The 96,202-nt window shown below is 66.0% G+C and carries 93 protein-coding genes and 1 tRNA gene; 28 read left to right on the top strand and 66 right to left on the bottom strand.

All coding sequences use genetic code 11. The annotated features are described in order from the left end of the window. The first annotated feature begins 21 nt into the window (after positions 1-21). The gene (gene dapD / locus CQ050_RS25615) at positions 22-1,038 is read left to right on the top strand and encodes a 2,3,4,5-tetrahydropyridine-2,6-dicarboxylate N-succinyltransferase (protein WP_105559617.1); all 1,017 of its coding nucleotides are present in this window, start codon (positions 22-24) and stop codon (positions 1,036-1,038) included. An 80-nt stretch (positions 1,039-1,118) separates the two neighbouring features. Here dapD and CQ050_RS25610 read toward each other — a convergent pair whose 3' ends face one another. Next, positions 1,119-1,739, bottom strand: a complete 621-nt coding sequence (locus CQ050_RS25610; protein ID WP_105559616.1) for a hypothetical protein — start codon at positions 1,737-1,739, stop codon at positions 1,119-1,121. Between the two features lie 201 nt (positions 1,740-1,940). Beyond that, a complete protein-coding gene (locus CQ050_RS25605; RefSeq protein WP_105559615.1) occupies positions 1,941-2,798 on the bottom strand; it encodes a class II glutamine amidotransferase in 858 nt (285 codons plus the stop codon). Between the two features lie 118 nt (positions 2,799-2,916). On the opposite strand from CQ050_RS25605, the gene CQ050_RS25600 reads away from it, so the two are divergent. After that, positions 2,917-3,978: a low specificity L-threonine aldolase gene (locus tag CQ050_RS25600; protein ID WP_105559614.1), complete on the top strand. Its 1,062-nt coding sequence runs from the start codon at positions 2,917-2,919 to the stop codon at positions 3,976-3,978. A 28-nt stretch (positions 3,979-4,006) separates the two neighbouring features. Here the strand turns inward: CQ050_RS25600 and CQ050_RS25595 are convergent, their stop codons facing one another. From CQ050_RS25595 to CQ050_RS25520, 16 genes are all read right to left on the bottom strand, one after another. Continuing rightward, positions 4,007-4,834 carry an AraC family transcriptional regulator gene (locus tag CQ050_RS25595; RefSeq protein ID WP_105559613.1) on the bottom strand — a complete coding sequence of 276 codons (828 nt, stop codon included), beginning with the start codon at positions 4,832-4,834 and terminating at the stop codon, positions 4,007-4,009. 18 nt (positions 4,835-4,852) lie between these two features. After that, positions 4,853-6,916 carry a UvrD-helicase domain-containing protein gene (locus CQ050_RS25590; protein WP_105559626.1) on the bottom strand — a complete coding sequence of 688 codons (2,064 nt, stop codon included), beginning with the start codon at positions 6,914-6,916 and terminating at the stop codon, positions 4,853-4,855. 206 nt (positions 6,917-7,122) lie between these two features. Further along, on the bottom strand, positions 7,123-9,213 hold the full coding sequence (locus tag CQ050_RS25585; protein ID WP_105559612.1) for a primosomal protein N': 2,091 nt from the start codon (positions 9,211-9,213) through the stop codon (positions 7,123-7,125). Positions 9,214-9,484: 271 nt separating this feature from the next. Continuing rightward, on the bottom strand, positions 9,485-10,558 hold the full coding sequence (gene hemE, locus CQ050_RS25580; RefSeq protein ID WP_105559611.1) for a uroporphyrinogen decarboxylase: 1,074 nt from the start codon (positions 10,556-10,558) through the stop codon (positions 9,485-9,487). A 101-nt stretch (positions 10,559-10,659) separates the two neighbouring features. Continuing rightward, entirely contained in the window at positions 10,660-11,559 is a 900-nt protein-coding gene (locus CQ050_RS25575; RefSeq protein ID WP_233214288.1) for a helix-turn-helix domain-containing protein, read from the bottom strand. A gap of 194 nt (positions 11,560-11,753) precedes the next feature. Further along, the gene (locus CQ050_RS25570; protein WP_105559610.1) at positions 11,754-12,179 is read right to left on the bottom strand and encodes a F0F1 ATP synthase subunit epsilon; all 426 of its coding nucleotides are present in this window, start codon (positions 12,177-12,179) and stop codon (positions 11,754-11,756) included. 9 nt (positions 12,180-12,188) lie between these two features. Further along, a complete protein-coding gene (gene atpD, locus CQ050_RS25565; protein WP_105559609.1) occupies positions 12,189-13,592 on the bottom strand; it encodes a F0F1 ATP synthase subunit beta in 1,404 nt (467 codons plus the stop codon). 42 nt (positions 13,593-13,634) lie between these two features. Then, positions 13,635-14,540: a F0F1 ATP synthase subunit gamma gene (gene atpG, locus CQ050_RS25560; RefSeq protein ID WP_105559608.1), complete on the bottom strand. Its 906-nt coding sequence runs from the start codon at positions 14,538-14,540 to the stop codon at positions 13,635-13,637. Between the two features lie 98 nt (positions 14,541-14,638). Further along, positions 14,639-16,180, bottom strand: a complete 1,542-nt coding sequence (gene atpA / locus CQ050_RS25555) for a F0F1 ATP synthase subunit alpha (RefSeq protein ID WP_054421222.1) — start codon at positions 16,178-16,180, stop codon at positions 14,639-14,641. A gap of 28 nt (positions 16,181-16,208) precedes the next feature. Then, positions 16,209-16,748, bottom strand: a complete 540-nt coding sequence (locus tag CQ050_RS25550) for a F0F1 ATP synthase subunit delta (RefSeq protein WP_105559607.1) — start codon at positions 16,746-16,748, stop codon at positions 16,209-16,211. Between the two features lie 12 nt (positions 16,749-16,760). Next, entirely contained in the window at positions 16,761-17,231 is a 471-nt protein-coding gene (locus tag CQ050_RS25545) for a F0F1 ATP synthase subunit B (protein WP_006227275.1), read from the bottom strand. A gap of 144 nt (positions 17,232-17,375) precedes the next feature. Continuing rightward, positions 17,376-17,618 carry a F0F1 ATP synthase subunit C gene (gene atpE / locus CQ050_RS25540; protein WP_003815363.1) on the bottom strand — a complete coding sequence of 81 codons (243 nt, stop codon included), beginning with the start codon at positions 17,616-17,618 and terminating at the stop codon, positions 17,376-17,378. A gap of 118 nt (positions 17,619-17,736) precedes the next feature. Beyond that, the gene (atpB, locus tag CQ050_RS25535) at positions 17,737-18,618 is read right to left on the bottom strand and encodes a F0F1 ATP synthase subunit A (RefSeq protein WP_105559606.1); all 882 of its coding nucleotides are present in this window, start codon (positions 18,616-18,618) and stop codon (positions 17,737-17,739) included. 87 nt (positions 18,619-18,705) lie between these two features. Beyond that, positions 18,706-19,119: an ATP synthase subunit I gene (locus CQ050_RS25530; protein ID WP_105559624.1), complete on the bottom strand. Its 414-nt coding sequence runs from the start codon at positions 19,117-19,119 to the stop codon at positions 18,706-18,708. Positions 19,120-19,671: 552 nt separating this feature from the next. Beyond that, on the bottom strand, positions 19,672-21,222 hold the full coding sequence (locus tag CQ050_RS25525) for a DUF1254 domain-containing protein (protein WP_105559605.1): 1,551 nt from the start codon (positions 21,220-21,222) through the stop codon (positions 19,672-19,674). Positions 21,223-21,475: 253 nt separating this feature from the next. After that, a complete protein-coding gene (locus CQ050_RS25520; RefSeq protein ID WP_105559604.1) occupies positions 21,476-22,252 on the bottom strand; it encodes an enoyl-CoA hydratase in 777 nt (258 codons plus the stop codon). A 28-nt stretch (positions 22,253-22,280) separates the two neighbouring features. On the opposite strand from CQ050_RS25520, the gene CQ050_RS25515 reads away from it, so the two are divergent. Continuing rightward, positions 22,281-24,056: a M61 family metallopeptidase gene (locus CQ050_RS25515; protein ID WP_105559603.1), complete on the top strand. Its 1,776-nt coding sequence runs from the start codon at positions 22,281-22,283 to the stop codon at positions 24,054-24,056. 44 nt (positions 24,057-24,100) lie between these two features. Here CQ050_RS25515 and CQ050_RS25510 read toward each other — a convergent pair whose 3' ends face one another. The 5 genes from CQ050_RS25510 to CQ050_RS25490 all read right to left on the bottom strand — a co-directional run bounded on the left by CQ050_RS25510 (position 24,101) and on the right by CQ050_RS25490 (position 28,457). Next, positions 24,101-25,063 carry a tripartite tricarboxylate transporter substrate binding protein gene (locus CQ050_RS25510; RefSeq protein ID WP_105559602.1) on the bottom strand — a complete coding sequence of 321 codons (963 nt, stop codon included), beginning with the start codon at positions 25,061-25,063 and terminating at the stop codon, positions 24,101-24,103. A 36-nt stretch (positions 25,064-25,099) separates the two neighbouring features. Continuing rightward, positions 25,100-25,798, bottom strand: coding sequence for a 3-oxoacid CoA-transferase subunit B (locus tag CQ050_RS25505; RefSeq protein WP_105559601.1), 699 nt, complete (start codon positions 25,796-25,798; stop codon positions 25,100-25,102). Between the two features lies 1 nt (position 25,799). Further along, positions 25,800-26,465 carry a 3-oxoacid CoA-transferase subunit A gene (locus CQ050_RS25500; RefSeq protein ID WP_105559600.1) on the bottom strand — a complete coding sequence of 222 codons (666 nt, stop codon included), beginning with the start codon at positions 26,463-26,465 and terminating at the stop codon, positions 25,800-25,802. Continuing rightward, on the bottom strand, positions 26,466-27,434 hold the full coding sequence (locus CQ050_RS25495; protein WP_105559599.1) for a tripartite tricarboxylate transporter substrate binding protein: 969 nt from the start codon (positions 27,432-27,434) through the stop codon (positions 26,466-26,468). A gap of 72 nt (positions 27,435-27,506) precedes the next feature. Next, positions 27,507-28,457, bottom strand: a complete 951-nt coding sequence (locus tag CQ050_RS25490; RefSeq protein ID WP_105559598.1) for a LysR family transcriptional regulator — start codon at positions 28,455-28,457, stop codon at positions 27,507-27,509. Between the two features lie 115 nt (positions 28,458-28,572). Here CQ050_RS25490 and CQ050_RS25485 point away from each other — a divergent pair, with 115 nt between their 5' ends. Continuing rightward, positions 28,573-29,370 (top strand): alpha/beta fold hydrolase, encoded by a 798-nt coding sequence (locus tag CQ050_RS25485; RefSeq protein WP_105559597.1) that lies wholly within the window; start codon positions 28,573-28,575, stop codon positions 29,368-29,370. 22 nt (positions 29,371-29,392) lie between these two features. Here the strand turns inward: CQ050_RS25485 and CQ050_RS25480 are convergent, their stop codons facing one another. Next, positions 29,393-30,295, bottom strand: a complete 903-nt coding sequence (locus CQ050_RS25480; RefSeq protein WP_105559596.1) for an NAD(P)/FAD-dependent oxidoreductase — start codon at positions 30,293-30,295, stop codon at positions 29,393-29,395. A gap of 123 nt (positions 30,296-30,418) precedes the next feature. On the opposite strand from CQ050_RS25480, the gene folB reads away from it, so the two are divergent. Together folB and ttcA are read left to right on the top strand one after the other, a co-directional pair. Next, a complete protein-coding gene (folB, locus tag CQ050_RS25475; RefSeq protein ID WP_006217044.1) occupies positions 30,419-30,778 on the top strand; it encodes a dihydroneopterin aldolase in 360 nt (119 codons plus the stop codon). Positions 30,779-30,780: 2 nt separating this feature from the next. Further along, positions 30,781-31,875, top strand: coding sequence for a tRNA 2-thiocytidine(32) synthetase TtcA (gene ttcA, locus CQ050_RS25470; RefSeq protein WP_233214286.1), 1,095 nt, complete (start codon positions 30,781-30,783; stop codon positions 31,873-31,875). Between the two features lie 66 nt (positions 31,876-31,941). Here the strand turns inward: ttcA and CQ050_RS25465 are convergent, their stop codons facing one another. The 5 genes from CQ050_RS25465 to apaG form a co-directional block, all read right to left on the bottom strand. Continuing rightward, positions 31,942-32,898, bottom strand: coding sequence for a D-2-hydroxyacid dehydrogenase family protein (locus CQ050_RS25465; protein WP_105559595.1), 957 nt, complete (start codon positions 32,896-32,898; stop codon positions 31,942-31,944). A 63-nt stretch (positions 32,899-32,961) separates the two neighbouring features. Further along, the gene (locus tag CQ050_RS25460; protein ID WP_105559594.1) at positions 32,962-33,762 is read right to left on the bottom strand and encodes a DsbC family protein; all 801 of its coding nucleotides are present in this window, start codon (positions 33,760-33,762) and stop codon (positions 32,962-32,964) included. A 142-nt stretch (positions 33,763-33,904) separates the two neighbouring features. Then, positions 33,905-35,074 (bottom strand): UbiH/UbiF family hydroxylase, encoded by a 1,170-nt coding sequence (locus tag CQ050_RS25455; RefSeq protein WP_105559593.1) that lies wholly within the window; start codon positions 35,072-35,074, stop codon positions 33,905-33,907. Continuing rightward, positions 35,071-36,372: a murein transglycosylase A gene (locus CQ050_RS25450; RefSeq protein ID WP_105559592.1), complete on the bottom strand. Its 1,302-nt coding sequence runs from the start codon at positions 36,370-36,372 to the stop codon at positions 35,071-35,073. The genes CQ050_RS25455 and CQ050_RS25450 overlap by 4 nt, the downstream gene beginning before the upstream one ends. Positions 36,373-36,408: 36 nt before the next feature. Beyond that, positions 36,409-36,783 carry a Co2+/Mg2+ efflux protein ApaG gene (apaG, locus tag CQ050_RS25445; RefSeq protein WP_046805616.1) on the bottom strand — a complete coding sequence of 125 codons (375 nt, stop codon included), beginning with the start codon at positions 36,781-36,783 and terminating at the stop codon, positions 36,409-36,411. A gap of 128 nt (positions 36,784-36,911) precedes the next feature. On the opposite strand from apaG, the gene rpe reads away from it, so the two are divergent. From rpe to trpC, 6 genes are all read left to right on the top strand, one after another. Next, on the top strand, positions 36,912-37,640 hold the full coding sequence (gene rpe / locus CQ050_RS25440; protein WP_105559591.1) for a ribulose-phosphate 3-epimerase: 729 nt from the start codon (positions 36,912-36,914) through the stop codon (positions 37,638-37,640). A gap of 15 nt (positions 37,641-37,655) precedes the next feature. After that, a complete protein-coding gene (locus CQ050_RS25435) occupies positions 37,656-38,363 on the top strand; it encodes a phosphoglycolate phosphatase (RefSeq protein WP_105559590.1) in 708 nt (235 codons plus the stop codon). A gap of 289 nt (positions 38,364-38,652) precedes the next feature. Further along, on the top strand, positions 38,653-40,173 hold the full coding sequence (gene trpE, locus CQ050_RS25430) for an anthranilate synthase component I (protein ID WP_105559589.1): 1,521 nt from the start codon (positions 38,653-38,655) through the stop codon (positions 40,171-40,173). Between the two features lie 45 nt (positions 40,174-40,218). Beyond that, a complete protein-coding gene (locus CQ050_RS25425) occupies positions 40,219-40,785 on the top strand; it encodes an aminodeoxychorismate/anthranilate synthase component II (RefSeq protein ID WP_105559588.1) in 567 nt (188 codons plus the stop codon). Positions 40,786-40,797: 12 nt separating this feature from the next. Next, positions 40,798-41,829 carry an anthranilate phosphoribosyltransferase gene (gene trpD / locus CQ050_RS25420; protein WP_105559587.1) on the top strand — a complete coding sequence of 344 codons (1,032 nt, stop codon included), beginning with the start codon at positions 40,798-40,800 and terminating at the stop codon, positions 41,827-41,829. Continuing rightward, positions 41,826-42,614: an indole-3-glycerol phosphate synthase TrpC gene (gene trpC, locus CQ050_RS25415; RefSeq protein WP_105559586.1), complete on the top strand. Its 789-nt coding sequence runs from the start codon at positions 41,826-41,828 to the stop codon at positions 42,612-42,614. The genes trpD and trpC overlap by 4 nt, the downstream gene beginning before the upstream one ends. Before the next feature lie 51 nt (positions 42,615-42,665). On the opposite strand, the gene CQ050_RS25410 is transcribed toward trpC, so the two are convergent. After that, positions 42,666-44,552 carry a sigma-54-dependent Fis family transcriptional regulator gene (locus CQ050_RS25410; RefSeq protein ID WP_105559585.1) on the bottom strand — a complete coding sequence of 629 codons (1,887 nt, stop codon included), beginning with the start codon at positions 44,550-44,552 and terminating at the stop codon, positions 42,666-42,668. A gap of 229 nt (positions 44,553-44,781) precedes the next feature. On the opposite strand from CQ050_RS25410, the gene adh reads away from it, so the two are divergent. Next, complete coding sequence (gene adh, locus CQ050_RS25405) at positions 44,782-46,311, top strand: aldehyde dehydrogenase (protein ID WP_105559584.1); 1,530 nt, start codon at positions 44,782-44,784, stop codon at positions 46,309-46,311. Between the two features lie 71 nt (positions 46,312-46,382). Then, entirely contained in the window at positions 46,383-46,760 is a 378-nt protein-coding gene (locus CQ050_RS25400) for a DUF779 domain-containing protein (protein WP_105559583.1), read from the top strand. On the opposite strand, the gene CQ050_RS31035 is transcribed toward CQ050_RS25400, so the two are convergent. After that, entirely contained in the window at positions 46,747-46,920 is a 174-nt protein-coding gene (locus CQ050_RS31035; RefSeq protein ID WP_199196931.1) for a hypothetical protein, read from the bottom strand. The two genes, CQ050_RS25400 and CQ050_RS31035, sit on opposite strands and share 14 nt — an antisense overlap. After that, on the bottom strand, positions 46,917-47,528 hold the full coding sequence (locus tag CQ050_RS25395) for a 2-hydroxychromene-2-carboxylate isomerase (protein ID WP_105559582.1): 612 nt from the start codon (positions 47,526-47,528) through the stop codon (positions 46,917-46,919). The genes CQ050_RS31035 and CQ050_RS25395 overlap by 4 nt, the downstream gene beginning before the upstream one ends. 188 nt (positions 47,529-47,716) lie before the next feature. Between CQ050_RS25395 and CQ050_RS25390 the strand changes: the two genes are divergently transcribed. After that, the gene (locus tag CQ050_RS25390) at positions 47,717-48,649 is read left to right on the top strand and encodes a LysR substrate-binding domain-containing protein (protein ID WP_105559581.1); all 933 of its coding nucleotides are present in this window, start codon (positions 47,717-47,719) and stop codon (positions 48,647-48,649) included. A gap of 45 nt (positions 48,650-48,694) precedes the next feature. Here the strand turns inward: CQ050_RS25390 and selD are convergent, their stop codons facing one another. Next, complete coding sequence (gene selD / locus CQ050_RS25385) at positions 48,695-49,756, bottom strand: selenide, water dikinase SelD (RefSeq protein ID WP_105559580.1); 1,062 nt, start codon at positions 49,754-49,756, stop codon at positions 48,695-48,697. A gap of 152 nt (positions 49,757-49,908) precedes the next feature. Between selD and CQ050_RS25380 the strand changes: the two genes are divergently transcribed. Both CQ050_RS25380 and CQ050_RS25375 read left to right on the top strand, forming a co-directional pair. Then, a complete protein-coding gene (locus CQ050_RS25380) occupies positions 49,909-51,009 on the top strand; it encodes a transglutaminase-like domain-containing protein (RefSeq protein WP_105559579.1) in 1,101 nt (366 codons plus the stop codon). A 23-nt stretch (positions 51,010-51,032) separates the two neighbouring features. Next, entirely contained in the window at positions 51,033-51,572 is a 540-nt protein-coding gene (locus CQ050_RS25375; protein ID WP_105559578.1) for a TlpA disulfide reductase family protein, read from the top strand. A 26-nt stretch (positions 51,573-51,598) separates the two neighbouring features. Here CQ050_RS25375 and CQ050_RS25370 read toward each other — a convergent pair. From CQ050_RS25370 to fdnG, 7 genes are all read right to left on the bottom strand, one after another. Further along, a tRNA-Sec gene (locus CQ050_RS25370) sits at positions 51,599-51,694 on the bottom strand. 12 nt (positions 51,695-51,706) lie between these two features. Continuing rightward, complete coding sequence (selB, locus tag CQ050_RS25365) at positions 51,707-53,653, bottom strand: selenocysteine-specific translation elongation factor (RefSeq protein ID WP_105559577.1); 1,947 nt, start codon at positions 53,651-53,653, stop codon at positions 51,707-51,709. Further along, entirely contained in the window at positions 53,650-55,080 is a 1,431-nt protein-coding gene (gene selA, locus CQ050_RS25360) for an L-seryl-tRNA(Sec) selenium transferase (protein ID WP_105559576.1), read from the bottom strand. Before selA ends, selB begins: the two co-directional genes overlap by 4 nt. Position 55,081: 1 nt before the next feature. Beyond that, positions 55,082-56,014 carry a formate dehydrogenase accessory protein FdhE gene (gene fdhE, locus CQ050_RS25355; protein ID WP_105559575.1) on the bottom strand — a complete coding sequence of 311 codons (933 nt, stop codon included), beginning with the start codon at positions 56,012-56,014 and terminating at the stop codon, positions 55,082-55,084. Positions 56,015-56,116: 102 nt separating this feature from the next. Continuing rightward, entirely contained in the window at positions 56,117-56,749 is a 633-nt protein-coding gene (locus CQ050_RS25350; RefSeq protein ID WP_105559574.1) for a formate dehydrogenase subunit gamma, read from the bottom strand. Next, positions 56,742-57,641 (bottom strand): formate dehydrogenase subunit beta, encoded by a 900-nt coding sequence (gene fdxH / locus CQ050_RS25345; RefSeq protein ID WP_105559573.1) that lies wholly within the window; start codon positions 57,639-57,641, stop codon positions 56,742-56,744. The genes CQ050_RS25350 and fdxH overlap by 8 nt, the downstream gene beginning before the upstream one ends. Before the next feature lie 10 nt (positions 57,642-57,651). Beyond that, positions 57,652-60,720, bottom strand: a complete 3,069-nt coding sequence (gene fdnG, locus CQ050_RS25340; RefSeq protein ID WP_146121063.1) for a formate dehydrogenase-N subunit alpha — start codon at positions 60,718-60,720, stop codon at positions 57,652-57,654. Positions 60,721-60,993: 273 nt separating this feature from the next. Here fdnG and CQ050_RS25330 point away from each other — a divergent pair, with 273 nt between their 5' ends. Both CQ050_RS25330 and CQ050_RS25325 read left to right on the top strand, forming a co-directional pair. Next, positions 60,994-62,529 (top strand): DUF1254 domain-containing protein, encoded by a 1,536-nt coding sequence (locus CQ050_RS25330; RefSeq protein ID WP_105559570.1) that lies wholly within the window; start codon positions 60,994-60,996, stop codon positions 62,527-62,529. Between the two features lie 79 nt (positions 62,530-62,608). Further along, positions 62,609-63,115: an acyl-CoA thioesterase gene (locus CQ050_RS25325; RefSeq protein WP_105559569.1), complete on the top strand. Its 507-nt coding sequence runs from the start codon at positions 62,609-62,611 to the stop codon at positions 63,113-63,115. Between the two features lie 75 nt (positions 63,116-63,190). Here the strand turns inward: CQ050_RS25325 and CQ050_RS25320 are convergent, their stop codons facing one another. From CQ050_RS25320 to CQ050_RS25240, 17 genes are all read right to left on the bottom strand, one after another. Beyond that, positions 63,191-64,198, bottom strand: coding sequence for a sterol desaturase family protein (locus tag CQ050_RS25320; RefSeq protein WP_105559568.1), 1,008 nt, complete (start codon positions 64,196-64,198; stop codon positions 63,191-63,193). A gap of 2 nt (positions 64,199-64,200) precedes the next feature. After that, positions 64,201-65,019: a polysaccharide deacetylase family protein gene (locus CQ050_RS25315; protein ID WP_369868827.1), complete on the bottom strand. Its 819-nt coding sequence runs from the start codon at positions 65,017-65,019 to the stop codon at positions 64,201-64,203. Beyond that, positions 65,003-65,947, bottom strand: coding sequence for a YncE family protein (locus CQ050_RS25310; RefSeq protein ID WP_199196932.1), 945 nt, complete (start codon positions 65,945-65,947; stop codon positions 65,003-65,005). Before CQ050_RS25310 ends, CQ050_RS25315 begins: the two co-directional genes overlap by 17 nt. Before the next feature lie 211 nt (positions 65,948-66,158). Beyond that, positions 66,159-67,031, bottom strand: coding sequence for a DUF2950 family protein (locus tag CQ050_RS25305; RefSeq protein ID WP_105559567.1), 873 nt, complete (start codon positions 67,029-67,031; stop codon positions 66,159-66,161). Positions 67,032-67,036: 5 nt separating this feature from the next. Then, a complete protein-coding gene (locus CQ050_RS25300; RefSeq protein WP_105559566.1) occupies positions 67,037-68,482 on the bottom strand; it encodes a DUF3300 domain-containing protein in 1,446 nt (481 codons plus the stop codon). Positions 68,483-68,603: 121 nt separating this feature from the next. Continuing rightward, on the bottom strand, positions 68,604-68,819 hold the full coding sequence (locus CQ050_RS25295; protein WP_046805592.1) for a molybdopterin-binding protein: 216 nt from the start codon (positions 68,817-68,819) through the stop codon (positions 68,604-68,606). 69 nt (positions 68,820-68,888) lie between these two features. Next, entirely contained in the window at positions 68,889-69,794 is a 906-nt protein-coding gene (locus CQ050_RS25290) for an ATP-binding cassette domain-containing protein (protein WP_105559565.1), read from the bottom strand. 25 nt (positions 69,795-69,819) lie between these two features. Further along, on the bottom strand, positions 69,820-70,647 hold the full coding sequence (locus tag CQ050_RS25285; protein ID WP_105559564.1) for a MetQ/NlpA family ABC transporter substrate-binding protein: 828 nt from the start codon (positions 70,645-70,647) through the stop codon (positions 69,820-69,822). Between the two features lie 17 nt (positions 70,648-70,664). Next, complete coding sequence (locus CQ050_RS25280) at positions 70,665-71,327, bottom strand: methionine ABC transporter permease (RefSeq protein WP_105559620.1); 663 nt, start codon at positions 71,325-71,327, stop codon at positions 70,665-70,667. After that, a complete protein-coding gene (locus tag CQ050_RS25275) occupies positions 71,327-72,127 on the bottom strand; it encodes a methionine ABC transporter ATP-binding protein (RefSeq protein ID WP_105559563.1) in 801 nt (266 codons plus the stop codon). The genes CQ050_RS25280 and CQ050_RS25275 overlap by 1 nt, the downstream gene beginning before the upstream one ends. Before the next feature lie 28 nt (positions 72,128-72,155). Continuing rightward, positions 72,156-72,641, bottom strand: a complete 486-nt coding sequence (locus tag CQ050_RS25270) for a hypothetical protein (RefSeq protein ID WP_105559562.1) — start codon at positions 72,639-72,641, stop codon at positions 72,156-72,158. Beyond that, a complete protein-coding gene (gene ssuD, locus CQ050_RS25265; protein ID WP_105559561.1) occupies positions 72,641-73,813 on the bottom strand; it encodes an FMNH2-dependent alkanesulfonate monooxygenase in 1,173 nt (390 codons plus the stop codon). The genes CQ050_RS25270 and ssuD overlap by 1 nt, the downstream gene beginning before the upstream one ends. 15 nt (positions 73,814-73,828) lie before the next feature. Beyond that, positions 73,829-74,422, bottom strand: a complete 594-nt coding sequence (gene ssuE / locus CQ050_RS25260; RefSeq protein ID WP_105559560.1) for an NADPH-dependent FMN reductase — start codon at positions 74,420-74,422, stop codon at positions 73,829-73,831. Between the two features lie 23 nt (positions 74,423-74,445). Further along, a complete protein-coding gene (locus tag CQ050_RS25255; RefSeq protein ID WP_105559559.1) occupies positions 74,446-75,246 on the bottom strand; it encodes a MetQ/NlpA family ABC transporter substrate-binding protein in 801 nt (266 codons plus the stop codon). A 218-nt stretch (positions 75,247-75,464) separates the two neighbouring features. Next, a complete protein-coding gene (locus CQ050_RS25250) occupies positions 75,465-76,835 on the bottom strand; it encodes an LLM class flavin-dependent oxidoreductase (RefSeq protein ID WP_105559558.1) in 1,371 nt (456 codons plus the stop codon). Positions 76,836-76,855: 20 nt separating this feature from the next. Next, positions 76,856-78,073, bottom strand: coding sequence for an SfnB family sulfur acquisition oxidoreductase (locus CQ050_RS25245; RefSeq protein ID WP_105559557.1), 1,218 nt, complete (start codon positions 78,071-78,073; stop codon positions 76,856-76,858). Positions 78,074-78,077: 4 nt separating this feature from the next. Continuing rightward, positions 78,078-79,319, bottom strand: coding sequence for an SfnB family sulfur acquisition oxidoreductase (locus tag CQ050_RS25240; protein ID WP_105559556.1), 1,242 nt, complete (start codon positions 79,317-79,319; stop codon positions 78,078-78,080). 224 nt (positions 79,320-79,543) lie between these two features. Between CQ050_RS25240 and CQ050_RS25235 the strand changes: the two genes are divergently transcribed. The 6 genes from CQ050_RS25235 to CQ050_RS25210 all read left to right on the top strand — a co-directional run bounded on the left by CQ050_RS25235 (position 79,544) and on the right by CQ050_RS25210 (position 86,268). Beyond that, positions 79,544-80,380, top strand: a complete 837-nt coding sequence (locus CQ050_RS25235; protein ID WP_105559555.1) for a hypothetical protein — start codon at positions 79,544-79,546, stop codon at positions 80,378-80,380. A 40-nt stretch (positions 80,381-80,420) separates the two neighbouring features. Next, a complete protein-coding gene (locus tag CQ050_RS25230; protein ID WP_105559554.1) occupies positions 80,421-82,109 on the top strand; it encodes an ABC transporter substrate-binding protein in 1,689 nt (562 codons plus the stop codon). Positions 82,110-82,128: 19 nt separating this feature from the next. Beyond that, positions 82,129-83,106 carry an ABC transporter permease gene (locus CQ050_RS25225; protein WP_105559553.1) on the top strand — a complete coding sequence of 326 codons (978 nt, stop codon included), beginning with the start codon at positions 82,129-82,131 and terminating at the stop codon, positions 83,104-83,106. Further along, a complete protein-coding gene (locus CQ050_RS25220) occupies positions 83,103-84,008 on the top strand; it encodes an ABC transporter permease (RefSeq protein ID WP_105559552.1) in 906 nt (301 codons plus the stop codon). Before CQ050_RS25225 ends, CQ050_RS25220 begins: the two co-directional genes overlap by 4 nt. After that, positions 84,005-85,723, top strand: coding sequence for an ABC transporter ATP-binding protein (locus CQ050_RS25215; protein ID WP_105559551.1), 1,719 nt, complete (start codon positions 84,005-84,007; stop codon positions 85,721-85,723). Before CQ050_RS25220 ends, CQ050_RS25215 begins: the two co-directional genes overlap by 4 nt. A gap of 107 nt (positions 85,724-85,830) precedes the next feature. Continuing rightward, the gene (locus CQ050_RS25210) at positions 85,831-86,268 is read left to right on the top strand and encodes a universal stress protein (protein WP_105559550.1); all 438 of its coding nucleotides are present in this window, start codon (positions 85,831-85,833) and stop codon (positions 86,266-86,268) included. A 12-nt stretch (positions 86,269-86,280) separates the two neighbouring features. Here the strand turns inward: CQ050_RS25210 and CQ050_RS25205 are convergent, their stop codons facing one another. The 4 genes from CQ050_RS25205 to CQ050_RS25190 form a co-directional block, all read right to left on the bottom strand. Continuing rightward, positions 86,281-87,291: a 2Fe-2S iron-sulfur cluster-binding protein gene (locus tag CQ050_RS25205; RefSeq protein WP_105559549.1), complete on the bottom strand. Its 1,011-nt coding sequence runs from the start codon at positions 87,289-87,291 to the stop codon at positions 86,281-86,283. 12 nt (positions 87,292-87,303) lie between these two features. Beyond that, positions 87,304-87,783 carry a heme-binding protein gene (locus CQ050_RS25200; RefSeq protein WP_105559548.1) on the bottom strand — a complete coding sequence of 160 codons (480 nt, stop codon included), beginning with the start codon at positions 87,781-87,783 and terminating at the stop codon, positions 87,304-87,306. 28 nt (positions 87,784-87,811) lie between these two features. Next, a complete protein-coding gene (locus CQ050_RS25195) occupies positions 87,812-89,245 on the bottom strand; it encodes an aldehyde dehydrogenase family protein (RefSeq protein ID WP_369868837.1) in 1,434 nt (477 codons plus the stop codon). A 194-nt stretch (positions 89,246-89,439) separates the two neighbouring features. Then, the gene (locus tag CQ050_RS25190; protein WP_105559546.1) at positions 89,440-90,972 is read right to left on the bottom strand and encodes a hypothetical protein; all 1,533 of its coding nucleotides are present in this window, start codon (positions 90,970-90,972) and stop codon (positions 89,440-89,442) included. A 224-nt stretch (positions 90,973-91,196) separates the two neighbouring features. Here CQ050_RS25190 and CQ050_RS25185 point away from each other — a divergent pair, with 224 nt between their 5' ends. After that, positions 91,197-91,940 carry a sulfite exporter TauE/SafE family protein gene (locus CQ050_RS25185; RefSeq protein ID WP_105559545.1) on the top strand — a complete coding sequence of 248 codons (744 nt, stop codon included), beginning with the start codon at positions 91,197-91,199 and terminating at the stop codon, positions 91,938-91,940. 79 nt (positions 91,941-92,019) lie between these two features. Further along, complete coding sequence (locus CQ050_RS25180; RefSeq protein ID WP_105559619.1) at positions 92,020-92,733, top strand: GntR family transcriptional regulator; 714 nt, start codon at positions 92,020-92,022, stop codon at positions 92,731-92,733. Between the two features lie 34 nt (positions 92,734-92,767). On the opposite strand, the gene CQ050_RS25175 is transcribed toward CQ050_RS25180, so the two are convergent. The 4 genes from CQ050_RS25175 to CQ050_RS25160 all read right to left on the bottom strand — a co-directional run bounded on the left by CQ050_RS25175 (position 92,768) and on the right by CQ050_RS25160 (position 94,549). Next, on the bottom strand, positions 92,768-93,118 hold the full coding sequence (locus tag CQ050_RS25175) for a 2Fe-2S iron-sulfur cluster-binding protein (protein ID WP_105559544.1): 351 nt from the start codon (positions 93,116-93,118) through the stop codon (positions 92,768-92,770). Beyond that, the gene (locus CQ050_RS25170) at positions 93,115-93,441 is read right to left on the bottom strand and encodes a ferredoxin (RefSeq protein WP_105559543.1); all 327 of its coding nucleotides are present in this window, start codon (positions 93,439-93,441) and stop codon (positions 93,115-93,117) included. Before CQ050_RS25170 ends, CQ050_RS25175 begins: the two co-directional genes overlap by 4 nt. A 5-nt stretch (positions 93,442-93,446) precedes the next feature. Then, the gene (locus tag CQ050_RS25165) at positions 93,447-93,746 is read right to left on the bottom strand and encodes a 2Fe-2S iron-sulfur cluster-binding protein (protein WP_105559542.1); all 300 of its coding nucleotides are present in this window, start codon (positions 93,744-93,746) and stop codon (positions 93,447-93,449) included. A 71-nt stretch (positions 93,747-93,817) separates the two neighbouring features. Continuing rightward, a complete protein-coding gene (locus CQ050_RS25160; RefSeq protein ID WP_105559541.1) occupies positions 93,818-94,549 on the bottom strand; it encodes a TenA family transcriptional regulator in 732 nt (243 codons plus the stop codon). 248 nt (positions 94,550-94,797) lie between these two features. Here CQ050_RS25160 and CQ050_RS25155 point away from each other — a divergent pair, with 248 nt between their 5' ends. Then, on the top strand, positions 94,798-95,010 hold the full coding sequence (locus CQ050_RS25155) for a hypothetical protein (RefSeq protein ID WP_105559540.1): 213 nt from the start codon (positions 94,798-94,800) through the stop codon (positions 95,008-95,010). A gap of 49 nt (positions 95,011-95,059) precedes the next feature. On the opposite strand, the gene CQ050_RS25150 is transcribed toward CQ050_RS25155, so the two are convergent. After that, positions 95,060-95,491, bottom strand: coding sequence for a DUF2809 domain-containing protein (locus CQ050_RS25150; RefSeq protein WP_105559618.1), 432 nt, complete (start codon positions 95,489-95,491; stop codon positions 95,060-95,062). Positions 95,492-96,202: the final 711 nt, after the last annotated feature.

Below are 96,202 nucleotides of genomic sequence, written 5' to 3'. Positions count from 1 at the left end.
GGGGAAGAGTTCGCGTGCCTGTTGTCGGGCGACCCCGCCCCCCCCGCCCCTGCCGCCGCCGCCGCCCCCGCCCCTCAAAGCGCCATCGCTTATGGCCTTGCCACGCTTGCCGCTGACGGCACCGTTCTGGATACCTGGTATCCGCGCCCCTCGCTGGCCGATCACGCTCCCGCTGGCGGGACCCGTCATCTGACGCCCGAAGAAGCGCGTGCCGCGCTTGGCGAACACGTTCCCACCGCCCTCATTCGCGACACCCGCCGTAAAGTCGATATCGTTGCCGTGCGCACCGCCATCGCCTCGCTCGACGAACCGCCCGCCGACGCGCATGACGCCTATCTGCGCCTGCATCTGCTTAGCCATCGGCTGATCCGCCCGCACGACGCCAACCTGGATGGCTTGTTTGGTGTGCTGGCCAACGTTGCGTGGACCTCCGTCGGCCCTTGCGCCGTCGATCAGGTCGACGCCTTGCGCTGGCAACTACGCGCCACCGGCCAGACCCTTGAGATCCGCGGCGTCGACAAAATCCCGCGCATGACCGACTACGTCGTCCCCGGTGGCGTCCGCATCGCCGATACCGCGCGCGTGCGCCTGGGTGCGCATCTGTCGCCCGGCACCACCGTGCTGCATGAAGGGTTCTGCAACTTCAACGCCGGCACGCTCGGCGCGTCCATGGTCGAAGGCCGCATCAGCGCGGGCGTCATCGTCGACGACGGCAGCGACATCGGCGGCGGCGCCTCCATCATGGGCACCATGTCCGGCGGCGGCAAGCAAGTCGTGTCCATCGGCAAACGCTGCCTGCTGGGCGCCAACTCCGGGCTGGGCATTTCGCTGGGCGATGACTGCGTGGTCGAGGCCGGCTGCTACGTCACCGCCGGCACCCGCGTGCTGACGCCGGAAGGCGCCGTCGTGAAGGCCCTGCAGCTAGCGGGCCAGCATGGCCTGCTGTTCCGCCGCAACTCGCAGACCGGCGTGGTCGAATGCCTGGTGCGCACCGCCGCCTGGGGCGCCTTGAATCCCGCGCTGCACGCGGGGCACTGAATGGAAAAGGGCCGCTGACAGCGGCCCTTTCTTCATCCGGGAACAGCCGGCGCGCCTGGCGCCGCTGGGGCCATGCCCACTCAGGCGTATTCCGCCGTTTGTCCCAACTGGTCGTACACCAGGTTAACCAACAGGTCCGAACTGAGGATGCGCGTGGCCAGGCACGAAAACACCGTCTTGCCGCTGTCGTCTTGCAGGGTGACCGTCTCGGTCCAGTCATTCAGGTCGATGCGCTTGAGCGACTCGTAGGGCCAGGTGGCGCCGCCGATGTGCAGCCCTTCCGCCGACAGAGCCAGCTCTTGCGTTTCCAGGCGGGGGAATTCGCCGGCCTTCACATAGCGGAACGGAACACGCGCGCCATCGGCGATCGCCGCTTCCAGCACCGGCAGGCGCTGCTCGACGTAACGCGAACGGAATCCATCCATGAAAACGGGGAAATCGGTGATGCCGCTGGGCACCACGGTCCAGTCTGCTGCCGCGTCCGTGCGATAGGCAAGGCTGTTGACCGGGCCCGCTGCGGCGTCCGGGCCGGCAGCGAACAGGCAGAGATCCTGGATATCCGCGAAAGCGGCGTATTGGCGCGTGTCGCCCTGCTGGCTGACGACACCCTTGTCATGCAATTCAAAGCGAACCGGGGCGCTCCCCGTGTGCGTAAACACCGCCAATGCGTCAGAGGCCTGCGGGGTTTTGCTATTAGTCATGCAACTTCCTTATTCAGTTAGGGTGCTTTCGCGGCCCAGGACGTCGCAAAGTCATGCGACACGCATTCTCCCCCATATGAGGAATACGTGCTTGATGACCCCTTTTATCGCCGGGCCGCCCCAAGCTAAAAAGCCCCCTCGGGGGGCAGCAAGCACGCCGAGCGTGCGCAGCGTGGGGGGCCTTACTTATCGCCGGGCCCCTTACCCTTCGCCAGGCGGGATCGGCACGAACGGATAGTGCGCCACATCGCCCCGCCCGGCGATGATCGCCGTGGCCTCAGGCACCTCTTCCCAGGCTCCCGGCATCTCGCTCAGCGGCTCGGACAGCAGCAGAAAGGCATCTTCGTCCAGCGCCGCGATCTGCGGATCGTCAGGATAAAGCTCGCGCAAGTGCCGCACGCAGGTATTGTGGAACAACGTGCGCGACTCGGTTTCGCTGGAATAACGCACCGCGATCAGGCGTTCGCCGTCCAGCGCGCAGACCGTCATGTTGATGGGATGCGCCACGCCATGGCGCCGCCCGGTCTCCTCCACCGCGCCCACCATGCGCGCCAGCGCCGGGATGGGGTCTTCCTCCAGGCCGAACGTCAGCGCCAGCAGGAACATCACCTCGGAGTCCGTGGACCCCTCGAGCGAGCCGAAATACGCCGGCGCGATCATCAGCATCAGGTCGCGGCGCAAGAGCGGGTAGTCGCGAATCACGCCGTTATGCACGAACAGCCACTGCCCGTGCCGGAAAGGATGGCAATTGGTTTCCTGCGCGGGCGTATCGGTGGCCGCGCGGATATGCGCCACGAACAACGGTGCGTGGATCGCGCGCGCCGCCTCGCGCAGGTTACGGTCGTTCCAGGCCGGATGCACGCTGCGGTAGCGGAACGGCGGCTCTGGCGGGCGGCCATCCGCGGGGCGTCCATACCACCCCAGCCCGAAACCGTCTCCGTTCGTCGTGGTGGCGCCCAGGCGCGCGTGCAGGCTCTGGTCGATGAGGGAGTGCTTCGCCTTGAACAGCACGCTCTCCATCTGCAAGGGATTACCGGTGTAGGCCAGCCAACGACACATGACGCGCTCCTTCAAGACAGTCGTGCCCAGTGTAGGAGCGACCCGCAATTTTCTACAAGCTTGCGCGCCCGGGCGACGGCATAGTGGCGCTTTCCCAGTATCAGCCGGAACCTGCCCCGTGAATACGTCCTCATCCGTCCCCGCCCTGCAACAGGGCTTTTCCAGCGACAATATCGCGGGCGCAAGCCCCGAAGTCTTCGACGCCCTGATGCGCGCGGGCGCCGGGCAGGCGCCGGCCTATGGCACGGACGACGGCACGTTGCGCGTGCAACGCAAACTGGCCGACATCTTCGAACACGAGGTGGACGTACTGCTGGTGCCCACCGGCACCGCCGCCAACGCGATCAGCCTGGCCGCGTTGACCCCGCCATGGGGCGCCGTGCTCTGCCACGCGCAGGCCCATATCGCCAACGATGAATGCGGCGCACCAGAGTTCTACACGCATGGCGCGCGGCTGAAGCTGCTGGGCGGCGAATCCGCCAAGATCGACCCCGCGGAACTGGCCATCGAAGCGCGCCGCAAAGTGGGCGACGTGCACTCAGTCCAACCGTCCTGCGTCAGCATCACCCAGGCCACCGAGACCGGCGCGGTCTACACGCAAGATGAGATCAACGCCATCGGCGACGTCTGCCGGGATGCCGGCTTGCCTTTGCACATGGACGGCGCGCGCTTTGCGAACGCGCTGGTCAGCCTGGCGTGCACGCCGGCGGAAATGACGTGGAAGGCGGGCGTCGAAATCCTGTCGTTTGGCGCCACCAAGAACGGCGTGCTGGGCGCCGAGGCCATCGTGGTGTTCAATCCGGATCGCGCCCGCGAACTGGAATTCCGGCGCAAGCGCGGCGGGCACCTGTTCTCGAAAATGCGGCTGCTGTCAGCGCAGCTGGAAGCGTATCTGGACGGCGACCTGTGGCTGCGCAACGCACGCCAGGCCAACGCCATGGCCGCGCGCCTGGCGGCCGGCATGCGGGGGCTTGCAGGCGTAACGTTGCAGGGCACGGCCGATGCCAACATCCTGTTCTGCCAATTGCCCGCTCACGCCATCGAGGGCCTGCTGGCCGATGGTTTTCGCTTCTATCACGACCGCTGGGGTCCTGGCGTCGTGCGCCTGGTGACGTCGTTCGCCACGCAGGCACAGGACGTGGACCATTTCCTGTCGGCGCTGCGCGCACGGGTGTCCTGAGGCCTTTCGTAAGGCGCCTGCGGGCGCCTTACGCCGCGGGCAGATAGGCCGACGGCGGTGCGCCGTAAGCCGTGCGGAACGCGCGGTTGAAGTGACTCTGGTCGTAGAAGCCCACATCCGCCGCCACCTGGGCCACCGACCCCTTCGCGGCGGCCAGGGCCGCGCAAGCGCGCTCAAGCCGCAGCCGCACCAGCCACGCATGCGGCGTCAACCCTGCGGAATGCGTGAAGCGCCGCAGAAATTGAAAGCGGCTTAATCCACACAGCCGGGCCAGATCGTCCAGCGCGATCTTCTCGCACAGGTGCGCGTGGCAATAGTCTCGCACCGCGCGCAGATGCGTGGCCGACAGGCCGCCTTTGACGACTTCGGGCCGCACGGCGCCCGTCCGCGCGAACAAGGCGCCCATCAGCGCCAGCGATTGCGACTCCTGCGCCAGCGGCGCAGCCGGCGCGCCGGACATCCACGCGCTGTGCAGCAGCATGAAACGGGCGGCCAGCGCGGTGTCCTCCACCAGGGTGCCGAAGAAGCGTTCATCGGCGGTCTCGCCCGACACCTCTTCGATGAAGCCGCGCATCAGCTCGGCCGACAGGCGGAACGTCTTCAGTGTGTAGGACGCGCCATCGTCGCCGACACCCACGCCGTCGTGGATCTCGCCCGGCGGCATCAGGGCGATGCCGCCGGGGCCCAGCAGGATGCTCTTGCCCCGGAAGCACTGGCGCTGCACGCCCTGCGTCACCAGTCCGATGTGATAGTCGACGTGATAGTGGCGGTCGAACTGGAACGCGCTGAACCGCGCCTCGCCCAGCACCAGCCCCGGCGTGCCGGGCACCGGGTGGTATCGGACATCGTCTGTCATGGCGCCGGCTCCCACGCGCTACTTCTTCAGCAGCGCCTTCAGCATCGCCATGCGCTCCTTGGGATTCATGGCGGCCGTGGCTTCGTCTTCCTGCACCCGCACGTCGCCCAGCCCCATCTCTTCGATGAAGCGCGACGGCTCGCGCACCAGGTCTTCGCGGGCGCGGCGGCGGCGCTTGCACCAGCTCAGGTTCAGGCTGCGCTGCGCGCGCGTGATGCCCACGTACATCAGGCGGCGTTCTTCCTGGATGCGCGTGGCCAGATTCTCGGCGGCGCGCGCCGGGTCGCCGACCTCGTCGTCCTTGCCCAGGTGGGGCAGCAGCCCCTCTTCCACGCCGGCCAGGTATACGTGCGGATACTCCAGCCCCTTGGACGCGTGCAGCGTCGACATCTTCACGGCATCGGGCTCGTCTTCTTCGCCGCGCTCCAGCATGGTGACCAACGCCACGTGCTGCACCAGATCGAAGAGCGTCATGTTGTCTTCTTCGGCCTTGCGCTTGAGCCAGCCCGTCAATTCCAGCACGTTCTGCCAGCGCGTTTGCGCCGGGCGCTCTTCGAACAGTTCGAACAGATGGCGTTCGTACTGGATGGCTTCCACCAGATCGTCCAGGATGACGCCCGCGGGTTCCGCGGGCGCCGCGTCCTTGCCAGAGGCCGCGCCGCGTCCGGCGCGCCATTGCATGCGCCGGATGAACTCGGCGAAGGTGCGCAGCGGGTCCAGCTGGCGCGGCGCCAACTGGCTTTCCAGCCCGGTCTCGGCCACCGCCGCCAGCAACGAGATCTCGCGCGTGGCCGCGTACTGCCCCAGCACCTGCAAGGTCGCCTGGCCGATGCCGCGCTTGGGCGTGGTGGCGGCGCGGATGAACGCGGGATCGTCATCGTCATTGGCCAGCAGCCGCAGGTACGACAGCACGTCACGCACTTCGGTCTTGTCGAAAAAGCTCTGCCCGCCCGAAATCGTGTACGGAATCTTCAGGTTGCGCAGGGCCTGTTCCAGGATGCGCGACTGGTGGTTGCTGCGGTACAGGATGGCGAAATCCTTCCACTGCGCCTGACGCTCGAAGCGCGAGGCCGAGACCTTCATGGCAATCGATTCCGCTTCCTGCTCTTCGCCGTCCATCGCCGACACCAGGATCGGTTCGCCCACGCCCAGATCCGACCACAGCTTCTTCTCGAACAGCTTGGGGTTCTTTTCGATAACCTGGTTGGCGGCCGCCAGAATGCGCTGCACCGAGCGGTAGTTCTGCTCTAGCTTGATGAGCTTGATGTTGGGATAGTCGGTCGTCAGCTTGGCCAGGTTTTCGATCGTGGCGCCGCGCCAGGCGTAGATCGCCTGATCGTCGTCGCCGACCGCCGTGAACATGGCGCGCGACCCGGTCAGCAGCTGCACCAGCCGGTACTGGCACACGTTGGTGTCCTGGTATTCGTCCACCAGCAGATAGCGCACGCGGTTCTGCCAACGCGTGCGCACTTCCTCGTTGCTGGCCAGCAGCAAGGCGGGGATGCGGATCAGGTCATCGAAATCCACCGCCTGATAGGCGGCCAGCGTGGCGGCGTAGCTGCGGTAGATGTTGGCCGCTTCGACGTCGCCGGGCGTGACGGCTTCGCGCGCGGCGTCGTCCGGCTCCAGCAGCGCGTTCTTCCACAGCGAGATAATGCCCTGCACGTGGCGCAGGCGGGCCTTGTCGGTCGTGGCCAGCAGTTCCTGGATGATCGACATGGCATCGTCGGCGTCCAGGATCGAAAACGTGGGTTTCAAGCCAGCGTTGCGCGCCTCTTCGCGCAGCATCTTCACGCCCAGCGAGTGAAACGTGCTGATGATCAGGCCCTTGGACAGCTTGCGATCCACCAGCGTCTTCACGCGCTCGTCCATCTCGCGCGCGGCCTTGTTGGTGAAGGTCAGGGCCACCACGTTGCGGCCCATGTAGCCGCATTCCCGCAGCAGATAGGCGATCTTCTGCGTGATCACGCGCGTTTTTCCGCTACCGGCGCCAGCCAGCACCAGGCAGGGGCCGTCCAGGTAAAGCACCGCCTCCTTTTGGGCGGGATTCATGCCTTGACCAATCGATTCGCTTGCGGACATTTTGAGTTGGACCGTCATGCATCGCGCTCGCCGCAATGCGGATGCGGCCGCCAGGCGCAAGGCCTGCGGCCGCCCGTCAGCGGGCCGGTAACACGCGAAAAAATGGGGACGGGCGCAGCCGCCGATGCAGGCCTGCCGCGCCAGCGCGATAGAGGAAGTCGATCATAGAACAATCGGATGGATGACGCATCGGCCGTTGCCGAGGGTCAGATCTCCAGCGGATCGACTTCCAGCTGCCAGCGCACGCGCGCCTCGTTGGCGATGTAAGGCAGGTGGTGCGACCACGACGCCAGGAACGCCTGCAAGGCGGGCCGGCTGGCGCTCTCCACCAGCAGCTGCGCGCGCTCGATATTGGCCACCCGCACCACGCGCAGCGGCACCGGGTCGTACAGCATGATCGCGTCCAGGCCGGGAAAGTCCGCGGCCCATTCGCCTTCCGGCAGCACCCGCGCGCGTTCCAGGAAGGCCTGCGCCACCTTCAGCTCGCGCGCCTCAGCGGTCAATAGCGCCTGGTAGACGAAGGGCGGCAAGCCGGTGCTTTCGCGTTCGTGCAGCGCGTGCCGCGCAAAGCCGGCGTAGTCGTGGCGCAGCAGCGCCTGGTACACGGGCTGCTCGGGATAGCCGGTCTGGATCAGCACTTCGCCGTTGCCCTGGTGACGGCCCGCGCGGCCTGCCACCTGCATCAATTGGGCGAACAGACGCTCGGGTGCGCGGAAGTCGTGCGCGAACAGCATCGAATCGGAATTCAGCACGCCCACCAGCCCCAGCCGGGCAAAATCGTGGCCCTTCGCCACCATCTGCGTGCCGACCAGAATGTCGACCTCGCCCGCATGCACCGAGGCGAACAGCGCCTCGGCGCTGCCCTTTTTTCGAGTGCTGTCGGCATCGATGCGCAAGATGCGCGCGCCGGGGAACAGCTCGGCAAGATGTTCTTCGATGCGCTGCGTGCCGCGGCCCATCGGCGCCAGGTCCTGGTCGCCGCATTCCGGGCACGCATGCGGCACCGGCGCCTGGTAGCCGCAATGGTGGCATTGCAGGCGATGACCGCGGCCTTCGGTGCGGTGCAACACGGTAAATGCCGTGCAGCGCGGGCAATTGCTCACCCACGCGCAAGACTGGCAATGCAGCACCGGCGAATAACCGCGCCGGTTCAGGAAGATCAGCGACTGCTCTTTACGTTCCAGCCGCTGCCCAATGGCCTCCAGCAGGTGGGGCGACATGCCGTGCTTCATCTGCAGGCGGCGCGTATCCACCAGTCGCATGGACGGCAGGCTGCTGGAACGCGCGCGGGCCGGCAGCGTCAGGCGCAGATAACGGCCCCGTTCGGCGTGCTGCCAGGTTTCCAGGGACGGCGTGGCCGACCCCAGCACTACGGGAATGTCCAGGTCGTGGGCGCGCCACACAGCCAGGTCGCGCGCCGAATAGCGCAGGCCGTCCTGCTGCTTGTAGGAGGCATCGTGTTCTTCGTCCACGACGATCAGGCCCAGCTTGCTCAAGGGCGCGAAGATCGACATGCGCGTGCCCAGCAACATGCGCGCGTCGCCGCGCTGGGCGCGGGCCCAGGCCTGCAGGCGTTCGCCATCGGACAGGCCGCTGTGCATGACCGCCAGCCCGTCCGGGCCCACCACCGCCTCAAGGCGCGCGCGCAGCGCGCCTTCCAACTGCGGCGTCAGGTTGATTTCGGGCACCATCAGGAGCACTTGGCGCCCCTGTGCCAGTACCCGTTCGGCGGCGCGCAGATACACCTCGGTCTTGCCGCTGCCCGTCACGCCATGCAGCAACACGGGCTTGAACCCCGCCAGTGCGCCAATGGCGTCCACCGCGGCGGCTTGCGCCTCGTTCAGTTCGGGCGGCTGATCGGCCTTGGCCGGCGCGCGCGCCGTCTTGCGTTTGCGGTTGTCCAGCCGCGCCACCGGCCCGCCCGCCGACCGCTTGCCCTGGTATGCGGTGGGTTTGCGCAAGGGCGGCGGCAACGTGGGCAGCATCACCTCGCCCAAGGGCCGTTGGTAATAGTCCGCGGCAAACCGGGCCAGGCGCAACCAGTCCTCGTCAAAAGGCGGCAGATCGTCCAACACCTGTTCGATGGGACGGATCTGCTTGGGGTCGAAAGACGGCTCTGCCGGGTTCTCAACCACCACGCCGATCATCTTGCGCCGTCCGAACGGCACAATCACCCGCAACCCGACCGGTACAGGCGCGTCGCTGCGGTAATCGAAGGGGCCGGGCAGGGGCACGTCCAGCGCCACGCGCACCCAGCAAACGGCTGCGGGAGTCGTAATCGGCGGCGCTTCAGACATGGGGGGTTGGACGGTGCATGGGGCGGGCGGCCTGTGGATAACTTTGGGGAAAAGGCTGGAGCAACGTCAAGATTTGGAATAAGCGTAGATTGCGTACGCTGTTGCAATCCGGTGGAAAACTTGATTTTTGTCTATTAAAACAATAGCTTATACAAGCTTCCAAGATTGTAAACTAGCTTCTAAAGGGTTTTCCCCAAGCAAAATCTTGCTGTGCACAAGTACTTGACGGGGCCCTCAAACTTCGGCCCTTCGGACCGAAGCGTTCACTCACTTACCCCCTCAGCGAGCGGCTATGTTGGTGGACTTCGTCGACCAATTCCGCTACGGCTTCCGGCGGCGTGAAGCGTGAAATGCCATGGCCCAGATTGAACACATGACCGCCCTTGCCGACCGGGCCAAATGCGTCCAAAACGCGGCGAGCCTCCGTCCGGATGGCGGACGCGCCGCCAAACAGCGCCATCGGATCCAGGTTGCCCTGGAACGCCACGGAATCGCCTGTGCGGCGGCGGGCCGCGGCCAGATCCACCGTCCAGTCCAGTCCCACGGCGTCGCAGCCGCAAGCCGCGATCTGTTCCAGCCACTGGCCGCCGCCTTTCGTGAAGACGATGACCGGGACACGCCGGCCTTCGTGTTCGCGAGTCAGGCCGGCCACGACCTTCTTCGTGTACGCCAGTGAGAATTGCTGGAACAGGCCGTCAGCCAGCACCCCGCCCCAGCTATCGAACAGCATGACGGCTTGCGCACCCGCGGCGATCTGCGCGTTCAGGTATTGCAGCGTGGCTTCGGCGTTGATTTCCAGGATGCGGTGCAGCAGGTCCGGACGCGAATACAGCATCGTCTTGATCAGCCGGTAATCGTCGCTGCCCTGCCCTTCAACCATGTAGCACGCAATGGTGAACGGGCTGCCGGCAAAACCAATCAGCGGCACCTTGCCGTCCAGCTCGCGGCGAATCACGCTGACCGCGTCGAACACGTAGCGCAGCTTGTCCATGTCGGGCACGGCCAGGCGCGCCACGTCGTCCTCGGTCCGCACGGGGCGAGCAAAGCGCGGGCCTTCGCCTTCAGCGAAATCCAGGCCCAGGCCCATCGCGTGCGGCACGGTCAGGATGTCCGAAAACAGGATGGCCGCATCCAGGTCGAAACGCTCGAGCGGCTGCAATGTGACTTCCATCGCGTAGTCCGGATTCTGAGCCAGGCCCATGAAAGAGCCCGCCCGGGCGCGCGTCGCGCGGTACTCGGGCAGGTAGCGACCCGCCTGGCGCATCAGCCAGATCGGGGTGTAGGGCACGGGCTCGCGCAAGAGCGAGCGCAAGAACACATCGTTCTTCAAGCTGGAAGCAGACACGACTATCCTCGATGATCGGAAGCCGTGATTTTACTTCCCCAAGCTGACAAGGCGCGCCCGGGCGGCAGACGCGTCTTGTCTGGACGCAAGCCCGCGGCAGTTCAATCGCCCATCCGGCGCGCCAGCGCCGCTTGCCGATAGGGAGCCGCCTCGATGCCGTGCTTGCGCATCAGCGCCCAGAACGCGCGCCGGTGCTTGGCGCAGGCCCGCGCCGCCTGAGCCACATTGCCGCCATGGCGCGACAGCGCGTGGCGGATGTAGTCCCGCTCGAAGCCGTCCACCACCAGGGACTTCGCCACGCGGAACGATTCCTGCGCCGGCAGGCGCCGCGGATCCCGCGGATCCCGCGGATCCCGACTTTCCCGATTTTCCCGACTTTCCCGGCTGTCTCTGGCGTCGCAGTTGTCCCACCTGTCCCGATGGTCTCGCATGCCGGCCAGCGCCTGGTCGACGAATGCCGCCGGCACGCGCGGCCGGGCCTGCTCGTGTGCGCCCGAACCATCGGGCCCCGGATAGCGGGCCCGTGGCTCTTCCAGGCCAGCGCGTGCCGGCTGCCGCCAGGCCGCTGGCCGCGCCATCCGGCCCAAACGCACCCTGACGCTTTCCAGGCAGGCCGGTTGCGCAATGAAGTCCGCCACGCCCAACCCCAGCAGGTCTTCGATGGCGGGGGCCTTCATGTCGTCCATCAGCAGCAGCACCGGGGTCGTCAAGGCGGCACCCGCCTGCGCCAGGGCCATCCGCGCCCAGGCGACCGTGGACGGCGTCACGGGCAGGATGCAGCCGTCATATCGCCTGAGCGACACCGCCAGGCGCGCCAGCGCCCGGACGTCGTGGTCTTGCAACGGCAACGGGTCCGGCCCCGGGGACGGCCCGGATTCCCCAAGGGGCACCAGGTGCAGCCGGACCCGCGCCATGCGGGCGTGATGCCGGGCCACCCAGTCCCGCATGGCGCCTTCGTGGCCAGGCGCCAGCAGAACGCCGCAATCCAGGACTTCTCGCACGCTTCTCCCCTTTGGCTCTGTACGCAAAGTGGAAGGCTACTGTCGCGGCATCCGTGTCGCCATTCGTATTGAACGCATTGCGGTCGCCCGGCAGGCGGGGCAACGGCCTGCCGCAAGCAACGCGCGGAAATGAAAAAAGCGGCCATGGGCCGCTTTTTTCGTTCCGGGGCGAACCCCGGGCAGTGCTTCGCCGCTTAGTGCGAACGACCGCCTTGACGCAGCTTGCGCGCCGCGATGGCTTGCGCAGCCAGCATGGCGAGTTCCGCTTCGACGACAGCGATGTCAGCCTTGTCCTTGGCGTTCGCAAGGGCCTCTTCGGCCTTTTTGCGAGCTTCCAGGGCACGGGCTTCGTCCAGATCCGAAGCACGGATAGCCGTGTCGGCCAGAACCGTCACGCTGCCCGGCTGCACTTCCAGAATGCCCCCGGCGACGAAGATGTTTTCCTCGCCTTGGTCGGCACGAACGATCTTGACCGTCCCGGGGCGTATGCGCGAAATCAGCGGGGTGTGGCCGGGCAGAATGCCCAGTTCACCCGCTTCGCCAGGCAGTACCACGAACTTCGCCTCACCGGAGAAGATCGCTTCCTCTGCGCTGACGACATCCACATGCAGGGTAGCCATATCGGTTCCTTATTGCAGTTTCTTGGCCTTCTCGAAGGCCTCGTCGATCGAACCGACCATGTAGAAGGCCTGTTCCGGCAGGGAATCGCACTCGCCGTTCACGATCATCTTGAAACCACGGATGGTTTCAGCCAGCGGAACGTACTTGCCGGGCGAGCCCGTGAACACTTCAGCGACGTGGAACGGCTGCGACAGGAAGCGCTGGATCTTACGAGCGCGGGCCACGGCCTGCTTGTCGTCGGGCGACAGTTCGTCCATACCCAGAATCGCGATAATGTCGCGCAGTTCCTTGTAGCGCTGCAGCGTTTGCTGCACGCCGCGGGCAACCGCGTAGTGCTCTTCGCCGACGACTTGCGGGTCGAGCTGGCGGCTGGACGAATCCAGCGGATCCACGGCCGGGTAGATACCCAGCGAAGCGATGTCACGCGACAGCACGACGGTGGAGTCCAAATGCTGGAAGGTCGTGGCAGGCGACGGGTCGGTCAAGTCATCCGCAGGGACGTACACGGCCTGGATGGACGTGATCGAGCCCGTCTTGGTCGACGTGATGCGCTCTTGCAGCTTGCCCATTTCTTCAGCCAGCGTGGGCTGGTAGCCCACGGCCGACGGCATACGGCCCAGCAGTGCGGACACTTCGGTACCGGCCAGCGTGTAGCGGTAGATGTTGTCCACGAAGAACAGGATGTCGCGGCCTTCGTCACGGAACTTCTCGGCCATCGTCAGGCCGGTCAGCGCCACGCGCAGACGGTTGCCCGGGGGTTCGTTCATCTGACCGAACACCATGGCGACCTTGTCCAGAACGTTCGACTCTTCCATTTCGTGGTAGAAGTCGTTGCCTTCGCGAGTACGCTCACCCACGCCGGCAAACACCGACAAACCGCTGTGCTGCTTGGCGATGTTATTGATGAGTTCCATCATGTTCACGGTCTTGCCCACGCCGGCGCCGCCGAACAGGCCGACCTTGCCGCCCTTTGCGAACGGGCACACCAAGTCAATCACCTTGATGCCGGTTTCCAGCAGTTCCACGGACGGCGACAGTTCGTCGAAACGGGGAGCCGCTTGGTGGATGCCACGCTTTTCTTCGTGTTGGATCGGGCCGGCTTCGTCGATGGGACGACCCAGCACGTCCATGATGCGACCCAGCGTGCCGGTGCCGACCGGCACCGAGATCGGGGCGCCCGTGCCCGTGACCTTCATGCCGCGGCGCAGACCGTCGCTGGAGCCCAGCGCAATGGTACGCACCACGCCGTCGCCCAGCTGTTGCTGCACTTCCAGCGTCAGGCCCTTTTCGGCGAACGACGAGGACTCGTCGTCGGCCAGGGTAAGCGCTTCATAGATCTTGGGCATGTGATCGCGGGGGAACTGAATATCCACCACGGCGCCGATGCACTGAACGATGGTTCCGTTGCTCATGTCGATTCCTTGCTTGATAGCTTTAGATGGGAGCTGCCTGCCTTAAACGGCGGCAGCGCCCCCTACGATTTCCGAAATTTCTTTGGTGATCGCGGCCTGACGGGTCTTGTTGTAGACCAGTTGCAGCTCTCCGATGACCTTCTTGGCGTTGTCCGACGCCGCCTTCATGGCGACCATCCGGGCCGACTGCTCCGAAGCCATGTTCTCGGCCACGGCTTGATACAGCAGGCCTTCAACGTAACGCTGCAGCAGGTCGTCGATCACGCTACGGGCGTCGGGTTCGTAGATGTAATCCCAGCTGTAGTCCGACTTCACTTCCGACGTCTTGGCCAGGCTATCAGCACCCGTTTGGTACGGATCTTCCAAACCACTGGCCAACGGCAGCAGACGCAAGAACAACGGCTCCTGCTTCATCGTGTTGACGAAGCGGGTCGAAGCCACGTACAGCGCGTCGATGCGGCCATCCAGGTAGGCGTCCAGCTGCACCTTGATCGCGCCCAGCAGGCGGTCCAGTTGCGGCTTATCGCCCAGTTGCACTTCCTGGGAAACCAGATTGGCGCCGATACGGGTCAGCACACCCACGCCCTTATTGCCGAAAGCGGTCGCTTGCACGGCGATGCCGTTTTTCTCGAACTCTTTCAGCTTGCCCAACGTCACGCGAGTGATGTTGGTGTTCAAGCCGCCGCACAAACCCTTGTCAGTCGTCACCATGACCACGCCGACCGCTTTGATTTCGCGTTCGACCAGGTACGGGTGGCTGTACTCGGGGTTGGCCTGCATCAGGTGCGCAGCAATCTCGCGCACCTTGGTGGCGTACGGACGACCAGCACGCATCCGTTCCTGCGCCTTGCGCATTTTGGATGCGGCGACCATTTCCATCGCCTTGGTGATCTTGCGCGTGTTTTGCACGCTCTTGATCTTGGTTCGGATTTCCTTAATTCCGGGCATTGCGCTTTCCTGTGAAGACTGGCCGATGGGTTCCGCTCACGCCTCAACCATCCGGTAAGGATGGGTGAGGCGTTGCAGACGCCTAACCCATCACTTTCTTAAAAAGCACCGTGCTTCTTGAATTCCTGAACGGCGGTGGCCAATTCGGCCTCGTCGTCCTTGGACAGTTCCTTGGTGTCTTCGATGCGCTGGATCATGGCCGCATGCTTGGCCTTCAACTGATCCTTCAGCGACTTCTCGAACGACAGCACTTGGGCCACGTCCACGTCATCCAGGTAGCCGTTGTTGACCGTGTACAGCGTGACGGCCAGTTCCCACACTTGCAGCGGCTGGTATTGCGGCTGCTTGAGCAGTTCCACCACGCGCTTGCCGCGTTCCAGCTGGCGACGGGTCGCGTCGTCCAGGTCGGAAGCGAACTGCGCGAAGGCGGCCAGTTCACGGTACTGCGCCAAGTCGGTACGGATACCGCCGGACAGCTTCTTGACGACCTTGGTCTGAGCAGCGCCACCCACACGCGACACCGAGATACCGGCGTTGATTGCGGGGCGGACACCGGCGTTGAACAGGTCGGTTTCCAGGAAGATCTGGCCGTCGGTGATCGAGATCACGTTGGTCGGAACGAAAGCGGACACGTCGCCAGCCTGCGTTTCGATGATCGGCAGCGCGGTCAGCGAACCGGTCTTGCCCTTGACGGCGCCGTTGGTGAACTTTTCGACGTAGTCTTCGTTCACGCGGGCAGCACGTTCCAGCAGGCGCGAGTGCAGGTAGAACACGTCGCCCGGGTAGGCTTCACGGCCCGGCGGACGGCGCAGCAGCAGCGACACCTGGCGATAGGCCCAGGCTTGCTTGGTCAGATCGTCATAAACGATCAGGGCGTCTTCGCCGCGATCGCGGAAGTATTCGCCCATCGTGCAACCGGCGTAGGCGGCCAGGTATTGCATGGCGGCGGAGTCGGAAGCGGTGGCAGCCACGACGATGGTGTATTCCATCGCGCCGTGCTCTTCCAGCTTGCGGACCACGTTGTTGATCGTGGAAGCCTTCTGGCCGATGGCGACGTACACGCAGGTGACGCCCTTGCCCTTCTGGCTGATGATCGTGTCGACAGCGACGGCGGTCTTGCCGGTCTGGCGGTCGCCAATGATCAGTTCGCGCTGGCCGCGGCCGATCGGCACCATCGAGTCGATAGCCTTGACGCCGGTTTGCAGCGGCTGCGACACCGAGCGGCGGGCGATAACGCCAGGCGCCACTTTTTCGATGATGTCGGTGGCCTTGGCGTTGATCGGGCCCTTGCCGTCGATCGGCTCGCCCAGCGTGTTGACCACGCGGCCTTTCAGTTCCGGACCAACCGGGACTTCCAGAATGCGGCCGGTCGTCTTGACCTGGTCGCCTTCGGAGATGCCGGTGTAGTCGCCGAGGATAACGGCGCCGACGGAATCACGCTCGAGGTTGAGCGCCAGACCGAAAACGTTGTTGGGAAATTCGAGCATTTCGCCCTGCATCACGTCGGACAAGCCGTGGATGCGGGTAATACCGTCGGTCACGGACACGACGGTGCCCTGAGTACGGACATCAGCCGAAGCGCCCAGGCCCTCGATGCGGCTCTTGAGCAGTTCGCTGATCTCGGAGGGATTGAGTTGCATATTGACTCCTGGAATCCTGTTAGTTGCCTTAAGCGGCGAGCTGATCGCGCATGCGGACCAATTGGGCTTGTACGGAAGTATCGAGCACCTGGTCGCCGACAGCCACGCGCACGCCGCCGATCAACGACTGGTCGACGGTGACGTTGGGCTTGAGCTTGAGGCCGAATTTTTGTTCGAGCGCGGCAACCAGTTCTTTGACCTGGTCGTCGCTCAGTTCGAACGCGCTGGTGATTTCCGCCTGCGCCGTGCCCTCGTGACGATTCCGCAGCACCACGAATTGCGTGGCGATGTCGGGCAGCAGCAGCAGTCGGTCGTTTTCAACCAGCAGCTCGATGAAATTACGGGCGGCCTGCGGCAGTTCGGCCTTGATCAGGCCGGAAAACAGCTCAACGCGCTGCTTGTCGCCCAGACGCGGATCGGCCATGGCCTCGCGCACGTCGGGGTTGGAGGCGACCTGCGACATTTCGCTGACCAGGTCGGCCCAGGCCGGCAAGCCGGCCTTGTCGTCGCGCGCTGCGCTGAAGAGCGCTTCAGCGTAGGGACGGGCAACAGTGGAAAGTTCAGCCATGACGGTCCCGGATTAAAGCTGCGCGCGAAGCTGGTTCAGCAGCTCGGCGTGGGCGCGGGCGTCAACCTCGCGCTTGAGGATCTGTTCAGCACCCTTGACAGCCAACGCGGCAACGTCGTCGCGCAGCGAGTCACGAGCGCGCTGGACTTCCTGCGCGGCATCTTGAGCAGCTTGAGCCACGATACGGGCGCGTTCAGCTTCCGCTTCACGGCGGGCTTGCTCGATCAGGGAGGCGGCTTGCTTTTCGGCCTCGATGATGCGGGCATGGTTTTCGGACTTGGCAGAAGCCTCGATAAGACTGACACGCGCCTGGGCTTGAGCCAAGTCGGCTTTGCCCTTCTCGGCGGCGGCAAGGCCGTCGGCGATTTTTTGGCGGCGCTCGTCCATCGCCTTCGTCAGAGGAGGCCACACGAATTTCATCGTGAACCAGCCCAGAACGAAGAACACGAGCATCTGGAAAATGATCGTCGCGTTCAGATTCACGGTCGTTCCTTTAACACCTTGCGGCTCCGACCGCACCCGGAAAGGGGCGTCACGGAGCACTCGATACTTTGCTGACCGGCGACGGGACTTGCGCCCACATCGCCGCCAGCGTCATGACCCGCCTATTCGCCGGCGGGCGCTGCCTTAGCCGACGAACGGATTGGCGAAGGCGAACAGCATGGCAATACCCACGCCGATCAGGAATGCCGCGTCGATCAGGCCAGCCAGCAGGAACATCTTCGTTTGCAGAGCGTTCATCAGCTCAGGCTGACGAGCCGAAGCTTCCAGATACTTGCCGCCCATCAGTGCGATGCCGATGCAAGCGCCGATAGCACCCAAACCGATGATGAGACCGCAAGCGAGGGCAACGAAAGCGACGTTGGTCATGACAACTCCTTGGTTAGAAATCTGAAGTCAAAAATTGAAAAATAAGAGGTACAGCTCAATGCAAGATAATCTTGCTATCCCACGCTGGCCGGGTGGCCAGCGCAAGAAATTCGGGGGATCAGTGGCCTTCGTGTGCCTGGCCGAGGTACACCAGCGTCAGCATCATGAAAATGAAGGCCTGCAGCAGAACGATCAGGATGTGGAAGATCGCCCAGATGGAGCCGGCCAGCACGTGGCCAATTCCCAAGCCGATGCTGGCGCCGTTAAAGCCGGTCCAGGCGCCGCCCAGGAGGGCGATCAGCATGAAAATCAGTTCGCCGGCGAACATGTTGCCGAACAACCGCATGCCCAGCGACACGGACTTGGCGGCGTATTCGATCAGGTTCAACAGCAGGTTGAACGGGGCCAGCACAACGGCGCCCAGGCCATGCGCATGGAACGGCGCGGTGAACAGTTCTTTGACGAAGCCGCCCGGGTGCTTGATCTTGATGCCGTAATAGAACATCAGCAGCAGCACGCCCAGCGACATGCCCATCGGCACGTTCAGGTCGGCGGTCGGCAGAATGCGGTGGTAATAGAGGGGGTCGCCGTGGTCCGCACCCAGGCCGGTCAGGCGCCAGATGGAAGGCAGCAGGTCAACCGGCAGCAAGTCCAGCGCGTTCATCAGGATGATCCAGAGGAACACGGTGAGCGCCAGCGGGGCGATGAAAAGACGGCTCTTGGCGTTGTGGACGATGCCCTTGGCCTGGTCGTCGACCATGTCGACGATCATTTCCACAAAAGCCTGGAAGCGGGTCGGCACACCACTGGTGGCGCGGCGAGCAGCGCGCCACAGAAAGAAGATGACGATCAGACCCATCAGGCCGGACCAGAACAACGAGTCGTAATTGATGATGTCGAACTGAGCAATTGCGCTCTGTTTCTCACCGGTATTGTTCAGGTGCACCAAGTGATGCTGAATATACGCGGACTGAGGCGACACGTCGCTGGCAGCAGCCATTTGAATCCTACCCTATTTGCTGTATGCCCGAACCCTTGCGAGCCGGACGATTCCACGATCACGTTTGCCGCTACTTACTACTCGGCGCTAAGACAACTTGCGGAACATCAAGAGCAGGAGGTAGCCCTTCAATGTGAGTATCAGACCGAGCAACGCGGCAGGCCACACCAGGGTGTCCTGAGCCACACGCGAAAGCATCCACAACAACAATGCCGTTGCGAACAGCTTGATCAACTCACCAGAGAGAAAGGTAAAAGGGTTGGCGCGACCGGCCCGAACGCTGACAACCAGGCGCAATGCAAACAATGCATTGGGTATGAAATACGCTCCCGCCCCCGCCAGCGCCGACCAACCAGCCGCCGCCCCTCCGACAACTCCCGCAATTACTGCCGCTGCGAGCCCCATGGCGCCTTGCGCCGCCAATGCCAACAGGAGCCCGCGGCTAGCTTGAGCATTCAGCGCCGCGCGATCCGCGTCGCTAAGAACCAGAACTTTATCCATCTCGTCCTGGTCCAACAAACCCTGTTGCACATGTTGCATCGAGTTCTGCTGCATCAAACTTCCCCGCTGTACTTCTTGCCCCTATCAGAACCGGCGTGCCCGCACTTGAAACCTGATCCTTTGGCCCTACATAGGTCAAAGGCACCGCTTTCAAATACGCGCTAGTGCCTGGGTTCAGACTGCCTGGGTCCGCTTTTCAGCATTCGCTTAGTTTGCTTTGCAGCATTTGCTCAGCGTTTGCTTTCGCGTTCTTCCCCGCATTCCGCATCCATTCACTGCTTACCAGCCGCCACGTGTTCTTATCCCGCAAGCGTCAAACCCGCAGAGTATAGCGTGATTCTTTTTGCCCAAGCAAATGAACTTTCGGCCGTTTGTAAGGTGCAAACAACGGCCCTCACGCCCTAACGCGAACACCAAAAATAGGGACGCGAACGTGGCGCTCAAGCGCGCTGCGCAAGGCTTGCGCAACCCCCCTGCCCCGCTTGAAATAATGCGGCCCCGGACATCGGGGCCGCATTGTTCCGGCTGGCGGTGCCAACCGCTTGTGAAGGCTTAGTCTTCCTTGACCGGCGGCGGCGCCCACAATCCGTCCAGCGCCGTGTCTTGCGGCCAATACAGGCGCAGGCTCAGCAAGAACGGCCCGTCGACGGCCGGCGTGCTGACCCAGTTCGACCGCTTCTTGTCGCCGGGGTCGCGGCGCTGGATGTAGATGTCCAGCGATCCGTCCGCGTTGTACTTCAGCCCGTCGGTGCTGCGCAGCGCGTAACGGTTGGCCGGGTTGTCGGCGAAGCCGTGCTTGTCGTTATAGACATGCAGCGACCAGAACGCATTGACCGGTGGCAGCTGGCCCTTGTCAAAGTGCAGCACGTAGTCCTCGCTTGCGTCCAGCGGGCGGCCCTTCGAGTCGGCCACCGTCACCGGGTACAACACGTCTTCCGGCGTCGGCGCGCCCAGACCCGCATAGGCGATGGCCGCGCGGCGCGCATAGTCCGTGCCATATGTGCCGATGCCTGACAGGACCGTGTTCCAGCCGTTGATCGGCGTGCCCAGACGCGATACGCCATCGGCGATGCGCCGGCCCGCCAGCGGTTGGGCGTCGGCCAAAGCCTGCTGCACGGCCGGGCTCAAGCGCCCATACGAGAACGGCTGGCGACCGTCCAGGCCAATGCGGCGCATGCGATCCAGGATCGGCGAATCGTTGGCATGCGGCGGATTGTTGCGCAACACATCGAAGAACAGCGTGAAGAACGACGCCGCATCCATGCTGGCCGCCTGCTCGGCCGGCGTGCCGTCGGGCAGGTTCACCGGCATGGGCATCGGCAAGCCGCTGCCGATCGGGGCCGAACCCACCCCGGTTCCGGTCTGCGGATAGGCGTTACCGCTGTGGCGGCCGCCGCGCACCGGCGTGGAGGCCGTCTGCGCGACCAGCGGGGCGGCCGTCATGCCGGCCTGGATCTGGTTGACCGCGGCGTAGTCCTGCGGCCCGCCGGTCTGCGTCCAGCCGATCAGCCAGCCGGTCGACGTGGGGCTGCGGATGACGTCGACGCCTGCGGGCACGTTGCCCTGCCAGTTCGGGCCGACGATTGCAAAGGACTGCGGGCCGCGGCCGTTGGTGCGGGTGCCGCGCGAGGCGAACACGTCGCTCCACATGTCCAGCGCCGACAACACGGAATAGCGTCCGCCGGTGTCGGGCAGGTTCACGATCAGCGGCGCCTGCGACACATCGAACCACAGGCTGGAGTACAGCGCGTCGGCGCTAGGCCACGGCGTATCGGCGGCACGCGGGTCCGGGAAAGCCGTCTTGTGGCCGAACTGGTTCACCGGCGCGCGGCCGTCCAGCGGGCTTTGCACGGCGGTGGCCTTGCGGCGCGCCAGCTCCATCAGCACCATGGGATAGGCATACACATAGGCGTCGATGGCCGTATCGCGCAGCTCCTGCTCGCTCATCTGCGGCGCGGCGGTCGTGGCGGGATAAGGGGTTTCGGACACCAGGCGCAGCGTGGACTGCGGGGATTGAGCCTGAGTGGCGGTCACGAAGCAGGCGCTCAGCGCGCCCGCAAGAATCGCGGCGGACCACCGGCGATTGGCGATATAAGTACGCATGCAAGGCTCCTTCTTGATTTTGTTTGCAAGCGAGCCGCCGCGCGGGACTTGCCAGGTTGGACAAGCCGCTCTGGCGCGGCACCTCTTGATGACGCTTAACCAGCATAGGGAAGATCCCTGCAACAAGGTGCTGCCCAGACGTTTCAAGGCGCAACGGGGAAACGCGTCCTGGCCGCCCATGAAAAACGCGCCCGGTGCGGGCGCGTCGAAGGATTCGGGCTTGCCCACGCCTGCGGCGCGGACGTAACAACAATTAACGGTGTTTAAAGTCCGGTTTGCGCTTTTCGCTGAAAGCCGCCATGCCTTCCTTCTGGTCTTCGGTGGCGAACAGCGAATGGAACACGCGGCGCTCGAACAGCAACCCTTCGTTCAGCGAGCTTTCGAACGCGCGGTTCACGCATTCCTTGGCCATCATGACGGACGGCAGCGACATGGAGGCGATGACGGCGGCGGCGTCCAGCGCCTCTTCGAGCAGCTTGTCCGCGGCGACCACGCGCGACACCAGCCCGGCGCGTTCCGCTTCTTCCGCGCCCATCATGCGCGCGGTCAGCGCCAGGTCCATCGCCTTGGCCTTGCCCACGGCGCGCGGCAGGCGCTGCGTGCCGCCGGCCCCGGGGATCACGCCCAGCTTGATTTCCGGTTGGCCGAACTTGGCGGTGTCGGCAGCGATGATGATGTCGCACATCATGGCCAGCTCGCAGCCGCCACCCAGTGCGTAGCCGGCGACTGCGGCGATCACGGGCTTGCGGATGCGTTTCAGGGTTTCCCAGTTGCGGGTAATGTATTCGCTGCCATACACGTCCATGTACGACCAGTCTTTCATCGCGCCGATATCGGCGCCCGCGGCAAAGGCCTTCTCGCTGCCGGTGATGACCACGCAGCCGATGTCGGCGTTCGCCTCGAACGCCAGCAGCGCCGCGCCGAGCTCGTCCATCAGTTGATCGTTCAGGGCATTGAGCGCCTTGGGGCGGTTCAGCGTCAGCAGGCCGACGCGGCCCCGGGTTTCGACCAGTACAAACGACTCGCTCATTGAATGTCTCCAGTAATAAGATAGAAGCATGAAAAAATCAGATGCCGCTTTTCCGATACTTTACCGCCTTGCGCCGTTCGATCCGGCAGGACACCGCTACCGGATAACCCTAACCATCGACACGCCCTCTCCGGAAGGCCAGCGCCTGTCGCTGCCGGCGTGGATTCCCGGCAGCTATCTCATCCGCGATTTCTCGCGCCAGATCGAATCCCTGTCGGCGCATGCCGGCACGCGGCGCGTGAATGTCGACAAAATCGACAACCACACGTGGCAGGCCGCGCCGTGCGACGGCCCGCTGCGCGTCGAATACGAGGTCTACGCCTGGGACCTGTCGGTGCGCGGGGCGCATCTGGATGACAGCCACGGCTTCTTCAATGGCACCAGCGTGTTCCTACGCGTGCACGGCCAGGATCACCTGCCCTGCCTGTTGGATCTTGCGCCGCCACGCGGGCTGGACGGTTGGAAGGTCTACACCAGCCTGCCGGAAGCCCGCGGCCATCGGGGCGCCGCCCGCCGCCACGGCTTCGGCCTGTACCTGGCGCCGGACTACGATGCGCTGATCGACCATCCCGTGGAAATGGGCACGCCGCACGTGGCGACCTTCACCGCCCACGGCGCGGAACATGAACTCGTATTCACCGGCGTGACGCCGAACCTGGACCTGGCCCGCATCACGGGCGACGTGAAGAAGATCTGCGAAACGCAGATCGAATTCTTCGAACCGCGCACGAAGCGCGCGCCTTTCCTGGACAGCACCGACCGCTACGTCTTCATGACCATGGTGACGGGCGACGGGTACGGCGGGCTGGAGCATCGCGCCAGCACCGCGCTGATGACGTCGCGCAAGGACCTGCCCGTGGTGGGCCAGCAAGGCCAGGGCGAAGGCTACCGCGGCTTTCTGGGCCTGGTCAGCCACGAGTACTTCCATACCTGGAACGTCAAGCGCATCAAGCCGCAGGCCTTTGCGCCCTATCACCTGGACCAGCCCGACCTGACGCGCCTGCTGTGGGTGTTCGAAGGCTTCACGTCCTATTACGACGACCTGCTGCTGTTGCGTTCCGGCGCGATCACGCAGTCCGACTATCTGCGCCTGCTTGCCAAGACCATCACCAGCGTGGCCCGCACGCCGGGCCGCGCCAAGCAGTCGGTGGCGGAAAGTTCGTTTGACGCCTGGACCCGCTATTACAAGCAGGACGAGAACTCGCCCAACGCGCTGGTCAGCTACTACACCAAGGGCGCGCTGGTGGCGCTGGGCCTGGACCTGCTGATCCGACGCGACAGCGCGGGCCGGCATTCGCTGGACGATGTGATGCGCCTGCTCTGGGACCGCTATGGGCGCGACTTCTATCAAGGCCATCCGCAGGGCCTGCCCGAAGATGGCTTGCCCGGGCTGATCCAGGAGGCCACCGGGGTGGACGCCCGCCGCTTCATCGCGCGCCACGCCTACGGCACGGCCGATGTGCCGCTGGCCGAACTGCTGGCCGCCGAAGGCATCACGCTGCAATGGAAGACAACCGCCAACATCCCGTCGCTGGACGTGCGCACCCGCAAACAGGGTGACTCCCTGCTGCTGGCCACCGTGCTGGAAGGCGGCGCGGGCCATCAGGCCGGCCTGTCGGCAGGCGATGTGCTGGTGGCGGTGGATGGGTTGCGGGTGGATGCGCCCGCCGGCCTGGACCTGCTGCTGGCGCAATACCGCCCGGGCGACCGCGTGACGGTGCATGTGTTCCGCCGCGACGAGCTACGTGCATTCCGCGCGAAGCTGCGCGCCCCCGAAGCGCTGGACTGCGTGTTGACGGTGTAGCGCGGCGCGACGGAGTCTAGCAACAGGGACCCGCCGGTCCCTGCTTAATTCAGCTTGGCCCCCGAGACTTCCACCGCTTTTTTCCACGTCTCCAGTTCGCGGTCGATATGGCTGGCGAATTCGGCCGGCGTGGAGCCCACCGTTTCGTAGCCGTAGCCCGCCAGTTGTTGCTTTAACGCCGGCAGCGCCACGGCCTCGGCAATGCCGCGGCTTAACGCGTTGACGACGTCGGGCGGCGTGCCCGCCGGCGCCAGCACGCCGTACCAGCCGTTCACCACGAAGCCCGGCACGCTTTCCGCCACCGTCGGCACGTCCGGCAGCAAGGGCGAGCGGCGTTCGCCCGTCACGGCGATCGCCTTCAGTTTGCCCGCCTGCACCTGCGGCAACGACGTGGAGATGCTGTCGAACATCAGCGACACCTCGCCGCCCAGCAAGGCGACGACCGCCGGCCCGCTGCCTTTGTACGGCACATGCATCATGTCCACGCCCGTCTGGCTCTTGAACATCTCGGCGGCCAGATGGCTGGTGTTGCCGTTGCCCGCCGACGCGAAACTGAGTTTGCCGGGGTGGCCCTTGCCATAAGCGATCAGTTCCGGAATGGTATTGGCCGGCGTGGACAAGGGCGCGGCGACCAGCATGGGCAACGTCGCCACCAGCGAGACCGGCGCGAAATCGCGGCGGGTGTCGTAGGGCAAGGACGGGTACAGGCTGGGGTTGATGGCATGCGCGGCCAGCACCATCAGCAATGTGTAGCCGTCGGGTTTGGCGCGCGCCAGTTGCGCGGATGCGATGGCGCCGCCCGCCCCCGGCTTGTATTCCAGCACCACTGGCTGGCCCCACTTCTTCTGCAGTTCCGCACCCAGCGGACGGGCCAGCATATCGGCGCTGCCGCCCGGCGGATACGGGATCAGCAGGGTGACCGGTTTGTCGGGATACACGGGCGCGGCCTGCGCGGGGCCCAGGGACAGGGCGCCGAGCGACACGGCGATCAGAAGGGAACGGATCATCAGGGATCTCCTTGGCCCTCAAGCGGGCGCAAACCGTCAGGCGTAGCGCGGAGCGCCCGCCAGGTCCAACACGATGACGCGCGGCGTTTGCGGGAAGTTCAGCGGCGCATCGGTCACCGAACGCAAAAAGGCCGCGCTGACGCCCGCTTTCATGGCGTAGACGTTCAAGCCGCCGGGCGTCACGTCGATCACCGCCAGGTCGGTATAGATGCGCGTCACCACGCCTTTGCCAGTCAGCGGATAAGTGCATTGCCGAAGCACCTTTGGCGTGCCGTCACGGCCGCGGTGTTCCATCGTGACCAGCACCTGTTTGGCGCCCACGGCCAGGTCCATCGCACCGCCCACGGCGGGAATGGCGTCGGCCGCATCGGTCTTCCAGTTGGCCAGGTCGCCGGATGCAGATACCTGGAAGGCGCCGAGCACGGCGTAGTCCAGATGGCCGCCGCGCATCATCGCGAACGACACGGTGTGCTCGGTGATGGACGCGCCGTGCAACAGCGTGATCGGCTGGCGGCTGGCGTTGATCAGGTCGGGGTCCACGTTGTCGCCGCTGGCGGCGGGGCCCATGCCCAGGATGCCGTTTTCGCTGTGCAGCAGGATGTCCTTGTCGGTGGGCAGGTAGTCACCCACCAGCGTCGGCATGCCGATGCCCAGGTTGACGATGGAGCCGTCGGGGATGTCGCTGGCCAGCAACTGCGCGATCTGCTGGCGGGTCAAGCCGATAGTGTCTTGCATGTCAGGCCTCCACCCGCACCACGGATTTCACGAAGATGCCCTGCGTCATGACCTGTTCGGGCACGAACGAACCCAACGGCACGACCTCGTCGACCTGCGCGATGGCGTGGCCCGCGGCCATGCACATCACCGGGTTGAAGTTGCGCGCCGCGTGGCGGTACATCAGGTTGCCCCAGCGGTCGCCCAGGTGCGCGCGGATCAGCGCATAGTCGCCGCGCAGCGGATGTTCCAGCACATAGCCCACGCCGTCGATCACCTCCTGGCGCCGGCCGGCGGCCAGTTCCGTGCCGTAGCCGGTGGGCGTGTAGAACGGGCCCAGTCCGGCGCCCGCCGCACGCAAGCGCTCGGCCAACGTGCCCTGCGGCACGCATTCGAGTTCCACCTCGCCGGCACGGAACGCACGCGCGAACGCGTCGGAATTCGGCGGGCGGGGATGCGAGCAGATGATCTTGCGGACTTGCTTGCGGATCAGCAGCGCGGCAATGCCCCGCTCGAACGTGCCCGCATTGTTGGAGATGATGGTCAGATCGCGGCGTCCCGATTCCGCCAGGCATTGCAGCAGTTCGTAGGGCACGCCTGCTTCGCCAAAACCGCCCACCAGCACGGAGGCGCCGTCGGGAATAACCGCCACGGCCTCTGCCATAGATGCTTGAATCTTGTCGATCACTTATTGCTCCTGCGCCAGTCCGGCCGTATCCACGATCTGTTTCCAGCGGGCGCGCTCCTGGTCGATGAACGCGCTGAACTCGGCCGGCGTATTGCCGCCCGCCTGCCCGCCCATGGCCTTGAAGCGGTCGCTGATTTCGGGGCTGCGCACCACGTCGCGCGTCGCCGCGTAGAGCTTGTCGACGACGGCCTGAGGCGTGCCGGCCGGGGCGACCAGGCCGAACCATGCCGTCACCACCATGTCCTTCACGCCGGCCTCGGCCATGGTCGGCACGTCGGGCAATTCGGCCAGGCGGCGGTCGCTGGTGACGGCCAGCGCGCGCAGCTTGCCGGACTGGATGAAGGGCATCGAGCTGGGCAGGTTGTCGATCATGAAGGTGAACTGCTGGCCCAATAGCGCGGCAACCGCGGGGCCCGCGCCCTTGTAGGGCACGTGCGTGCCGGGAATGCCGGCGCGCTGCTTGAAGAGTTCAGCCGACAGGTGCGGCGACTGTCCCGCGCCGGAGCTGCCGAACGACACCTTGGCCGGGTCCTTCCTGGCCAAGGCCAGCAGGTCGGCGACCGAGCGTGCTGGCGAGGCTTCATTCACCACCAGCACGTTGGGCACTGATATCACCAACGTCACGGGCGCGAAATCGGCGGGCTTGTAGGGCAGCGTCTTGTACAGAGCGTAGTTGATCGCGTTGGGGCCGATGTTGCCCATCAGCAAGGTGTAGCCGTCGGGTTTGGCGCGCGCCATCGTCTGCGCCCCGATGATGCCGGCGGCGCCCGCGCGGTTCTCCACGATGACCTGCTGCCCCAGCTTGACGCCCAGCTTGTCGGCGATCAGCCGCGCGGCGATGTCGGTGGTGCCGCCGGGCGCGGCCGGGATGATGAGGGTGATCGGCCGTTCAGGCCAGGCGGCATGGGCCTGGCTTGCCACGACGAATGCCATCGCGCCGGCAGCCAGCCAGCGATGCGCGTGCAACATGCTTGTCTCCCGACGTGATCATTGATTGATCAACTTGTGGAGACAGAGTGTGTGCGCGACGCGGGCAAATGCCTATTCTGCAATCTGGAGGGCGGCCTTCGCCTGAGGTGAACGCAGGCCTTGGACTTGCGGCTTTGCCGCGGCCTCTTCCTGCAGCGCCTGCCACAGGCGGTTGGCGACGGGCCCCTGCGGGCGGTCGCTGCGCCGGGCGGCGACCAGTTCCTCGACGCTGCCCGGCAGATGGCGGCTGGCGATCGACACCAGCCCGCCGTCGCGCAATTCGTCTTCGATCAGGAACCGCGGCAGATGGCCCCAGCCCATGCCTTGCAGGATGACGTCCTTTTTCATGAGTTGGTCCGGCACCGTGCATTGCGGCGCGCCATCCACCATGAAGTAATCACGCGGCGGGGTATGGCGAGCCGTGTCGCGCATCACGCATTGCGTGGCCTCGCGCAATTGCCGCAAGCTGACGGCACGGGCTCGTGCAGCGGGAAAAAAGCCGGGCGCCGCCACCGGAATGAACGGCACCTTGGCCAGGTCCAGCCATTCGACGCGCGGCTCTTGCTTGTCGACGCGGTGCAGGATCAGATCCGCGTCACCATCCAGCAGGCGTTCCGCCGGGCCGCCGACGGCTTCGAAGTGCAGGTGCAGGCGCGTGCCGGGGCACTGCGCGGAAAAGCGGTTCAGCACCGCCAGCATCCACGGCCGCGGGCACAGATCGCCGATCACCACGTGCAGATCGCTTTCTTCGCCCATCGCCAACTGCGCGGCATGCGTGCGCAGGCCTTCCAGTTCGCGCAGCAGGCCTTGGGCACGGCGATGAAAGGACTGCCCCGCCGGCGTCAGCCGCACGCGATAGCCGCTACGGTCCAGCAAGGCCAGATCCAGCTGGCGTTCAAGCTTGGCCACGGCCGCGAACACAGCGGGATGCGAACGATGCAGGGCCTGGGCCGCGGCCTGGAAGCCGCCCGCGCGCGCCACGGCGTCGAAGCACTGCAGATCGTGCAAGGTGAAGTCGCTGATGTGGGGCTCCAGTGTCCGTTTTTCTGAGAATGATCGTCCAGACTTTGTAATTTCTTATCGCATGCCACGCAACTACGATTTGCCTCACCCTTTCCCTGACAAGGCAGAGACCGCCATGCAAGACCTCTCGTTTTTCACCACCGGCGACGGTGTCCGGATGGCCTACCGCCTTGATGGCGCCGCCGGCTTGCCCGTGCTGGTCCTGTCCAATTCCATCGGCACCACGTTGCACATGTGGGACGGCCAGATTCCCGCTCTTTCCCAACATTTCCGCGTGCTGCGCTACGACACGCGCGGCCACGGCGCATCGGGCGTGCCGGCGGGCGCCTATTCGATGGATCGGCTGGGCCACGACGTCGTCGAGTTGCTGGATGGCCTGGCCATCCCGCGCCCGCATTTCCTGGGGTTGTCGCTAGGCGGCTTTATCGGGCAATGGCTGGGCGTGCACGCGCCGGAACGCATCGGCCGGCTGGTCCTGGCCAACACGTCGGCCTACCTGGGGCCCGCGCCGCAATGGGACGAACGCATCGCCGCCACGCTGCGGGCGGCCGACATGACCGATACCGCCGAGATGTTCCTGGGCAATTGGTTTCCCGCCCGCATGCTGCAAGCCGGCGGCCCGGTCATCGACGCGTTCCGCGCCATGCTGATGGCCACCGACAAGCACGGTTTGGCGGGTGCGTTCGCGGCGGTGCGCGACGCGGACTTGCGCCGCACCATCGCGCTGATCACGGCGCCGACCCTGGTCATCTCGGGCCGCGATGACACCGTGACGGCCGCCAGCCATGGCGCGGCCATCGCGGCCACGGTGCCCGGCGCCCGGTTGCTGGAGCTGCCAGCGGTGCACCTGTCGAACATCGAATTGCCTGCGCAATTCATGGACGCGGTGCTGGAGTTCCTGCTGGCGCGCTAGGGGCGGGGCGCGCCGGGGTGGCTTATTCCCCTGCCCGCTCCCAGCGCCGCTGGATGGCCTTGGCCGCCACCACGCCGTCCGCCAGCGAGGTGACGACGCAGGGATGCATCCGGTGCGCCACTTCGCCCACGGCGTAGATGTCGGGCACGCTGGTTTCGGCGGTGGCGACATCCGTGCGGATGTAGCCACGATCGTCGCGGGCCAATCGCAGGCCGTCGGCAAAGGCGGCTTGCGGCTCCCAGCCGTAGAAGACCAGGATCAGGTCGTAGGGCTGGCCGTCCACGCTGCGCCGGACGGGATCTACCTGGTACGGTCCGATGCGCACGCCTTCGCGGCCGGCGCGCGTCACCCACTGTTGCTGGGCGCGAACGCTGCGGGCATATAGATGCACGGCGCGGGCGCCGCGATTGCGCACATAGACGTAGTTTTCAAACGCGTTGTCGCCCCCGCCCAGCACCGCGACCGACAGGCCGGAGTAGTCCTGCGCGACGATGGGGGACCCCGGGCCGATCAGCACGCCTGGCCACGTCGCCCCAGGCGGGTGGTCCGGCAAGCCCTTGGCGCGCACGCCGGAGGCGATCACCAGCGTGCGTCCGCGCACCTGGGTCTGGCTGCCGTCCAGGCCGGTCAGGGTAGCCTGGATGCCGCCCTTGCAGGGCAAGACGCCAGTCACGCGGGTTTCCAGGCGCAGCGGCACGCCGGCCGCGCGCACGCTGGTGTCGATGTTGGCCGCCACCTGCTGGCCGGTCACTCCGGGCAGCACGGCGATCCAATCGTCGGCGAACGGGTTGTCATTGGCCAGACCGCCCAGGCGGGGGCCGGCTTCGACCAATAGCGGGGACAGACCCAGCCTGGCCAGCCACAGGGCGCAGGAAGCGCCGGCCGGGCCGCCGCCTACAATGACCGCATCGTGCATCTGTTGCATTTCACCCCTTATTGACTGCGCCGGCGTCGTGAAGACGCCCGGACATGGCCGAATTGTAGCCAGCGCGCCGCCCCCGGCCCGCTGTCGCCTTACAATCCCGCCTGTCCCACCCAGGTTTCCATCATGCCCACACGCCGCATCATCCTTTCCGGGCTTGCGCTCGACGCCCGCATCGGCATCCTTGAACACGAGCGACGCGCCACCCAGCCCTTGCACGTCGACGCCGAGTTCGACGTGGATATCCAGCGCTCGGTCGACGATCACGATATCCACAGCGTGCTGGATTACCGCCGGTTGCGCGAAGCCATCGTCGAGGAATGCACGCAGGCGCATGTGAACCTGATCGAAACCCTGTCCGAACAAGTCGCCGCGCGCCTGCTGGCCGACTTCCAGGAAATCCGCTCGCTGCGCCTTCGCATCAGCAAGCCCATGGCCTTTTCCGACTGTGCGGCGGTGGGCGTGGAAATACAGATTACCCGTTGACCATGAACGATATCGCTCCCCCCGGCATCCGCTTCCGTACCGAAACCGACGAGAATGTAGCCCCCACGCTGCGCGCACAAGATGCGCTTGCTGCCCCCCAAGGGGGCACTCCCCCCTTGGGGCGGCCCGGCGGGGAGGCGGCCCCCACGCCGCGCGCAAAAGATGCGCTTGCTGCGGAGAAGGCCCGCTACGAAGGCAACAAGCTGACCAAGCGCCTGGCCCGCGAGACGACGCGCGCGCTGTCCGACTACAACATGATCGGCGAAGGCGACCGCGTCATGGTCTGCCTGTCGGGTGGCAAGGATTCCTATGCGATGCTGGACATCCTGCTTCAGCTGCAAAAGCGCGCGCCGTTCAAGTTCGAGCTGATCGCGGTCAACCTGGACCAGAAGCAACCTGATTTCCCCGACCACATCCTGCCCCAGTACCTGAAGGAACTGGGCGTGCCCTTCCATATCGAAACGCAAGACACGTATTCCATCGTGACGCGCGTGCTGGAAGAGGGCAAGACGATGTGCTCGCTCTGTTCGCGCCTGCGCCGCGGCATCCTGTACCGCGTCGCGTCCGAACTGGGCGCCACGAAGATTGCGCTGGGCCACCACCGCGATGACATTCTGGCCACCTTCTTCCTGAACCTGTTCTACGGCGGCAAGGCCAAGGGCATGCCGCCCAAGCTGGTGTCCGACGACGGCCGCCACACGGTGATCCGCCCGCTGGCCTATGTGGCCGAATCGGACCTGATCGCCTACGCCGAACTCAAGCAATTCCCCATCATCCCGTGCAATCTCTGCGGTTCCCAGGAAAACCTGAAGCGCAAGGAAGTGGGCCGGATGATCAAGGACTGGGACAAGCAGCATCCAGGCCGCTCGTGGAACGTGTTCAACGCACTGTCGCGCGTGGTGCCGTCGCACCTGATGGACCGCGACCTGTTCGACTTCGTGGGCCTGAAGCCCACGGGCGTGCCGGACGCCAATGGCGACACGGCGTTTGACGCGGTGGATCCGGACGAAGACGGCGACGACGCGTGTGGCGACACGCCGAATGCGCTGGAACCGGGCGCAATCATCGAAAAGAAGGTGACGTTCACGCGCAGCTGATATAAGCCGTTGCGCGCAAAAAAATGGCCGCGTCATTGCGGCCATTTTTTCGCCTGCGACGCATGGCTACGCGTTCAGCACGCGGATGGGTTTGCCCGCCTGGAACGCCTTCACGGCTTCCAACGCGTTTTGGTAGAACGCCTCGAAGTTCTCGCGGCTGACATAGCCTAGATGCGGGGTCAGGATCACGTTGTCGAGATCGCGGACGGTGTCGGTGGGCGATAGCGGCTCTTCCGCGTACACATCCAGGCCCGCGCCCGCGATACGGAACTTCACCAGCGCGTCCATCAGCGCTTCCTGATCCACCAGGCCGGCGCGCGACGTGTTCACCAGATAGGCGGTGGGTTTCATCGCGGCCAATGCGGCGGCGTCGACTACATGGCGGCTGCGGTCCGACAGGATCAGGTGCAGGCTGACGACGTCCGACGTTGCGAAGAGTTCGTGCTTGTCCACCCGCTTGACGCCAGCAGCCTCGGTGCGCTCGTCCGTCAGGTTGGGGCTCCAGGCCACCACGTCCATGCCAAACGCCTGGCCCACCTTGGCCACGGCAGCGCCCAGCTTGCCCAGGCCCAGCACGCCCAGCCGTTTGCCGGCCAGAGGCTCGGGCATGGCGGTTTGCCACATGCCGCGGCGCATGGCCGCGTCTTCGGCGGGCAGGTGCTTGAACAGGCCCAGGATGTGCGCCCAGGCCAGTTCGGCCGTGGCGGTGCTGGCGTCCGCGCTGCCGGGCGCGCCGCACACGACGATGCCCTGCGCGGTGCAGGCCGGCATGTCGATCGCGTTGTTGCGCATGCCCGTCGTGACCAGCAGGCGCAGTTTGGGCAATGCGCGGATGCGCTCGGCGGGGAACGGCGTGCGCTCGCGCATGGCCACGATCACGTCGAAGGGCTCAAGCGTGGGCTCGACCTGTTCGTCCGGGATGAAGTTGTTGAAGATCTGCACCTCGGCGCCGCCGCCCAAAGAGGTCCAATCCGCATAGCGCCGGGCTACGTCGTGGTAATCGTCGAGAATTGCGATTTTCAAGTGGGGTCTCCGGGTGGCGTGGCGCTAGCCGCGCCAGCCTACCCGGCCGGCGCGCGGCGCCGGTCAGTTCAAACGGGCATTGAGTTGGTCAAGCGGGATCGCCCCGCTGACGCGCGAACCGTCGGCGAAGAACAGCGTCGGCGTGCCGCGCACCATCAGCTTGTGGCCCAGGGCCAGCAGCTTGTCTTCCGGCACGTCGCAACGGGCGGTCGCGGGCTTCTTGCCGCGCACCATCCAGTCGTCCCAAGCACGGCCCTTGTCGGCCGCGCACCAGACGTCACGCACCTTGTCCTTGGAATCGGGCGACAGGATCGGGTACATGAAGGTGTAGACGGTGACGTTGTCCAGGTCTTCCATCGTCTTGCGCAACTGCTTGCAATAGCCGCAATTGGGATCTTCGAAGATCGCGACCTTGCGCGAGCCGTCGCCCTTGACCTGCTTGATGGCCAGGTCCAGCGGCAGTTGGTCGAACGAGACGGCGCTGAGCTTTTCTTGCGATTCGCGGGTAACGTCGCGGCGCGTCATGGCGTCGATCAACGGCCCTTCCATGACCCAGGTGACCTTTTCGTCCGTGTAGATCAGGTCCATGCCCAACTGCACTTCAAACAGGCCATAGGGCGTGCGGCGCACGGCCGTCACGTCCATGCCGGTGAACCGCTGCTGGAAACGTTCCTTGACGGCATCCGCAACAGGATCGACCTGCGTGGTCGAGACGCTTTTTTCGTCCTTGCCAGGCTGACCGACGGACTGCGTGGACACGGACTTGTCGCCCTTGGCGGGCGCCTGCGCCAGCGCGGTGGCGGACAACCCCAGGCCACCGGCCAGGAAACAAGCCGCCAGCGTGGCGGAGATGCGGAAGTTCATCAGTACTCCTGTACTTATCGTGTTCTTTGGACGCAAGCGTAACGCATCCCGGCAGTGCCGGCGGGGACGGGTCCGAACGCCGCGCGAATGCCTGTCAGACTGCCGCCCCGGGCCAAGGTTCAACGGCCCGCCGCGGCAGGACTTAATTGACCGATGCGCCGGCGATCAGGCGGCGCTTTACCAACGGCGCCTTTTCGACCCAATGCATGCCGGCGTTGCGCAGCCACACCAGCGGCGTGGCGCGGGACGCGAACAGCTTGTGCAGGCCGTCGGTGGCCAGGCGCATCGCCAGCACCGGTTCGGCGCGCGCGCGCTGGTAGCGGTGCAGCACGCGCAGGTCGCCCGCCGTTCGGTAGGGCTCGCGATCGGCCACCGTGCGGGCCAGCGCTTCGACGTCGCCCAGGCCCAGGTTCAGGCCCTGCCCCGCCAGCGGGTGCAGGCGGTGCGCGGCATCACCGGCCAGCGCGATGCCGGGCGCCACCATCTGGGCGCGCTCCAGCGTCAACGGAAAACCGTGCAGCTTGCTGCGCACCTTCAGCCGGCCCAGGCGCCCCTCGGAGGCCTCGGCCAACAGGCTTTCCAGCCTGGCGGCCTGCGCGTCGGCCGGCAATGCCAGCAAGGCCTGCGCCGGTTCGGTGCGCATGGACCACACCATGGAAACTTGCGGGCCGTCGGCGGTATCGGGCAGCGGCAGCAGCGCCAACACGCCGTCGTCGCGGAACCACTGGATCGCCGTGCCCTGATGGGCGCGTTCGGCGTCCAGATGCACGACCAGCCCCGTGTCGTCATAGGACACGGCATCGTGCTTCATGCCCGCGGCCGTGCGCAGCGGCGAGGCCGCCCCGTCGGCGCCCACGAACAGCTCAGCCCGGATGCGCGTGCCGCTTTCGGTATCGACCGCGCCATCCTGGTAGCCCGTGCAGCGGTCTTCCAGCCAGGGGATGCCGAACATGCGCACGGCCTGGACCAGCACGCGCTCGATCTCGCCGGATTCGACGATCCAGGCCAGTTGCGGCAGCGCCGCCTGCCAGGCGTTCAGGTTGACCTGCCCGTCCGCATCGCCATGGATCTCCATGGCTTCGACGGGCATCAGCCGGGACGCGGGCATGGCGTCCCATACGCCCAGCTCGGCCAGAAAGCGCTGGCTGGCGGGCGAAATGGCATAGACGCGCGGGTGATAGCGGTTGGGATCGGCGGCCGGTACCGTGGTGCGCGGCGCCAGGACGGCGACGCGCTGGCCGCGGCGGGCCAACGCCAACGCCGTGGACAAGCCCACGATGCCGGCCCCGCAAACGACGATTTGATGGGTCATCTTGCCGAAGGCTCCCCTGCTTGCTTGGGCCACAGCACCCACATCTGGCCCCGTTGCTTCATGCGGCCCGCCTGCTGCCCGGCCTCTTCGCCGTAACCCCAGTAGAAGTCGGCGCGCGCCGCGCCGCGGATGGCCGTGCCCGTATCCTGGGCGAACACCAGCCGCTGCAACGGCCGGTCGGAGGCCGGGAACGTCGTGGCCAGGTACACCGGCGTGCCCAGCGGCACGAAGGTGGCGTCGACCGCCACCGAACGCTTGGGTGCCAGCGGGATCGCGTAGGCGCCCTTCGGGCCCTGTTCGGGGTCGATGACCGGCTCTTCGCGGAAGAAGACGACCGCGGGGTTGGCGTTCAGCATTTCCTGCACGCGCTTGGGGTTGCGCTGGGCCCAGGCGCGAATGTTCTGCATGGACGCCTGGTCGGCGGTCAGTTCGCCGCGGTCGATCAGCCAGCGGCCAATGGACACGTAAGGCTGCCCGTTGTGGTCGGCGTAGGCCACGCGGATGGTCTTGCCGGTATCGGGGCCGTCGGTCAGTTGCACGCGGCCCGAGCCCTGCACCTGCAGGAAGAAATTGTCGACGGGATCATCCACCCACACGACCACGGGCGGCCGGCGGCCGGACGACTCGATCGCGGCGCGGGTGTCATAGGGCACCACGCGCTTGCCTTCGAGCTTGCCGCGCACGCGCTTGCCGGCCAGATCCGGATAGATCGAGCCAAGGTCGATCGTCAGCAGATCGGCGGGCACGGCGTAGAGGGGCCACTGGTAATTGCCGCCCTGGCGACGCGAGCCGCGCACCAGGGGTTCGTAGTAGCCGGTGACGGTATTGGTGGCCGGCTTGCCGTCGGCCGCGTTCAGGCGCCACGGCTGCAGATAGGTCTGCAGGAAGCGGCGCACGCCCTCGCCGTCGCCCGCGGCCGGCGCCCGGGAGGGGTCGACGGCCGCGGCGCACACCGGCTGCCAGGCGCGCGGCGTGGCGCGCGCGGGCGCGGCCAGGTTGCCGCTGGTGGGCCGCATCAAGCCGCGGCAGTTGCGCAGGAACAGCGGCCAGAACTGTGTCAGGTCATCGTTGGACCAACCCGGCATCTCGGACCAGCTTGCCGGTTTGAACTTGCCCGCAAGCGCCCGCGGCGCGGTATCCGGCAGGGCCGACAGCGACGGCACCACCAGGGGGCCTTCGGCCGTGGGAGGGCGTGTGCCGGGCAGGCCGGTGTCGCCGGAGTCGGGCGGGACGTCGGAGGGCGTGGAACATGCCGCCAGCAGGACCGACAGCACGGACAGGCTAAGAATGCGCTTCATGAGCAGAGGAGAAAACGGGGCAACGGGCCGGGCCATTCAGTGCAGGGTGCGCGGCATGGCCAGGACGAATTCGGAGATCGGCACTTCAAACGGAATCCCGTTCTCGCCGACGCAGTGGTACGTGCCGCGCATCGTGCCCACCGGGGTGGGCAGCGGACAGCCGCTGGTGTATTCGAAGGTCTCGCCGGGCGCCAACAGGGGCTGCTGCCCCACGATGCCCAGCCCGCGCACTTCCTGCACGCGCTGGTTGCCATCGGTGATGACCCAGTGGCGACTGATCACCTGGGCGGGATGTTCGCCGGTATTGGTGATGCGGACGGTATAGGCAAACACGAACTGCTGTTCGCCGGGATCGGACTGTTCAGGCACGAAGCGCGGAGAGACAGAGACGCTAAGGTCGTAAGGTTTCACAGTCCTTCCCTGTGTGGCTGGGCGCGGGGGCCGGATGACGGCGCCGGACGCTTGCATGACGCAGTTTTCGGACCCGCGGGACCGGGCGGTTCCCGATATCGCGCCTCAAACTGCAATAATGGCACATTATGCCCTTCCCGACCCCGAACATCATGTCATCCTCCACGGCCTCCACCCGCATCACCCCCAGCATCCTGTCGGCTGACTTCGCCCGCCTGGGCGAGGAAGTCCGCAACGTTGTCGCCGCCGGCGCCGATTGGATCCATGTGGACGTGATGGACAACCACTATGTCCCCAACCTGACCATCGGCCCGATGGTGTGCGCGGCGATCCGCCCCCACGTCCAGGTGCCGATCGACGTGCACCTGATGGTTGAACCGGTGGACGACCTGGTGCCGATGTTCGCCAAGGCCGGCGCCGACTACATCAGCTTCCACCCGGACGCCAGCCGCCACGTGGACCGCACGCTGTCCCTGATCCGCGAAAACGGCTGTAAAGCCGGCCTGGTGTTCAACCCCGCCACGCCGCTGACCTATCTGGACTACGTCATGGACAAGATCGACCTGGTCCTGATCATGTCGGTGAACCCGGGCTTTGGCGGCCAGAGCTTCATCCCCGGCGCGCTGACCAAGCTGCGCGAAGCGCGCGCGAAAATCGACGCCTGGATGCAGGCCGGCGGCCAGGAAATCGTGCTGCAAGTGGACGGCGGCGTCAAAATCGACAATATCGCCGAGATCCGCCGCGCGGGCGCGGACACCTTCGTGGCCGGTTCGGCCATTTTCGGCAAGCCGGACTACGCCGGCATCATCACGTCCATGCGCGAACAGATCGCCATCGGCGAAACCACCGCCATCTAAGGACCAGGACCCGACATGACCGCTTTTCGCGCTGCGCTGCTGGACCTTGACGGCACCTTGCTGGATTCCATCCCCGACCTGGCCTTCGCGGCCAATGCCATGCGCGTGGAGCTCGGCATGACCGCGCTGCGCGAAGACGTGGTGGCCACCTTCGTCGGCAAGGGCGTGGACAACCTGGTCCGCCGCAGCCTGGCGGGCAGCCTGGATGCCGCCGACCCGTCGGCCGAGGACTTCGCCCGCGCCCGCGAGGCCTTCTACCGCCACTACCACCTGGTCAATGGCGAACGCGCCCAGGTCTACCCCGGCGTCATCGACGGGCTGAAACACATGCGCGACCAGGGCCTGAAGCTGGCCGTCGTCACCAACAAGCCCACCGAGTTCACGCTGCCGCTTTTGCAGCGCACCGGCCTGGCGGGCTTTTTCGACGCGGTTGTCTGCGGCGACACCTGCGCGCGCCGCAAGCCCGACCCCGACCAGGTGCTGCACGCCTGCGAACTGCTGGGCGTGGCGGTGACCGAAGCCGTGACCATCGGCGACTCGATCAATGACGCGCAAGCCGGCCGCACGGCGGGCACGCAGGTGCTGGTGGTGCCTTACGGCTACAACGAAGGCCGTGACGTGCGCGAGCTGGATGTCGATGGTATAGTGGACACGCTAGTCAACGCCGCGCAGTGGGTGGCGCTCTGGAACCAAAACCAGAACGCCGCCACGGCAGCCTCCTGAAAAGGACGCTCCGCTAAAACATACGCGGCCTGGCAACACCTGAATTATCAAAGACTTATTTCGGATCAATGAACGCTTATCCCCAGAACCAAATGCTCGGCGCCTCGTGGCGCTGGTGGCGTTTGTCTTCCGGGTGGCGATGATCCCTCCCGGCCCTGGACGCGTATGCCGCCTAGTGCCGTAGCTGTGTAAACCACAGAGCCAAGCCCGGAACCAGTAACCTGGACCGGGCTTTTTTGTTGTGCGCCCGGTCTGAAAGCAAACACCCCATCGCTTACGAGACCCCGACATGACCGAAATCGAATTCAAGGCCCTCGCCGCGCAAGGCTACAACCGCATTCCGCTGGTCGCCGAAACCTACGCCGACCTGGACACGCCGCTGGGCATCTACCTGAAGCTGGCGCATGCGGGCCCCCTGGCCGGCCGCATGACCTGCCTGATGGAATCGGTGGTGGGCGGCGAGCGCTTCGGGCGCTATTCCTTCATCGGCCTGCCGGCCCGCACGGTGATCCGCGCCAGCGGCACCCTGACGGAGGTGCTGCACGACGGTCAGGTCGTGGAAACGCATGAGGGCGATCCGCTGGCGTTCATCGAGCAGTACCAGGGCCGTTTCAAGGTCGCCCTGCGCCCGGGCATGCCGCGCTTCTGCGGCGGCCTGGCCGGCTACTTCGGCTATGACACGGTGCGCCACATCGAGCCGTGCCTGGGGCCGGCCGTCAAGCCGTTCCCGGCTGGCATGGAAGGCGGCACCCCCGACCTGATGCTGATGCACGTGGACGAACTGGTCATCGTGGACAACCTGGCCGGCCGCATCTACCTGATGGTCTACGCCGACCCCAGCCAGCCCGAATCCTATAGCCGCGCCCAACAGCGCCTGCACGACCTGCGCGCGCGCCTGCGACGCCCGGTGGAAATCCCGTACAGCCACGCCAGCATGCAGACCGAAGAGCGGCGCGACTTCAAGAAGGAAGACTATCTGGCGGCCGTGCGCCGCGCCAAGGAACACATCGCCGCCGGCGACCTGATGCAGGTACAAGTGGGCCAGGTCATCGCCAAGCCCTTCCGCGATTCGCCGCTTTCCCTCTACCGCGCCCTGCGGTCGTTGAACCCGTCCCCCTACATGTACTTCTGGAACTTCGGCGACTTCCAGGTCGTGGGCGCGTCGCCCGAGATCCTGGTGCGCCAGGAACGCGTGGTGGACAACGGCGTGCCGAAGTCGCAGATCACCATCCGGCCGCTGGCCGGCACCCGCAAGCGCGGCGCCACGCCCGAAGAGGACGCAGCGCTGGCCGCCGAACTGAAGGCAGACCCCAAGGAAGTGGCCGAGCACGTGATGCTGATCGACCTGGCCCGCAACGACGTGGGCCGCGTGGCCGAAGTGGGCTCGGTGAAGGTCAGCGACACCATGGTCATCGAACGCTACTCGCACGTGATGCACCTGGTGTCCAACGTGACCGGCAACCTGAACCCCGGCATGAGCAGCATGGACGTGCTGCGCGCGTCGTTCCCCGCCGGCACGCTGACGGGCGCGCCCAAGGTCGAGGCCATGAAGATCATCGATGAACTGGAACCCGTGCGCCGCGGCATCTACGGCGGCGCGGCCGGCTACCTGTCCTATGGCGGCGAAATGGACGTGGCCATCGCCATCCGCACCGGCGTCATCAAGGACGGCACGCTGTACGTGCAGGCGGCCGCCGGCATCGTGGCCGACTCCAACCCCGAAGCCGAATGGGCCGAAACGGAAGCCAAGGCTCGCGCGGTGCTGCGCGCCGCCGAACAGGTGCAGCACGGCCTGGACGAACCCATCTGATCCCGGCCCCGCCCGAACCGAATACCGCCCCGCACGGAGAAAAAAATGCTGTTGATGATCGATAACTACGACTCTTTTACCTACAACCTGGTCCAATACTTCGGTGAACTGGGCGAAGACGTGCGCGTGGCGCGCAACGACCAGATCACGCTGGAGGAGATCGCCGCCCTGAATCCGGACCGCATCTGCGTGTCGCCCGGCCCCTGCTCGCCCGCCGAGGCCGGCATTTCGGTGGCTGCGATCCAGGCCTTCGCCGGCAAGAAGCCCATCCTGGGCGTGTGCCTGGGCCACCAGGCCATCGGCGCGGCCTACGGCGGCAATATCGTCCGCGCGCAGCAGATCATGCACGGCAAAACCGTCAAGATCTCGCACACGGGCACCGACCTCTTCACCGGCCTGCCCACCCCGTACACCGTGATCCGTTACAACTCGCTGACCATCGACCCCGCCACCCTGCCCGACTGCCTGGCGGTGACGGCGACCGCCCCGGATGGCGACATCATGGGGGTCCGCCACAAATCCCTGCCGCTGTACGGAGTACAGTTCCACCCCGAATCCGTGCTCAGCGAACATGGCCACGCCCTGCTGCGCAATTTCCTGAACCTCGCCTGAGAAGGACGCACCGTGACGATTTCCCCCACCGAAGCGCTGACGCGCTGCATTGAACACCGCGAAATTTTCCACGACGAGATGCTGCATCTGATGCGCATGCTGATGCGCGGCGAGATGTCCCCGCAGATCGCAAGCGCCCTGCTGATGGGCCTGCGCGTGAAGAAGGAAACCATTGGCGAGATCACCGCGGCCGCGCAGGTCATGCGCGAATTCGCCACGCCCGTCGTGACGCCCAATCCGCTGGACCTGCTGGACATGTGCGGCACGGGCGGCGACGGCAGCCACACCTTCAATATTTCGACGACCGCCATGTTCGTGGCGGCGGCGGCCGGCGTGCCGATCGCCAAGCACGGCAATCGCAGCGCGTCGTCCTCCAGCGGTAGCGCCGATGTGCTGGAAGCCCTGGGCGCCAACCTGGTCCTGACGCCCGAGGACGTGGCCGAGTGCATCCAGGCCACCGGCATCGGCTTCATGTTCGCGCCCGCCCACCACGGCGCCATGAAGAACGTGGCGGCCGTGCGCAAGGAACTGGCCGTGCGCACCATTTTCAACATCCTCGGCCCGCTGACCAACCCGGCAGGCGCGGCCAACCAGCTGATGGGCGTGTTCCACCCCGATCTCGTCGGCATCCAGGTGCGGGTGCTGGAACGCCTGGGATCGCGCCACGTGCTGGTGGTGCACGGCAAGGACGGCATGGACGAAGCGTCGTTGGGCGGGGCCACCCTGGTGGGCGAGCTGAAAGATGGTCAAATACGGGAATATGAAATCCACCCTGAGGACTACGGGCTATCCATGATGTCCAACCGGTCCATCAAGGTGTCCAATCGCGAGCAGTCGCGCGAACTTGTCATCGAAGCGCTGGACAATGTGGAGGGCGCCGCGCGCGACATCGTCGCGCTGAATGCGGGGCTGGCCATCTATGCCGGCAATAAAGCTGATTCCATTCCCGAAGCCTTAGCGCTAGCATTTGAATTGATTGCCACCGGCGCGGCGCGAGCCAAGCTGGAAGAATTCTGCGCATATACCCGGAAATTCCAGAAATGAACGATATTCTTGCGAAGATCCTCGCCGTCAAGGTCGAGGAAGTCGCCGCCGCTCGCCAGATGCGCAGCGAAGCCGAGGTGCTGCGCGAAGCGCAGGCGCGGCAGGACGTACGTGGCTTTGCCCAAGCCATCGAGGACAAGATCTCGCAGGGCAAAGCCGGCGTCATCGCTGAAATCAAGAAAGCGTCGCCCTCCAAGGGGGTGCTGCGCGACACCTTCGCCCCCGCCGACATCGCTTCGACCTATGCGGTGCACGGCGCGGCGTGCCTGTCGGTGCTGACGGACGTGCAGTTCTTCCAGGGCTCGCACGACCACCTGCGCCAGGCGCGCGCCGCCTGCTCGCTGCCGGTGCTGCGCAAGGATTTCGTGATCGACCCCTACCAGATCATCGCCGCCCGCGCGATGGGCGCGGACTGCGTGCTGCTGATCGTGGCCGCGCTGTCGCCGTCGCAATTGCGCGACTACGAAACGTTGGCGATGGAACTGGGCATGGATGTGCTGGTGGAAGTGCACGACGCCCGGGAACTGGACGTGGCGCTGACCATGAAGACACCGCTGCTGGGCATCAACAACCGCAACCTGCGCACGTTCGAGACCAGCCTGAAGAACACGCTGGACCTGCTGCCCAACATTCCGGCGGGCAAGCGCGTCGTGACCGAAAGCGGCATCCTGAAGCCGGAAGACGTCAAGCTGATGCGCGACCACCAAGTCAACGCTTTCCTGGTGGGCGAAGCATTCATGCGCGCCAAGGACCCGGGCGCGGAGCTCGCGCGCCTGGTAGGCTGAGGCGCCTGCGGCCAGGGGCTGCGCGAGCGCTATTGCGAACTTGCCGCGCAGCTATCGCGGACGCGGCACAACCAGATTGCCCGCGCGCCGGTACACGGTGCTGCGGTGCACACCCAGCGCACGCGCCGCACGGCTGACGTTGCCGCCATGCGCGGCCAGCGCATCGCGTATTGCGGCATCCGTCATGGATTGCAGATCCGCCGCGCCGCTGCCCGTCGTGGGCGCCGCGTCCGGCGCGCGGGACGCAGCCGGCGATTGCAACAGTTCGGCCGGCAGCATGTCGGCATCGACCACACCCGACGGGCCCGCCAATACATGCAAGGTGCGCAGCACCGCCACCAACTGCCGGTAATTGCCCGGCCACGAATACGCAGCCAGACGGGCTTCGATCGACGGCGGCAGCACCGGGCCGGGACCCTGCGCCGCCCACAACGCGCGCAACAACTCCAGGCGGTCGGCGCGGGCGCGCAGCGGTTCAAGCGTGACCGTGTATTCGGCGATGCGGAAGTACAGGTCCGGGCGCACCGGCGCATCGGATCCTTCGTGCGCCAACGGACGATGGGTGGCACACACCAGCGCAAAATCCACCGGCACCGGCCGCGCCGCGCCCAGCGGCGACACTTCGCGCGTTTGCAGCACGCGCAGTAAGCGTGATTGCAGCAGCAGCGGCATATCGCCGATTTCATCCAGGAACAGCACGCCACCATGCGCCTGGCGCAGCAGGCCCTTGCTGCCTTGCCTGCGCGCACCCGTAAAGGCGCCGTCTTCGTACCCGAACAGTTCGGATTCGATCAGGCTTTCGGGCAACGCCGCGCAATTGACCGCCACGAATGGCCCCGACGCGCGCTTGCCACGCGCATGCAGTTGGCGGGCAAACACTTCCTTGCCCACGCCCGTTTCGCCTTGCAGCAATATGGAAACGCCCGCATCCGACAGGTGCACCGCGCGCGCCAGCGCGCCTAGGGTGGCAGCGTCGAAGCTGGGCGCCGCCGGCCGAGTGGTGGCGATGGGCAAGGCCGGTGTCGTGGGTTGCGGCGGACGCGAACGCGGTTGACGCAGCCGCGCGTGGTACCCGGCGCCAGAGCGGGCCAGCACACGGCCGGCCGAATCGGGGCAGCGTTCCAGTTCGCCTTCGAACACGTCGGCGTAGCGATACACGCCCAGGGCCGTGGGAGCCAGGCCCAATGCCTGCATCGCGCGGCGGTTCGCCCCGATCAGGAGATCGCCCTGGAATGCCAGCAGGCCTTCGCCTGGCGCCCCAAGGCCGGACGGATCATCATGCAGGCGCAGCACCGCGTAGTGCTCGTAGGCCTGTTCAAACAAGCGATGTTCGATGACGTCGACGGCCGCGCGCACCAGCGCCAGCATATCGGGCCGGATGTCGCGCGCCTGGCTGGACAGGTCCAGCACGCCCAGCGTGCGGCCCTCGCTGTCGGTGATGGGCACCGCGGCGCAGGTCAGGATGCGGTTGGGTTCGAAATAATGTTCCGCGCCATGCACGGCAATGGGCCGGCCTTCGACCAGCGCGGTGCCGATGGCATTGGTGCCCGCCGCGGCCTCGTCCCAGGGCGCCCCGGGCATCAGCGCCACGCGGGATGCCCGGCTGGCGAAGCCGCTATCGCCATCGCTGTCCAGGACCAGCCCCTGGGCGTCCGAAAGTATCACCAGGTTGCCACTGCCGCCGGCCTGGCGGCGCAGGTACGACATGGCGGGTTCCGACAAGCGGCGCAAGGCTTCGTTGCGTTGCTGGGCCTCGCGCAGTTCGCCCTGTGTCATGAGCTCGGCGCGCCGCACGCCACGCATGTCAAAGCCCAGGTCGGCGCACCGGCGCCAGGATCGCAGGATGGGCTCGGCAACGATGCCGCCGGGCACGGCGCCCTGCTGGTTGAACAGCAGGCGCGCTTGCGTCAGCGCGTGCTGACGGGATTGACTGGCCATGCGTGTCTCCTTGGACAGGCGCTTCTGCGACACCTGTTCCGCGACAACGTCGCAAATAACGACATATCGAGGGGCAAAAATGTTGCACGCGCGTTGGGGCGCGGCGAAGTCAACTGTCGCACGCGAGGGCGCGCGCTGTCCAGCGGGGGAAGCCCGCAGGTTGGCACGTTCCTTGCTTGATACCAGACAGGCAGCCCACTGCCGCTATTCCACAATATCGGAGACAAGCATGGACATCGCAACCCGCATCACCCCGGACACGTATGGCACCCGTCTGGACCTGAAAACGCAGTACGACAACTTCATTGACGGCAAGTGGCAAAAGCCCGCCGATGGCGAGTACTTCGACAACGTCACGCCCGTTACCGGCCAGGTGCTGACCCGCAACGCACGTTCCAAGGACCGCGACATCGACATGGCCCTGGACGCCGCGCACCGTGCCGCGCCGAAATGGGGAGCGACCCCGGCCGCCGAGCGCGCCCGCATGCTGATGCAGATCGCCGACGTGATGGAAGCCAACCTGGAACGCCTGGCCACGGCCGAAACCTGGGACAACGGCAAACCCATTCGCGAAGCGCGCGCCGCCGACATTCCGCTGGCGATCGACCACTTCCGCTACTTTGCCTCGTGCATCCGCAGCCAGGAAGGCGGTCTGTCGGAAATCGATAGCGACACGGTGGCCTACCACTTCAACGAACCGCTGGGCGTGGTCGGCCAGATCATCCCGTGGAACTTCCCCATCCTGATGGCCGCATGGAAGCTGGCGCCCGCGCTGGCGGCCGGCAACTGCGTGGTGCTGAAGCCCGCGGAACAGACGCCGCTGGGCATCCTGCTGTTGATGGAATTGATCGGCGACATCCTGCCGCCGGGCGTGCTGAACGTGGTGACGGGTTTCGGCCTGGAAGCCGGCAAGCCGCTGGCTTCCAGCAAGCGCATCGCCAAGATCGCCTTCACCGGTGAAACCACCACCGGCCGCCTGATCATGCAGTACGCGTCGCAGAACATCATCCCCGTCACGCTGGAACTGGGCGGCAAGTCACCCAACATCTTCTTCGCGGACGTGGCCGCGCAGGATGACGACTTCCTGGACAAGGCCGTCGAAGGTTTCGTCATGTTCGCGCTCAACCAGGGCGAAGTGTGCACGTGCCCCAGCCGCGCGCTGATTCAGGAATCGCTCTACGACAAGTTCATGGAGCGCGCATTGAAGCGCGTGGCCGAGATCAAGCAGGGCAACCCGCTGGACGGCGACACGATGCTGGGCGCGCAAGCCTCCACCGAACAACTGGAGAAGATCCTGTCGTACCTGGACATTGGCAAGCAGGAAGGCGCCGATGTGCTCGCTGGCGGCTCGCGCGCACAGATGCAGGGCGCGCTGGAAGGCGGCTATTACGTGCAGCCCACGGTCTTCAAGGGCCACAACAAGATGCGCGTGTTCCAGGAAGAGATCTTCGGGCCGGTCGTCGCGGTGACCACGTTCAAGGACGCCGACGACGCGCTGGCCCTGGCCAACGACACGCTCTATGGCCTGGGCGCCGGCGTATGGTCACGCGACGCCAACACGTGCTATCGGATGGGCCGCGCCATCAAGGCCGGCCGCGTGTGGACCAACTGCTATCACGCCTATCCCGCGCACGCGGCGTTCGGCGGCTATAAGCAGTCGGGCATCGGACGCGAAAATCACAAGATGATGCTCAACCATTATCAGCAGACAAAGAACCTGCTGGTGAGCTATTCGCCGAAGAAGCTGGGTTTCTTCTGATCGCCAACTGGCAGCCGGGCGCATCGGCCCTCGGGCCGGGCGCGCCCGGCGCTCCGGACAGGAATGACGCCATGGCAGAACACACGCCGCGCGTGGTCGCGACCGACGAGGCGCGCCAATTGATCGATACGTTGCGGGCCAAGCATGGCCCGCTGATGTTCCACCAGTCGGGCGGATGCTGTGACGGCAGTTCGCCCATGTGCTACGCGCTGGGCGAGTTCATGGTGGGCGGCTCGGACGTGCTGCTGGGCGACCTGGAGGGCTGCCCGTTCTACATGGGCGAAGACCAGTTCGCGTATTGGGAGCACACGCAGCTGATCATCGACGCCGTGCCGGGACGCGGCGGCGCCTTTTCGCTGGACAGCGCGGAAGGCAAGCGCTTCCTGCTCCGCTCGCGCCTGTATTCAGACGAAGAATGGGCCCAGGTCGCGCCGGTCACGAAGGGGTGAACGACCCGCCCTTGGCCGGCCCCTGGCCGGCCGGGCCTTGCGCCTGCCCGGCCTGCTTCCATTGGAATGACACGCGGCGGATGCGGGCCGCGCGGAATTGCGTGAACGAACGGCCGCCCGGCATGGGTGCGCCGCGATAGGCATTGCTTGCGTTTTTCATCGTTGAGCCCACTCCAGGGCGTCTTCAAGGCGATCATTGCCCCAGAACATCTCATCGCCCACGAAGAACGTGGGCGCGCCGAACACGCCTAGATCGCGCGCGCGGTCCACCTGCCGCCGCAGCGCTTCCTTGGCGGCTTCGGATTTGGCGCGGGTGATCAAGGCATCCGCGTCCAAAGACAGGCCGGCCAACAAGTCATGCACGACGTCTTCGGCCTGAATGTCCAGGTCGTGTTGGAAATTGGCGCGGAACACGGCCAGGCAGAAATCGCGCCCCCAGGGTTCGTCCTGGCCCAGCAGCCCGATCCGGGCAGGCAGCACGCTCATGCGCGGGAAAAGGCGGGGCCGGTTGTAGACCACGCCGTACTTGTCGGCCAGGCGGGCGATGTCGCGCATCATGTAGGCGCCCTTGCCCGGAAACAGCCGGAACGGCGTGTCGTTCCACCCCTGCGCCTGGAAGATCGGGCCCAGCAGGAAGGGGCGCAGGTCGACCTGCACGCCGGCCGCCCGCGCCAGGGCGTCGATGCGCTCAATCGCCAGATAGCTGTAGGGGCTGGCAAAATCAAACCACATCTGCATGCGGGGCGAATCGGGCAAGGGCGCAGTCATCACAAGAGCTCCGGGGGTCAGCAAGACCAGGAAAGTCGCGCGACCTGCGCTTTCTCGGGGCCGCAACGACAACCATCGCGCGAGGCCCGGGATCGATGTCCCGGAAGCCTGTCGCATGTCTGTCATTGAACCCGCCGGCGTACTATTGCTCAAGCGACATTTCCGTCCGATACGCATGAGTTATACGAATGCCATATCCCCTGGCCAAACTTCCCCCGCTTGACCTGGTCCGCGGTTTTGTCGCCGTGGGCCGCCGCATGAGCATCACGCTTGCCGCGCAGGATCTGCATGTGACGCAATCGGCCGTCAGCCGTCAGATCCGGGCGTTGGAAGCGCACTTGGGCGTGCCGCTGCTGGTGCGCGGATTCCGTAGCGTGTCGTTTACATCCGAGGGTGCGCAACTGTTCCGCATGGCCAATGTGTGGCTGAGCCAGTTGGGCGACCTGACCGAACAACTGCGTGCGCCCGAACGGCGCACCCCCATCACGGTGACCACCACCATTGGCGTGGCGTCGCTGTGGCTGCTGCCCCGGCTGGGAGAATTCCAGGCGGCGCATCCGCATATCGACGTGCGGGTGGCGGCCGACAACCGATTGATCGATATCGACCGTGAAAGCGTGGACATCGCCATCCGCTACAGCCCGCGCGACATGGTGCCCGATGGCGCGGCCTGGCTGTTCGGGGAATCCGTGGTGCCGGTCGCGCACCCGTCGCTCCATGCCCGCGAATTGGACGCGAGCGAATTGCAACGCCACGTATTGCTGGAATTCGATGATCCGACACGCCCCTGGCTACAGTGGTCGGAATGGTTGAACGCGCGTGGACTGGGGCGGGTACGTGGCAGGGGCATGCTGCGCTTCAACCAGTACGACCAGATCGTGCTGGCCGCGCTGGCCGGCCACGGCATCGCGCTGGGCCGGCTGGCGCTGATCGCGCCGATGCTGGCGGATGGCAGGCTGGAAGCCGTGGGCGGGCAGGCGGCCCGTGCCACGGACCTTGCCTACTGGCTGGTGCGCAACACGCGACGCGCCACGCCGGACGCCGACGTGGTGGCGCGGTGGCTGACGGAACAGGCCGCCATGACCGCGCGGGATCTGTCGCCGGCGGCGGCGACCGGTTAAGTCCGGCCCCGGGCATGCCGCGGCTGGACGCCTTTTTCCGCTTGCCTATTCCACCCGCACCTGCGCGTCGCCGGCGGTCATTTCGCCCACCACGGCGGCTTGTTCGAAACCCTGGCTGCGGAACAGGTCCAACACCGCGGCGGCCGCCTCCGGCGCGCATGCCACCAGCAAGCCGCCGGACGTCTGCGGGTCAGTCAGCAACGCGCGCTGCGTGTCGGTCACCGCGTCGCCCAGCTGCACGGATCCGCCATAGGACGCCCAGTTGCGGCCCGACGCGCCGGTGATCACGCCTTCCGACGCAAACGCTTGCACGCCCGGCAGCCAAGGCAGGGCATCCAGGCGCAGCCGCGCCGTCAGCTTCGCGCCGCGCGCCATCTCCAGCGCATGGCCCAGCAGGCCAAAACCCGTCACGTCGGTGATCGCATGCACGCCGTCCAGCGCGGCCAGCGCCGGGCCGGGGCGGTTAAGGCGCGTCGTCGTGTCGATCATCACGCGGTAGCCGGCATCATCCAGGCGGTTCTTTTTCAGCGCGGCCGACAAGATGCCCACGCCCAGCGCCTTGCCCAGGATCAGCACATCCCCCGCCCGCGCATCGGCATTGCGCTTGAGACGGCCGGGATGCACGAGCCCCATCGCCGCAAGGCCGTAGATGGGTTCGACGGAATCGATGCTATGGCCGCCCGCCACCGGAATACCCGCTTCCTCGCACACGGATTCACCGCCACGCAGGATGTCTGCGATGACGCCATGCGGCAGCACGTTGATGGGCATGCCGACGATGGCCAGGGCCATGATCGGCGTGCCGCCCATCGCATACACGTCGGACAGCGCGTTCGTCGCCGCGATGCGGCCGAAGTCGAATGGGTCGTCCACGATCGGCATGAAGAAATCGGTGGTGGCGATGAGTGCCTGTTCGTCGTTCAGCCGGTAGACCGCGGCGTCGTCGGCGGTCTCGGTGCCCACCATCAGGTTCGGATAACTGGCGGTGGGTCCGAAGCGCTTGAGCAGTTCGGACAGCACGCCCGGAGCGATCTTGCAGCCACAGCCGCCCCCGTGGGACAGCGACGTCAAACGCGGCACGGCCGCCGTGGCAACATCCTGGGTCATTTCAATCTCCATGAGTCAATGGAAAAAGGATAGCACCGCCGCCGAAGTTGGCTCTATGATGATTCGGCTGGACGCGCAGGAGCACACCCCAAGGGACGGCCGCCCGGCCACGGGCGCACCGATAGCCAAACTTCACCGTGCGTGAGGGCTTCATGGATCGCCGACACTTTCTCCGACTCTCCGGCGCATTGTGCGCCGCCACAACCGCCTTGCCGCAGGCGCTTCGCGCCCAGCAGGCCCCCGTCAGCGCCGGCTGGCGCGGCTTTGAACTGACCACCGACATCAGCGTGAAAGAGCCCGGCGCGCACACGCGCATCTGGATACCGGTGCCGTACGCCATCGACACCCCTTACCAGCGCGGCGCGCAAAGCACCTGGCAGGTCAGCGGCGGCGGCACCGCACAGTTGATGCGGGCGCCGGGCTACGACGTTCAGATGCTGGCCGTGCAATGGCCGGACGGCCAGGCGGCGCGCAACGTCACCGTGACCAGCCGTTTCCAGACCCGCAACCGTCGCGTGGACCTCACGCAGCCGCCGCCCGCGGACGCCACGCTGGAACGCCCCGCCACGCTACGGGAATTCCTGAAACCCACCGCGCTGCTGCCCACCGACGGCATCGTCAAAACGACCGCCGACCACATCACGCGGGGTCACGTGGGCGACGTGGCGCGCGCCCGCGCCATCTACGAATGGGTGGTGGAAAACACCTGTAGAACCGCCTCCACGCGCGGCTGCGGCGTGGGCGACGTGCGCTACATGCTGACGACGAACGATCTGAACGGCAAATGCGCCGACATCAATGCGCTGTTCGTGGCGCTGGCCCGCGCTGCCGGCATCCCCGCGCGCGACGCCTATGGCGTGCGCGTGGCCAATTCCGAACTGGGCTACAAGAGCCTGGGCAAAGCCTTCGACGTCACGAAGGCACAGCACTGCCGCGCCGAGTTCCATGCGGCCGGGTACGGCTGGATTCCGGTCGACCCCGCCGACGTGCGCAAGGTCATGCTGGAGGAACCGCCGGGCGACTTGCCGCTGACCGACGCCAAGGTACGGGCCGCCCGCGTCATGCTGTTCGGCGCATGGGAAATGAACTGGGTCGCCTACAACCATGGCCACGATGTTGTGCTGCCCGGCTCCGCGCACGACCCCGTGCCGTTCCTGATGTACCCCAACGGCGAAACCCGCGCCGGGCGTCTGGACAGCCTGGACCCTGACAGTTTCAGCTATAAGCTCAGCGCCCGGCCCATCGCCATCTGACCCTGCCCGCGGAGGAAGCCGCCTTGATCAGCCGTCGCCGTCTGCTGCAATCCGGTTTGTCGCTGGCCGCCCTGCCCGCCTGGGCTCGGACCGCCAGCGATTCGGGGCTGAAGGCCGCCACCGGCCTGGACTGGGCGCCGTGGACCGCGCCCACGCCCGCGCTCGTCCTGCCCGACCTGAGCGGCCGCGAACAAAAGCTCTCGGCCTGGCGTGGCAACGTCGTGATCGTGAGTTTCTGGGCCACCTGGTGCGACCCCTGCCGCGACGAGATCCCACTGATGTCGGCCATGGCCAAGCGGCACCGCGAAGAAGGCCTGCGCCTGGTGGCGGTGAACGTCGGCGAGGCGCTGGGCAAGGTGTCGACCTTCCTGGCGAAATGGCCGGTGGCCGGCACGGTGCTGCACGACCGCAACAGCGCGGCATCGAAAAAGTGGGAAGCGATCGGGCTGCCGGCAAACTACCTGGTGGACCGCGGCGGGTCCATCAGGTATTGGCATTTGGGGGAACTGGACTGGCGGTCGGACCGCGTGACGGGCGTGGTGACGCGGATGCTGCGCAGATGATACGAACGCTGCGCAGGCGGAGCGATTGGCGGAAGGCAGCAGGAGTCGAACCTACCTGGGAACGTCTGACGCCCCCAACTGGGTTTGAAGCCCAGCCGTGCCGCCGGGCACGAATGCCTTCCCCAGCGGACCGCCTATGATACCGGCTCCGCGTCCGCCTGCATCGCGGCGTACGCGCTTTCCGGGCGCAACAGGTGCGTATCGCGCACGCGCCGCGTATAGCCCACGCGGTCAAAGAACTCCAGGATCTGAATGGCGCGCTTGCGGCCCAGCCCCGTCGCGTCGCGGAACACCGCCGCGTTCAGCCCCTCGGGCCGCGCCGCCAGGTCCGCCGCCAGCCGCGCCAGCGCCCGCACCTGGTCACGGTGATAGAACAGATCTTTCACGACCTGCGCCACATCGCCACGCCGCAACAGCTTGCGCAGCAATTGACGCACGCGCTCTTCGGGCTCGTCCTGCGCACGGGCCAGGTCACGCACCCAGGGAGGATCGAACCCGCCTTGCTGCAACAGCGGCAGCAGGCGCTGGGCCAGCGCCGATTCGGCGTCCGCCAGCGTGGACGTATGGGTGGGCAGATGCAGCCACGGCCCATTTCGCGCCACACGGCCGTCGCGTTGAAGATGATCCAGCACCGCAGTCCACAAGGCGTCCGACCCTACCGGCATCGCCATCCGGCGCAAGCGCGCGCTGTCCGGGCCAGGTTCGTCCGGCGCGCCGTGATGAAAGGCCGTCAGCGCGTGTTCGACGCGTTCGATCAAGGCATCCCAGTGCGTGCCCAGGATCAGCGTGCGCGGCGCCTGGGCATTGCGCGTCTCGATCCACAACGCGCCGTGCGGCGCTTCGATCGCCCGCACGGGCTTGCCAGTCAGACGCTGCAACGCGCCTTCGTCCAGGCCCAGCGGCGCGTGCGCCAGCACGGGCGGCAAGCCACCGCCATCCAGCATGTCGGTCAATGCCTGCAAGCCTTGCAGCCGCGATGCGGCGCGGCGCTTGCGGTCTGGCGCATTCGGGTCCAGCACCCGGCCGCCGCCGACGGTGCGCGTGGCTTGCGCATTGCGCACGATGTAGCGGTCGCCCGGCATGGCGCAGACCGGCTCGTCGAACACCAGTTGCACCCATCCCGACTGCCCCGGCGCCAGCGTCTCCGCGCTAAGCGGCACCGCATGCGCCACATGGCGCGCGGCGCCGATATGGACATGCAACGGCGCCCAGGCGCGCACGGGCGCATCGGCCGAAGGCAGCAGCGTCAGCGCGACATCGATATGGCGCGAGGGCAGAAAACAGCGTGCGTCCGCGATCCAGTCGCCGCGCGAGATGGCGCTCTTGTCGATGCCCGCCAGGTTCAGCGCGCAGCGCTGCCCGGCCGCGCCGGTCTCGCTGGACTGGTTCTGCGCGTGGATGCTGCGCACGCGCACCCGCGTGCCCGCAGGCATCAGGCGTAGATCCGCCGTGTCGTCGCCCGCCCGGGCCTGCCCTGCATGCGCCGTGCCGGTCACTACCGTGCCGTGACCCGCCAAGGTGAACACGCGGTCAACGGCCAGCCGGAACAGGCCGGCGGCGTCGCGCTGGCGCACGCCTTCGGCCTGCGCATGCAGATAGGATTTCAGTTCCGCGGCACCGGGATCGCCGGCTTGGGACGCCTGCACGGCGAACACCGGCGCGCCGGCCAGAAAGGTGCCAGCGGCAAGTTCCGCGATCTCGGCTCGCACGGCCATCTGCTGCGCGGCGTCGGCGCGGTCGGTTTTGGTCAGCGCCACCGCGCCTTGGGCCACGCCCAGCAGGGACAGAATGGCAAGATGCTCGCGCGTCTGCGGCATGACGCCGTCGTCCGCCGCCACCACCAACAGACCGAAATCGATGCCGCTGGCCCCCGCCGCCATCGTATGCACCAGCTTCTCGTGGCCGGGCACGTCGATGAAGCCCAGCACGTCGCCGTTGGCCAGCGGCGTATAGGCGTAGCCCAGTTCGATGGAGATGCCGCGCGCTTTCTCTTCCTTGAGCCGGTCGGTATCGACCCCGGTGAGGGCGCGCACCAGCGTGGTCTTGCCGTGGTCGATATGCCCGGCGGTGCCGATGATCATGCCAGCGGCTCCGCCAACTGCGCGGCGAAAGCCGCTTCGTCGCGCGCTTCCAGGCAGCGCAGGTCCAGCCACAAGGCGTCGTCGGCGATGCGGCCGATGACCGGCGTGGGCAGGCGGCGCAGTTGCGCCTCGAGCTTGTCCAGGTGCCGCCCCGGACGGCCGCTGCCCGTGTAGCGCAGCGACAACCCCCAACTGGGCAACTGATCAACCGGAAGCGCCCCGCTGCCGATCTGGCTGAACATCGGCACGGCCTCGACCGCGTAGTGGGCGCCCGCCGCATGCGCCAGCACACCGCGCAGCCGCTCGGCCTGTGGCTGGATCTCGCGCTGCGGGCGGGTCAGCAGGCGCAACGTGGTCAGGCGTTGGGCCAGGAATTCCGGCGCGCGGTACAAGCCCAGCACGGGCTCCAGCGCAGCCAGCGTCAGCTTGCTGACCCGCAGGGCGCGCTTCAGCGGATTCTTCTTGATCTTGCGGATCAGGTCGGCGCGGCCCACGAGCAGGCCGGCTTGCGGTCCGCCCAGCAGCTTGTCGCCGCTGAACGTCACGAGATCGGCGCCGGCGGCGATCGTCTCGCGCACCGTATCTTCCTTGGGCAGGCCGAACTGGGTCAGGTCCACGAGGGTGCCGCTGCCCAGGTCGACCGTGGCGGGCAGGCCTTTCGCATGCGCCAGCGCCGCCACCTCGGCCACGCCGACGCTCTTGGTGAAGCCGGTGACGGCATAGTTGCTGCAATGCACCTTCATCAGCATCGCGGTGCGCGGGCCGATGGCGTTTTCGTAGTCGGCGGCGTGGGTGCGGTTGGTCGTGCCCACTTCCACCAGCTTGGCGCCCGCGCGTTTCATGATGTCGGGGATGCGAAACGCGCCGCCGATTTCGACCAGCTCGCCGCGCGATACGACGGCCTCGCGCCGGTCGGCCAATGCGTTCAGCATCAGCAGCACGGCGGCAGCGTTATTGTTGACGACGGTGGCGGCTTCGGCCCCCGTCAGCTCGCACAGAAGTTCGTCGATGAGATCGTCGCGGTCGCCGCGCCCCCCGGTTTCCAGGTCGAACTCCAGATTGGCCGGCGTGGTCAGCGCGCGCAGCACGGACGCGACGGCCTCATCGGGCAATAGCGCCCGGCCCAGATTGGTGTGCAGCACGGTGCCGGTCAGGTTGTAGACCGCGCGCAGGCGCGGCCGGGCGGCACGGTCCAGCGCCGCCGACACGCGGCCGGCCACGGCGGGCGCTTCCAGGTCGCGACGCGGCAATTGGCCTGCCAACGCGCGCTGGCGCTGCGCATCCAGATCGCGCCTCAGGGTCGCGACTACTTGGGTACGGCCATGCGTTTCCAGGGCGGCGCGCAGGGCATCGGCGTTCAGCAGCCGGTCCAGCGGGGGAATGTCGGAGACGGCGGCCACGCCGCCTTCTGGCGGGTGTTCGGCCATGCTATTCCTCGGCGCCATGCCACAACAAGGGGTTGCCGCTGGCGCGCGAATAGCCGGCCTCGCCCACCAGCACGTCCAGCATGAGGCTGGCCAGATCGTCGGCCACCGGCTCTACATGGAAGTCCTTGTCTTGGTAGAAGATCTTGCGGTAGGTGTGGCAGTGGTCGCAGGTTTCGGCCTTGACCGCGGGCGATCGGCCGTCGATGGCCTGATACGCCACCGATTCCACGTCCTCGCAATGCGTGCACTTCACGCGCACCATGTGCCATTGCGTGGCGCACAGGCTGCAGCACAGGTAGCGGTAGCCTTCGTACTGCCCGCCCACGCGCACCACGCTGGCCACCGGCAGGCTGGCGCACACGGGACAGACGCCGAACGGGCTGACCACCGGCAACTGCTGCTCGTCGAAGCGGCTGGCCAGATCGGTCCAATAGACCTGCAAGGCGGCCATCACGAACGGGGCCGCAGCGCCATCCACGCCCTGGTCCTGCTCGGACAGCACGGCTTCGGCCAGATCTTCCAGCGCCTCCGGGTCTTCATCGACCGCCCGGCGCAACGCGGCGCAGACTTCGATGGCTTCGGCCGGCACGTCCTTGCCGCGCGACACGTCATCCACCAGCTGCGCCAGGATGCCGCGCCACAGGGGATCGCGCGGCCAGCCCACCGCCTGCAAAGGCGGCATGCCGTGCGCTTGCGCCAACGCGACACGGTCTTCGGACGCCTCGGGCGCCGCGCAGTCCTTCAAGGCGCGCTGCTGGGCGTCGACCAACTGCGCCATCAGCAGCAGATAGTCGGCCACCGGGCTATCCGCCGCCAATTGGCGCAGGCGTGCCGCGCGCGTGGCGAACACGGAACCGCGGTCGGGCAGGCTGACACGGGGAATGACGTTGTGGTCTAGCGCTTCGATTTCACCGCGCGGAAGAATTCGCTGCAATTGCGTCTCCAGAAAAACAAACACGGCTGCTGGCCTTCAAAGAAGGATAGCAGCCGTTGACAACCAGGTGGAGGGGCCGCCCCAAGGAGCGAACCCCACTTTTTATTTTTTTACCTGTTCGCGGAACCACGCCCGGTGATGTTTCCACGCCCAGCCCGCGGTGACGTAGCCGCGCAGCATCGCGGTCAATGATCCCTTGACCCAGATCGCCGCGTAGATGTGCACGATGATCGAGCAGATCAGCACCAGCGCCGTCACGGCGTGCACCACGGAGGCGACCCGCACGACCCAGATCGGGAAGTAGAACGCGAAGAACTCGCGCCAGATCACGATGCCGCTGGCGAACAGCCCCAGCATGCACAGCACCAGCACATAGAACAGCAGCTTTTGGCCGGCGTTGTACTTGCCGACTTCGGGCAGCTTTTCTTCGCGGTTTTCCACGACGTCGTTCAGTTGCTTCAACCACTGGCGGTCGGCCTTCGTCATCATGTTGTGCCGCCACATGTGGCCCGCGAACACGACGAAGCAGACGAACATCACCAGCCCGATGAAAGGATGCAGGATGCGCGTCCAGGGGCCGCCGCCGAACAGGTTGGTCAACCAATACATCGACGGATGGAACAGCGCCAGGCCAGAGAGCGCCAACAGGATGAACGTGAACGCGATGATCCAGTGGTTGGTGCGCTCGCCCGGCGAATAGCGCTTGATCCGGCGGTGATGGCGATCTTCAGTCATGGCGCACCTCCTCTTCGGCACGGCGTTCGTCTTCTTCCGAGACCTCGTTGCGTCCGACGCGGGCGTAGTGGAAGAAACCTGCCAGCGCGGTCAGGGCCATCGCAGCCACGCCCAAGGGTTTGGCCAGCCCCTTCCACAACGACACCATGGGGCTGATATGCGGGTCCTTGGGCAGCCCGTGATACAGCCCGGGTTGATCGGCGTGATGCAGCACATACATGACATGGGTGCCGCCCACGCCCTGCGGGTCATACAGGCCAGCCTGATCGAAACCGCGGGACTTCAGGTCCACGATCCGTTCCTCGGCGTGCTGCTTCATGTCTTCCTTGGTGCCGAACACGATGGCCCCGGTGGGACAGGCCTTCACGCAAGCCGGCTCCTGGCCGACGGCCACGCGGTCGGAACACAAGGTGCACTTGTACGCCTTGTGGTCCTTCTTGGAGATGCGTGGCACGTTGAACGGGCAGCCGGTGATGCAGTAGCCACAGCCGATACAGCTTTCCTCGTGGAAATCCACGATGCCGTTGGTGTACTGGATGATGGCGCCCGGCGAGGGACAGGCCTTCAGGCAGCCGGGATCCTCGCAGTGCATGCAGCCGTCCTTGCGGATCAGCCATTCCAGGTCGCCAGCGGGGTTCTCGTATTCCGAGAAGCGCATGACGGTCCAGGAATGCTCGGTCAGGTCGGCCGGGTTGTCGTAGACGCCCACGTTGGTGCCGATCTCGTCGCGCAGGTCGTTCCATTCCATACAGGCGCTTTGGCAAGCCTTGCACCCGATGCACTTGGAGACGTCGATCAGCTTGGCGACCGAACCCGTGACGGGTTCACGGATGCCAGGCGGCGGCGTGGTCGTGGCGGAGCGCCGCTTGATGTCTAGGGATTGCATGGACATGTCGGTTCTCCTAAGCCTTCTCGACCTTGACCAGGAACGACTTGAATTCCGGTGTCTGGGAATTGCCGTCGCCCACGAATGGCGTCAGGGTGTTGGTGAGGAAGCCGGGTTTGGCCAGGCCCACGAAGCCCCAGTGGATGGGGATGCCCACGTGGTGCACGGTCTTGCCCTCGATGGTCAGCGCCCGCAAGCGCTTGGTGACCAGCGCCACCGCCTTGATGTAGCCGCGGTTGGACGACACCTTGACCCGCGTCCCGTTGGCGATGCCGAGTTCCTTGGCCAGCGCGTCGCCGATCTCGACGAACTGCTCCGGCTGGAGGATCGCGTTGATGCGGACGTTCTTGGTCCAGTAGTGGAAGTGCTCGGTCAGACGGTAGGTGGTGGCCACGTACGGGAACTTGTCCACGGTGCCCATCGCGGCCAGGTCGTCCTTGAAGACGCGCGCGGCCGGATTGCTGGTGACGCCCTTGGCCTTCGGATACAGCGGGTTGTAGCCCAGCGGCGTCTCGAAAGGTTCGTAGTGCTCGGGGAACGGCCCTTCGGCCATGCCCGCCCGCGCGAAGAAGCGCGCCACGCCTTCCGGGTTCATGATGAACGGACCCATGCCGCCGTCGGGGTTCTCGTCGCCCTTGAAGTCGGGGATGTCGGCGCCCGCCCAGATCTTGCCGGTCCAGGAGATCAGCTTACGGCGGGGATCGAACGGCTTGCCGGCCACGTCGCACGACGCACGGTTGTACAGAATGCGGCGGTTGGCCGGCCACGCCCAGGCCCAGTTCAGGGTCTGGCCGATGCCGGTCGGGTCGCTGTTGTCGCGGCGCGCCATCAGGTTGCCGCCCGGCCCCCAGGCGCCGGCGAAGATCCAGCAGCCGCTGGCCGTGGAGCCGTCGTCGCGCAGCTCGGCGAATCCGGCCAGTTGCTCGCCGCCCTTGCGGGTGACCTTGGCGGGGTCCTTCGGGTCGACCAGGTCCACCAGCGCGCGGCCGGAGTATTCCTTGGCCAGCTCTTCCGCGGTGGGGTTCTGCGGATTGGAGTAAGGCCAGGACAGGTTGACGATGGGGTCGGGATACTTGCCGCCTTCTTCCTGGTACATCTTGCGCAGGCGCGTGAAGATCAGCGCCATGATTTCGATGTCGCTCTTGGCTTCGCCCGGGGGCTCGGCGCCCTTCCAGTGCCATTGCAGCCAGCGGCCGGAATTGACCAGCGCGCCGTCTTCTTCGGCAAAGCAGGTGGTGGGCAGACGGAAGACTTCGGTCTGGATCTTGGTGGGATCCACATCGTTGGCTTCGCCCGCGTTGCGCCAGAACTCAGAGGTCTCGGTGACCAGCGGGTCCATGATGACCAGGAACTTCAGCTTGGCGAACCCGTCGTTCAGCTTGGCCTTGTTGGGCGCGGCGGCAAGCGGGTTGAAGCCCTGCGCAATGTAGCCGTTCATCTTGCCCTGGACCATGAGCTCGTAGACTTGAAGCATGTCGTAGAGCTTGTCCAGCTTGGGCAGGTAGTCGAACGCCCAGTTGTTTTCCGCCGTGGCCGCAGCCCCCCACCAGGCCTTCATCAGGCTGACGTGGAACTTGTTGTAGTTCTGCCAGTAGCTGAGCTGGTTGGGGCGCAGCGGTTTCTGCGTGCGCGCTTCGATGTACTTGCCGTAGTCTTGTTCGGGCTCGTTCGGCAGGGTCATGTAGCCCGGCAACAGGTTCGACATCAGGCCGAGGTCGGTCAGGCCCTGGATGTTCGAGTGCCCGCGCAGCGCGTTCATGCCGCCGCCGGCGATACCGATATTGCCCAGCAGCAGCTGCACCATCGCCCCGGTGCGGATGATCTGCGAACCGATGGAGTGCTGCGTCCAGCCCAGCGCGTACAAGATGGTGCCGGCGCGGTTGGGGCTGGCGGTGGACGCCAGCATTTCGCATACCTTCAGGAACTTGTCCTTGGGCGTGCCGCACACACGCTCGACCATGTCTTCGGTATAGCGGGAATAGTGCTTCTTCATCAGCTGGTAGACGGTGCGCGGATGCGCAAGCGTCGGATCCGTCTTGACGAAGCCGTCTTCGCCACGCTCGTAGTCCCAGCTGGCCTTGTCGTAGGAACGCTTGTCGGCGTTGTAGCCGGAATACAAGCCTTCCTCGAACGTGAAGTCCTCACGAACGATGAAAGAAAAGTCGGTGTAATTGCGCACGTACTCGTGCTGGATCTTGTCGTGATCCAACAGGTACTTGATGACGCCACCCAGGAAGATGATGTCGGTGCCGGTGCGTATGGGCGCGTAGAAGTCCGCCACGGATGCCGAACGCGTGAAGCGCGGATCCACGACGATCAGCTTCGCCTTGTTATGGGCTTTCGCTTCCGTGACCCACTTGAACCCGCACGGGTGGGCCTCGGCGGCATTGCCACCCATGATGAGCACTACGTCCGCGTTCTTGATGTCGACCCAATGGTTCGTCATCGCTCCACGGCCAAACGTCGGGGCAAGACCTGCCACCGTCGGGCCATGTCAGACACGGGCTTGATTGTCGAACGCCAGTAATCCCATGCTGCGCACGGTTTTGTGCGTGATGTAGCCAACCTCGTTGCTGCTTGCCGAGGCGGCCAGCATGCCGGTGGTCAACCACCGGTTTACCGTTTTGCCGTCCGCGGTCTTCTCGACGAAGTTCGCGTCGCGGTCGGCTTTCATGAGCTTGGTGATGCGGGTCAGCGCGTCGTCCCACGACATCCGCACCCATTTATCCGACCCGGGCGCCCGGTATTCCGGGTACTTCAGGCGATTGGGGCTGTGGATGAAGTCGATCAGGGCAGCGCCCTTCGGACAGAGTGTGCCGCGGTTGACGGGGTGATCGGGGTCGCCTTCGATGTGCATGATGCTGGCGCGCGCGTTCTTGGACCCATCGCCCAGACCGTACATCAGCAAACCGCAGGCGACCGAACAGTAGGGACAGGTGTTGCGCGTTTCGGTCATGCGCGCAAGTTTGTACTGGCGCACCTCAGCCATGGCTGTGCCGGGAGCAACCCCGAGCAATGCCAGGCTGGAGCCTGCCAGGGTTGCACCTGTCACCTTGAAGAACTGGCGGCGATTCATGTTGACCATGAAGCACTCCTCTCCTGGTGAATGACGAAAGCCGGAGGCTCGTCCGAAGGAAAAAGCCCTACAACTTCCAAGGATATTTCAACAAGTATATTCCGAAGCCGCATCACCGTGCCATGGGTAGTCCCCCCTTTCGGCCGGGATTTGGCGGCGAAATGGGAGTTGTTCGCAGATTTTGGATGGTCTGGTGGCTGCTACCATTGCCGGCGGCCGTGGCTGGATCGGCCGCTTTTCCATCGCTTTTTCATCTTTACCGCCTGATTCGCTGGAGCGCCGATGCGCCGCTTTGCCCCCTTGGCCCTGTCCCTTGCCGCGTTGGCCGGGACAGCCGCCCCTGCTGCCGCCGCCCCCGCCCGGGCTGCCTTGTCGCCGGCCGCGGCCGCCACCGAAGCCGCCCATCAAGCGGCCATGGACGGCTATCTGTATTTCTATCCGCTGGTCACGATGGACCTGACCCGGCGCCAGTTCACGCATCCGTCGCAGGGCGCTCAGGGCGCGCCGTCCAATGCCTTCCTGCATGTCCGCACCCTGCCCCAGCCGGGCGCGGCCACGCCTTGGGCCAACCCCGACATGCTGCGCAGCACCGGCTGGGTGGACCTGACGGCCGGCCCCGTGGTGCTGTCGGTGCCGGACACGCAAGGGCGGCTGTACGCGTTGACGCTGCTGGACATGTGGACGGACGTGTTCGCCACGCTGGGCAAGCGCACGACGGGCACGGCCAAGGGCAATACCGTGATCGTGCCGCCGGGCTGGACCGGCACGCTGCCGTCGGGCATGGCACGCATCGATGCGCCCACGGCCTACGTCTGGGCGAAGGCCCTGATCCAGGCCGACGGACCGGCGGACTACCCCGCTGTCAACACCTTGCAGGACGGATTCACATTGACGCCGCTGTCTCAGTGGAACCTGCCCGCCCAGTCGCAACGCGTGAAGTCCGACCCGAACCTGGACCTGAAAGTGCCGGTGCGCGAGCAAGTCGAATCCATGCCCACCGACGCCTTCTTCACCTATGCGGCCGAGCTGCTGCGCAAGCATCCGCCGCACGCCAACGACCAGCCCGTGCTGGCCCCACTGCGCCGGGTCGGCCTGATACCCGGCAGGACTTTCGACTTCGACCGCCTGGAGCATCCCGCCAAGCAGGGCATGCGCCGTGGCCTGCGGGCAGGCCGCGAGCGCATGGAAGCCGCAGCTGGCGGCACGCTGCGCGGCCAGAACGGCTGGCAGCAGGAAACGGCCAGCATCGGCGTGTACGGCAGCGCCTATCTGCGCCGCGCGCTGGCCGCCCAGGCGCAACCCGGTTCGGGCCTGCCCGAGGATCTGGCGGTGCTGCTGCTGGCCGCCGACAGCCAGGGCGCGCCGGTCGGTGGCGCGCACCGCTACGTGCTGCGCTTTGAAAGCGGCCAGTTGCCGCCCGCAGGCGCGCTGTGGTCGCTGGCCGCCTATGACGGCCAGGGCATGCCGGTGACCAACATGCTGAACCGCTACGCGCTGGGTGACCGCGCGCCCTTGCGCTACAACGCCGATGGTTCGCTGGATTTGCACGTAAGCCACGCGCCGCCCCCGCCTGAAGATCAGGCCAATTGGCTGCCCATCCCGGCCGCAGGGCCGGTAACGCTGCTGCTGCGCGTCTATGAGCCCGGCCCCGTGCTGCTGGACGGGTTGTGGATGCCGCCCCCACTGGTACGCGATGCGCCGCCACCGCTGGCGGAGCCGGAGGCCGCGCCTGTGGCGGAACCGGTGGCCGAGGCGATGCCCGCCGCCCCGGCCAAGGCCGCTACCCCGGCACCGGCTCCCGCCGCGAAGAAACCCTAGACGGCGCCGGAATGACGGCGCCATGACAGGCGCCTGCCGCTACCATAGGCGTTTTATTCATGAATGATGAGCGCCCGCCATGGACGACGCCTTTAGCCACCAACTGTCGATGACCATCCTGATGACGCCGGATATGGCGAATTTTTCAGGAAACGTGCACGGCGGAACCATCCTCAAGTACCTGGATCAGGTGGCTTATGCCTGTGCCAGCCGGTACGCCGGCCAATATGTCGTGACCCTGTCCGTGGACCAGGTGGTGTTTCGCGAACCCATTCACGTAGGTGAACTGGTGACCTTCCTGGCGGCGGTGAACTACACCGGCCGCACGTCGATGGAGATCGGCATCAAGGTCGTCACCGAGGACATCCGCAAGAAACTCGTGCGCCATACCAACAGCTGCTATTTCACGATGGTGGCCGTGGACGACCAGGGCGCGCCGACCGCCGTGCCGCCGCTTGCACCGCGCAACCTGGAAGAAAAGCAGCGCTTCGAGGCCGCGCGCCTGCGCCGCGAACTGCGGCAGGAAATGGAACGCCGCCACGACGAGATCAAGCGCGAAACCACGCACGACACGCCGGCCGCCTGAACGCGCCACACCAAAAAAAACCGAGCCCCGCAGGCTCGGTTTTTTCTTGCATGCGCCAGGGCGGGGCTGACGCCGTCAGGCGCGTTCCGCGGCGCCCGGCGGGCTGGGCGGCGCGGAGGCGGGTTCGCGGTCGCGGCCCACCATGCGTTTCAACCCCAGCCATTGCTGCGACCAGAAGCTGCGGCCGTAGTCGCGGCCGCCCAGTTCCGCCTGCTGGTCGTGGATGCCCGTGGGGCCGTAGCCCACGCCGAAGCGGGCGGTACGGAACAGCACGTCCCAGATCGGGAACAGCGCGGCGAAGTTGTAGCCGCCGACCGGCCCCGGCGACGATGCGTCGTAGGCGATGGAATGATGATGGCGGTGAAAGCGCGGGCTGACCAGCAGGCGCTCGCCCAGCGCCCCGAAATGCATGCGCAGGTTGGCGTGCGAAAAGCTCTGCGCCAGTTGGGTGATCGCCACCACGACCACGAACTGCGCGGGCGGCACGCCCACCAGCTGCGACACGAACACGACCAGCACGTCGCGCAGCATGTCGTCCAGCAGGTGATTGCGGTCGTCGCTCCAGATGGTCATCTGGCGCTGGCTGTGATGCACCGCGTGCAGCGCCCAGAGCCAGCTGAAACGGTGCTGGGCCCGGTGGTACACGTAGTCGACCGCGTCGAACAGCAGCAGGTAGATGATCAGGCTGACCCAGGCCTTGTCCGTCACGCCCGGCCAATACTGGTCCAGCTGGAACGGCGCGAACCCCCAGATGTGCAGTTGCCCGAAGATGCTGTCCCAGAACGGGTCGATCGTGAAGAACAGCGCCAGGCGGAACACGCCCAGGCGGTGGATCAGCGTGTACAGCACGTCAATGCCGATCTGGCGGCGGTCGGTGACCGCTTCAACCGGCCGCAGGCGCTGCAAGGGCCCGAACACCAGTACCAGCACGGCGACCTGCACCAGGCCCACCAGCAACCACATGGTGGCGTCGTAGCCGTCTTCGATGAAGTTGCTCATCCCCAGGTGAAACAGCGCGGGCTGGATCAGGGTCTCGAAAAGCCATTGCTGGCATTCCCCGAACAATTGACTGAGGGTGTCCATGATCAATGATGCGTAGCGATCCAGTCGCGGTAGGCGGGATGCGTATTCAAGGTAGCGAAACAATAGCCCTTCTGCTGCAGGCCCACAATCAGGGGCTCGAGCACGGCGGGGGCCCAGGGATCCTGGCGCGACCAGATGCCCAGGTGCGCCAGCAGGATGTCGCCGGGCTTGATGGTGCGCAGCGCCTGGTCCAGCAGGCGGGCATTGGGGAATTTGTCGCTGGGCAGTTCATCGCCCAGGAAACCGGCGGGGGCCCAGCCCACGTGCTCGAAGCCGCAGGCCTTGGCGGCCTTCAGCAGCGCGGGCGAGGTCTTGCCGCCCGGCGCGCGGTACAGCGGCAGCATGTTCTGGCCCGTCATCTGGTGGAATCGGGTGGCGGACCGTTTGATCTCGGCGCAGTACTGGTCGGCCGTCCATTCAGCGGTCTTGCCCGTGTCCGGGCCGGCGCTGGGCTTTACGCGGAACTTGCCGCCCGGCAGGTCGCCCCGCCAGTAGACATGGTCGTAGGTGTGCGAGCCAAAGGCATGGCCTTCCGCCGCGCGCGCCTTCCACCACGGCGCCCAGACGTCGTCCAGGCTGGCGCCGTCGGTCTTCGTGCGTTCATTGGCCAGAAAGAAGGTGACCTTGACGTGATGGCGGTTGAGCACGTCGGCGATCAGCGGCGCCACGCCCATGTGGCCGGTGTCGAACGTCAGGTACACCGGCTTGTCGCATGTCGTCGGCGCGGCCGCATGCGCCATCGGGACGGCAAACGCCAGGACGGCGGCAAGAAGGCTTTTCACTGCAGGGGCGGGGCCCTTACACCTATCGGGTTGGCGCATGGTTCAGCGTCCAGACGCCGTGCGGCGACTTGCCCACCGTGACCTGATTGACGACCTTCTTCTGTTCCAGGTCCACCACGGTCAGCTTGCGCGCCCAGCGCGACGTGACCAGCAACGTCTTGCCGTCGGCCAGGACGTCCATGCAATCGGGGCCGCCCGGCACCGGGAAGGTGTCGGTGACGGCCAGCGTCTGCATGTCGATGCGGCTGATGGAGTTGGCGGTGCGGTTGCTGACGAACAGATGGCGCTTGTCGCCTTGCGCGCGGAAGGCGTGCGCGCCGGCGGCCGTCGGGATGCGCTTGACCAGTTTGGCCGGGCCGTTGCTGACGTCGTAGGCTTCGACGAAGGAGTCGCCAGTCAGCGCCACCAGCAGCGTCTTCTGGTCGGGCGTCAGGAACACGTCGGCGGGCGTCTTGCCCACGGACACCGTCCACTTGGGCGTTTGCGTAGCCAGGTCGATGGCGATCAGTTGATCGCTGTCCTGCAAGGTCACGTACGCCGTCGTGCTCTTCTTGTCGATCATGATGTGGCTGGGCGTCTTGCCCGCGGGAATACGCTTGACCAACGTCAGGTCAAACCCCTTTTCCAGCGGCTTCCAGGCGTAGATGTCGATATGGTCCAGGCGGTTGGCCGCCGTGACGAACCATTTCATGTCCGGCGAGAATTGCAGCTGGTAGGGGTCGACGATACCGGTCAGGGTGCGCTGTACTTCACCGGTCTTGGGGTCCATCAGCGTGATGGAATCGCCCGTGGCGTTGGCCACCATCAGCGACTTTTCGTCCGGGGTCAGATACAGGTGGTGCGGTTCCTTGCCGGTGGGCACGCGCCGCAGTTCCTTGTAGGAAACCGGGTCGACGATGCTGACGTTGGCGTCCAGGGAATTCAGGACAAAAATCGGGGCGGATGCTGCCGCTGCGCTAAGCGCCATCCCTACGCCGGCCAAGGCGTAGCGGACAAAATGCAAGGGGTTCAATTTCAAGGTCCGGCAAGTAAGGATCGGGCACCGATCCCAATGCCCGCCATTTTAGGCACAGCCACCTTTCAAAAGGGCAACAGCCGGGGGTTTGGCGACAAACGTACACGCCTGTTGCGACCCCGCAACAACCCCCGCCTGAAAACCCTCTGAATTCACTGAAAAGTCATTTGGCGCCAACGGGTTGCGCATCAGCGTCGACCCAGGCGTCGGACGCGATATCGCGTTCGCGCAAGGCTGCCGCGCGGGACGCCGACGAGGGGCCCAGATCGGCTTCGCGCACGCCGCCTTGCGGACCGATGACAAAGGTGCCGATGCCGGTCTTGCCGTAGCGCGCCGGCCACGCCACGATGCGATACGCCGTGTCTTGCCCACCCGGCAGCACCTTGTAGCGGTAGCCGGCATAGGCGTCTTCCACCGGCACGTCAGGCCCCATCACCAACGCGTCCGGCCCAAAGGCCTGCGGCGGCGCGCCCGGCACCTCGGGCCAGTACAAGCCGTCCATCGTGCCGGGGCGGCTGACCAGTCGGGTCGCATAGCGGCCCTGCCCCACGCCTTGTTGATAGCGGGTCTGCGCCGCCTGCAGCTGCTGCAGGGTTTCGATTGCAGTCAGTTCGTTGCGGCCGATGGCACGGCGCTGGATTTCGGCCTTGCCCGCCGCCGGGTCGAACCGCCAGCCCTTGCCTGTTTGCACGATGGGCACTGGCATGGTCCATCCGGAATCGCCGACGGCCAGCCAGGAGCGGCCGCCGTCCGCGACGATCTCGTGCTTTTTCGCCCACGCGGCCAGGAAACGGTAGATATCGTCCTGCGCCACGCCGCCCGGCACGATCTGCTTGTGATCAGGCCCCAGCACCTTCGCAATGGCGGCCGGGTCGCTGGTGGCCAGCGCGTCGGCAAAGGCATCCGCCGCTGCCTGCGACGTCGGATACACGCTCTGCGCCGCGGCCGGTGCCGCCAGCCCCAACGCCAGCAATGTCGCGGCGCCCAGCACGCGGGCACGAACCCAGGCATTCGTCATGAAAGCTCCCTTGTCCATGGTGCTTACCTCCGGCCGCCGAAATGACCGCCGCCACCGCCACCGCCGCCCATATGATGCCCGCCCCCGCCGCCGCCTCGCTGGAAGCCGCCTCCGCCTCCGCCGCCCCGGTTCATGTCGCTGCGGTGGCTTTGCTGACGCATGCGGTCGCCGTTGCCGGCGTCGTGCAGCGCGCTGCTGCTGTTGGACGCCCGCGCCCGGTCACGCGCCGCGGATTCGTCTGCGCGCTGGCGTTGCGCCGCCGCCTGGCGATCATGCGTGGATGCGCCGGAGGCGTGCTGTGTCTGCCCGCCCTGCGCCCGGTCACGTGCGCCTTGTCCGGCGCCTGCGCCCTGGGCATGGTCACGCGCGCCTTGTCCCGCGCCCTGAGCCCGGCCACCCGCGCCGTCGCCACCCCGTCCCGCCGCGCCTTGTCCGCGCCCGGCGCCCGGTTCGGCATGGCCCGCAATCGGCTGCCCCGTGCGCCCCTGGAAGGATTGCGCCGCGCGGTCGCGGGCCGCATCACGCGAATTCGGCGCAGCGGCGCCCACCGGGGCCCTGCCGCCCTGGCCCGCGCGTTGCTGTCCCGCCTGGCGATTCTGCAGGCCCGCCTGGCGCTGGCTGTCGAAGCGCTGGCGGTTGGCCTGGTCCGCATACGGGGTGTTGCCGCGGTTGGCCGGATTGTGTTGCCAGGACACGTTGTTGTTCCGGGCGTTGTCGATTCGTTGATTGACGTTGACGTTGTTGTACCGGTTGACGTTGATGTCGACGTCGTTATGTCCCCAGTTGAATCCGCCCCACATCGAATCGACGGCGGCCACGCCCAGGCCAAAACCGATGCCGGCCACCAGCGAAGTCGCGAAGACGGAGCCCGGCGGCGGCGGATAGTAATAGGGGGGATAGGACGGGTAGGCCCAGGCGCCGTAGACCACGGTCGGGTTGTAGCTGGGCACGTAAACGACTTGCGGGTCGGCCGGCTCGATCACGACCACGGTCTTGTCGTTGGTGGTGCTTGAGGAGACCTTCTGCTGCGGCGTGCTCTTCAGGTTGCCGGCCTTTTCCGCCTGCACGCGCAGCCGCTGAACCGAGTCCATCACGCCGTCGGGTTGCGCCAGGAAGGCATCGCCCACCGATTTCACCCAGTCGGGTTGCCGGCCCATCATGTCCATGACGGAGGGGAAGGCGACCAGGGATTTGACGCTGGGGTCCCAGCTTTCGCCTTCGACCGCCTTGACCGCCTTGTCGCCGGATTCCGACGTGTGCGCGGCCGACCACTGGGCCGCGGCGGCGATGTCGTCGGGGTAGGTTGCCCCCATGAGTATCTGCGACAGCAAGGCATCAGGGTAGAGCGCCACCGGCGCCATCAGCTGATCCAACTGCCCATTGTCGAGCTTGGTCTGCGCCATGGCGGGCAGGCAGACCGCCAGCCCCAGGCATAACCAGCCGATGAACCACCCTTGCAGTCGACGCATGAACCGTTCTCCGTGAAGCAACGCATGAAGCCACAAGCCAGGAGGAAACCGCCGGATAACGCGCTGACAATATATGCCTAACGCCGGCACAAGGAAAGCGCCGGCGTCGATCCATTCGTTTTCACAGTTTGGCGACGGACACCTCGGTCGCCTTCACAAAGGCCAGCACTTCGGTGCCGACCTGCAAGTCCAGCTCTTTGACGGAACGCGTGGTGATCACCGACGTGACGATGCCTGCGGGGGTGTCCACATCCACTTCGGACACCACCGGGCCCAGGATGATTTCCTTGATCTTGCCGCGGAACTGGTTGCGGGCGTTAATGGACTGAATGGTCATGGTCTTGCTCCTGAAAGGGAAAAGGCGGCGCCGTCATGGCGCCATTGCGTGAATGCCGGCCGCGCGGCGCTATACCGCCAGCCGTAAATGCCGAATCTGGACCACCGGCGCCAAGTGCCGGTCCGCGTCTGGCGGATCGGGCTCTTTCAACACGGCGCGCAACACGCGCGCCGCCAAAGCCGCGAAGGCGGGCGACCCCCGTGCGCGCGGCCGTGCCAGTTCGACCCGTTCGTCGAACACCAATACGCCGTCGTCGATCACCAGGATGCGATCGGCCAGCGCCACCGCCTCGTAGACGTCGCGCGTGGCCAGCACGGCGGTGAATCCGGCATGCCGCCACGCTTGCTCGATGGCGGCCTGGGCCTCGATGCGCGTCAGGGCATCCAGGCCACCGGACGGCTCGTCCAGCAGCAACAGGCCGGGCCGGCGCGCAAGCGCGCGCGCCAAGGCCACCCGCTGGCGCTGCGCCTCGGTCAGCCTGGCCGGCCAGTCGTCGCCGTGCCCGCCCAGCCCCGCTTGCCGCAAGGCTTCGCCGGCCAGCGTCCGCGCGCCGCCCGGCAGCCCCAGCGCCACGTTCTGCCAGACACGTTTCCAAGGCAGCAGGCGGGCGTCGGAAAACAGCAGCCGCACGCGGTCATCGGACGCCCATTGCGGAAAGCCGTCGAACAGTACGGGGGATCGCGCGGGCGGTCCGCCCTGCTCGCCACTGGGGCGCTCCAGCCCCGCCAGGATGCGCAGCAAGGTGCTCTTGCCGGCGCCGCTGCGTCCCGCGACCGCCACGAATTCACCGGCGGCGATATCAACGTCCAATCCCTTGAGCACATCGCGCGCGCCATGGCGTTTGTTCAGCTTGCGCACGGTGACGCGCAGCGCCCGCCAGTCATCCTGCCCCGCGTCCAGCGCCTCGTCGTGCCGCGCCCGCCCCGGCACCTCCAGATGCTGCAGCAGTTCGAACTCGTTGGGATGGACAAACATGACCCTGCGCTCCCGCCGGACGGCCCTAGCGGGCCGCTTCCAGCTTCTGCTGATAATCGGTCTTCACGAAACCGGCGAACGATTGCTCGGTGACCGCCAGGAACTCCCGCGACGCATACGCGGCCGCGATGTCTTTCACGAAGGGTTTGTCGATGTCGGCCGTGCGCACCGCCACCAGGTTCTGATAGGCGGGCGTGGTCTTCTCCAACGCCAGCGCGGCCGTCAGCTTCAGGCCGGACGCCAGGGCGAAGTTGCCGTTCACGAACGAATAGTCCGTGTCGTCCAGCGATCGCGGCAGCTGCGCCGCCTCAAGCGGGATCAGCTTGATCTTCTTTACATTGACGGCCACGTCCTTCTCGGACACCTGCAAGGGGTCGTAGCCTTCGCGCAGCGTTACCCAGCCCAGGTCCTGCAGCACCACCAGCGCGCGCGCCTGGTTGGTCGGGTCGTTGGGCACCGCCACGCTGACGCCGTCGGGCGCTGCGTCCACGCTCTTGTATTTCTTGCTATAGATGGCGATCGGCGCGGTGGGCACCTTCACCAACTCGGACAGTTCCAGCTTGTTCCTGGCCGCGAAGTTCTTCAGGTAAACCACATGCTGGAAGGCGTTGGCGTCCAGCGCGCCTTGCGCCAGCGCGAAGTTCGGCTGGATGTAGTCGTTGAATTCCACGATCTTGACCGTGTAGCCCTGTTTCTCCAGGATGGGCTTGATGCCCAGCTTGATCTGGTCGCTATAGGGGCCGGCGGTGGCGCCGAACACGATCTCTTTCTTGGCCGGATCCGCGGCTTGCGCGGCGCCGGCCACGCACAGGGCGACCAGCGCCGCGATCAGGGTCGAACGGGGGAATGCCATGGGAGTTCTCATTGGAATCAACGCTTGTCGATGCGGCGCGCGACGGTATTGCCGGCGACCTGGATGATCTGCACCAGCACGACGAGCAGCGCCACGGTCAGCACCATCACGTCGGTCTGGAAACGGTAGTAGCCATACCGGATGGCCAGGTCGCCGATGCCGCCGCCGCCCACCACCCCGGCCACCGCCGAGTACGAAAGAAAGCTGACGGCCAGCACCGTCAGGGCCAGCACCAGGCCGGAACGCGCCTCCACCAACAGCACGCGGCGCACAATTTGCAGTTCCGACGCGCCGGCGGCATGCGCGGCCTCGATCACGCCCCGCGGCACGTCGCGCAGGCACTGCTCCACCAGCCGCGCGAAGTACGGGATCGCCGCGAACGACAGCGGCACCGCCGCCGCCACGGGTCCGATGGACGTGCCGGCGATCACCCGCGTGAACGGCACCAGCGCCACCAGCAGGATGATGAACGGGAACGAGCGCACGGTATTCACGGTCCAGCTGAGCAGCCGGTGCAACACCGGGCGGTCCAGCGATTGGCCGGGCCCCGTCAGGAACACCCACACGCCCAACGGCCCGCCCAGCAAGATGGATGCCGCCAACGCGATGGCCAGCATCAGAAAGGTCTGGCCGACCGCCACGCCCAGCTCGGGCAGCAACTGCACAAAGGTATCCAGCATCATGCGACCTCTTCGTAGGGATGGGTGGCTTCGCGGATAAGCTCGCGGCCCAGCGCGGACGACAGATGCACATTGGCGCCCGAGATTTCGGCTTGCTCGAGCACCTGCCCGTTTTCCATGACAGCCACGTGACGGCACAGGGCGCGCACCACCGCCAGTTCGTGCGTGACGATCACGATGGTCACCCCCAGGCGCTTGTTGATGTCGCGCAGCACGGCAAGCACCGACCGCGTGGTCTCGGGGTCGAGCGCCGACGTGGGTTCGTCGCACAGCAGCACCGCGGGTTCGCTGGCCAACGCGCGGGCGATCGCCACGCGTTGCTTCTGGCCGCCCGACAACTGCGCGGGGTAGCTGGCCGTCTTGTCCGTCAGCCCGACGATTTCCAGGCACTGCCGCACGCGCTGCGCGATCTGTTCGCGACTACGCCCGCCATGCACCCGCAGCGCAAACGCCACGTTCTCGAACACGGTCTCGTTCTGCAGCAGGTTGAACTGCTGGAAGATCATGCCGATGTGCTGGCGCGCGCCGCGCAATGCGCGCTTGGACAGCGCCGTCAGTTCGGTGCCCGCCACGTGCACGGCGCCGGCATCCGGACGTTCGAGCAGGTTGATCAGCCGCAGCAGCGTGGACTTGCCCGCGCCGCTCTTGCCGATGATGCCGAAGGTGTCGCCGGCACGGATCGACAGCGACACGTCCCGCACGGCGTCGAAACGGCCGGCGCGCGTCGCGTAGGACTTGCTGACCGCATCCAGGCGGATCACCGTCTGCGGCACGGCGGAAAGGGGAGAAATCGGGTTCATCGCGGGGCTCCGGTCAGGGTGTGGCGCATCAGGAGTCCGCGACGGCATCCCAGCGCAAGGCGCGGCGCGCCAACACGCGGATCAACGTATCCGCGGCCAGGGCCAACAGCGCATAGGACAGAATGGGCGCCAGCGTCGTCGCGCCATCGCCGGATCGCGCGATGGCGGTCTGGGCCATCCCCCGCCACGCCCAGAACAGCGCCAGCGCCAGCCGCGCGCCGGACAGCAGTGCCGGCAAGGCGCCAGGAAGGATCACGTCGCGCCACAGCGGCCAGCCGGCCAGGCCGACCGAACGGCCCATCTCGATCAGTTTCGGATCCCCGGCGCGCACGCCGCGCCCGACGCCCAGGACTGCGCCCAGCAACAGTGCCGCCGCCGCGCCTGGCAGGTCGGCCCGAAGCAGCGGCCACAGCGCCAGCAACGCGGCGGCCGCCAGCCAGGGCGCAAGCACGTTGCGCGCCGCGCGACGGCGCGGAGACGAGGAAAAAGCGGAGGCGAAGGCGGAGGCAAACATCAGCTTGCCGATTCCTTCGGCACCAGCTCGGTCGCCATGACTTCGCCGAAGGGTCCCGTCAGCACGGTGTTGCCAACCTGGCGCTGCGCTTTGCCGGGCAGCAGCGGAAACACCAATTCGGCAAACCGATAGGACTCTTCCAAATGCGGATAGCCAGAGAAAATAAACGTGTCGATGCCCAGGTCGGCATATTCCTGGATGCGCGCGGCGACCGTCTGCGGATCGCCGACCAGCGCCGTGCCCGCGCCACCGCGCACCAGCCCCACGCCGGCCCACAGGTTGGGCGAGATTTCCAGATGCGAGCGGCCGCCCTGGCCATCGCTGAGCTTTCCACCATGCAGGGCAGCCATGCGACGCTGGCCTTCGGAATCCATCTTGGAGAATGCGGCTTGCGCGGCGCGCACCGAATCTTCGCTAAGGTGGCTGATCAATTCGTCCGCGGCGGCCCATGCGGCCGCCTCCGTTTCGCGCACGATGACGTGCAGGCGGATGCCGAAACGCACGGTCCTGCCGTGTTTGGCGGCGCGCTCGCGCACGTCCGCGATCTTCTTGGCCACCGCCTCGGGCGGCTCGCCCCACGTCAGATAGACGTCCAGCTGTTCGGCGGCCAATTCGTGGGCAGCCTCGGACGAACCGCCAAAATACAACGGCGGATACGGCTTCTGCACGGGCGGGTAAATGACCTTTCCCCCCTTGGAGACGAGCTGCTCGCCCTGGAAGCTGTAGCCTTCCGCGTCGTGGCTGCGTTCCAGGATGCCTCGCCAGATGTTCAGGTAGTCGGCCGTGATGGCGTAGCGTTCGTCATGGCTGACGAAGACGCCGTCGCCCTCCAGTTCGCCCGGATCACCGCCCGTCACTACATTGACCAGCAGGCGCCCTTCGGACAAACGGTCGAACGTCGCGGCCATGCGCGCCGAAAACTGCGGCGAACTGACGCCTGGCCGGATCGCCACCAGGAACTTCAGCTTGCGGGTGGCGCCGATCAGGCTGGAAGCCACGACCCAGGCGTCTTCGCAGGACCGGCCCGTGGGCAGCAGTACGCCGTCGTAGCCCAGCGTGTCGGCGGCAACGGCCACCTGCCGGAAATAGTCGTAGCTTGCGGCGCGCGCGCCCTGGCTGGTGCCCAGGTAGCGCGAATCGCCGTGCGTGGGAATGAACCAGAAAACATCCATGACGGAACTCCGGGGTCAGACGCTGAAGCCGCCCGCAAGCGCGAGGCGTCCCAGGTCATAGGCTTCATGGGCAACGACGCCGCGCGGCAACACCTGTTCGGCCAGCCGGTCAACGGAGTCTTCCAGCCGCTCGCGGACGTCGTCGTCGATATGGATACGGCCGTCGTCTTCGACTTGGACCTGTTTGTCGGTGGCGTAGACGCCGGCCAGGATGTGGCGCGCCCCCAAGGCGGACAGCACCGGTTTCAAGCCGTATTCCAACGCCAGCAGATGCGCCGGGCTGCCGCCCGTGGCGATAGGCAGCACCACCTTTCCCGCCAGCGCCTTTTCATCCAACAAATCCAGCACGGCCTTCAGCCCGCCGGAGAACGACGCCTTGTAGACCGGGGTCGAGATCAACACGGCATCCGCGGTCGACACGCGCGCCCGCAACGCGCCGGCCGCGACGCCCGAGTAATGGCCTTCGATCAATTCTTCGGCCGGTATGTCGCGCAAGCCCAATTCCACGACCCCGAGTCCGCGCGAACGCAGCAGATGGGCGGCATGGCGCAGCAACGCGGAAGAACGGGAACGCTGTGACGGGCTACCCGCCAACGTGATGATGCTCATGATGATTCGCCGAAAGTCGCGCGTTAGAAAGCGGGGATGAGGGAACCCTTGAATTCCTTCTCGATATAGGCGCGCACTTCGGGGGATTGGTACGCGGCCACCAGCTGCTTCACCCAGGGCTGGTCGCGGTCTTTCGTCCGCACGGCAATGAGATTGGCGTAGGGTCCGTCAGGGGCCTCGCGCCCGATCGCGTCGCGCGCCGGCACCAGCCCCGCCTGTTCGGCGTAATCGTTATTGATGGAGGCCGCCGTCAGATCGTCCAGCGACCGTGGCAACTGCGCGGCATCCAGCGCCACCAGCTTGATCTTGCGCGGGTTCGACACCACGTCCAGCGGCGTCGCCGTGTTCTTCTGTTCCGCTTCCGGCTTCAGCGTGATGATCTTGTACGCCGCCAATAGACGCAGCGCGCGATTGCCATTCGAGGGATCATTCTGAATCCCGACCGATGCGCCCTCGGGCAAGTCATTCAACGACTTGATCTTTCGCGAGTAAAAACCCAGCGGCGCCGTAACGGTCAAGCCCGCTGGCTCGATATCAAACCCTCGCGCCTTGATCTGATTGTCCAGGAACGGTTTGTGTTGAAACGCGTTGGCATCGAGATCGCCCGCGTTAAGGGCGGCATTGGGAAGTTGATAGTCGTTGAACTTGACGAGCCTGATGACAAGACCGTCCCGGGCGGCAACCTTCTGGACAACATCAAAGATCTTTTCGGCAGTACCCACGGAGATGCCGACCGTGATGGTGTTCTTGTCTTCAGCCTGCGCAGGCGCGGCTAAGGCGACGGCAAGCGTGGATGCGGCCAAGAGGCGAAGCAGCGATGACATGTTTGAAAGCCCGGGATAGAAAGTGATTGATGGATTCTGTCATCGCGGATCGACGGCGAAAAATACTTAGTCGGTATGAAGTTATGTCTTGGGATGTAGGACGCTTCGCGCAAGCGATCATCGCCACGACGCATCAACGGCGCGTATGCAGAATGCGGCCGCCCGCGCCATCAGCCCGACCCCGACGACGGGCGACCTACGAAGCGCTAACAAGCAACCTACAAAGCCCCAACGAGCCCCTTGCGTCCCACATGTTCCAAAGGCAACTCCGCCCTCCCCGCCCCAAACAGCTTCTCCCGCAACGCCCCTTCCGCGTAAGCCGTTTTATAAGACCCCCGGCTCTGCAACTCCGGCACCACCAGATCGATGAAATCGCCGTAGCATTCGGGCGTTACCGTTCGCGCCAGATTGAAGCCGTCGATATCCGTCTCGGCCACCCAGGCCTCCAGTTCATCAGCCACCTGTGCGGCGCTGCCCACCAGTGCCGGGTATCGGCCCCCTAACGCCATATCCGCCAGCAGATTCGTCACCGTGCGGTCCGTTCTGGCCACCGTCAGGTTTTTCACGGCCGACTCGATCGCGTTGTTCTTCACATACCGGATCGGCTCATCCGCGCCGTAGCGCGAAAAATCGATGCCCGTCGAACTGGCATAGTGCGCCAGACCCGCTTCCGGATTCGCGTAACGCAGATACTCCGCGTGCTTCTCGCGCGCCTCGGCCTCCGTCGTGCCCACCACCACCGTCACGCCCATGAAGAACTTGATATCGCGCGGATTGCGGCCCTCGCGGGCGACCGACTCGCGCACCTCCGCCACCAGCTTGCGCAAACCCTCCTTGGTCTGGCTCGACACGAACACACATTCCGCGTGCCGCGCCGCGAACGCCTGGCCACGGCCCGACGAACCCGCCTGGTACAGCACCGGCGTGCGTTGCGGCGACGGTTCCGACAAGTGAAAGCCCTGCACCTTGTAATACTTGCCCTCGTGATCCACCCGACGCACGGCCGCGGGATCCGCATAGATGCGCTTGCCTTTGTCGGCCTTCACCGCATCGCCGTCCCAACTGTCTTCCCACAGCTTGTACGCCACCTCCAGGAATTCGTCGGCCCGGTCGTAGCGCTCATCGTGCGCGATCTGCTCGGACAACCCCATCGCGCGTGCCGCGCTTTCCAGATAGCCCGTCACGATGTTCCAGCCGATGCGGCCATTGGTCAGATGGTCCAGCGTGGAGAAACGGCGCGCCAGCAGGTAGGGCGCTTCATAGGTCAGGTTGACCGTAACGCCGAATCCCAGATGCCGCGTGGCCGCCGCCATCGCCGAGATGGTCAGCAGCGGATCGTTGACCGGCAGCTGGATCGATTCGCGCAGCGTCAGGTCGGCCGAGTCCTGGTAGACGTCGTACACGCCCACGATGTCGGCCAGGAACAGGCCGTCGAACAGGCCGCGCTCGAGCAGCCTGGCCAGGCCGGTCCAATACTCCAGCGTCTTGTACTGCGTCGACGTATCGCGCGGGTGCGTCCACAAGCCGTGGTTGATATGCCCGACGCAATTCATGTTGAACGCGTTCAGCAGGATTTTCTTCTTCGCCATGATGTGCGGTTCCGTGTGGGTCAGGTGGTGCCCGCGCGACCAGGCGCGATGTCGTTCAGGTAGTAGTTCCCCACGGCGTGGCGCTTCCAGCGCACGGGATCGTGCAGCGTATGCGTGCGCGCATTGCGCCAATGGCGGTCCAGGTTCAGGTGGTCCAGCGTGGCCTGCGTGCCGGCCAGTTCGAACAACTTGGTGCCGGCGGCAAGCGAGGCTTCCGTGGTCAACGCGCGGGCTTCCGCCACGGCGATGGACGCCGCCGCCACATCGGCGGCCGTGCCGCTGGCGGTTGCCGTGTCCAGCAGGCGGCCCGCCCGCGACACGAGCGCGCGCGCGGCCTCCAGGCGGATGGACAGGCGGCCGAATTCGCTGATGGTCAGCGGGTCGTCCGCCGCGCGCTCGACACCGGCATCGATCCACGGGCGCGAGCGCTCGCGCACGAACGCCACGGCGTCCGCCAGCGCGGCCTGGCCGATACCCAGGTCGATGGCCGCGTGGACAATCTGCGCCAAAGGCTTGATCGTGTTGGGCGGCGCGGCGGGGTCGGCCAGCAACAGCACGTCTTCGACCGGCACCGCCACATCATTGAAGTGCACGGTGCCACTGCCGGTGACACGCTGGCCGAAACCCGACCAGTCGTCGATGATTTCAACGCCGGGGCTGTCGCGGCGCACAATGGCCAGGCGCTGGATGCCGTCGCCGTCCACGGTGGCCGTCGGGATCCATTGGGCATATAGCGCGCCGGTGCAATAGAACTTGCTGCCATTGATGCGCCATTCCCCGTCGACGCCGGCGCTAAGCCGAGTCCGCCGTTCGGCGGCCGTGCGCGTGCCCGTCTCGGCCAGCGCATTGCCGAAGCGATCGCCCGCCAGCGCACGCGCGTAGAAGCGGCGTTGTTGGTCCGCGCTGCCGTTCACGCGCAACACTTCCAGCGCGTAATAGTGGTTCTGCGGGATCTGGCCCAATGAACCGTCGGCGGCCGAAATGATGGCCGTGACCTCGGCCAGCGTCGCCCGCGACACCCCGGCGCCGCCGTGCTCGCGCGGCACGGTAATGCCCCATAGGCCGGACTGGGAATAGCGTTCCAGTTCGGGCAGCGGCAGCCGGCGCGCGCGGTCCCGTTGAGACGCTTCGCGGGCAAATTCCCCGGCCAGCGAACGCGCGACCTCAAGCGCCTGCGCGTCGGAGTCGATCACGGCGGCGCGGCGCACCGCCAGGGACGATATGTTGTCGGTGGGCATGGTGTCAGATCCAGGAGTGCCGGTTGGGGCGTTGGCCGTTAAGCAGATAGTTGCCCACCGCGTGATACTTCCAGCGCACGGGATCGTGCAGGGTATGGACGCGCGCGTTGCGCCAATGGCGGTCCAGCCCGAATTCGGCCAGGGAAGCCCGCGCGCCCGACAGTTCGAACAGTTTTTCGCCGGCGGCCAGCGCGGCTTCGGTGGACACCGCCTTGGCGCGCGCCACCACGATCGACGCGGTGGCGACGTCATCCGCGTCCAGCGTTCGCCCGCGCGTGTCGTCCAGGAATTGCGCGGCTTCCGTCAACAGCGCCTGGGCGGCGTGCAAATCGATGTAGAGCTGGCCCACGTCCGCGATCACGTAAGGATCCTGCGTGGCCCGCTCGACGTTGGCCTCGACCCAGGGCCGGGAACGTTCACGCAGAAAGGCCACCGTGTCACGCAACGCGCCCTCGGCGATGCCTACATCGATCGCGGCCTGCATCAATTGCGCGAAGGGCCCCTGCAAGGCGGGGGCCTGCTGCGCGCGCCAAGCGGGCAGGATGCTGCCGGCCTCCACGCGCGCGTTGTCCAGCAGCACGGTGCCGCTGGCCGTGGTGCGCTGGCCGAAGCTGGACCAGTCATCCACGACTGACACGCCTGGCGCGCCGCGCTCAAACACCACGGTGACCAGCCTGCCCTCGCCATCCAGCACCTTTGCCGGGATCCAGTGCGCGAATAGCGCGCCGGTCGAATAGAACTTGCGCCCGCTGACACGATAGCCGTCGCCGTCCGCCACGAGCCTTGCCTCGATATCCCGCGCGTGGCGAGTGTGCCGCTCGGGTCCGGCATTGCCCAGCCGGCGCCCGGCCAGCACGCCTTCGTAGTAATGGCGCTGCTGCGCAGGCGACCCGGTCAGCCGCAGCAGATTCAAGAATCCAAAATGGTTTTGCGGAATCTGGCCCAGCGACGGGTCCGCCGCGCTAATGATGCGAAACACATCCGCCAGCGTCACATGCGAGACATCCGCGCCGCCGTATTCGCGCGGCACCGTGATGCCACCCAGCCCGCTGGCCGAATAGCGTTCGATCTCGCGCCACGGCAACGCGCGCTCCCGATCGCGTTGCGCCGCGCCCAGGGCGAAATCGGCCGCCAACGCGTGGGCGGCCTCGACCGCCTGGGCATCGTCCTGGATGCGGGCGGCAGGCACCAGGCGCGGCGCCTCGTCCCGGTCCTGGCTTGAAGTCGTGCTTGAAACGTGCGGCATGTGGCGACCCGGCAATGGGAAAACATGCAGCCTATCGGTGCGGCGCCGCGCACGGAAGGACGGAATCCTCATGCGGTTATTTGAAATCGGTATATGCGCGGCACGCCCGTTTCGCCTTCTGTTAGCGGGCCTTGCGCGCATATATCCAAATCACCAAAGAGTGTTTGTGAACGGCATCCGCGCTTGCTTAGAGTCGAGACTTTTCCGCGTCCGCCACATTCGCCATGCCTGAACTGGATTTCCCCCAACCGCTCCTGACGCTGGATTACGACGGCGCGCTGGAAGCGCGTCTGTTCGACGACGTCCGTCTGACCGTCGCGCCGCATCTGCCCGCGGCGCGCATCGATCCGCCGCGCGATCTGGCAAGCGAGGACGAACGCCGCGACGCCGCCCAATACGCCGTGTGGAACACGGTGCACGATCTTTTCATCGCCCAAGTCGCCGCGCATGCCATTGCCGGCCTGTTCAAGGACGACACCGAGTTCCAGTTCGCGCTGGCGCGCCAACTTGGCGACGACGCCGCCCATGCGGAGTTCTCGCGCGGACGCGCCGCGGCGCTGTCGGGCGCCGACCCGCTGGCGCAGGTGCGGCAAGGCGTGCAGGATTCCTGGGACCTGATCGGCGGTTTCGCGCTGCGTAACTGGCAGAACTTCCTGGCGTGGCAGTTCCATTACGAGCACTACATCCTGGCGCGCCTGTTCGTGAACCGGCGCACCGCGAAGGTGCTGGACTTCGGTCATCGCGAGTTCGGCGAAAACCGCATTCTTCCCGATGAAGAGGCGCACCGCGTCCGCATCACCCAGTGGTGGCTGAACAAGCTGGAACAGGCGGACCCGGCCCAACGCGAAGACTGGGTCGCCGGCCTGATCCAGGCGGATGAAGACGTCCAGCAGGTGCTTGGCCCCTATCTACGCGCTTCCTGGCAACTGAACCAGCGCGCCACCGGCCTGGACGCGCGCGGCCACATCGCGTTGTACGACGCGTGGCGCCGCAACCTGCTGGCCACGCTGGTACGCCGCGACGCCAACGATCTTCCCGCCCTGACCAGCCTGGCCGCCTGAAACAGCCGGCCGCACTTCACGACAACAGAAGGAAACCTTCATGACGCAACCGTTGCCCCCCGCCGATGCTCCCGGCCACGAAGACGAACCCGCCAACCCTTTGCGCCGCTGGCTGATGAGCGCGGGGGCCTTGATGGGCGCAGGCGCGCTCTTTCCCAACGTGATCTTCGCGCCGGCCTACGCCGACACCCAAAGCCTGCCCAATACCGTGGACGGCGCGGTGCGCGGCGGCGTACTCAACGCGGTGGTCCACCCGGAACCACCGACGCTGGCCTTCTACCTGAACTCGTCCACCCCCACGGGCGCGGTCGTCAGCAAGATCTTCGACGGGCTGGTGGAATACGGACCCGACCTGAAACCGCGGCCCGTATTGGCCGAAAGCTGGAGCGTGTCCGACGATGGCAAGACCATCACGTTCAAGCTGCGCCAGGGCGTGCTGTGGCATGACGGCAAGCCATTTACCGCCGCCGACGTGAAATGGTCGGCTGAAGAAGTGTGGCGCAAGCATGCGCCCAGCGCGCGCCGGGTGTTCCAGTACCTGCGGAAGGTCGAGACCCCGGATGACCACACCGTCGTGCTGCATCTGTCACAGCCCACGCCCGTGGCGCTCAACGCCATCGATTCGCTGGGCGCGCCCATCCTGCCTCGCCATTTGTTTGAAGGCACGGACATCCAGAACAACCCCTACAACAACAAACCGGTCGGCACCGGCCCCTTCGTGTTCAAGGAGTGGAACCGGGGCAACTACATCGTGCTGGAGCGGAACGACAAGTACTGGCAGCCCGCACGGCCGTACCTGGATCGCATCGTCTGGAAGATCATTCCCGACGTGTCCGGCCGCGCCACCGCGCTGGAGACAGGCGGCGTGGCATACGGCGAACGCAACCCCGTGGCCTTCACGGATGCCACGCGCCTGTCCAGGCTGCCCAAGCTGGCGGTGGACACCGCCGGCTACAACGGCTTTGCCGCCTGGCTGTGGCTGGAAGCCAACTTGCGCGACCCCATCCTGTCCCATCTGAAAGTGCGTCAGGCCATCGCGCACGCCGTCAATAAGCAGGTGCTGGTGAAGACCGTGTGGAACGGCTATGCCGAACCCTTCGTAAGCCCGGTGCCGTCGCTGGTGAAGCCGTATCACAACCCCAACGTGCAGCAATACCCGTATGACCCGGCGCTGGCCGAAAAGCTGCTGGACGAGGCCGGGTACCCCCGCAAGGCGGACGGCTGGCGCTTTGCATTGACGCACGACTACATCCCGTTCGGTGACGACTACCGCCGCACCGGCGAGTTCGTGCGCCAGGCGCTGCGCAAAATCGGCATCGACGTAACGCTGCGCGGACTGGACCTGGCGACCTGGACGCGCAATGTCTTCACCGACTACAACTTTCAGCTCATCAGTTCGTGGGGCACCGTGCTGATCGATCCGCAGCTGGGCGTGGAGACGCGGTATTGGAGCAAGGCAGAGGCCAAAGGCACGCCCTGGTATAACGCGTCGGGCTACAGCAACCCGGACATGGACCGCGCCATCGAAGCCGCCCAGGTCGAGACGGATCCGAAGAAGCGCATCGATCAGTACAACGAGGTGCAGCGGCTGGCGCAGCGCGACCTGCCCTTGATCGGCCTGTTCGAGTTCCGCTGGTTTGGCGTCTGGGACAAGCAGGTGCGCAACGTGACCGACGCGTCCTCGCATTCGCGCAACAACTTCGCCAACGTCTGGCTGGGCAAGGCCTGACGGCCGCCGGGAACCCGCCATGTCTCTACGACTCCCCCGTCCGCTTCGCTACCTGCTCCAGATCCTTTTCGTGGTGGGCGCGACCGCCATCGCCAACTTCTTCCTGCTCAAGCTGGTGCCCGGCGACCTGGTCGACGTGATCGCGTCCGAGAACAGCGGCATCACGCCCGAACACGTGGCCCAGCTGCGGGTGGCCTACGGCCTGGACCAAAGCGTGCTGACGCAGCTGGGCTACTACTTGAAAAGCCTGCTGTCGCTGGACCTGGGGTATTCGTTTCGCTATGGCGAGCCCGTGGCCGACCTGATCTTCGGGCGGCTGCCGGCCACGCTGGCATTGATCGGCACGGGGCTGGCGTTATCGGTGGCGGTGGGCGTGCTGCTGGGCGTGCTGGCGGCGCGCCGGCCGCATGGCGGGCTGGACACCTTGCTTTCCGCGCTGGCCACGGCGGGCTATTCCGCGCCGATGTTCTGGACGGCGCTGATGCTGATCGTCGGGTTCGGCGTGCACTTGAACTGGCTGCCGGTCGGCGGCATCCGCGACGTGGGCGCGGCGTATCAAGGTTGGGCGCTATGGGCCGACTACGCGCGGCACCTCGCGTTGCCGGTGACCACGGTGGCAATCTATTACGTGGCCATCTATGCGCGGCTGTCGCGGGCCTCCATGATCGAGACGCTACAGGAAGACTACATTCGCACCGCCCGCGCGCGCGGCAACGGCGAAACGCGCGTGATCTGGCGCCATGCCCTGAAGAACGCGATTCTGCCCGTCATCACCATGCTGGGCCTGCAAAGCAGCGCGCTGCTGGGCGGCAGCATCGTGGTGGAAACAGTCTTCGCGTGGCCGGGCCTGGGCCAGTTGTCTTTCGAGGCCATTGCCAGCCGCGACGTCAATCTTCTGCTGGGCATCCTGCTGATGAGCGCGGCGCTGGTAGCCCTGATGAATATCGCCGTGGACGCCTGCTACGGCCTGTTGGACCCCCGCGTGAGGAAAACATGAAACCGACTGCCCGCGCCGTCGCGCATCTGCTGCGCACGCCCTCCGCCGCCGTCGGCGCCGCCATCCTGCTGATCGTGCTGGCCGCGGCCGCCAGCGCCGCCGGGCTGTTCCCGAACGATCCGCTGGAGATGGTCGGCGCCCCCTTCACCTGGCCCGGCGACGACGCCGACTTTCCCGCCGGCACCGATCTGATGGGCCGTGACATCCTGGCCGGGCTGTTCCACGGCGCGCGCGTGTCCTTGCTGGTGGGTAGCGCGTCGGCCGCCATCGCGCTGGCGATCGGCCTGCTGGTGGGCGCGGTCGCCGGTTATGCCGGCCCGCGCACCGACGCCGTGCTGATGCGCATCACCGAACTTTTCCAGACCGTGCCGTCCTTCCTGCTGGCCATCGTGCTGGTCGCCATTCTGGGCCCGTCGCTGACCACCATCATCCTTGCGCTGGGCGTTACATCGTGGACCGGCATCGCGCGGCTGACGCGGGGCGAATTCATTTCGCTGCGCGAACGCGAGTTCGTCCGCGCCGCGCAGACGCTGGGCGCCGGCCATGCGCGCATCATTTTCCTGGAGATCCTGCCCAATGCCTTGCCCCCCATCATCGTGACCACCGCCGTGCTGGTGGCCCAAGCCATTCTGTCGGAAGCCGGCCTGGCCTTCCTGGGACTGGGCGACCCCAACGTGGTCAGCTGGGGCAGCATGGTCGGCGCGGGGCGCGAGGCATTGCGCACCGCCTGGTACATGACCGCCCTGCCCGGCCTGACGATCATGGCCACGGTACTGGCCCTGAACCTGCTTAGCGACGCCGTCAACGACGCGCTCAATCCCAAACTGCGCCGGCAGCGCATTGCCGCCGCGCCGGCCGCCGCGCCCACCGCCGTGCGCGATTCCGCCCCCAGGCCATCATGACTACGCTTTTCGACATCCAAGGGCTGAACGTCGCCTTCCCCGGCCACCAGGCCGTGCGCGGGCTGGACCTGCAATTGCGCGGCGGCGAAACGCTGGCGCTCGTTGGCGAATCCGGCTGCGGAAAATCCACGACCGCGCTCGCCTTGTTGGGCCTGCTGCCGCGGCAGGCCCGCGTGACCGGCCGCGTCCTGTTCGAAGGCCAGGACCTGCTGGCGTTGCCCGAGCGCCAGCGCTGCGCGCTGCGTGGCAACCGCATCGCCATGATTTTCCAGGAGCCGATGACCAGCCTGAACCCGGTGCTGACCCTGGGCGACCAGATCGGCGAAGCCCTGCGCCTGCATCGCGGCGCCAGCGCCCGTGCCGCCCGGGCGCGCGCCATCGAATTGCTGGACCTGGTGCGCGTGCCCGAGCCGCAGCGCCGCGTCGACGATTACCCCCATCTGCTGTCGGGCGGGCAGCGCCAGCGCGCCATGATCGCCGCCGCCATCGCCTGCCAGCCCGCCCTGCTGGTGGCCGACGAACCGACCACCGCGCTGGATGTCACCGTCCAGGCGCAAATCCTGCAATTGCTGGATGACCTGCGGTCGGAATTGAACATGGGGCTACTGCTGATCACGCATGATCTGGCCGTGGTGGGGGAATGGGCCGACCGGGTCGCCGTCATGGTGGGCGGCGAAAAGGTCGAAGAAGGCCCCGCGGCGACCTTGCTGGGCCAGCCGCGCCACCCCTACACCCGCGGCCTGCTCGGGGCGTCGCTGCGCCTGGACGACGCGACGCACTACAGCACGCTACGGCTGCCCGAAATCCGCACCCGGCTCGACCCGGCATCGGGGCGTGCGACGTTCGACCTGGTCACCCCTGCGCGCGTGGCCGTCCCCGACGGCGCCGCCGCCAACGCGCCTGCCCCCATCGGCGCGACGCCCTTGTTGCAGGTGCAGGACCTGCGCGTGCAATACCAGACCGCGCACGGCGCCACCCACGCCGTGGATGGCGTGTCGTTCCAGTTGGCCCTCGGAGAAACCCTTGGGCTGGTCGGCGAATCCGGCTGCGGAAAATCCACGCTGTCCCGCACGCTGGTGCGACTGCTTGCGCCGGCATCCGGCCGGATCCTGCTGCGCGGCGAAGACACCGCGCGGCTGGACCGCGCCCGCCTGGCCGCCTACCGCCAGAGCGTGCAGATGATTTTCCAGGACCCCTATGCGTCGCTGAACCCGCGCCATACCGTGAACGACATCCTGGAAGCCGCTCTGCGCATCCACCGCGTGAAGGACCGGCATGAACGCCGCCTGCGCATCGCCCGGATCCTGGACGCCGTGGGCCTGCCGCGCGAGGCGCTGGCGCGTTATCCCAGCGAATTCTCCGGCGGGCAGCGGCAACGCATCGGCATCGCCCGCGCGTTGGTGCTACGCCCCGCGCTGGTCATCTGCGACGAGCCAGTCTCGGCGCTGGACGTCTCCGTCCAGGCGCAGATCCTGAACCTGCTGATAGACCTGAAGGCCGAATTCCAGCTGTCCTACCTGTTCATTTCGCACGATTTGTCGGTGGTTCACTATCTGGCCGATCGGGTGTTGGTGATGAACGCGGGCCGGATCGTGGAAGAGGGCCCCAACGCCACGTTGTGGCGCCACCCGCGCCACCCCTACACGCGCAGCCTGATCGACGCGCTGCCCCAAGGGCTTTCCCCAAGTGGCGAGGCGCTGCGCAGAACCGCCTGATCCGGCTCGGCGCGCCTCCTCCTTACGCAGGACTGGATTGCGGACAACGGCGGGCCTATACTGGTTTCGCCGTTGCTCGACATTCCTTTTCCTAAAGGAGAGGCAACATGTACAGGCACTTGCTCATCGCCGTGGATGGCTCCCTGCTGTCTGAATCGGCTTTCAAGCGCGCGCTCGTTTTCGCGAAAGAAATGGGCGCCACCATCACCCTCATCCGCGCCATCCCGGAGGACCATCTGCTGGTCTATCAGGCCGAAATGCTGGGCACCACGCAAACCCATCACACCGACCAGGCGCGAAAGAACGCGCAAGGCTACCTGGACGGCCTGGAAATGGAAGCGCGCCATGCCCTGGTGCCGTGCAACAGCGTCGTGGTGGTCAACGACCACCCGCACGAGGCGATCGTCGAGGCCGGGAAGACCCAGGGTTGCGACCTGATCATCATGGGCTCGCACGGACGCCACGGCATGACGGGATTCCTGCTGGGCAGCGAAACCCAGCGCGTGCTGGCCAAGACCCGCCTGCCCGTGCTGGTGTTCCGATAAGGGCCGGCTGCGTCAACCGGCAGTTTCCAGCGCGTGCTGGAAAGTGAAACTGTCGGCGTATATGTGGTCCAGGCTGGCGCCGCGTCCGGCCAGCAGATGCTTGGCCTGCTGGATCATGGCGGGCGCGCCGCACAGGTAGAAGGCGTGTTCGGACAGGTCGTCGTGGTCTTGCAGGACGGCGTCCTGCACATGGCCGCGGCGGCCTTGCCAACCCGGGCCCCCGCGCGACAGCACCGGCACGAAATTGAATTCGTACAGCCGGCCGGCCCAGCCGGCGATCTCGTCTTGCAGGTACAGGTCGGCCTCGGTGCGCATGCCCCAATACAGGCTGACGGGCGGGCAATCTTCCTTGTCCAGCAAGGACTCCAGAATGGCCTTGATGGGCGCGATGCCGGTGCCGGTCGCCATCATGATAAGCGGACGCCAGTCTTCCTCGTGATAGCTGAACACGCCCAGCGGCGCTTCGATCTCCACGGCCGCGCCGGGTTGCGCCTGGCCCAGCCAATGATCGGTATAGCGGCCGCCCGGAATGCGCCGCACATGAAAATCCAGCTGCCCATCGGCCGCCGCCGACGCCATGGAAAAACTGCGCGTCTCGCCGTCGGGCAGCAGCACGTTCACGTACTGGCCGGGCACGAAATCCAGTCCCCCATCGGGCAACGCCAGCGTCAAATGAACGATGTCGTCGGTATAGGCGTCGATGCGCTGCACGGTGGCCGGCAGGCGACGCGGCTCGGGAAACACCTGGCGGCTGCTGGCCACGCTGATGCAAAGATCGCTTTCCGGCCGCGCCTGGCAAGCCAGCGCGTAGCCTTCGGCCGCCTCTTCAGGCGTCAGCGCCATGGGAAATTCCTCATAGCGCACGGTGCCTTCGGCCAGCTTGATGCGGCACGTGCCGCAGCCGCCAAAGGTGCACTCATGCGGCAGCCTGACGTCCGCACGCCCGGCGGCCTCCAGCACCGATTCGCCGGCCTCCACGTCGAAGGCGGCGCCGGTTTCCAGGATGTGCACGCGGTATGCCATGGCCGGCCTCGCTTATTTCTTGATGTCGGCCTGCACCAGCACTTTCATGCCGCGCGGCTCCAGCAGTTCGGCCAGTGCCGCCAGCGCGGCCACGCCTGCCTGCGTGTCCTGTTCGCCGTTGCCGCCGCTAAGCCCGATGCCGCCGATCACTTCGTCGTTCACGACAATGGGAAAGCCGCCGACGAACACGGCGAATTTTCCGTCGAAGCTCCACTGGATGCCAAAGGCCTCGTTGCCGGGCAACGCCGGGCCGTTGGGCGGCGTGTTGAACAGATGCGTCGACCGTTTGTGCCCGGCCGCGGTGAACGCTTTGTTCCAGGCGATCTGCGGGCCGGTGATGCGGGCGCCGTCCATGCGTTCCAGGGCGATGGGGTAGCCGCCGTCGTCCACGATGCAAATGGATTCCAGCACTCCGATCGCTTCCGACTTGGCGATGGCGGCACGCACCATGACGCGCGCTTCTTCCAGTTCCAGGCGATAGATTTGTTTCATAGGGGTAGCCTTTTGGGTTGTCCGCGCCTTAGCCGGCGCGGTAGACGGTCTTGATCTGCGTATAGAACTCCAGGCCCACGCGGCCGGATTCGCGGAACGTGGATGTGCTGGAGTGCTTCAGCCCCCCGAAGGGCGCATTGATCAGGTTGCCGGTGGTGGTGCGGTTGATCTTCACCGTGCCGGCCTGGATGTCGCGGGCGAAGCGGTGCGCGTAACGCGCATCCGTGGTGGCGATGGCGGCCGACAAGCCGTATTCGGTGTCGTTGGCCTTGGCGATGGCGTCGTCATAACCGTCGACCTCGATCAGCGCGATCACCGGGCCGAAGATTTCTTCACGCGCGATGCGCATCTGTTGCGTCACATCGGTGAACAGCGCGGGCGTGACGTAGTAGCCGCGGTCGTAGCCGGGGCCGGTAAGCGCCTCGCCGCCGCATACGTGCGTCGCCTCTTCCTTGCCCACCGCCACGTAGCTCAGTACGTTGTCCAGCTGCTTGCGCGTGGCCAGCGGGCCCAGGTCGAAGTTGCCGTCCAGCCCGTTGCCGATGGTCAGCGCCTTGATCCGCGCCACCAGCTTGTCGGTGAACGCCTGCCGCACCTTGGCGTCGACCAGCACGCGGCTGGTGCCCGTGCAGGCCTGGCCGCTAAGCGAAAAGCCCCCCTTCACCGCCAGGTCCACGGCGCGGTCCAGGTCGGCGTCGGCCAGCACGATCAGCGGATTCTTGCCGCCCAACTCCATCTGCGTGCGGGTGGTCAGGCCTGCGCCCCGGTGGATCTGCTCGCCCGCGGCGGTCGAACCGGTGAAAGAAATCGCACGGACCGCCCGGGCGGTGGTGATGGCGGGGCCCACCGCGCTGGCGGGGCCGATCACCAGGTTCAGCACCCCCGCGGGCAAGCCCGCCTGCACGAACGCCTCGGTCAACCGATAGCCCGACAACGGCGCGTCCGAAGACGGCTTGAACACCACGGTGTTGCCGGTGATCAGCGCCGGCGCGATCTTGCGGGCGGGAATCGAAATGGGGAAGTTCCAGGGCGAGATCACGGTGACCACGCCCAACGGTTCGCGCTGGCTATAGACGACCATGTCGGGATCGTCGTTGACGAAGGTCTCGCCCGTGAAGCTCTGCCCTTCCACCGCGTAGAAGCGGATCGTCTGCGCGGAACGCAGGACCTCGTCTTTCGCCAGGTTCAGGCTCTTGCCCTCTTCGCGGGTCAGTTCCCGCGCGAAGGCATCCGCGTGGTCTTCCAGGTATTGGGCGGCGCGGAACAGGATGGCGGCCCGCTTGGAAATCGGCATGTCGCGCCAGGCGGCGAACGCTCCATCGGCCGCGTCGACCGCGCGTTGGGCGTCTTCAGCATCCGACACCGGAAACCGGCCCACGATGTCGGCCGTATCCGCCGGATTGAGGTTGGGGGCCGTGCGCCCGGCGGCGGCGGGCACCCAGGCGCCGCCGATGTGGTTCATGAATGACTGCTGCGAGAGATCGTCCACGGAAGCGCTTCCTTTACCTGTACGGGAATGGCCGGAAATCGGTCGTCTGGGGTGACTTATGAACATTGTATACTTTAATCTATAAGCCATAATACGTGGAAACCCCAGCACGGGCCGTGAAAAAGGGCCCCGCAGGGCCCCTTTCGCGCCACGTGCCGAGCCAGGGATCAACGCCAGATCAGGACCGCGCAGACGGTGGAGACGGACAGCGCCAGCAGCACGGGCAGCAGCAGGGCGCGCACCAGCGACAGCACGTTCACCCGCGCGAACCCCGCCACCGCGATCAGCGACGACCACGCGATCAGGGTGCCGCCCCCCGTCCAGACCGCGCCCATCTGGCCCACCGCGGCCAAGGTCGCCGGGTCCACGCCCACCACCGGACCCAGCGCGCCAGAGAGCGTGCCCGTCAGCGGCAAGCCAGCGAATCCCGAGCCGTCGATGCCGGTGATCATGCCCACCAGCAGCACGCCGAACGCCACCAGGAAATGATTTTCTGGAATCAGGTGCTGACCGGCCGAGATCACCTCGAACAGCAGGCCCGGCGCCTGTGCCTGAGGCACGCCCAGGATCTGGGCGGCGGTCTCGTTCGCGCCCACGAAGAAGAACCCCGCGATCGGCAGCACGGACCCCATCGCCTTGAAGGCGAAGACGAAGCCGTCGGTCACGTGCTCGGGGCACACGTCCAGCATCTTGCGCGGGCCTTCGGCGGCCAGCGTCACCAGCATCATCACCACGAACGCCACGCCGCCGACCAGCGCCGCCGCGTCGCCCCCGCGCAGGGCGGGCACCGACGGGAACAGCCGCGGCACCACCATCACGGCGATCACGGCCAGGAACGCCAGCGGCGTCACCACCGCGAAGGTCTTGGACCAGTGCACGCGGCGGCGGGCCTCGCCGCTCAGCTCGGGGCCTTGGGGCAGGGACGGGTCGGCGCCCATCGTGCCGCGCGCCAGCTCGGCCTTGTCGAACGAGCCCGATTGTTCGATGCGCGCCAGGCTGCCGTCCTGCGCGCGGGCCTGCCAGGCGTCCAGCAATGCCGGGTTGGCGGGCACGATGTGCTTGCGGATCAGTAGATAGGCCGCCACCAGCGCCACGGCGCCGGTGATCAGCGACAGCACCAGCGCGCGGTCGGCCACCACCGCCGCGCTGACCGCCGCGCCTGCCGCCTTGGCGCTGATGCTGGGCGCCACGCCAATCACATAATCCGACGACAGCGCCATGCCCTGGCCGGCAATGGCGATGGCCATGGCGCCGGCCAACGGCGGCAAACCCGCCGCGATCGCCGCGGGCAGCAGGATGGCGGACACTAGCGGCACCGCCGGCGTCGGCCAGAAAAACAGCGAAATCACATAGGTACAGAGGGCGATGATGATGAACGAGGAATGCCCCCCGCGCATCACCCGCCGGAACGGCTGCACCATGCGCACGTCCGCCTGCAAGGTCTTCAAGGCATTGAGCAAGGCCGTCATGAAGGTGATGACCAGGAAGATGTTGAACAGCTCTTTGGCGGCCACGAAGCTGGCCGAAAAAATGCCGATCAAGGCGCTGATGGGATTGCCCGTGATGGCCAGCACCACCAGGAACGTGCCGATCACCGATGGCACCACCACGTTGGCCCGCAAGATCATCGTCAGGATGATCGCGGCAACGCTAAGCAGGTACATCCAATGAGCAGCGTTGAGCACGACGTCGGATTGCATGCGAATTCCCCTTGTGACGTGGCTGTTGGGTCGCCACATTCGGTATACTATATTTCGTTTTAAGCTATACCAATCGAAATATGTAGCGCCTAGGGAAACCGATAATTCTGAAAAATGGTTGAATTACGGCCAGATATCAAGGGTTTACCCCTGATATTTTCCATGGCGACGAATCCGTCGATCGCCATAGATTGACTATCGTATACATAAAAGGTCGCCCCCCCATGCTGTCTGCCCTGCCGTTTCCCGATGCCTGGCACTACGCCGCGATGGCGCTGGTGGTGTTTGGCGCCGCGGTGGCGCAAGGCGTGGGCGGCATCGGCTTCGCGATGTTCGCGGCCCCGGTGGCGGCGATGTTCTTTCCCCAATTGGCGCCCGGGCCGCTGTTGACGCTGGGGGGCTTCATCTCGCTCTTGACGGCGCTGCGCGAGCGCGCGTTCATCGACTGGTCCGCCGTGTCGTACGCGCTGGCGGGACGCGTGGTGGGAACGCTGATTGCCATCTACGCCATGGCGAGCTTTGCGCCGCAGGCGTTGGGCGTGCTGTTCGCCTGCCTGATCCTGGCCGCCGTGGCCCTTAGCGTGGCGGGCCTTCGCTTCACCGCCACGCCGGGGCGAGTATCCGGCGCGGGCGTGGCCTCCGGCCTGATGGGCACGATGACCTCGGTCGGCGCGCCGCCCATCGCCATCGTGCTGCAGCACGCGGCGCCGCCGCGGCTGCGCGCGACCCTGGGCGTGGTGCTGTTCCTGGGGTCGATCTTCTCGCTTGCCATGCTGGCGCTGGCCAAGCGGTATACGGGTTACCACGCCGGGCTGGCGCTTAGCCTGGCGCCCTTCCTGCTGGCCGGTTTCGCGGTCTCCAACCGGTTGCGCGCCTTGCTGCCGCCGCAAGCCGTGCGCGGCGTGCTGCTGGCGGTGTGCGCGCTGGGCGCGGCAGGGGTGCTGGCCAAAGCCTTCTGGGGCGCCTGATGCCGCGCCTTCCGCAACGGCACGCGGCTACACCCGGTAATACAATGGAGACTGTATCCATTAATCCGACATGCTCGCCATGACCACTTCGCCCGTCAGCCCGCAAGCCGTAGAGACGCAGTCTTCCGCTCCGCTGAAGATCGGTGAGCAACACCCGCAGTTATTCGCCGTCATCCGCGACAAGCTGCGCGAACGCATCCTTAGCGGCGAATTCACGCCGGGCGACCGCCTGGTCGAAGGCCGGCTTTCCGAAGAAATGGGCGTGTCGCGCATTCCGGTGCGCGAAGCCCTGCGCGCGCTGGCGGCCGAGGGGCTCGTCACCATCGAACCGCGCCGCGGCGCGTCCGTGTCGGTGCTGTCGGACGCCGTGGCCTACGACATGGTGGAAGTGCGCGCCACGCTGGAAGGCCTGAACGCCAAACTGGCGGCGCAGCGGCGCGACGCGAAAACCGTCGAACGCCTGCAGGCCTTCCTGCGCGAAGGCACGGAAGCGGCGCGCGGCGAACAACTGGACAAGTTCCTGGCGCTGAATTCGCAGTTTCACGAAATGCTGGCCACGATCGGCGGCAACGTGGTGCTGACCGACCTGATGCGCTCGCTGCGCGACCGCACGGCGCTCCTGTTCGCGCCCAGCAACATGCACCGCGCCAAGGCGAACTGGGACGAACATTCGCAGATTCTGAATGCGGTCATTGCCGGCAACGGCGATCTGGCGGCACTGCTGGCCAGCCAGCACGTGCACAACGCGGCCAAGGCCTATACCGACACGCAACAGCACGGGTCGGCGGACTGACGCAGCGACGCGGGCGGCGCTGCCGTCCGCGCCTTCAGGTAGCGGCCTCGACCGGGTCGGACGCCGCGCCCACCACCACGCCCTTGCCGTTCTGCACCACCCACGACACTTTCACGTCGCCGTTCACGAACGTCTGGCAGGCCATGCGGTAGCCGGCCTGGAAGTCTTCGGGACGCAGGTGCTTGCGCTCTTTCGGCTTGACCGCGTCGGTGTTTTCAAGCCCTTCTTCGATGCGGCATTTGCAGGTACCGCACAGGCCGCCCCCGCATTTGAACGGGATACCGCCCTTTTCCTTCAGCGAGACGCGCAGCAGGTTGCTGTTTTCGGGCGCGGTCGCCACCTTGCCGCCGTTCGAAATAAAAGTAATCTGGACCATGTCGGTCAGTGCTCCGCCGCCGCGGTACCGGCCCGCAGCGTCAATGTGGATTCCATGCTGCCAAAGCGCGTCAGGTGCGCCAGTTCCTTGCGGGCCGCCTCGACCGAGGCGAACGCCTCCAGGAACTTGGACGGCACCCGGTTCACCACATAAGGCGGCGTCTCTTCCGTCACGATGAGCCGCGTGTCGCCATGCAACCGCGCAATGCGAAAGACCGCCAGCGCGCGCCCGTAGAACACGTAGTCGTAGGTCTCGATGATGTCGACGTCGTCGCCCACCTCGGTGCGGAACACGCCGGGTTTGGTCGTCAGAATCACGTATACCGCGCCCATGGCTGCTATGCCTCCATATCCTGGAGCAGCTCGACGTCGCTGCTGAGCCACAGCTGGCACGCCAGCCGATAACCCTGGTCGACGCGGTCGCCCAACTGTTTTTTCTCTTTCCAGTTAACGGGCGGCAGGTGCTCGGCGCCGGCCAGTACCCGGCACGCGCACTTGGCGCATTTGCCCATGCCGCACTCGTAGCGCAGGTGCGGATACGGAAACTGCTTGATGCCGGCCCGCACCACCAGATTGGTGTTGTCCTTCACCACATCGGTGTAGGTCTGGCCGCCTTTATGAAATACAACGGTAGGCATGGGTCTGTCGTCCAGGAGCTGCGGGCCGGCCGCGCCAGTCGCGGCGTGGCCGGATAGGGTGGGGCAACGCGTCAGGCCGCCAGACCGAGCTCAGGCAGCTTGATCTCATGCTGCACGTAGTCGGTATAAAGCGCCGTGGTGTACAGCAGCCGCATCTGCGCGCCGATCTCGCAGATCTTCAGGCAGCGTTGCTGCAGTTCGACCGTGTTGGCGTGTTCCAGCACGATCTGGTAGCCGCGTTCGCCGTGGATTTCGTCCGACACGATGTGCAGGTCGAAGAACTCCACCTCTTCATCGGTAAAGCCATACTTGTCGCGCAGCGTCGGCGTCTGCTTGCGATAGATGGACGGCACCTGCGATTCCAGCCCGACGACCAGGCCCGCCACCGCCACGATGGGGTCTTCGCGCATGGCCACGGCGTAACACCAGCTTTGCAGCGCGCGCGTGGTGGGCGACATGTTGTCGGGGTTGGTCACCCTTTCCCGGGTGGTGCCGCAGGCCTCGGCAAAGCGGATCAGCAGATCGGTGTGGCGGTCGCCGCCAATTTCCTCTTCATACATATTGGCCAGCAGGAAATCCTTGGCCTCGGTATAGGTGTCGGGCGTGCGGGCATACAGATAGCCCAGATAGTCCGCGAACGGACCGACGTAGTGATAGTGGTTCTCGGCCCACCGCGACAGGTGCTCGCGGCTGAGCTTGCCTTCGGCCCAGGCAATGGAAAAGGGCGACGCGTTGGCGCTCTTGCCCTTGATCGCGTTTTCCAACGCGGTACGGAATTCATCTCGGTTCATCAGTTCTGCCATGACGCGCTCCAGTCCAGTGGGGAGGGATTCCAGGCTGGTTTAGCCCGGGCATGATGAACATTGTATACCGTCTACCGTTTTGAACGCCTAGGGCAATCCCGCAGACGCCAGGCATCACACCACATAAATAGGGCCATACCCTTTCAGATCAAACACTTGACCTGCCGCAAGGCCAGCACGGGGTACGATGGACGCGACCGCCCGCCGCTAGTACAATGAATACACTTTCAATGCAATACGGAAATACCATGAATACGCCACACCCCCTGGGAGACGCCCCGATCGGCCAGCAGTTGCTGACGCACTACGCCCGCCGCGATGCGGTGCGCCATGCCACCCCGTTGTTCCCATCGTCGTGGGCCGAGCTGTTCGCCCCGTTCCGCAATGCGCGTCTGCAACCGCTGCGCGCAAGCGCCCCCGCGGTCCGTCACAACGACAACGAACCGGTCTGCCAAGCTTGATCCATCGGAAGACGCCGGGGCGGACGCCCCGGCCGACACACCCCGCCGCTTAGCGGCGGGCGCGCAAGCTTGCCCGCGCGCGGGCATCCCGCAACGCGGCATTGCGCTGGCGGTGCGCGTTGGCAAGGGCCAACACCAGCACGACCGCGAACCCCACCGTGTAGGCCACCACGTCCCACCAATCCGGCACGCTGCCAAACACCACGCGCAGCACCGGCTGTTCGATCTGCCACCCGTTCTGCCGCGCCAGGTACTGCCCGAACTCCACCGCATACGCCGTAAGCAACGCCGCCACGGCCAGCGCCCCCACGCGCGCGCGGACAAACGTCCGATACACCAGATAAACCCAGCCCACCGCCACCACGTCTCCTACGAATCCGCGCAAGAACGGATAGGGCGCGCCATACAGGGCAATCAGCGCCAACAGCGCGGTCACGGCAAGCAGGGCGGCGAACGCGCGCCCATTGAACGTCAGGGTCATGGCTACAAACAGCAAGAAGTGAAAGGGCGGATGCGCCTTCAGGCGCCCCGTCGCAGCCCGCAGCATCAACATCGGGCAACGAAGCAGGGTACTAGATATCCACGGGAAAACCCGAGTCCCCCTCGGACACAAGCGTCACCAAAGGTTATGCGGCCAGCCGCCCCAAAAGTTATCCCGTCTTATCCACCGCCTATCCACCCCCAATCCACCGACTTACCCACACCCTTATCCACCGCGCCCCACCAAAACGCGCCAGCGCCCCCCCCTCCCACCAGGCACATCCCTATGCCAAAAAAGGCCGCCCGCGCGGCCGCTTTTGGCGTCCCTGCACACTCCTCCCCCACCCGCAGCGCGCCAACAACACGCCAAGCACCCCACCCTCCCCAGCGACCTCCAATTCTCGACACCGCAGCCCGGCGTGGCGGGGGCACGGGGTGCGCGGGGAGTCGATGCGCCCAAGGGAATCCGAAGGAACTGCCAAAGGCAGTGACGAGGATGACGCAGGGGCCGTCCGGAGCGAACGCTCCGGACCGCAATCGTTGACCCGCGCACCCCGTGCCCCCGCCACGCCGGGCGGCCCAAGAACCCGCCGCCACCGCCACGCCCAACACCCTCCGACACAACAACCCCCACATTCAGGCGTACCATTACCCGACCCCTCACGCCAAAAAGAGCAACCCCAAAAGACGCGCCCCCGAGCCCTCCGTATGC

Origin of the sequence: Achromobacter sp. MYb9 (genome assembly GCF_002975275.1) — a bacterium.
Lineage (GTDB): Bacteria > Pseudomonadota > Gammaproteobacteria > Burkholderiales > Burkholderiaceae_B > Achromobacter.
This window is presented reverse-complemented; position numbering and strand designations above follow the sequence as displayed.

Bases quoted from the DNA above. Each gene is read 5' to 3' on its own strand.
- CQ050_RS25610 (WP_105559616.1), bottom strand. From the start codon at position 1,739: ATGACTAATAGCAAAACCCCGCAGGCCTCTGACGCATTGGCGGTGTTT.
- CQ050_RS25605 (WP_105559615.1), bottom strand. From the start codon at position 2,798: ATGTGTCGTTGGCTGGCCTACACCGGTAATCCCTTGCAGATGGAGAGC.
- CQ050_RS25595 (WP_105559613.1), bottom strand. From the start codon at position 4,834: ATGACAGACGATGTCCGATACCACCCGGTGCCCGGCACGCCGGGGCTG.
- CQ050_RS25590 (WP_105559626.1), bottom strand. From the start codon at position 6,916: ATGTCCGCAAGCGAATCGATTGGTCAAGGCATGAATCCCGCCCAAAAG.
- CQ050_RS25585 (WP_105559612.1), bottom strand. From the start codon at position 9,213: ATGTCTGAAGCGCCGCCGATTACGACTCCCGCAGCCGTTTGCTGGGTG.
- CQ050_RS25570 (WP_105559610.1), bottom strand. From the start codon at position 12,179: ATGGCTACCCTGCATGTGGATGTCGTCAGCGCAGAGGAAGCGATCTTC.
- atpD (WP_105559609.1), bottom strand. From the start codon at position 13,592: ATGAGCAACGGAACCATCGTTCAGTGCATCGGCGCCGTGGTGGATATT.
- atpG (WP_105559608.1), bottom strand. From the start codon at position 14,540: ATGCCCGGAATTAAGGAAATCCGAACCAAGATCAAGAGCGTGCAAAAC.
- atpA (WP_054421222.1), bottom strand. From the start codon at position 16,180: ATGCAACTCAATCCCTCCGAGATCAGCGAACTGCTCAAGAGCCGCATC.
- CQ050_RS25550 (WP_105559607.1), bottom strand. From the start codon at position 16,748: ATGGCTGAACTTTCCACTGTTGCCCGTCCCTACGCTGAAGCGCTCTTC.
- atpE (WP_003815363.1), bottom strand. From the start codon at position 17,618: ATGACCAACGTCGCTTTCGTTGCCCTCGCTTGCGGTCTCATCATCGGT.
- atpB (WP_105559606.1), bottom strand. From the start codon at position 18,618: ATGGCTGCTGCCAGCGACGTGTCGCCTCAGTCCGCGTATATTCAGCAT.
- CQ050_RS25530 (WP_105559624.1), bottom strand. From the start codon at position 19,119: ATGGATAAAGTTCTGGTTCTTAGCGACGCGGATCGCGCGGCGCTGAAT.
- CQ050_RS25525 (WP_105559605.1), bottom strand. From the start codon at position 21,222: ATGCGTACTTATATCGCCAATCGCCGGTGGTCCGCCGCGATTCTTGCG.
- CQ050_RS25520 (WP_105559604.1), bottom strand. From the start codon at position 22,252: ATGAGCGAGTCGTTTGTACTGGTCGAAACCCGGGGCCGCGTCGGCCTG.
- CQ050_RS25515 (WP_105559603.1), top strand. From the start codon at position 22,281: ATGAAAAAATCAGATGCCGCTTTTCCGATACTTTACCGCCTTGCGCCG.
- CQ050_RS25510 (WP_105559602.1), bottom strand. From the start codon at position 25,063: ATGATCCGTTCCCTTCTGATCGCCGTGTCGCTCGGCGCCCTGTCCCTG.
- CQ050_RS25505 (WP_105559601.1), bottom strand. From the start codon at position 25,798: ATGCAAGACACTATCGGCTTGACCCGCCAGCAGATCGCGCAGTTGCTG.
- CQ050_RS25495 (WP_105559599.1), bottom strand. From the start codon at position 27,434: ATGTTGCACGCGCATCGCTGGCTGGCTGCCGGCGCGATGGCATTCGTC.
- CQ050_RS25485 (WP_105559597.1), top strand. From the start codon at position 28,573: ATGCAAGACCTCTCGTTTTTCACCACCGGCGACGGTGTCCGGATGGCC.
- CQ050_RS25480 (WP_105559596.1), bottom strand. From the start codon at position 30,295: ATGCAACAGATGCACGATGCGGTCATTGTAGGCGGCGGCCCGGCCGGC.
- folB (WP_006217044.1), top strand. From the start codon at position 30,419: ATGCCCACACGCCGCATCATCCTTTCCGGGCTTGCGCTCGACGCCCGC.
- ttcA (WP_233214286.1), top strand. From the start codon at position 30,781: ATGAACGATATCGCTCCCCCCGGCATCCGCTTCCGTACCGAAACCGAC.
- CQ050_RS25460 (WP_105559594.1), bottom strand. From the start codon at position 33,762: ATGAACTTCCGCATCTCCGCCACGCTGGCGGCTTGTTTCCTGGCCGGT.
- CQ050_RS25455 (WP_105559593.1), bottom strand. From the start codon at position 35,074: ATGACCCATCAAATCGTCGTTTGCGGGGCCGGCATCGTGGGCTTGTCC.
- CQ050_RS25450 (WP_105559592.1), bottom strand. From the start codon at position 36,372: ATGAAGCGCATTCTTAGCCTGTCCGTGCTGTCGGTCCTGCTGGCGGCA.
- rpe (WP_105559591.1), top strand. From the start codon at position 36,912: ATGCCCTTCCCGACCCCGAACATCATGTCATCCTCCACGGCCTCCACC.
- CQ050_RS25435 (WP_105559590.1), top strand. From the start codon at position 37,656: ATGACCGCTTTTCGCGCTGCGCTGCTGGACCTTGACGGCACCTTGCTG.
- trpE (WP_105559589.1), top strand. From the start codon at position 38,653: ATGACCGAAATCGAATTCAAGGCCCTCGCCGCGCAAGGCTACAACCGC.
- CQ050_RS25425 (WP_105559588.1), top strand. From the start codon at position 40,219: ATGCTGTTGATGATCGATAACTACGACTCTTTTACCTACAACCTGGTC.
- trpC (WP_105559586.1), top strand. From the start codon at position 41,826: ATGAACGATATTCTTGCGAAGATCCTCGCCGTCAAGGTCGAGGAAGTC.
- CQ050_RS25410 (WP_105559585.1), bottom strand. From the start codon at position 44,552: ATGGCCAGTCAATCCCGTCAGCACGCGCTGACGCAAGCGCGCCTGCTG.
- adh (WP_105559584.1), top strand. From the start codon at position 44,782: ATGGACATCGCAACCCGCATCACCCCGGACACGTATGGCACCCGTCTG.
- CQ050_RS25400 (WP_105559583.1), top strand. From the start codon at position 46,383: ATGGCAGAACACACGCCGCGCGTGGTCGCGACCGACGAGGCGCGCCAA.
- CQ050_RS31035 (WP_199196931.1), bottom strand. From the start codon at position 46,920: ATGAAAAACGCAAGCAATGCCTATCGCGGCGCACCCATGCCGGGCGGC.
- CQ050_RS25395 (WP_105559582.1), bottom strand. From the start codon at position 47,528: ATGACTGCGCCCTTGCCCGATTCGCCCCGCATGCAGATGTGGTTTGAT.
- CQ050_RS25390 (WP_105559581.1), top strand. From the start codon at position 47,717: ATGCCATATCCCCTGGCCAAACTTCCCCCGCTTGACCTGGTCCGCGGT.
- selD (WP_105559580.1), bottom strand. From the start codon at position 49,756: ATGACCCAGGATGTTGCCACGGCGGCCGTGCCGCGTTTGACGTCGCTG.
- CQ050_RS25380 (WP_105559579.1), top strand. From the start codon at position 49,909: ATGGATCGCCGACACTTTCTCCGACTCTCCGGCGCATTGTGCGCCGCC.
- selB (WP_105559577.1), bottom strand. From the start codon at position 53,653: ATGATCATCGGCACCGCCGGGCATATCGACCACGGCAAGACCACGCTG.
- selA (WP_105559576.1), bottom strand. From the start codon at position 55,080: ATGGCCGAACACCCGCCAGAAGGCGGCGTGGCCGCCGTCTCCGACATT.
- CQ050_RS25350 (WP_105559574.1), bottom strand. From the start codon at position 56,749: ATGACTGAAGATCGCCATCACCGCCGGATCAAGCGCTATTCGCCGGGC.
- fdxH (WP_105559573.1), bottom strand. From the start codon at position 57,641: ATGTCCATGCAATCCCTAGACATCAAGCGGCGCTCCGCCACGACCACG.
- CQ050_RS25330 (WP_105559570.1), top strand. From the start codon at position 60,994: ATGCGCCGCTTTGCCCCCTTGGCCCTGTCCCTTGCCGCGTTGGCCGGG.
- CQ050_RS25325 (WP_105559569.1), top strand. From the start codon at position 62,609: ATGGACGACGCCTTTAGCCACCAACTGTCGATGACCATCCTGATGACG.
- CQ050_RS25320 (WP_105559568.1), bottom strand. From the start codon at position 64,198: ATGGACACCCTCAGTCAATTGTTCGGGGAATGCCAGCAATGGCTTTTC.
- CQ050_RS25315 (WP_369868827.1), bottom strand. From the start codon at position 65,019: ATGCGCCAACCCGATAGGTGTAAGGGCCCCGCCCCTGCAGTGAAAAGC.
- CQ050_RS25310 (WP_199196932.1), bottom strand. From the start codon at position 65,947: ATGGCGCTTAGCGCAGCGGCAGCATCCGCCCCGATTTTTGTCCTGAAT.
- CQ050_RS25305 (WP_105559567.1), bottom strand. From the start codon at position 67,031: ATGGACAAGGGAGCTTTCATGACGAATGCCTGGGTTCGTGCCCGCGTG.
- CQ050_RS25300 (WP_105559566.1), bottom strand. From the start codon at position 68,482: ATGCGTCGACTGCAAGGGTGGTTCATCGGCTGGTTATGCCTGGGGCTG.
- CQ050_RS25295 (WP_046805592.1), bottom strand. From the start codon at position 68,819: ATGACCATTCAGTCCATTAACGCCCGCAACCAGTTCCGCGGCAAGATC.
- CQ050_RS25290 (WP_105559565.1), bottom strand. From the start codon at position 69,794: ATGTTTGTCCATCCCAACGAGTTCGAACTGCTGCAGCATCTGGAGGTG.
- CQ050_RS25285 (WP_105559564.1), bottom strand. From the start codon at position 70,647: ATGGCATTCCCCCGTTCGACCCTGATCGCGGCGCTGGTCGCCCTGTGC.
- CQ050_RS25280 (WP_105559620.1), bottom strand. From the start codon at position 71,327: ATGCTGGATACCTTTGTGCAGTTGCTGCCCGAGCTGGGCGTGGCGGTC.
- CQ050_RS25275 (WP_105559563.1), bottom strand. From the start codon at position 72,127: ATGAACCCGATTTCTCCCCTTTCCGCCGTGCCGCAGACGGTGATCCGC.
- CQ050_RS25270 (WP_105559562.1), bottom strand. From the start codon at position 72,641: ATGTTTGCCTCCGCCTTCGCCTCCGCTTTTTCCTCGTCTCCGCGCCGT.
- ssuD (WP_105559561.1), bottom strand. From the start codon at position 73,813: ATGGATGTTTTCTGGTTCATTCCCACGCACGGCGATTCGCGCTACCTG.
- ssuE (WP_105559560.1), bottom strand. From the start codon at position 74,422: ATGAGCATCATCACGTTGGCGGGTAGCCCGTCACAGCGTTCCCGTTCT.
- CQ050_RS25255 (WP_105559559.1), bottom strand. From the start codon at position 75,246: ATGTCATCGCTGCTTCGCCTCTTGGCCGCATCCACGCTTGCCGTCGCC.
- CQ050_RS25250 (WP_105559558.1), bottom strand. From the start codon at position 76,835: ATGGCGAAGAAGAAAATCCTGCTGAACGCGTTCAACATGAATTGCGTC.
- CQ050_RS25245 (WP_105559557.1), bottom strand. From the start codon at position 78,073: ATGCCCACCGACAACATATCGTCCCTGGCGGTGCGCCGCGCCGCCGTG.
- CQ050_RS25240 (WP_105559556.1), bottom strand. From the start codon at position 79,319: ATGCCGCACGTTTCAAGCACGACTTCAAGCCAGGACCGGGACGAGGCG.
- CQ050_RS25235 (WP_105559555.1), top strand. From the start codon at position 79,544: ATGCCTGAACTGGATTTCCCCCAACCGCTCCTGACGCTGGATTACGAC.
- CQ050_RS25230 (WP_105559554.1), top strand. From the start codon at position 80,421: ATGACGCAACCGTTGCCCCCCGCCGATGCTCCCGGCCACGAAGACGAA.
- CQ050_RS25225 (WP_105559553.1), top strand. From the start codon at position 82,129: ATGTCTCTACGACTCCCCCGTCCGCTTCGCTACCTGCTCCAGATCCTT.
- CQ050_RS25220 (WP_105559552.1), top strand. From the start codon at position 83,103: ATGAAACCGACTGCCCGCGCCGTCGCGCATCTGCTGCGCACGCCCTCC.
- CQ050_RS25215 (WP_105559551.1), top strand. From the start codon at position 84,005: ATGACTACGCTTTTCGACATCCAAGGGCTGAACGTCGCCTTCCCCGGC.
- CQ050_RS25210 (WP_105559550.1), top strand. From the start codon at position 85,831: ATGTACAGGCACTTGCTCATCGCCGTGGATGGCTCCCTGCTGTCTGAA.
- CQ050_RS25205 (WP_105559549.1), bottom strand. From the start codon at position 87,291: ATGGCATACCGCGTGCACATCCTGGAAACCGGCGCCGCCTTCGACGTG.
- CQ050_RS25200 (WP_105559548.1), bottom strand. From the start codon at position 87,783: ATGAAACAAATCTATCGCCTGGAACTGGAAGAAGCGCGCGTCATGGTG.
- CQ050_RS25195 (WP_369868837.1), bottom strand. From the start codon at position 89,245: ATGAACCACATCGGCGGCGCCTGGGTGCCCGCCGCCGCCGGGCGCACG.
- CQ050_RS25190 (WP_105559546.1), bottom strand. From the start codon at position 90,972: ATGCAATCCGACGTCGTGCTCAACGCTGCTCATTGGATGTACCTGCTT.
- CQ050_RS25185 (WP_105559545.1), top strand. From the start codon at position 91,197: ATGCTGTCTGCCCTGCCGTTTCCCGATGCCTGGCACTACGCCGCGATG.
- CQ050_RS25180 (WP_105559619.1), top strand. From the start codon at position 92,020: ATGACCACTTCGCCCGTCAGCCCGCAAGCCGTAGAGACGCAGTCTTCC.
- CQ050_RS25170 (WP_105559543.1), bottom strand. From the start codon at position 93,441: ATGGGCGCGGTATACGTGATTCTGACGACCAAACCCGGCGTGTTCCGC.
- CQ050_RS25165 (WP_105559542.1), bottom strand. From the start codon at position 93,746: ATGCCTACCGTTGTATTTCATAAAGGCGGCCAGACCTACACCGATGTG.
- CQ050_RS25160 (WP_105559541.1), bottom strand. From the start codon at position 94,549: ATGGCAGAACTGATGAACCGAGATGAATTCCGTACCGCGTTGGAAAAC.
- CQ050_RS25155 (WP_105559540.1), top strand. From the start codon at position 94,798: ATGAATACGCCACACCCCCTGGGAGACGCCCCGATCGGCCAGCAGTTG.
- CQ050_RS25150 (WP_105559618.1), bottom strand. From the start codon at position 95,491: ATGACCCTGACGTTCAATGGGCGCGCGTTCGCCGCCCTGCTTGCCGTG.